This window comes from Kitasatospora sp. NPDC057940 (assembly GCF_042887425.1).
Classification (GTDB): domain Bacteria; phylum Actinomycetota; class Actinomycetes; order Streptomycetales; family Streptomycetaceae; genus Kitasatospora.
Window position 1 is genome coordinate 171,534 of sequence record NZ_JBHVPH010000008.1, and the last position, 110,259, is coordinate 281,792.

General features: G+C 73.8%; 101 protein-coding genes and 1 pseudogene (1 of these 102 cut by a window edge). 48 read left to right on the forward strand and 54 right to left on the reverse strand.

From position 1 onward, the window contains the following. The first annotated feature begins 173 nt into the window (after nt 1–173). From ACFVTF_RS15765 to ACFVTF_RS15775, 3 genes are read left to right on the forward strand one after another with little or no spacing between them, the layout of a single operon-like run. On the forward strand, nt 174–1,274 hold the full coding sequence (locus tag ACFVTF_RS15765; RefSeq protein ID WP_387813935.1) for an ABC transporter substrate-binding protein: 1,101 nt from the start codon (nt 174–176) through the stop codon (nt 1,272–1,274). Between the two features lie 3 nt (nt 1,275–1,277). Next, a complete protein-coding gene (locus tag ACFVTF_RS15770) occupies nt 1,278–2,366 on the forward strand; it encodes a FecCD family ABC transporter permease (protein ID WP_387813937.1) in 1,089 nt (362 codons plus the stop codon). Next, nucleotides 2,363–3,262, forward strand: a complete 900-nt coding sequence (locus tag ACFVTF_RS15775) for an ABC transporter ATP-binding protein (protein ID WP_387813939.1) — start codon at nt 2,363–2,365, stop codon at nt 3,260–3,262. Before ACFVTF_RS15770 ends, ACFVTF_RS15775 begins: the two co-directional genes overlap by 4 nt. Here ACFVTF_RS15775 and ACFVTF_RS15780 read toward each other — a convergent pair. The 4 genes from ACFVTF_RS15780 to ACFVTF_RS15795 form a co-directional block, all read right to left on the reverse strand. Beyond that, nucleotides 3,247–4,281: an L-tyrosine/L-tryptophan isonitrile synthase family protein gene (locus ACFVTF_RS15780; RefSeq protein ID WP_387813941.1), complete on the reverse strand. Its 1,035-nt coding sequence runs from the start codon at nt 4,279–4,281 to the stop codon at nt 3,247–3,249. The genes ACFVTF_RS15775 and ACFVTF_RS15780 overlap by 16 nt on opposite strands. A gap of 103 nt (nt 4,282–4,384) precedes the next feature. Beyond that, nucleotides 4,385–5,755, reverse strand: coding sequence for a cytochrome P450 (locus tag ACFVTF_RS15785; RefSeq protein WP_387813943.1), 1,371 nt, complete (start codon nt 5,753–5,755; stop codon nt 4,385–4,387). A 133-nt stretch (nt 5,756–5,888) separates the two neighbouring features. After that, a complete protein-coding gene (locus ACFVTF_RS15790; protein WP_387813945.1) occupies nt 5,889–7,262 on the reverse strand; it encodes an MFS transporter in 1,374 nt (457 codons plus the stop codon). Nucleotides 7,263–7,538: 276 nt separating this feature from the next. Next, entirely contained in the window at nt 7,539–8,102 is a 564-nt protein-coding gene (locus ACFVTF_RS15795; RefSeq protein ID WP_363579536.1) for a sigma-70 family RNA polymerase sigma factor, read from the reverse strand. Nucleotides 8,103–8,157: 55 nt separating this feature from the next. Between ACFVTF_RS15795 and ACFVTF_RS15800 the strand changes: the two genes are divergently transcribed. Next, a complete protein-coding gene (locus ACFVTF_RS15800) occupies nt 8,158–8,427 on the forward strand; it encodes a zf-HC2 domain-containing protein (protein ID WP_387813947.1) in 270 nt (89 codons plus the stop codon). A gap of 310 nt (nt 8,428–8,737) precedes the next feature. On the opposite strand, the gene ACFVTF_RS15805 is transcribed toward ACFVTF_RS15800, so the two are convergent. Beyond that, nucleotides 8,738–9,697 (reverse strand): hypothetical protein, encoded by a 960-nt coding sequence (locus ACFVTF_RS15805; RefSeq protein ID WP_387813949.1) that lies wholly within the window; start codon nt 9,695–9,697, stop codon nt 8,738–8,740. A gap of 243 nt (nt 9,698–9,940) precedes the next feature. Here ACFVTF_RS15805 and ACFVTF_RS15810 point away from each other — a divergent pair, with 243 nt between their 5' ends. Beyond that, on the forward strand, nt 9,941–11,191 hold the full coding sequence (locus ACFVTF_RS15810) for a cytochrome P450 (RefSeq protein ID WP_387813951.1): 1,251 nt from the start codon (nt 9,941–9,943) through the stop codon (nt 11,189–11,191). A gap of 96 nt (nt 11,192–11,287) precedes the next feature. Here the strand turns inward: ACFVTF_RS15810 and ACFVTF_RS15815 are convergent, their stop codons facing one another. Together ACFVTF_RS15815 and ACFVTF_RS15820 are read right to left on the reverse strand one after the other, a co-directional pair. Then, on the reverse strand, nt 11,288–11,983 hold the full coding sequence (locus ACFVTF_RS15815; protein ID WP_387813952.1) for an N-acyl homoserine lactonase family protein: 696 nt from the start codon (nt 11,981–11,983) through the stop codon (nt 11,288–11,290). Nucleotides 11,984–12,043: 60 nt separating this feature from the next. Then, nucleotides 12,044–12,502, reverse strand: coding sequence for an Lrp/AsnC family transcriptional regulator (locus tag ACFVTF_RS15820; RefSeq protein ID WP_371520287.1), 459 nt, complete (start codon nt 12,500–12,502; stop codon nt 12,044–12,046). 167 nt (nt 12,503–12,669) lie between these two features. Between ACFVTF_RS15820 and ACFVTF_RS15825 the strand changes: the two genes are divergently transcribed. Genes ACFVTF_RS15825 through ACFVTF_RS15835 form a run of 3 tightly spaced genes read left to right on the forward strand, consistent with a single transcriptional unit; the run spans nt 12,670 to nt 15,537 of the window. Then, nucleotides 12,670–13,299, forward strand: a complete 630-nt coding sequence (locus ACFVTF_RS15825) for a LysE family translocator (protein WP_371520289.1) — start codon at nt 12,670–12,672, stop codon at nt 13,297–13,299. Between the two features lie 22 nt (nt 13,300–13,321). After that, a complete protein-coding gene (locus ACFVTF_RS15830) occupies nt 13,322–14,842 on the forward strand; it encodes a CoA transferase (protein WP_387813955.1) in 1,521 nt (506 codons plus the stop codon). Between the two features lie 59 nt (nt 14,843–14,901). Then, nucleotides 14,902–15,537, forward strand: coding sequence for a DUF6461 domain-containing protein (locus ACFVTF_RS15835; RefSeq protein WP_371520295.1), 636 nt, complete (start codon nt 14,902–14,904; stop codon nt 15,535–15,537). Between the two features lie 79 nt (nt 15,538–15,616). Here ACFVTF_RS15835 and ACFVTF_RS15840 read toward each other — a convergent pair whose 3' ends face one another. Beyond that, nucleotides 15,617–16,216 carry an HdeD family acid-resistance protein gene (locus ACFVTF_RS15840; RefSeq protein WP_371520298.1) on the reverse strand — a complete coding sequence of 200 codons (600 nt, stop codon included), beginning with the start codon at nt 16,214–16,216 and terminating at the stop codon, nt 15,617–15,619. A gap of 185 nt (nt 16,217–16,401) precedes the next feature. Here ACFVTF_RS15840 and ACFVTF_RS15845 point away from each other — a divergent pair, with 185 nt between their 5' ends. After that, a complete protein-coding gene (locus ACFVTF_RS15845; RefSeq protein WP_387813957.1) occupies nt 16,402–18,216 on the forward strand; it encodes an NAD-binding protein in 1,815 nt (604 codons plus the stop codon). Between the two features lie 136 nt (nt 18,217–18,352). On the opposite strand, the gene ACFVTF_RS15850 is transcribed toward ACFVTF_RS15845, so the two are convergent. The 11 genes from ACFVTF_RS15850 to ACFVTF_RS15900 all read right to left on the reverse strand — a co-directional run bounded on the left by ACFVTF_RS15850 (nt 18,353) and on the right by ACFVTF_RS15900 (nt 33,298). Continuing rightward, on the reverse strand, nt 18,353–19,138 hold the full coding sequence (locus tag ACFVTF_RS15850; protein WP_371520303.1) for an enoyl-CoA hydratase: 786 nt from the start codon (nt 19,136–19,138) through the stop codon (nt 18,353–18,355). 188 nt (nt 19,139–19,326) lie between these two features. Continuing rightward, on the reverse strand, nt 19,327–22,071 hold the full coding sequence (gene aceE, locus ACFVTF_RS15855; protein WP_387813959.1) for a pyruvate dehydrogenase (acetyl-transferring), homodimeric type: 2,745 nt from the start codon (nt 22,069–22,071) through the stop codon (nt 19,327–19,329). A 225-nt stretch (nt 22,072–22,296) separates the two neighbouring features. Then, nucleotides 22,297–22,959, reverse strand: a complete 663-nt coding sequence (locus tag ACFVTF_RS15860) for a GntR family transcriptional regulator (RefSeq protein ID WP_371520309.1) — start codon at nt 22,957–22,959, stop codon at nt 22,297–22,299. Between the two features lie 158 nt (nt 22,960–23,117). Further along, on the reverse strand, nt 23,118–24,164 hold the full coding sequence (locus ACFVTF_RS15865; RefSeq protein ID WP_387813961.1) for an enoyl-CoA hydratase/isomerase family protein: 1,047 nt from the start codon (nt 24,162–24,164) through the stop codon (nt 23,118–23,120). A 312-nt stretch (nt 24,165–24,476) separates the two neighbouring features. Then, nucleotides 24,477–25,700, reverse strand: coding sequence for a fumarylacetoacetase (gene fahA, locus ACFVTF_RS15870; RefSeq protein ID WP_387813963.1), 1,224 nt, complete (start codon nt 25,698–25,700; stop codon nt 24,477–24,479). Beyond that, a complete protein-coding gene (locus ACFVTF_RS15875) occupies nt 25,697–26,632 on the reverse strand; it encodes a hypothetical protein (RefSeq protein ID WP_387813965.1) in 936 nt (311 codons plus the stop codon). The genes fahA and ACFVTF_RS15875 overlap by 4 nt, the downstream gene beginning before the upstream one ends. Then, complete coding sequence (locus ACFVTF_RS15880; protein WP_387813967.1) at nt 26,629–27,855, reverse strand: homogentisate 1,2-dioxygenase; 1,227 nt, start codon at nt 27,853–27,855, stop codon at nt 26,629–26,631. Before ACFVTF_RS15880 ends, ACFVTF_RS15875 begins: the two co-directional genes overlap by 4 nt. Before the next feature lie 76 nt (nt 27,856–27,931). Then, nucleotides 27,932–29,146: a 4-hydroxyphenylpyruvate dioxygenase gene (hppD, locus tag ACFVTF_RS15885; protein ID WP_350875044.1), complete on the reverse strand. Its 1,215-nt coding sequence runs from the start codon at nt 29,144–29,146 to the stop codon at nt 27,932–27,934. Nucleotides 29,147–29,352: 206 nt separating this feature from the next. Further along, the gene (locus ACFVTF_RS15890) at nt 29,353–30,717 is read right to left on the reverse strand and encodes a phosphoribosyltransferase family protein (RefSeq protein WP_387813969.1); all 1,365 of its coding nucleotides are present in this window, start codon (nt 30,715–30,717) and stop codon (nt 29,353–29,355) included. Between the two features lie 166 nt (nt 30,718–30,883). Next, a complete protein-coding gene (locus ACFVTF_RS15895; protein WP_363616535.1) occupies nt 30,884–32,584 on the reverse strand; it encodes an acyl-CoA dehydrogenase family protein in 1,701 nt (566 codons plus the stop codon). Nucleotides 32,585–32,725: 141 nt separating this feature from the next. Continuing rightward, nucleotides 32,726–33,298 carry a PadR family transcriptional regulator gene (locus ACFVTF_RS15900; protein ID WP_371520330.1) on the reverse strand — a complete coding sequence of 191 codons (573 nt, stop codon included), beginning with the start codon at nt 33,296–33,298 and terminating at the stop codon, nt 32,726–32,728. A 186-nt stretch (nt 33,299–33,484) separates the two neighbouring features. Between ACFVTF_RS15900 and ACFVTF_RS15905 the strand changes: the two genes are divergently transcribed. Then, nucleotides 33,485–33,955: an SPW repeat protein gene (locus ACFVTF_RS15905; RefSeq protein WP_063349890.1), complete on the forward strand. Its 471-nt coding sequence runs from the start codon at nt 33,485–33,487 to the stop codon at nt 33,953–33,955. A gap of 104 nt (nt 33,956–34,059) precedes the next feature. On the opposite strand, the gene ACFVTF_RS15910 is transcribed toward ACFVTF_RS15905, so the two are convergent. Both ACFVTF_RS15910 and ACFVTF_RS15915 read right to left on the reverse strand, forming a co-directional pair. Continuing rightward, nucleotides 34,060–35,466, reverse strand: coding sequence for a class II fumarate hydratase (locus tag ACFVTF_RS15910; protein ID WP_387813971.1), 1,407 nt, complete (start codon nt 35,464–35,466; stop codon nt 34,060–34,062). A 235-nt stretch (nt 35,467–35,701) separates the two neighbouring features. Beyond that, the gene (locus ACFVTF_RS15915; RefSeq protein WP_387813973.1) at nt 35,702–36,445 is read right to left on the reverse strand and encodes a carbon-nitrogen hydrolase family protein; all 744 of its coding nucleotides are present in this window, start codon (nt 36,443–36,445) and stop codon (nt 35,702–35,704) included. 455 nt (nt 36,446–36,900) lie between these two features. On the opposite strand from ACFVTF_RS15915, the gene ACFVTF_RS15920 reads away from it, so the two are divergent. After that, a complete protein-coding gene (locus ACFVTF_RS15920) occupies nt 36,901–38,712 on the forward strand; it encodes a cholesterol oxidase substrate-binding domain-containing protein (protein WP_387813975.1) in 1,812 nt (603 codons plus the stop codon). A gap of 21 nt (nt 38,713–38,733) precedes the next feature. Here ACFVTF_RS15920 and ACFVTF_RS15925 read toward each other — a convergent pair whose 3' ends face one another. After that, on the reverse strand, nt 38,734–39,315 hold the full coding sequence (locus ACFVTF_RS15925) for a helix-turn-helix domain-containing protein (RefSeq protein ID WP_371522907.1): 582 nt from the start codon (nt 39,313–39,315) through the stop codon (nt 38,734–38,736). Between the two features lie 164 nt (nt 39,316–39,479). Between ACFVTF_RS15925 and ACFVTF_RS15930 the strand changes: the two genes are divergently transcribed. Together ACFVTF_RS15930 and ACFVTF_RS15935 are read left to right on the forward strand one after the other, a co-directional pair. After that, on the forward strand, nt 39,480–40,355 hold the full coding sequence (locus tag ACFVTF_RS15930; protein WP_387813977.1) for an AzlC family ABC transporter permease: 876 nt from the start codon (nt 39,480–39,482) through the stop codon (nt 40,353–40,355). Further along, a complete protein-coding gene (locus tag ACFVTF_RS15935; RefSeq protein WP_063349896.1) occupies nt 40,355–40,663 on the forward strand; it encodes an AzlD domain-containing protein in 309 nt (102 codons plus the stop codon). The genes ACFVTF_RS15930 and ACFVTF_RS15935 overlap by 1 nt, the downstream gene beginning before the upstream one ends. An 11-nt stretch (nt 40,664–40,674) precedes the next feature. Here the strand turns inward: ACFVTF_RS15935 and ACFVTF_RS15940 are convergent, their stop codons facing one another. Then, complete coding sequence (locus ACFVTF_RS15940) at nt 40,675–41,214, reverse strand: GNAT family N-acetyltransferase (protein WP_387813979.1); 540 nt, start codon at nt 41,212–41,214, stop codon at nt 40,675–40,677. A 117-nt stretch (nt 41,215–41,331) separates the two neighbouring features. Here ACFVTF_RS15940 and ACFVTF_RS15945 point away from each other — a divergent pair, with 117 nt between their 5' ends. From ACFVTF_RS15945 to ACFVTF_RS15970, 6 genes are all read left to right on the forward strand, one after another. After that, on the forward strand, nt 41,332–42,510 hold the full coding sequence (locus ACFVTF_RS15945) for an acyl-CoA dehydrogenase family protein (RefSeq protein WP_387813981.1): 1,179 nt from the start codon (nt 41,332–41,334) through the stop codon (nt 42,508–42,510). A 63-nt stretch (nt 42,511–42,573) separates the two neighbouring features. Then, complete coding sequence (locus ACFVTF_RS15950) at nt 42,574–42,954, forward strand: ADP-ribosylation/crystallin J1 (protein WP_387813983.1); 381 nt, start codon at nt 42,574–42,576, stop codon at nt 42,952–42,954. Continuing rightward, a complete protein-coding gene (locus tag ACFVTF_RS15955; protein WP_387813985.1) occupies nt 42,951–43,091 on the forward strand; it encodes a hypothetical protein in 141 nt (46 codons plus the stop codon). Before ACFVTF_RS15950 ends, ACFVTF_RS15955 begins: the two co-directional genes overlap by 4 nt. A gap of 127 nt (nt 43,092–43,218) precedes the next feature. Further along, the gene (locus ACFVTF_RS15960; RefSeq protein ID WP_387813987.1) at nt 43,219–44,127 is read left to right on the forward strand and encodes an alkaline phosphatase family protein; all 909 of its coding nucleotides are present in this window, start codon (nt 43,219–43,221) and stop codon (nt 44,125–44,127) included. A gap of 421 nt (nt 44,128–44,548) precedes the next feature. Next, on the forward strand, nt 44,549–45,031 hold the full coding sequence (locus tag ACFVTF_RS15965; RefSeq protein ID WP_363579474.1) for a hypothetical protein: 483 nt from the start codon (nt 44,549–44,551) through the stop codon (nt 45,029–45,031). Nucleotides 45,032–45,332: 301 nt separating this feature from the next. Then, on the forward strand, nt 45,333–46,625 hold the full coding sequence (locus ACFVTF_RS15970; protein ID WP_371520355.1) for a multidrug effflux MFS transporter: 1,293 nt from the start codon (nt 45,333–45,335) through the stop codon (nt 46,623–46,625). Between the two features lie 150 nt (nt 46,626–46,775). Here the strand turns inward: ACFVTF_RS15970 and ACFVTF_RS15975 are convergent, their stop codons facing one another. The 9 genes from ACFVTF_RS15975 to ACFVTF_RS16015 form a co-directional block, all read right to left on the reverse strand. After that, on the reverse strand, nt 46,776–48,836 hold the full coding sequence (locus ACFVTF_RS15975) for a glycosyl hydrolase family 18 protein (protein WP_387813989.1): 2,061 nt from the start codon (nt 48,834–48,836) through the stop codon (nt 46,776–46,778). Between the two features lie 624 nt (nt 48,837–49,460). Then, complete coding sequence (locus ACFVTF_RS15980; RefSeq protein WP_387813991.1) at nt 49,461–50,069, reverse strand: hypothetical protein; 609 nt, start codon at nt 50,067–50,069, stop codon at nt 49,461–49,463. Nucleotides 50,070–50,211: 142 nt separating this feature from the next. Then, nucleotides 50,212–51,153, reverse strand: a complete 942-nt coding sequence (locus ACFVTF_RS15985; RefSeq protein ID WP_371520364.1) for an ABC transporter substrate-binding protein — start codon at nt 51,151–51,153, stop codon at nt 50,212–50,214. Nucleotides 51,154–51,192: 39 nt separating this feature from the next. Further along, entirely contained in the window at nt 51,193–51,870 is a 678-nt protein-coding gene (locus ACFVTF_RS15990; RefSeq protein ID WP_363616562.1) for an ABC transporter permease, read from the reverse strand. Further along, a complete protein-coding gene (locus tag ACFVTF_RS15995; protein WP_371520369.1) occupies nt 51,867–52,535 on the reverse strand; it encodes an ABC transporter permease in 669 nt (222 codons plus the stop codon). The genes ACFVTF_RS15990 and ACFVTF_RS15995 overlap by 4 nt, the downstream gene beginning before the upstream one ends. Beyond that, nucleotides 52,525–53,622, reverse strand: a complete 1,098-nt coding sequence (locus ACFVTF_RS16000) for an ABC transporter ATP-binding protein (RefSeq protein ID WP_387813994.1) — start codon at nt 53,620–53,622, stop codon at nt 52,525–52,527. The genes ACFVTF_RS15995 and ACFVTF_RS16000 overlap by 11 nt, the downstream gene beginning before the upstream one ends. Before the next feature lie 398 nt (nt 53,623–54,020). Next, nucleotides 54,021–54,407: a rhodanese-like domain-containing protein gene (locus ACFVTF_RS16005; RefSeq protein ID WP_063349906.1), complete on the reverse strand. Its 387-nt coding sequence runs from the start codon at nt 54,405–54,407 to the stop codon at nt 54,021–54,023. Then, a complete protein-coding gene (locus ACFVTF_RS16010; protein ID WP_387813996.1) occupies nt 54,401–54,973 on the reverse strand; it encodes a cysteine dioxygenase in 573 nt (190 codons plus the stop codon). Before ACFVTF_RS16010 ends, ACFVTF_RS16005 begins: the two co-directional genes overlap by 7 nt. A 194-nt stretch (nt 54,974–55,167) precedes the next feature. Continuing rightward, a complete protein-coding gene (locus tag ACFVTF_RS16015) occupies nt 55,168–55,245 on the reverse strand; it encodes a putative leader peptide (protein ID WP_106981192.1) in 78 nt (25 codons plus the stop codon). A gap of 404 nt (nt 55,246–55,649) precedes the next feature. On the opposite strand from ACFVTF_RS16015, the gene ACFVTF_RS16020 reads away from it, so the two are divergent. The 4 genes from ACFVTF_RS16020 to ACFVTF_RS16035 all read left to right on the forward strand — a co-directional run bounded on the left by ACFVTF_RS16020 (nt 55,650) and on the right by ACFVTF_RS16035 (nt 59,255). Continuing rightward, a complete protein-coding gene (locus ACFVTF_RS16020; protein ID WP_063349907.1) occupies nt 55,650–56,492 on the forward strand; it encodes a nitrilase-related carbon-nitrogen hydrolase in 843 nt (280 codons plus the stop codon). 11 nt (nt 56,493–56,503) lie between these two features. After that, entirely contained in the window at nt 56,504–57,934 is a 1,431-nt protein-coding gene (gene hydA / locus ACFVTF_RS16025; protein WP_387813998.1) for a dihydropyrimidinase, read from the forward strand. A 76-nt stretch (nt 57,935–58,010) separates the two neighbouring features. Further along, nucleotides 58,011–59,042, forward strand: a complete 1,032-nt coding sequence (locus ACFVTF_RS16030) for a TIGR03842 family LLM class F420-dependent oxidoreductase (RefSeq protein ID WP_387814000.1) — start codon at nt 58,011–58,013, stop codon at nt 59,040–59,042. A 21-nt stretch (nt 59,043–59,063) separates the two neighbouring features. Further along, nucleotides 59,064–59,255: a hypothetical protein gene (locus ACFVTF_RS16035; RefSeq protein WP_387814002.1), complete on the forward strand. Its 192-nt coding sequence runs from the start codon at nt 59,064–59,066 to the stop codon at nt 59,253–59,255. A 148-nt stretch (nt 59,256–59,403) separates the two neighbouring features. On the opposite strand, the gene ACFVTF_RS16040 is transcribed toward ACFVTF_RS16035, so the two are convergent. Next, the gene (locus ACFVTF_RS16040; RefSeq protein WP_387814004.1) at nt 59,404–60,648 is read right to left on the reverse strand and encodes a glycosyltransferase; all 1,245 of its coding nucleotides are present in this window, start codon (nt 60,646–60,648) and stop codon (nt 59,404–59,406) included. A 178-nt stretch (nt 60,649–60,826) separates the two neighbouring features. Here ACFVTF_RS16040 and ACFVTF_RS16045 point away from each other — a divergent pair, with 178 nt between their 5' ends. Continuing rightward, nucleotides 60,827–61,093: a GlsB/YeaQ/YmgE family stress response membrane protein gene (locus ACFVTF_RS16045; protein WP_350875097.1), complete on the forward strand. Its 267-nt coding sequence runs from the start codon at nt 60,827–60,829 to the stop codon at nt 61,091–61,093. A gap of 120 nt (nt 61,094–61,213) precedes the next feature. On the opposite strand, the gene ACFVTF_RS16050 is transcribed toward ACFVTF_RS16045, so the two are convergent. The 4 genes from ACFVTF_RS16050 to ACFVTF_RS16065 all read right to left on the reverse strand — a co-directional run bounded on the left by ACFVTF_RS16050 (nt 61,214) and on the right by ACFVTF_RS16065 (nt 64,921). Continuing rightward, nucleotides 61,214–62,134 (reverse strand): ADP-ribosylglycohydrolase family protein, encoded by a 921-nt coding sequence (locus ACFVTF_RS16050; protein WP_387814006.1) that lies wholly within the window; start codon nt 62,132–62,134, stop codon nt 61,214–61,216. Between the two features lie 137 nt (nt 62,135–62,271). Continuing rightward, complete coding sequence (locus ACFVTF_RS16055; RefSeq protein WP_371520390.1) at nt 62,272–62,859, reverse strand: TetR family transcriptional regulator; 588 nt, start codon at nt 62,857–62,859, stop codon at nt 62,272–62,274. 75 nt (nt 62,860–62,934) lie between these two features. Further along, on the reverse strand, nt 62,935–63,948 hold the full coding sequence (locus ACFVTF_RS16060) for an aldo/keto reductase (RefSeq protein WP_387814008.1): 1,014 nt from the start codon (nt 63,946–63,948) through the stop codon (nt 62,935–62,937). Between the two features lie 97 nt (nt 63,949–64,045). Continuing rightward, on the reverse strand, nt 64,046–64,921 hold the full coding sequence (locus tag ACFVTF_RS16065) for a class I SAM-dependent methyltransferase (protein WP_387814010.1): 876 nt from the start codon (nt 64,919–64,921) through the stop codon (nt 64,046–64,048). Between the two features lie 253 nt (nt 64,922–65,174). On the opposite strand from ACFVTF_RS16065, the gene ACFVTF_RS16070 reads away from it, so the two are divergent. From ACFVTF_RS16070 to paaE, 8 genes are all read left to right on the forward strand, one after another. Further along, nucleotides 65,175–66,560, forward strand: coding sequence for a sensor histidine kinase (locus ACFVTF_RS16070; RefSeq protein WP_387814012.1), 1,386 nt, complete (start codon nt 65,175–65,177; stop codon nt 66,558–66,560). Further along, nucleotides 66,557–67,216 carry a response regulator gene (locus tag ACFVTF_RS16075; protein WP_371520401.1) on the forward strand — a complete coding sequence of 220 codons (660 nt, stop codon included), beginning with the start codon at nt 66,557–66,559 and terminating at the stop codon, nt 67,214–67,216. The genes ACFVTF_RS16070 and ACFVTF_RS16075 overlap by 4 nt, the downstream gene beginning before the upstream one ends. A gap of 724 nt (nt 67,217–67,940) precedes the next feature. Then, a complete protein-coding gene (locus ACFVTF_RS16080) occupies nt 67,941–69,332 on the forward strand; it encodes a M20/M25/M40 family metallo-hydrolase (protein WP_387814014.1) in 1,392 nt (463 codons plus the stop codon). Nucleotides 69,333–69,601: 269 nt separating this feature from the next. Further along, nucleotides 69,602–70,759 (forward strand): 1,2-phenylacetyl-CoA epoxidase subunit PaaA, encoded by a 1,158-nt coding sequence (gene paaA, locus ACFVTF_RS16085; protein ID WP_387814016.1) that lies wholly within the window; start codon nt 69,602–69,604, stop codon nt 70,757–70,759. Continuing rightward, nucleotides 70,756–71,049: a 1,2-phenylacetyl-CoA epoxidase subunit PaaB gene (gene paaB, locus ACFVTF_RS16090; protein WP_030056311.1), complete on the forward strand. Its 294-nt coding sequence runs from the start codon at nt 70,756–70,758 to the stop codon at nt 71,047–71,049. Before paaA ends, paaB begins: the two co-directional genes overlap by 4 nt. A gap of 13 nt (nt 71,050–71,062) precedes the next feature. Beyond that, nucleotides 71,063–71,980, forward strand: coding sequence for a 1,2-phenylacetyl-CoA epoxidase subunit PaaC (gene paaC / locus ACFVTF_RS16095; RefSeq protein WP_387814018.1), 918 nt, complete (start codon nt 71,063–71,065; stop codon nt 71,978–71,980). Further along, nucleotides 71,974–72,528 carry a 1,2-phenylacetyl-CoA epoxidase subunit PaaD gene (paaD, locus tag ACFVTF_RS16100; RefSeq protein ID WP_387814020.1) on the forward strand — a complete coding sequence of 185 codons (555 nt, stop codon included), beginning with the start codon at nt 71,974–71,976 and terminating at the stop codon, nt 72,526–72,528. Before paaC ends, paaD begins: the two co-directional genes overlap by 7 nt. Next, a complete protein-coding gene (gene paaE / locus ACFVTF_RS16105) occupies nt 72,529–73,719 on the forward strand; it encodes a 1,2-phenylacetyl-CoA epoxidase subunit PaaE (protein ID WP_387814022.1) in 1,191 nt (396 codons plus the stop codon). A 74-nt stretch (nt 73,720–73,793) separates the two neighbouring features. Here the strand turns inward: paaE and ACFVTF_RS16110 are convergent, their stop codons facing one another. Both ACFVTF_RS16110 and ACFVTF_RS16115 read right to left on the reverse strand, forming a co-directional pair. After that, a complete protein-coding gene (locus ACFVTF_RS16110; RefSeq protein WP_387814024.1) occupies nt 73,794–74,894 on the reverse strand; it encodes an NAD(P)-binding domain-containing protein in 1,101 nt (366 codons plus the stop codon). A 142-nt stretch (nt 74,895–75,036) separates the two neighbouring features. After that, entirely contained in the window at nt 75,037–75,408 is a 372-nt protein-coding gene (locus tag ACFVTF_RS16115; RefSeq protein WP_371520421.1) for a YbjQ family protein, read from the reverse strand. Nucleotides 75,409–75,530: 122 nt separating this feature from the next. Here ACFVTF_RS16115 and ACFVTF_RS16120 point away from each other — a divergent pair, with 122 nt between their 5' ends. The 3 genes from ACFVTF_RS16120 (at nt 75,531) to ACFVTF_RS16130 (ending at nt 78,070) form a co-directional block, all read left to right on the forward strand. Continuing rightward, nucleotides 75,531–76,463, forward strand: coding sequence for a hypothetical protein (locus ACFVTF_RS16120; RefSeq protein ID WP_387814026.1), 933 nt, complete (start codon nt 75,531–75,533; stop codon nt 76,461–76,463). A 251-nt stretch (nt 76,464–76,714) separates the two neighbouring features. Further along, entirely contained in the window at nt 76,715–77,158 is a 444-nt protein-coding gene (locus tag ACFVTF_RS16125; protein WP_371520426.1) for a hypothetical protein, read from the forward strand. A gap of 114 nt (nt 77,159–77,272) precedes the next feature. Next, nucleotides 77,273–78,070: an aminoacyl-tRNA hydrolase gene (locus ACFVTF_RS16130; RefSeq protein ID WP_387814028.1), complete on the forward strand. Its 798-nt coding sequence runs from the start codon at nt 77,273–77,275 to the stop codon at nt 78,068–78,070. 24 nt (nt 78,071–78,094) lie between these two features. Here the strand turns inward: ACFVTF_RS16130 and ACFVTF_RS16135 are convergent, their stop codons facing one another. Both ACFVTF_RS16135 and ACFVTF_RS16140 read right to left on the reverse strand, forming a co-directional pair. Beyond that, entirely contained in the window at nt 78,095–78,676 is a 582-nt protein-coding gene (locus ACFVTF_RS16135; RefSeq protein ID WP_387814030.1) for a DUF2269 domain-containing protein, read from the reverse strand. A gap of 97 nt (nt 78,677–78,773) precedes the next feature. Next, on the reverse strand, nt 78,774–79,547 hold the full coding sequence (locus ACFVTF_RS16140) for an SDR family NAD(P)-dependent oxidoreductase (protein WP_387814032.1): 774 nt from the start codon (nt 79,545–79,547) through the stop codon (nt 78,774–78,776). A 435-nt stretch (nt 79,548–79,982) separates the two neighbouring features. On the opposite strand from ACFVTF_RS16140, the gene ACFVTF_RS16145 reads away from it, so the two are divergent. The 3 genes from ACFVTF_RS16145 to ACFVTF_RS16155 are packed head-to-tail and all read left to right on the forward strand — an operon-like array spanning nt 79,983 to nt 82,596. After that, a complete protein-coding gene (locus tag ACFVTF_RS16145; protein ID WP_387814034.1) occupies nt 79,983–80,723 on the forward strand; it encodes a hypothetical protein in 741 nt (246 codons plus the stop codon). 35 nt (nt 80,724–80,758) lie between these two features. Continuing rightward, entirely contained in the window at nt 80,759–81,937 is a 1,179-nt protein-coding gene (locus ACFVTF_RS16150; protein WP_387814036.1) for a sensor histidine kinase, read from the forward strand. Beyond that, nucleotides 81,934–82,596 carry a response regulator gene (locus tag ACFVTF_RS16155; protein WP_387814038.1) on the forward strand — a complete coding sequence of 221 codons (663 nt, stop codon included), beginning with the start codon at nt 81,934–81,936 and terminating at the stop codon, nt 82,594–82,596. Before ACFVTF_RS16150 ends, ACFVTF_RS16155 begins: the two co-directional genes overlap by 4 nt. Nucleotides 82,597–82,731: 135 nt before the next feature. Here the strand turns inward: ACFVTF_RS16155 and ACFVTF_RS16160 are convergent, their stop codons facing one another. Genes ACFVTF_RS16160 through ACFVTF_RS16170 form a run of 3 tightly spaced genes read right to left on the reverse strand, consistent with a single transcriptional unit; the run spans nt 82,732 to nt 85,192 of the window. After that, nucleotides 82,732–83,478, reverse strand: coding sequence for a hypothetical protein (locus ACFVTF_RS16160; protein WP_387814040.1), 747 nt, complete (start codon nt 83,476–83,478; stop codon nt 82,732–82,734). A 23-nt stretch (nt 83,479–83,501) separates the two neighbouring features. Continuing rightward, nucleotides 83,502–84,257 (reverse strand): hypothetical protein, encoded by a 756-nt coding sequence (locus ACFVTF_RS16165; RefSeq protein ID WP_387814042.1) that lies wholly within the window; start codon nt 84,255–84,257, stop codon nt 83,502–83,504. After that, nucleotides 84,254–85,192 carry an ABC transporter ATP-binding protein gene (locus tag ACFVTF_RS16170; protein ID WP_387814044.1) on the reverse strand — a complete coding sequence of 313 codons (939 nt, stop codon included), beginning with the start codon at nt 85,190–85,192 and terminating at the stop codon, nt 84,254–84,256. Before ACFVTF_RS16170 ends, ACFVTF_RS16165 begins: the two co-directional genes overlap by 4 nt. A 179-nt stretch (nt 85,193–85,371) precedes the next feature. Here ACFVTF_RS16170 and ACFVTF_RS16175 point away from each other — a divergent pair, with 179 nt between their 5' ends. Continuing rightward, nucleotides 85,372–86,574 carry a sensor histidine kinase gene (locus tag ACFVTF_RS16175; protein WP_387814046.1) on the forward strand — a complete coding sequence of 401 codons (1,203 nt, stop codon included), beginning with the start codon at nt 85,372–85,374 and terminating at the stop codon, nt 86,572–86,574. 44 nt (nt 86,575–86,618) lie between these two features. Beyond that, complete coding sequence (locus tag ACFVTF_RS16180; protein ID WP_387814124.1) at nt 86,619–87,278, forward strand: response regulator; 660 nt, start codon at nt 86,619–86,621, stop codon at nt 87,276–87,278. A gap of 134 nt (nt 87,279–87,412) precedes the next feature. Here the strand turns inward: ACFVTF_RS16180 and ACFVTF_RS16185 are convergent, their stop codons facing one another. The 3 genes from ACFVTF_RS16185 to modA form a co-directional block, all read right to left on the reverse strand. Continuing rightward, complete coding sequence (locus ACFVTF_RS16185) at nt 87,413–88,516, reverse strand: ABC transporter ATP-binding protein (protein ID WP_387814048.1); 1,104 nt, start codon at nt 88,514–88,516, stop codon at nt 87,413–87,415. 64 nt (nt 88,517–88,580) lie between these two features. After that, nucleotides 88,581–89,402 (reverse strand): ABC transporter permease, encoded by an 822-nt coding sequence (locus ACFVTF_RS16190; protein ID WP_387814126.1) that lies wholly within the window; start codon nt 89,400–89,402, stop codon nt 88,581–88,583. A gap of 92 nt (nt 89,403–89,494) precedes the next feature. After that, nucleotides 89,495–90,355: a molybdate ABC transporter substrate-binding protein gene (gene modA, locus ACFVTF_RS16195; RefSeq protein ID WP_387814050.1), complete on the reverse strand. Its 861-nt coding sequence runs from the start codon at nt 90,353–90,355 to the stop codon at nt 89,495–89,497. 372 nt (nt 90,356–90,727) lie between these two features. Here modA and ACFVTF_RS16200 point away from each other — a divergent pair, with 372 nt between their 5' ends. Together ACFVTF_RS16200 and ACFVTF_RS16205 are read left to right on the forward strand one after the other, a co-directional pair. Further along, nucleotides 90,728–91,795 (forward strand): RNA ligase (ATP), encoded by a 1,068-nt coding sequence (locus ACFVTF_RS16200; RefSeq protein WP_387814052.1) that lies wholly within the window; start codon nt 90,728–90,730, stop codon nt 91,793–91,795. 108 nt (nt 91,796–91,903) lie between these two features. Further along, nucleotides 91,904–93,292: a cytochrome P450 gene (locus ACFVTF_RS16205; protein WP_387814054.1), complete on the forward strand. Its 1,389-nt coding sequence runs from the start codon at nt 91,904–91,906 to the stop codon at nt 93,290–93,292. Nucleotides 93,293–93,353: 61 nt separating this feature from the next. Here the strand turns inward: ACFVTF_RS16205 and ACFVTF_RS16210 are convergent, their stop codons facing one another. Beyond that, on the reverse strand, nt 93,354–93,764 hold the full coding sequence (locus ACFVTF_RS16210) for a hypothetical protein (protein WP_387814056.1): 411 nt from the start codon (nt 93,762–93,764) through the stop codon (nt 93,354–93,356). Between the two features lie 170 nt (nt 93,765–93,934). Between ACFVTF_RS16210 and ACFVTF_RS16215 the strand changes: the two genes are divergently transcribed. Next, nucleotides 93,935–94,783, forward strand: a complete 849-nt coding sequence (locus tag ACFVTF_RS16215) for an RNA polymerase sigma factor (RefSeq protein ID WP_387814058.1) — start codon at nt 93,935–93,937, stop codon at nt 94,781–94,783. 45 nt (nt 94,784–94,828) lie between these two features. Beyond that, entirely contained in the window at nt 94,829–95,794 is a 966-nt protein-coding gene (locus ACFVTF_RS16220; RefSeq protein ID WP_371520512.1) for a hypothetical protein, read from the forward strand. 197 nt (nt 95,795–95,991) lie between these two features. On the opposite strand, the gene ACFVTF_RS16225 is transcribed toward ACFVTF_RS16220, so the two are convergent. Then, nucleotides 95,992–97,395 carry a cation:dicarboxylate symporter family transporter gene (locus ACFVTF_RS16225; protein ID WP_371520515.1) on the reverse strand — a complete coding sequence of 468 codons (1,404 nt, stop codon included), beginning with the start codon at nt 97,393–97,395 and terminating at the stop codon, nt 95,992–95,994. 241 nt (nt 97,396–97,636) lie between these two features. Between ACFVTF_RS16225 and ACFVTF_RS16230 the strand changes: the two genes are divergently transcribed. From ACFVTF_RS16230 to ACFVTF_RS16245, 4 genes are all read left to right on the forward strand, one after another. Next, nucleotides 97,637–99,475, forward strand: coding sequence for an ATP-binding protein (locus ACFVTF_RS16230; protein WP_387814060.1), 1,839 nt, complete (start codon nt 97,637–97,639; stop codon nt 99,473–99,475). Continuing rightward, nucleotides 99,472–100,212: a response regulator gene (locus tag ACFVTF_RS16235; protein ID WP_387814062.1), complete on the forward strand. Its 741-nt coding sequence runs from the start codon at nt 99,472–99,474 to the stop codon at nt 100,210–100,212. The genes ACFVTF_RS16230 and ACFVTF_RS16235 overlap by 4 nt, the downstream gene beginning before the upstream one ends. A 283-nt stretch (nt 100,213–100,495) precedes the next feature. Beyond that, nucleotides 100,496–101,869: a diaminobutyrate--2-oxoglutarate transaminase gene (locus tag ACFVTF_RS16240; protein WP_387814128.1), complete on the forward strand. Its 1,374-nt coding sequence runs from the start codon at nt 100,496–100,498 to the stop codon at nt 101,867–101,869. Nucleotides 101,870–102,078: 209 nt separating this feature from the next. Further along, on the forward strand, nt 102,079–103,542 hold the full coding sequence (locus ACFVTF_RS16245; protein ID WP_387814064.1) for a pyridoxal phosphate-dependent decarboxylase family protein: 1,464 nt from the start codon (nt 102,079–102,081) through the stop codon (nt 103,540–103,542). Nucleotides 103,543–103,686: 144 nt separating this feature from the next. Here ACFVTF_RS16245 and ACFVTF_RS16250 read toward each other — a convergent pair whose 3' ends face one another. The 5 genes and pseudogenes from ACFVTF_RS16250 to ACFVTF_RS16270 all read right to left on the reverse strand — a co-directional run. Beyond that, entirely contained in the window at nt 103,687–104,484 is a 798-nt protein-coding gene (locus ACFVTF_RS16250; protein ID WP_371522920.1) for an inositol monophosphatase, read from the reverse strand. 250 nt (nt 104,485–104,734) lie between these two features. After that, on the reverse strand, nt 104,735–105,961 hold the full coding sequence (locus tag ACFVTF_RS16255; protein ID WP_387814066.1) for a type III PLP-dependent enzyme: 1,227 nt from the start codon (nt 105,959–105,961) through the stop codon (nt 104,735–104,737). Next, nucleotides 105,958–107,727: an IucA/IucC family protein gene (locus tag ACFVTF_RS16260; RefSeq protein ID WP_387814130.1), complete on the reverse strand. Its 1,770-nt coding sequence runs from the start codon at nt 107,725–107,727 to the stop codon at nt 105,958–105,960. The genes ACFVTF_RS16255 and ACFVTF_RS16260 overlap by 4 nt, the downstream gene beginning before the upstream one ends. Before the next feature lie 462 nt (nt 107,728–108,189). After that, nucleotides 108,190–108,945, reverse strand: a pseudogene (locus ACFVTF_RS16265) (MFS transporter); the annotation flags it as partial. Further along, nucleotides 108,942–110,259, reverse strand: partial view of an IucA/IucC family protein gene (locus tag ACFVTF_RS16270; RefSeq protein ID WP_387814068.1) — the 3' portion only. It continues 398 nt past the right edge of the window; 1,318 of the gene's 1,716 nt are visible here — the last part of the coding sequence; its start codon lies off the right edge, out of view — the gene reads right to left on this strand; it ends in the stop codon at nt 108,942–108,944. The pseudogene ACFVTF_RS16265 and the gene ACFVTF_RS16270, both read right to left, overlap by 4 nt.

A 110,259-nucleotide genomic window follows, 5' to 3' on the forward strand; every position in this document is an offset into this window, starting at 1 on the left:
GCGGATGGGCTGGGGTCGGGCGGCGGTCGGGTGGCGAACGGGCAGCGGCCGGCGGGTGTACGGGAGCCGGGCGGCGCGGAAATCCCCGGGAACCCCCCGGGCGGTCCGACCGACTACCTGGTCCGGGTTCGCAGGACGGGCCCCGAGCACGATCACCGACCAGGAGAATTACCATGCGCCCTCGCGTTGTCTGCGGAATCGCGGCCGCCGTCGCCCTGTTCGCCACGGCCTGCGGAAGCGGCGCCGGAAACGGCGGCGGGGGAGGCGGAGAGCGCGGCGCGGCCGGCGCCGCCCAGACCGCCCCGGCCGGCGGCTACCCCGTCAAGGTGGCCGACTGCGCGGACCGGGAGACCACCATCGCCAAGGCCCCCGCCAAGATCGTCACCAGCAACGCCGCCGCCCTGGAGATACTGCTCCAACTCGGCGCGGGCGACCGGGTGATCGGCACCGGCTTCCCGCCCGGCAAGGGCACCCTCCCGCCGGCCCTGGCCGAACAGGGCGCCAAGGTGCCGGTGCTCGGCGACAAGACCATCCCCAAGGAGAAGCTGCTCGGCTCCGGCGCCGACCTGTACGTCGACACCTTCGGCGCGATGCCGATGATGGGCGGCGGCGCCACCGGGCCCAGCGAGGAGGAGTTCGCGGCGGCCGGCATCCAGCACGTCTACCTCCTCTCGACCGCCTGCGCCGGCACCCCCAAGGCCGCCAAGGCGCCGCGCACCGACCTGTCCGGGGTCGAGAACGACATCCGCCGCCTCGGCGCGGTCACCGGCACGGCCGCCCGTGCGGAGGAGCTCGTCACCGGGATGGAGAAGCAGATCGGCGAGGTGCGCACCGCCCTCGCCGGCGTCGCGGAGGCGCAGCGGCCCGGCTACTTCGTCTTCGACTTCGACGCCGGCACCAAGCAGCCGGTGGCCGTCTGCGGCCGGCAGGTCGCCAACGCGGTGATCACCCAGGCCGGCGCCCGCAACGTGTTCGCCGACTGCGACGCCGACTTCAAGCCCGGCTCCTGGGAGGACGTCGTCGCCAAGAACCCGGACTGGATCCAGCTCGCCGTCCGCAACCGGGGCAGCGAGGAGGCCACCCGCAAGGCCTTCGACGACGCCGAGGCGTTCCTGCGCGGCTTCCCCGCGACCCAGGGCCTGAAGGCCGTCCAGGAGGGCCACTTCGTGCGGCTCGGCTCCGAGGTCACCACCATCGCGGGCGTGCGCAACGCCGACGCCGTCCGGCAGATCGCCGCCACCGTCCACCCCGACCTCGTCAAGAACGGGCAGTAGCCGGTGACGTCGGCCGTCTCCGTCGAACGGCGCGACGAGCCCCGCCCGGCCCGCACCCTGCGGGCCGGGCCGCTGGCCGTCGCGCTGACCGCCGCCCTGGTGCTCGCGCTGACCGCCGCCGTGTCGTTCGGCGCGGTGGACATCCCGCCCGGCGAGGTCTGGTCGGTGGTCGCCCACCACCTCACCGGGCGGACCCCCGAACCCGGCACCCGCGACCTCATCGTCTGGCAGCTGCGCGTCCCGCGCGCCCTGCTGGCGGCGACGGTCGGGGCCGGGCTCGGCCTGGTCGGCACGGCCGTGCAGGCCCTGGTCCGCAACCCGCTCGCGGACCCCTACCTGCTCGGCATCTCCTCCGGCGCCTCCCTCGGGGCGGTCGCCGCGATCGTCCTCGGCACCTCGCTCGGCCTCGACCTCGCCTTCGGCAGCGCGCTCGGCCTCACCGTCTCCCTGGCGGCCTTCGCCGGCGCGCTCGCCGCGTTCTCCCTGGTCTGGCTGGCGGCCAGGCGCGGCGGCGGCTTCTCCCCGCTGCGCCTGGTCCTCGCGGGCATCGCCATCGCCCAGTTCCTCGGCGGCATCACCAGCTACCTCGTCCTGCAGACCCGCGACGAGCAGCAGACCCGTGGCGTGCTGTTCTGGCTGATGGGCAGTCTCGGCGGCGCCGTCTGGGCCCAACTCGCAGTCCCCGCCGTCGCGGTGGTGCTCGGGTTGGCCCTGCTCCAGGCCCGTGCCCGCGGGCTCAACGCGATGCTCATGGGCGACGAGACGGCCGCCGGGCTCGGCGTGGACGTCACCCGGCTGCGCCGGGAGGTCTTCGTCGTCACCAGCGTGCTGACCGGCGTGCTGGTCGCGGTCTCCGGCGCGATCGGCTTCGTCGGACTGATGGTGCCGCACGTCTGCCGCCTGCTCGTCGGCGGCGACCACCGGCGCCTGCTGCCGTTGTCCGCGCTCACCGGCGCGCTGCTGCTGGTCGTGGTCGACACCGTGGCCCGCACCGCGCTGGACGGCCAGGAACTGCCGATCGGCGTGGTCACCGCCGTCCTCGGCGCCCCCACCCTGCTCTACCTGCTGGACCGACGACTGGAGCGCACGTGAGGATCGCCGTCGAGGACCTGAGCGTCACCCTGTCCGGGCGGGCGGTGGTGGCCGGCGTCCACCTGGTCGCCGAGGAGGGGGAGATCGCCGGCCTGGTCGGGCCCAACGGCAGCGGCAAGTCCAGTCTGCTGCGCACCGTCTACCGGCACCTGCGGCCGAGCGCCGGGCGGGTGCTGCTGGCCGGGCGGGACCTGGCCGGGCTGCGCCCCGCGCAGTCCGCCCGGCACATCGCCGCGCTGCCGCAGGAGCGGGGCGGGGACTTCGAGTTGAGCGTCCGCGAAGTGGTCGCGATGGGCCGCACCCCCTACAAGCGGTCGTTCGCCGCCGACGACGCCGAGGACCACCGGATCACCGCCGACGCGCTCGTACGGGTCGGCATGGCGGACGCCGCCGACCGCCGCTTCGCCCAACTGTCCGGGGGCGAACGGCAACGGGTGCTGCTGGCCCGCGCGCTCGCCCAGCAGCCGGACGTCCTGGTGCTGGACGAGCCGACCAACCACCTGGACGTCCGCCACCAGGTCGAACTCCTCGCCCTGCTGCGGGACCAGCGCCGCACCACCCTGGTCGCGCTGCACGACCTCAACGCCGCCGCCTCCGTCTGTGACCGGCTGCACGTCCTGCACCGCGGCGCCCTGGTGGCCTCCGGGGCGCCGCGCGAGGTGCTGACCGCGGAGCTGCTGGCCGAGGTGTTCGGCGTCCGGGCGGCGGTGGTCGAACACCCGCTCACCGGCGACCCGTTGATCGCCTTCGACCACCGCACCCCGGCAGTCCCGGCCTCGCCGGCCGCCCCGACCTCGGTGGAGGGCATCGGGGTCGGGGCGGCGGATGCTGGTGGGGCGGGGGCCGAGGGGATGCGGGCCGCCGAGGTGGGGCCCGCGCGTCAGAGCGCCTCGTAGTGGCTCGGCCTGCCGTCGATCTCGACCAGCCGGCCGCGCTGCGCGGCGTCCTCGCTGCGCAGCAACTCCCAGTCACCGTCGGCACGGTGGAGTACCGAGGAGTGCCAGGGTGTCATCCAGGCGTCGGCGGCCTCCAGTAGCCGGATGCCGAACTTCGGTGCGCCCGCCGGCTGCGGGTGGATGGAGAGCCGGACCGACCGGGGGTGCTGCTCGGCGATCAACTCGCCCCAGGCGCGGCTGCGCTGGATCACCCCGTAGGCGCGGCGGCGGCAGTCGCGCTGCAGGGCGGAGCGGGTGCCGGTGAAGCCGACGGTGTCGTCGGCCAGGAAGCGGGTGATGCCGCGGTAGAGCCGCAGGGTCTCCTCGTCCGTCAGCACCAGCTCGCGCAACTCCTCGACGCTCGGCGCGTACTGGGCGTGCACCCGGGCGCGCTTGTCGTCGTACGGCAGGTCGCCGAGGACGTCCCGCAGGTCGAAGGTGGCGAGGTGGGCGAGGTCCTCGCGTGCGATCATCGCCGTCAACTCGTCGGAGTACTCGTCGATGTGGCCGTCGGGGACGTGGACGAGGTCGCCGAAGATGTGGCCGTCCGAGCAGATCAGGATCCGCGCGCCGGGCTCGTAGTGCCCGCCGATCTCCGCGCAGAGCCCGTCGAGGAAGGTGAGCGACAGCCGCTCGCCCTCGTCGGGCAGGTGGCTGAGCACCTTCGCGGGGTTCGGCGACTTGCAGGGGAAGCCGGGCAGGGTGAACAGGATCGGGTCGCCGGCGGTGATGAAGTCCGTCAACTGGGCCAGCTGGAACGGGAAATGCTCGGGCTTGGCGTCCAGCCCCGGGTCGGAGGCGCGGCGGTGCGGCAGCAGCAGGCCGAGGATCCGGGCGGCGAGCCGTGCGGCGGACTGCGGGTCGGCGCCGCCCCCGGTGTTCGTGGGCTCCGGCGCGGGCTCGGGCGCGGGTGTGAGCCCGGGTGTGGGCACGGGTGCGGTGTGGTGGTGGCGGGTGGAAACGGTGCCGGCGGGCGGCATGGTGGTCCTCCGTGGAAGGTGGTGCGGGCGTGGAGCGGACGTCGCGGGACGTCGGCGGGCGGCCGCGGCCGCGGGGTGTTCGCAGGGCGGCCGGGGCCCCGGCTCAGACGCGCCGGTCGTACCCGACGGGCAGCCGGTTGACCCCGCGCGCCAGGACGGCGGGGATCCAGGCGAGGGAGTCCAGGCCCTCGCCGGGGGCCCCGGACGGGCGCAGCCCGGGCAGCCGGGCGAGCAGGGTGGCGATGGCGGTCTGGAGTTCGGCCCGGGCCAGGGCGGCGCCGGGGCAGTAGTGGATGCCGTGGCCGAAGGCGAGATGGGCGTTGGGCGTGCGGTCGAGGTCGAGGCGGTCCGCGTCCGGGAACCGGGTCTCGTCCCGGTTGGCGGCGCACAGCGAGACGATCACCGAGTCGCCGGCCGGGACGGTGGTCCCGAACAGGTCTCCGTCCTCGGCGAGGAAGCGCCAGGTGGTGAGCTCGAACGCGGCGTCGTGGCGGAGCAGTTCCTCCACCGCGCGGGCCAGCAGGCCGGGGTCGTGGGCGGGCCCCTCGGAGAGGGAGTCGCGCAGCCGGGCGAGCTGGTCGGGGTGGCGCAGCAGGGTGATCAGCATGGTGGTGATCTGGTTGGTGACCGGCTCCTGGCCCGCGACCAGCAGCTGGAACACCATGGAGTCGAGTTCCTCGCGGCTCAACTCGCCCGCGTCGTGGGCGGCGACGAGCCGGCCCAGCAGGTCGGCGCCGGCCGTGGCCGGGTCGTGCCGGTCGTGATCACCGGCGGGGTTCCCGGCGCGCTTGTGGGCGACGACGTCGGCGATGTACGTCTGGAGACCGCGCAGCCGCGCCTCGTACGCCGGGCGGCCCGGGTCGTGCGGGCCGACGGGCTGCACGACCTTGCCCCAGTCGCGGTCGAAGCGCACCGCCAACTCGGCTGGCAGACCGATCACTTCGGCGAGCACTCGGAACGGGAAGTGTGCCGCGAAGCCGGCCACCAGGTCGGCGCCGCCGGCCTCGGGCAGTTCGTCGACCAGCGCGTCGGCCAGCTCCTGGAAGCGCGGGCGCAGCGTCTCCACCCGGCGCGGCGCGAAGGCGTCCAGGACGAGCCTGCGCATCGTGGTGTGCTTGGGCGGGTCCTGGTGCAGCAGGTGGACCTGCAACTGGGAGTGCTGCGGCTCGGGCATGATCGACGCCAGCTTGCGCCAGTTCTCGTTGCCCAGCGCGTGGTTCTTGCCGAACCGGGGGTCGTTGAGGGTCTCGTGGGCGGCCTGGTAGCCGGTGACCAGCCAGGCGTGGATGCCGCTCGGGAACTCCACCCGGTGTACCGGCCCGGCCTCGCGCATCTGCCGGTAGAGCGGGTACGGGTCGCTCTTGTACGCGGGGCCGTACAGCGGTACGGGGTCCGGGAGTTGGTCGTAGCCGTACGGGCAGCGTGGCTCGTCCGCCGGGTGGGCCGGAGCCGGGTCGTGGACGGTGTCGGTCATCTGCGGTGTTCCTCCGGTCGTGCGGGCATGACGGGGTGCGGGCTCTGGGGTACGGCTTTGGGCACGCGGGCTTTCGGGGCGCGGGCTTTGGGGGCTCGGGCTTTGGGAGTGGGGGAGGCGCGGTCCGGCGGTCTCAGGTCCGTGGACGGCGGTGCAGGGCGAGCAGGACCACGGCCGCCGCCGCGACCAGGGCGGCCAGGGCGATGCCCGCCCGGGTGCCGGTGGTGGCGCGGTCGCCGGCCAGCGCGGCGGCGCCGGCCAGGGCCGGCCCGAAGGCGAAGCCCAGGCTGCGGGCCAGTTGGACGGCGGAGCCCGCGGTGGCGAGCTTCCCGGGGGGCGAGGCGGTCATCACCAGGGCCTGGGTGGGGCCGCCGTTGAGGCCCATCCCGACACCGGCCAGGGCGAGCCGCCAGGCGATGTCGGCGGCGGACCAGCCGGTGTCCAGCGGGACGAGCAGCGCCAGGCCGAGGGTGGTGACGGCGGCGCCGGCGAGCGCGGTCGGGCGGGCGCCCCAGCGGTCGGCCAGCCGCCCGCCGACCCGGCCGGCCAGCACCATGCCGAGCGGGAAGGCCAGCATGGTGAGCGCGGTGGCGGTGGCGCTCTCGCCACCCGGGCCGCGCAGGTGCTGGGCGAGCAGGTAGTGGCAGGCCGCGAAGCCGGCGGCGAGGGCCAGCACCGCCGCGTTGACCCCGACGGTTCCGGCGGCCCGCAGCACCTCGGCGACCGGTCTGCCCCCGGGGCGGCGCAGCCAGACCAGCACCAGAGGGGCGGCGGGCAGCGCCAGCAGCAGCCACAGCGGTGCTTCCGAGGCCAGGGTCAGCGCGAGCAGCACGGCGGCGACGGCCGCGCCTATCAGGGCGGCGTCGCCGAGCGAGGCCCGGTCGGGCGGGCGCAGACGGCCCCGCCGCGGGGCGTACCGGTGCACGATCAGCACGGCGGCCAGGCAGACCGGCAGCTTGATCAGGAAGACCGCCCGCCAGCCGAAGTGGTCCAGCAGCAGGCCGCCGATGACCGGGCCGGTGACGGCGCCGAGCGGGCCGAGCGTCGCCGGGACGCTCATCGCCCGTCCGCGGGACTCGGGGCGGACGGAGGTGGCGGCCAGCACCGGCATCAGGACGAACAGCACCGCGCCGAAGGCTCCCTGGAGCAGCCGGGCGGCGATCAGCCAGCCCGCCCAGGGGGCGAGTGAGGCCAGCACGCTGCACGCGGCGAAGCAGCTGACGGCGAGCAGCAGCGCCGAGCGGGTGCCCACCTGGTCCAGCCAGCGCCCGGCGGGCAGGAGGAGTGCCACCAGGGGGAGTTGGTAGCCGAGGGTGGCCCACTGGGCGACCCCGGCGGACACGTGCAGGCTGGCCGAGATGTCGGTGAGGGCCAGGTTGACCACGTTCATGTCGAGCATCGCGACGAACGAGAGCAGCCCGGCGGCCACGACCAGGATCCACCGGTCCGCCGAGTCGGATTGACGGTCCGTCAGTGTGGCGGCGGCCAGTGGCTGTTGCGCTGCCATGGAGTCCCTCCGTTGCCCGGCTGCTGTCCCGGACACCGCCTCGGCGGCGGGGTCCGGTACAGCAGTCGGAGGCGCGGGGGCTCCAGTTCCGAACATGTGGGGGAATTTTCGGACGGGCAGGCGGGCGGGCGGCAGGCGGGCGGGCGGGCGGACGGGGGTGGCGGGCGACGGACAGATGACAACCGACAACTAACAGATAACAGATTTCGAAATCTGTTATCTGTCAGTTGTCACCTGTTGGTTGTCATCTGTTGCCCGGCGCTTGCCGCCGTCCACTCAGCAGGCCGCTGCGAGCTCCCCGCCCTCGGCCGCGCGGAGCCGGGCTATCAGTTCCTCCCGGGCGCGGGCGACTCGGGAGCGCACGGTGCCGATCGGGCAGCCGGCGACCTCGGCCGCCTCGGCGTAGCTCAGGCCGACCACCTGGGTGAGCACGAAGGCCTCCCGCCGTTGGGCGGGCACCCGGTCGAGCAGGTCCCCGAGCGCGACGCCGTCCTCGAACCCGGCCGCCGGCTCGGCCCCCTGCCGCTCCGCCGCCTCCTGCCAGTCCGGCAGTGCCGCGCAGCGCGGTCGGGCGGCGGCCGTCCGGTACCGGTCGATCACCGTGCGCCGGGCGATCGACAGCAGCCAGGTGCGGGCCGAGGAGCGGCCGGCGAACGCGGGCAGGCCGCGCAGCGCGCGCAGGAAGGTCTCCTGTGCGAGGTCGTCGGCGGACTGGACGTCGGTGAGGTGGGCGACGAACCGCCAGACGTCCCGCTGGGTGGCGCGGACGAAGGCCTCGACGTCCGGGGCCCGGCCCGCGCGGGCGGTCAGCGCGAGCGCGGTGAGCTGCTCGTCATCCACGGCGGCCTCCCACCCGGCCGGTCCCGCCGTGAGGGCAGTGCGGGACGATGGTCCTATGAGATGCGCGCAGTTCCGTACCGCCCTGTCGGCCCGGCTCGACGGCGAACCGACCGGACTGCCGGATGGCCGGCTGGACGGGCACGTCGCGCGCTGCGCCGGCTGCCGAGCATGGCTGGAGCGGGCCGAGCAACTGCGCGGCCGCGTCCGGGCGAGCGCCGCCGCCGGTCCGTCGGAGGAGTGGTCGGCCCGCTTGCTGGACGGACTCGGCGTACGGGAGCTCGGGGGCGGTCAGGCTCCGGACGGGCCGGAGGCCGTGGAGCGGTAGGACGGTGGCGCCGGCCCAAGCCGGTGCGCCGTCGTAGTCAGGCATGCGAAGGTCCTGAGGGGAGGGCTGGGAGCGACGCCACCCGAGGTGGCATCGCCGGCGTCCATGGGACTTCCGCGCGGCCCACGGCGCCTCCACGGGGGAGACGGCGGGCGGGCGCGCGCGGGCCCGGGCCCTGGCGGCACGGCGGCGAAGGCACGGCCGAGCGGCAGGGCGACCTGCCCGTCGAGCGAACCCCGTGGGCCCCGAGGTCCCCGGCGGCGGTGGGCTGCCGGGGGCGGTGGGCGGAGGAGTGGGGACGGCGGGCGCGTCAGCAGGCGAGCGCGAGCGCCGGCGGGCCTCGCCGGACCACGGCATGCGTGAGCAGCACCGACCGGGACGGCCGGGTCCGGCCGCCGGTGGGCCGGGGCGCAGTCGGCGGGCGGTAGCCGAAGGGGCGCGCGAACAGCGCCAGCAACGGGAGCACCAGCACTCCCGCGACCACGGTGCCGAGCGCGCCGAGCAGGTCGAAGAGCCGGACCAGCGCGGCGTCACCGCGCCACAGCAGCAGCGCGCAGGCCAGCGCGGCGAGCGCGTGGGCGGCGATCATCCCGAGGGACATCCCGTGCGCCATGTCGTGTGCCATGCCGTGTGTCGTCCCGGATGGCATCCCCGTCATCCCGGCCACGTCCAGCGCCGTCCCATCGGCCGAAGCCGAAGCCGAAGCCGAAGCCGAAGCCGAAGCCGAAGCCGAAGCCGAAGCCGAAGCGGACGCGGAGAGCGACGCGGAGACCGACGCGGACGTGGACACCGATACCGGCGCGGAAACCACACCCGCCGCCGTCCCGTGGTGCATGCCCGCCATGGCGTGCAGGCCGTTGGCGGCGGGCGGGACGTCCGGGTCGAGGCCCGCCATCCGGGCCAGGTCGACGGGGGAGAGCCCGCCGGGGATCCGCTCGGGGTTGCAGAGCAGCAGCGCGGCCCAGTCCGTGGTGGCGAGCCGGCCGAGGCCGCCGCCTCCCCGGCCGAGCGCCGCGGCCTGTTCGAACAGCAGGTGCAGCGTGCTCTGCGCCGCGACCATCCAGGCGCTGATCGCGCCGAGTCCGCGCCGCTTGCCGGCGAGCAGCCAGGTCAGACCGAGGACGGCCCCGAAGGCGCCGGCCAGCACTGGCGGTGAGACCCCGGCTCCGGCCATGGCGACGTGCGCCGCGGCGGCCAGCGCCACGCACAGCGCGGCGAAGACCACGGCGCGCAGCAGGCGGATCCGGTCGGTCATCACGATGGCACTCATCGTCGCACCCGCCCCGCCCGGCCCGGACCGCACCCTCCGGTATTGGCCGGTTCCACCCCGTGAGACCATGCCCGGCCCCGTGCCGCCGCGCGTCGGGACGCCCGGCCCGGCCGCCGCACCGACCCGTTCGTACGACCATCGACGCGGTTTGACATCGCCCCCCGCTTGCTCACTTAATGTGCACACCCCGGCACCGATAGTGGCGGCCGGGCGCACGCCGAACGCGACGCAGGAGGCCCGGCCATGGAGACCTCGACCGGCTTGGCGGCCCCCGCCGCCGACCTCGCCGACCCCCACTTCTGGCAGTTGCCCGCCCCCGCCCGCGCGGCCGCCTTCGCCGAACTGCGCCGACTCCCCGCGCCGGTGTTCTTCGGCGATCCCGCCACCGGCCGGGGCTTCCACGCGCTGGTCCGCCACGCCGACGTGGTCGAGGCCAGCCGCACCCCCGCGGTGTTCCTCAGCGGCCCCGGCGTCACCACCCCGGAACCGCCCCGCTGGGTCCGGCTGGTGTTCGGCGACTCGATGGTCAACCTCGACGACCCCCGGCACGCCCAGCTGCGCAGGATCGTCTCGCGAGCCTTCACCCCCCGGCTGCTCGGCCAGGTCGAGGAGGACATCCGCCGCGTCGCCACCCGCCTGGTCGACGACGTCGAGCGGCGGCGCCCGGAGGACTTCGTCACCTCCGTGGCCGCCGAGCTCCCCTTCCAGGTGATCTGCACCATGATGGGGATCCCGGAACACCCGCGCCGCATGATCCTGGACCAGGTCAACCACGCTTCCGAGAACATCGGCGTGGCCCGCCCGCTGCGCCGCCGGATCCGGATGCCCGGGCGCGGGCTGCTGGCGCTGGCCCGCATGCAGGGCATGGTCGCCTCGATCGGCCGTGAGCGCCGCCGCAGGCCCACCGAGGACCTGATCTCCGCCCTGGTCACCGCCGACGTGGACGGCCGTCGGCTCACCGGACGCGAACTCGGCGCGTTCTTCTCCCTGCTGCTGGTCGCCGGCGTGGAGACCACCCGCAACGCGCTCGCCCACGGCCTGCACCTGCTGACCGCGCACCCGGAGCAGCGCGCCCTGCTGCTCGCGGACCTCGACGGGCGGCTCGGCGGCGCGGTCGACGAGATCATCCGCCATGCCACGCCGATCATCCACTTCCGCCGGACCCTCGCCGTCGACCACGAGCTCGGCGGCCCCGGGGGCCCGCTGCTGCGCGCGGGGGAGAAGGTCGCGCTGTTCTTCGGCTCGGCCAACCGGGACGAGACGGTCTTCCCCGACCCGGACGCGTTCGACATCACCCGCACGCCCAACCCCCACCTCGGCTTCGGCGGCGGAGGGCCGCACTACTGCATCGGGGCGCACCTGGCCCGGCAGGAGATGAAGGTGCTGTTCCGCGAGCTGTTCGCCCGGCTGCCCGAGGCGCGGTCGGTCGGCGAGCCGGACATCGTGCCGTCCAACTTCGACCACCGGGTCCGGTCGCTGCGCTTCACGTTCTGAGCCCTCCGAGCCCCCTGAACCCTCCGAGCCGTCCTAGTCCTCCGAGCCGTCCGAGCCTCCGAACCCCCTGAGCTGTGCCCGGCCCGGCCGTCGGCCCTATCCGACCGGTTCCCAGACCGCGTGGTCGTGGGCGAACAGCACCCGGCGCGGCCCGTACTCCGCCACCCGGTCCAGCCAGGCCCGGTAACCGGGCAGCGGCGCGGCCACGCCCTCGCGCGACGCCCGCCGGGCGAGCACCGCCTGGCCGTACTCGGACGCGAAGTCGTACGCCTGCCCGGCCAGCATCACCGTGTCGCCGCCGGGCCGCTCGACCACCAGTGACTGGTGGCCGTCGGTGTGCCCGGGCGTCGGGAGTACCCGTACGCCCGGCCAGACCTCCGTCTCGCCGTCCAGCTCGCGGTAGTCGGCGCCGGGGAAGTCGACCAGCGCGTCGATGGTGTACGCGCCGCGCCGGGCGGCGGCCAGTTCGGCCGCCTGGACGAGGACGGGCGTGCCGGCGAGCAGCGGATTGCCGCCGCAGTGGTCGAAGTGGAGGTGGCAGTTGACCACCAGGTCGATGTCGGCGCCGGCGACGCCGACGGCCGCGAGCGCCTCCGTCAGCGGGCGGCGGACCGGGCGGTAGTGCGCTTCGGTCTCGGGCTCTCCTGCGCCGATCCCGGTGTCGAACAGCAGCAGCCCCTCCGGGCGGCGGACCAGGTACGCGAGGACCGGCTCCACCCGCGGTTCCGGGCCGCCCACCTCGGACGCAGGCCGGACGAAGTACCCCAGATCGAGGCGGTGGACCGCGTGCATGGAGCCCCCCTTGTCGCGCTGTTCCCCGTACGGGCGGCCGCGGCGGCCCCCGTTCGCAGCCTATCCGCCGATCGGCAGCCCCCGGTCGGCCTTCACCTGCTTCATCGTCAGATGCGAGTTGACCTGCGCGATCCCCGGCAGGCTGGAGAGCACGTCGGTGATGAAGCGCTCGTACGCGGCGATGTCGGCCACCGCGATGCGCAGCAGGTAGTCGGGTTCCCCGAAGAGGCGGTGCGCCTCCACCACTTCCGGCAGCTCCGCCACCCGGCGTTCGAACTCGGCGACCGTCACCTGATCCTCGTGACGCATGGTGATCGTGACGAAGGGCTGGAAGCCGCGTCCGACCGCCGTGCCGTCCAGGAGGGCGCGGTAGCCGCGGATCACGCCGTCCTGCTCCAGTTGTCGGACCCGGCGCAGGCAGGGGGAGGGGGTGAGGTCCACCCGGGCGGCCAGGTCGGCGTTGGTCAGGCGGCCGTCCTGCTGGAGCTCGCGGAGGATTCTGCGGTCGATTCGGTCCATGGCGCAATATTCTGCCAAAACGCGGGCCGGGCGAGCGGGAAGTGGCCATCGCGTGCCAGGGCTATCCGGCTACCTTCAGTGACCGAACGCACCGGACAGGTGCCGCGAGGATCACCGGACCAACGGCCGGGACCCGCCCGAACGAGCACGACAGGTCACCGCCACCCATGGACACCCACGCCCTCCTCCTCTTCCTCGGAGTCGACCTGCTGCTGGTCTGCACACCGGGGCCCGACTGGCTCTACATCGCCGCCCGGGGCCTCGGCCAGGGCCGTCGCGCCGCCTTCATCGCGGTCGGCGGCGTCTGCGCCGGCTACGCCGTCCACACCCTGCTCTCCAGCGCCGGCCTGGCCGCCGCGCTGCGTGCCGTCCCCGCCGCCCTGCCCGTCCTGCGCCTCACCGGCGCCGCGTACCTGCTGGTGCTGGCCGTCACCATGCTGCTCACGCTGCGCAAGGGCGGGGGCGCCACGGCCCTCACCGAGCCCAAGCCGCAGCCCACCGCGACCGTGCTGCGCCAGAGCATGCTGACCGCCCTGCTCAACCCCAAGGGGCTGCTGCTCTACCTCTCCCTGGTGCCGCAGTTCGTCGAGCCGGGCGCCGCGCTGCCGGTCGGCGGGCAGGTGCTCGCCCTCGGCTCGCTCAACGTGCTGGCCTGCGCCGTCGTGTACGGGCTGGTCGCGCACGCCAGCGGACGCCTGGGCGGACGGCTCGGCGGCACCCCGCGCGCGGCGCGCCGGATGACCCTCGTCTCGGCGGTGCTGCTGATGCTGGTGGCGGGCGTCACGGCGAGCGCCTGAGAACGGGAGCACAATGCCGGGCATGACAGAGCGTCCGACCTTCCCCGGCACCCGGCCCGCCGATCAGCCCGCGTCCGGCGAGCAGGCTGCGTCCGCCGATCGGCCCGTGCCCGCGGAACAGGCTGCGTCCACCGATCAGCCCGCCCCCGGCGGGGAACCCGCGGACCGGCCCACCGCCGACCTCTGGGCCGCCCTCGGCGGATCGGCCGACCTGCTGGGGCGGGTCTCCTTCCACGGCCCCGGCGACGTCCTGCCCTCCGGCCTGCCGGTGCGCCGGCTCGCCCGGGCCACCGTGGCCGCCTGCTCGCTGGCCGCCGCCGAACTCGCCGCCCACCGCGCCGGCGGCCCGGTCCCCGCCGTCCGGGTGGACCAGGGCGCCGTCGCCACCGCCTTCGTCAGCGAACGCCACCTGACCGTCGACGGCCGCACACCCGTCAGCTTCGCCCCGCACTCCGGCTTCTGGCGCACCGCAGACGGCTGGGTCCGCACCCACGCCAACTACCCGCACCACCGCACCCGACTGCTCGCCGCCCTCGACCTGCCCGCCGACGCCGGGCCCGAGCAACTCGCCGAGCTGCTGGGTGAACTGCCGGCGGAGCAGGTCCAGGAGCGGGCGTTCGAAGCGGGGGCGCTCGCCGTGGCCGTCGCGCCGGTGAGTGCCACCATGCACCCCCTGGTGGAGCGCCGGGCGACCGGCACCGCGCCCGTCCGCCCGCTCGGCGACGCCGGCCCGGAGCGGCCCGCCGCCGGGATCCGCGTCCTCGACCTCACCCGGGTCATCGCCGGACCGGTCGCCACCCGCACCCTCGCCCTGCTGGGCGCCGACGTCCTGCGCGTCGACCCGCCCCACCTCCCCGAGGCCGACGACGCCCACGCCGACACCGGCTTCGGCAAGCGCTCCACCCGCCTCGACCTCGCCGATCCCGCCGACCGCGCCGTCTTCGACGGCCTGCTCGCCACCGCCGACGTCCTCGTCACCGGATACCGCCCCGGCGCCCTCGACGCGTACGGCCTCGCCCCCGACGCACTGTCGGCCCGCCACCCCGGCCTGATCGTCGCGCAGCTCTGCGCCTGGGGCTGGACCGGCCCCTGGGCCGGCCGGCGCGGCTTCGACAGCCTCGTCCAGGCCGGCGTCGGCATCGCCGCCCACGAGGCCGGACCCGACGGCCGCCCGGGCGTACTGCCCGCCCAGGCCCTCGACCACGGCACCGGCTATCTCGCCGCCGCCGCCGTCCTGCGCGTCCTCACCGAGCAGCGCACCGGCCGGCCCGGCGGCCGCCACCTGCGGTTCTCCCTCGCCGGTACGGCCTCGTGGCTGCTGCACGGCATCCCGCCCGAGGCGCCCGCCCCTGACGCCCCTGCTGCCCCGGCGGACGGCGCCCCGGACACCGGGACGTACGACCCGGCCCGGTGGCTCGCCGAGACCGACTCCGCCTACGGACGGCTGCGCCACGCCCTGCCGCCCATCGCCTACACCGGCGCGCCCACCGACTGGTCCCGCCCGCCGGGGCGCTGGGGGACGGACGCGCCGGTCTGGCTCTGAGGACGCCGCGCAACCGCCGCCCGGCCGGCGGTGTCACAGGCAGCTGACAGCATCGGCCCATGACTGCACACGCCACCGACTACACCTGGTTCGAGCAGCGCTACCCCGTCCCCGGGGCGGCCCACTGCCTGACGCTGGTCGAGGGGATCACCGCCGACGAACTGCTGAGCCGCTTCGGCGCGCTGCCCGGTCGGGAGGTCACCGGCCTGGACGCCGTGGTCGCCGCCTGGGAGACCTTCGACGACGGGGAGGACGAGGAGGCGGAGGCCCGGATCGAGCCGGAGGACGACCGGCTGCTCGTCGCGGTCACCGAACTCGACGGGTGGGCCGTCGTCGTCGAGGTCTTCGGCCACCTCGGCAGCCTGCCCGACGTCATCCGCCGCCTCGCCGACGGCACCCGGCTGGTCTCGCACTTCCGGAACGCCGTCGCGGTGGACCACTTCAACTGGTGGGAGCAGGGCAGCTGCCGGCTCCGGTTCGAGCCGCTGTTCCCCGCCCAGCGGCACGGTTCGGACGCCGACGCCCCCGGTGTCCCCGCGCTGCTGACGGCCTGCGGCTTCCGGCTCGACGGGGAGGGCCACGACCTGCACACCGAGGCCGCGTTCGCGCTGGCCGAGCGGCTGACAGGCGTCCGGCTCACACCGGAACGGCTGGAGGCCGCCACCTTCCGGATCGGCTACGCGCCGACGCGCTAGCTGCGGAGTCTGCTGGCCCGTGGAGTCTGGCCCGTGAAGTCAGAACCGTCGAGTCAGGTCGTGGAGTCAGGTCGTGAAGTCAGACCCCCGCCGGGATCTGCTTGGCCCGGCCGCGCATCTGGAGGGCCGTCACGATCTCGATCAGCCCGAGGACCACCAGCCAGCAGCCGGCCAGGACGGCCAACGCGGCGATCGAACCGACCGGCCAGACCAGCAGCAGCACACCGGCCACCGTGTTGGCCGCGCCTGCGAAGGCCTGCCAGCCACGGGCCGGCATCGCCGGGTCGGAGACCGCGGCGGCTAGCTGGGTGATGCCCCGGAACAGCCAGCCGATGCCGATCCAGATCGCGAGCAGGACCAGCGACTGCGCCGCGCTGCGGAAGCAGAGCAGCCCCAGCAGGACGCAGATCGCCCCGCTGATGAAGGCCAGCACCCGCATTGCGGTGGACGCGTGGGTGCCGAACGCGGCGACCAGCTGCACGATGCCGATGACCAGCAGGTAGAGGCCGAACAGCACGCCCACCACCAGCAGGGTCTCCTTCGGCCAGACGAAGACGACGATTCCGAGGGCCAGCGAGACGATTCCGGCGAGCAGCAGGACCTGCCAGGCGGCCTTGGCGAGCTGGCCGAGCGGACCCTGGACCGGGGAACCGTCGGGGGTGATGATCGGGGAAACCACGGTGGTGTACTCCTCGGGGCCGGGGACGGGCAGGGGCCGAACCCCAGACTGGCCGGGCCACCGCCGACCGGCGCGTCGGGTACGGCCGTTCGGGGGAGACGAATGTTCGATGGAACGGCTCCGGTGGCCTTCCGGTCGCCGGAACGACACCGTCCGGCCGTCTGCCGTCGATATCATCCGGCGGTATGACTTCTGAAGGGTGGGGGACCCGTTCGGTCGAGCCGGTCAGTCAGCACTACATCGTCTGCGGGGGCAACGCACTGGCCCACCGGCTGGTCCTGGAACTCGTCGAGCACTACGAGGTCCCGGTCGTCGTCCTGGTCGCCGATCGCACCCGCGACCACGCGCCGCAGATCGAGCAACTCCCCGGCGTCGCCGCCGTCGTCGAGTACGCCAGCATCACCGACGAGGCGCTGCGCGAGGTGTCGATCGACACCGCCCGCGGCCTCGCCCTCGTCGAGGGAAGCGACCAGGACAACATCCACGCGGCGCTCAGCGCCCAAGGCCACAACCCGGACCTCCGGATCGTGCTCCGGATGTTCAACCAGCGCCTCGGCGAGAACATCGAACGGCTGCTCAGGAACGGTGCCGCGCTCTCCGGTTCCGCCACCGCCGCACCCGCCTTCGCCGCGGCGGCGCTCGGGCGGCCCAACTCGGTCGAGATCGGCGGACGCTTCCTGCACATCGCCTTCGACGACGCCATCACCTCCGACCGGATCTGCGTGGTCGCCGACCACATCGACCGCCAGGACCTCAGCAGGATCCGCCTGCTGCCCGAACAGCGCGGCGACTCGGCCGACTTCGTCCGGCTCGCCAGCGAGTTCGGCGACGACGGGCCGGTCCGCCCCGGTGGCGTCCGCCGCGACGCGGAACCGGAGCCGGTGCCCGAGGAGGAGCCGGGCGGCGTGGCCGCCCTCCAGGCGCTGCGCATCGAACCCAGGGAACCGATCAGCTGGGCGCGGCGGGCGCGCTGGCGGCTGCTCGACATGATGCGCTTCTTCACCAGCGCCCGGATGCGGCTGGTGCTGCTCACCGCCCTCGCCGCAGTGCTGATGGCCTTCGGCGTGCTCTGGTACCTGAACCGGAACTTCGGCTGGACCCTCTACATCTCGCTGCTCGACCTCGCGGGCGCCGCCCAGCCCGACCAGCTCGCCGACATCGCCGCCGGGACGGGGACGGGCGGGCTGTGGCAGCGGGTGGCGCAGGTGGTGATCACCATCTGCGGGATCACCTTCGCTCCGGTCGCCACCGCCATCGCGGTCGAGGTGCTCGGCTCCGGGCGGCGCGGGCAGCCCCGCAACCCCGGGGCCGGCACCCGGGACCACGTGATCGTCGTCGGCCTCGGCAACGTCGGCACCCGGGTCGCGGCCCAACTGCACGAACTGGGCGTGCCGGTGGTCTGCATGGAGCGCGACCCGCAGGCCCGGGGCATCGCCGCCGCCCGGGCGCTCGGCATTCCGGTGGTCCTGGGCGACGGCCCGTTCGAGGAGCAGTTGCGCCGCGCCCGGTTGAAGCACAGCCGGGCGCTGGTCGCGGTGAGCGGCGACGACGCCACCAACCTGGAGGCGGCCCTGGAGGCGCGCCACGGGAATCCCGAAGTCCGCGTGGTGGTCCGGCTGTTCGATGACAACTTCGCCGGGCACTTCTACGCGACGCTGGACAACGCGGCCTCGCGCTCGGTCTCGTACCTGGCCGCACCCGCCTTCGCCGCCGCCCTGATGGGGCGCGAGGTGCGCGGGATGCTGTCGGTGTTCCGGCACGTGCTGCTGATCGCCGAGTTGACGGTCGAGGACGGCAGCGGGCTGATCGGGATGAACCGGCACGACCTGGAGGACCCGGGCGGCGTCCGGGTGATCGCCGTCCGGTTCGCCCGCAGCACGCAGTTGCAGTGGAACTTCCCCGACCGCACCCGGCGCCTCACCCCCGGCGACCAGATCGTGGTCGCCGCCACCCGCAGTGGGCTAGCCCGGCTCAACACGGCGCTGGTGGACGAGGCGTGACGGCGGCCGGCAGGTAACAGCCGACAGCCGGTAGCCGACAGATAACAGCTAACAGATTTCAGATGACGAAATCTGTTAGCTGTTATCTGTTACTTGTCACCTGTTACCTGTCAGCTGTCAGCCGTGAGCGGCCAGGTCACCGGTTGGTGAAGGACGGCGGGCGCTTCTCGGCGAACGCCGCCATGCCCTCCTTCTGGTCCGCCGTGGCGAACGCCGCGTGGAACAGCCGGCGCTCGAAGCGGACGCCCTCGGCGAGGGTCGTCTCGAAGGCGCGGTTGACGCTTTCCTTCATCATGACCGCCGCCGGGGTGGACATCGCCGCGACGGTCTCGGCCACCGTCAGGGCCTCGGCCAGCAGTTGGTCCGCCGGGACGATCCGGGAGACCAGGCCGGCCCGCTCGGCCTCCTCGGCGCCCATCATCCGGCCGGTCAGGCACAGTTCCATCGCCTTCGCCTTGCCGACCGCCCGGGTCAGCCGCTGCGAGCCGCCGATGCCCGGGATCACGCCGAGCTTGATCTCCGGCTGCCCGAACTTCGCGGTGTCCGCCGCCAGCAGGATGTCGCACAGCATCGCCAGCTCGCAGCCGCCGCCCAGCGCGAACCCGGCCACCGCCGCCACGACCGGCTTGCGCAGCGCGCCGAGCCGGTCCCAGGGGCCCAGCCAGTCGTCCAGGTAGACGTCCGGGAACCGGTTGCCCTGCATCTCCTTGATGTCGGCGCCGGCCGCGAACGCCTTCTCCGAGCCGGTGATCACCAGACAGCCGATCTCCGGGTCCCGGTCGAAGGCGGTGGCGGCCGCGACCACCTCGTTCATCAGCTGGGTGTTCAGCGCGTTGAGCGCCTTCGGCCGGTTGAGCGTGATCAGCCCCACCCGGCCCTTGCGCTCGACCAGGATCGTCTCGTAGGTCTCGGTCTCGGTCATCGCCGTTGACTCCCATTCCGCTGCTCGGCGCCGCGCGGGCGCGCCCTGACCGTCCAACGATCTACGACGCGCCCCGACTCGCGCCAGTCTTGGTATGCGAGACGGTCGTCACGGGCCCGGCTCCCCGCTGCGGAGCCGGGGCCCGGGGCTCCGGACGCGGGCGGCCTCCGGACACGGGACGTCAGGGGTCAGAAGCGGACCCCGTAGCGCTCGGCCGCCTGCCGGACGGTCTCCGCCTTGACCTCGCCCCGGCGCGCCAGCGCGGCCAGCGCCGCCACCGTGATCGACTGGGCGTCCACGCCGAAGTGTCGCCGCGCCGCGTCCCGGCTGTCGGAGAGGCCGAAGCCGTCCGTGCCGAGCGACGTCCAGTCCTGCTCCACCCACGGGCGGATCTGGTCCGGCACCGCGCGCATCCAGTCGCTGACCGCCAGCACCGGCCCGGGCGCCCCTGCCAGTGCCCGCGTCACATAGGGGACGCGCGCCGCCGCGCCCGTACCGGCCGCAGCCTGCGCCAGGTTGGCCGCGTCGCAGTCCAGTGCCTCCCGGCGCAGCTCCGTCCAGGAGGGCGCCGACCAGACGTCCGCCGCCACGCCCCAGTCCTCGCCGAGCAGTTGCTGGGCGGCGAGTGCCCAGCGCGCGGCGGTGCCCGAGGCGAGCAGCTGGAGCCGCGGCGCGTCGCCGTCCGGCGAGGGCTCCGCCGGGCGGTAGCGGTACAGCCCGCGCAGGATGCCGTCGGTGATGTCAGTGATGTCAGTGATGTCAGTGGCGTCGGTAGCGTCGGTGACATTCGTGCCGGTCGGCAGCGGCGGCTGTGGCAGCGGCTCGTTGTAGACGGTCAGGTAGTAGAACACGTCCTCACCGTGCGGGTGTTGGGGGCTGCTGCCGTACATCCGGCGCAGGCCCTCGCGGACGATCACCGCGACCTCGTACCCGAAGGCGGGGTCGTAGGACAGCGCCGCCGGGTTGGTGGAGGCGATCAACTGCGAGTGGCCGTCGGCGTGTTGCAGGCCCTCGCCGGTCATCGTGGTGCGTCCGGCGGTGGCGCCGATCAGGAAGCCCCGGCCCAACTGGTCGGCCAGGGCCCACATCTGGTCGGCGGTGCGCTGCCAGCCGAACATCGAGTAGAAGATGTAGAACGGGATCACCGGCTCGCCGTGGGTGGCGTAAGCGGTCGCGGCGGCGGTCAGTGAGGCCATCGAACCGGCCTCCGTGATGCCCTCGTTGAGGATCTGGCCGGTCGCCGACTCCTTGTAGTGGAGCAGCTGGTCGCGGTCGACCGGTTCGTAGGTCTGCCCCAGCGGCGAGTAGATGCCGGCGCTCGGGAAGAGCGACTCCATGCCGAAGGTGCGTGCCTCGTCCGGGACGATCGGTACCCAGCGGTGACCGGTGGCCTTGTCCCGCATCAGGTCCTTGACCAGCCGGACGAACGCCATGGTGGTCGCGATCTCCTGCGTGCCGGAGCCCTTGAGCAGGGCCTCGAAGGGCTTCGCGGGCGGCTCGGGCAGCGGGGTGAAGCGCACCCGGCGGGCGGGCGCGGGGCCGCCCAGCGCGGCGCGCCGCTCCCGGAGGTAGCGGGCCTCCGGGGAGTCCGGGCCCGGGTGCGCGTACGGGACCAGCTCGCCGGTCAAGGCGCTGTCGGGAATGGGAAGTTCGAGCAGGTCGCGCATCGCCCGGAACTCCGCCCCGGAGAGCTTCTTCATCTGGTGGTTGGCGTTGCGGGCCTCGAAGCCGGGGCCGAGCGTCCAGCCCTTGACCGTCTGCACCAGCACCACCGTGGGGGCGCCCCGGTGCTCCAGCGCCGCCCGGTAGGCGGCGTACACCTTGCGCGGTTCGTGCCCGGCCCGGGAGGTCGCGACGATCTCCAACAGCCGCTGGTCGTCGACGGTTTCGGCGATGGCCCGGAGTTCGGGCGCGGACTGGAACAGGTGCTCGCGGACGTAGCGGGCGTCCGAGGCGGCGTAGGTCTGGAACTGTCCGTCCGGCACCTTGCCGAGCCGGCGCACCAGCGCGCCCGTGGTGTCGCGGGCCAGGAGGTCGTCCCAGGCCTCGCCCCACAGCGACTTGACGACGTTCCAGCCGGCGGCGCGGAACTGGCGCTCCAGCTCCTGGACGATCTTTCCGTTGCCGCGCACCGGTCCGTCCAGGCGCTGGAGGTTGCAGTTGACCACGAAGGTGAGGTTGTCCAGCCCCTCGCGGGCGGCCAGGGCGAGCGCGGCGGTCGACTCCGGCTCGTCCATCTCCCCGTCGCCGAGGAACGCCCAGACGTGCGAGCCGGAGGTGTCCTTGATGCCGCGCGCGGTCAGGTACCGGTTGAACCGGGCCTGGTGGATGGCCGACAGCGGTCCGAGGCCCATGGACACGGTCGGGAACTCCCAGAACCACGGCAGCCGGCGCGGGTGCGGGTACGAGGGCAGGCCGTCGCCGCCGGCCTCCTGCCGGAAGCGGTCCAACTGGGCCTCGCCGATGCGCCCTTCGAGGAAGGCGCGGGCGTAGACGCCGGGTGCGGCGTGGCCCTGGACGTACAACTGGTCGCCGGAGCCGTCTGCCTCCTTGCCGCGGAAGAAGTGCTGGAAGCCGACCTCGTACAGCCAGGCGGCCGACGCGTACGTGGCCATGTGCCCGCCGAGGCCGCCGCGGTGGTTGCCCCTGGTCACCATGGCGGCGGCGTTCCAGCGGTTCCAGGCGGTGATCCGGCGCTCGATCGCCTCGTCGCCGGGGAACCCGGGCTCGGCGCCGGTCGGGATGGTGTTGACGTACGGGGTGTCCAGGAGTGGCGGGACGTCGAGGCGGCGCAGTTCGGCGTGTTCGACGAGGCGGCGCAGCAGGTGGGCGGCGCGGTGCGCTCCGCCGAAGTCGCTGGCGGCGTCCAGGGAGGCGCGCCACTCCGCGACCTCTTCGGGGTCGCGGTCGGGAAGCTGGTCGAGCTGGGACACGGATGGTTCCCCTTTGCCGGTGCTTCAGAGTTCCTATTCCGGGATGCGGAATAGCATTTCTCTCCATGGAAGGTCTCTATGGACGGTAGGGAGTGCCTCGGCGGCGCGTCAACCGCTACTGGAGAGTAATATGAGCGATGATCGATCATCTTTATGCGAACGGTAATCTCGGGGCGGGACCCGCCGAGACCAGCCAGGACCCGCCAGGACCTCGCCCGGATCCGCTCAGGCGGAGCGGTCGGCGTACTCCAGGACGTGTTCCGCCAGCAGCCGCCCGACCTCCGGATCCCGCTGCCGGAAGGCCTCGATCAGCGGAGCGTGGTCGGCCGCGTTCTCGTGCAGCTCCGGGCGGACCCGGTGCAGCGACAGCACCGTCCACACCTCCACGCCCAGCCCCTCCCAGGTCCGCAGCAGCGCCCCGTTGCCGGCGGCGGCCACGATCTCGCGGTGGAAGGCCACGCCGTGCCGGGCCTGCCCGAGCGCGTCACCCGCCCCGGCCGCCGCCGCCATCCGCTCCGCGTGCCGCTCCAGGGCGGCGGTGTCCCCGGCCAGGCGGACGACCGCCGACTCGGCGGCCAGCCGTTCCAGCGCGGCCCGTACCTGGTAGACCTCGCGCAGTTCGGCCGGGCTGATCTCGCGCACCCGCACGCCCCGGTTGGGCTCGGCGTCGAGCAGCCCGAGCGACTGCAGCGAGCGCAGCGCCTCGCGCACCGGCGCCTGGCTGACGTTCAACTCGGCGGCCAGGCGCCGTTCCACGATCCGGTCGCCGGGCTGCCAGCGCCCGTTCAGCAGGCCCTCCAGCAGCAGTCCGCGCACCTGCTCGCCGAGCGGCACCCGGGACAGCGGGTCGGCGTCCCCGGCGGGCGGCGGAGGGCTCGGGCGGGTCATGCGGGCTCCTTGATCGTGGTTCGTGACGCGTGGTTCATGGCGCGTGGTTCATGGCGCGGGGTTCATGGCGCGGGGTTCATGGCGCGCGGTTCACGGCGCGCGGTTCACGGCGTGAGGTTCATCGCGCGCGGCGGTGCGGGGCCGGCGGCGCCGCCCGGTCAGGCCAGGCCCAACTCGTCGCCCACGCGCGGGGCGAGGAAGCGGGCGATGTCCGCCTCCCCGACCTCGGCGAGCGCCGCCGGGGACCAACGCGGGGTGCGGTCCTTGTCGATCACCTGGGCGCGGATGCCCTCGACCAGGTCGTGCCCGCCCAGCGCGGCGCAGGAGACGCGGTACTCCTGGTCGAGCACGGCCTCCAGGGAGGGGAGCGTGCGGGCCCGGCGCAGCGCGGCGAGGGTCACCGTGACGGCCGTGGGGGAGTTGCCGAGGACCAGCTCCGCGGCCTCCTTCGCCTCCGCCACACCGGAGTTCAGCAGTCGTTCGACGATCTCCCCGACGGTGTCGGCCGCGTAGCAGGCGTCGATCCAGCCGCGCTGCTCCGCGAGCGGGGCCCCCGGCGCGGGCTCGGCGTGCGCGGCGACGACGGCGGCCGCGTCGGGGCTCTCGGCCAGGGCGTCGAGCAGCGCCGCGATCCGCGTCGAGGGGACGAAGTGGTCCGCGAACCCGCACAGCAGCGCGTCACCGGGGCCCATCGAGGCGGAGGTGAGGCCGAGGTGGGTGCCCAACTCGCCCGGGGCGAGCGCGAGGAGCCGACTGCCGCCGACGTCCGGGACCAGCCCGATCCGGGTCTCGGGCATCGCGACGGTGGAACGTTCGGTGACGATCCGGACCGCGCCGTGGGCGGACAGGCCGACGCCGCCGCCCATGGTGATGCCGTCCATCACCGCGACGTAAGGCTTCGGGTAGTGGGCGATCAGCGCGTTCAGCCGGTACTCGTCGCGGAAGAAGGCCCGGGTGCCGGCCCCGCCGGCCTTGGCGTCGTCGTGCAGTGCGCGGAGGTCGGCCCCGGCGCAGAGGCCGCGTTCGCCGGCGCCGGTCAGGACGACGGTGCGCACCCGGTCGTCCGAGGCCCACTCGGCCAGCGTCGCGTGGACGGTGGTGATCATGCCGTGGGTCAGCGAGTTGAGCGGCCGCGGCCGGTTCAGCACGATCCGTCCGGCCCCGCCGTCCAGGGAGACCTGGACCTCCGCCACCTCTGCGCTCATCGGGTCCGTTCCCGTCGTCCGGTCGTCCCTCGGTCTTGACGACTCCTGTCGTCCACCGTACCGGGGCGGCGCGGAGCCGTGATCACCTGACCGGCCGGCCGACGGGCCGCGAGGACATCGTCGCCACCGGTGGGGCGGGCCTGTAGACGCGGTGGGTTCGGTGCGCGAGGGGAAGTTCGGGGAAGGGGTGGAGGTAACAGATAACAGCTGACAGATGATGAAATCTGTCAGCTGTTATCTGTCGCCTGTGATCTGTGATCTGTTATCTGTGATCTGTTCGCCGTCAGTTGTCGGCCGGCGGCGGCGGACCGGCTACGGCTGGACCCGCCCCGTCACCTCGCCGAAGCCGATGACGGCGCCGTCCGCCCCCGGAGCGGTGGCGGTGATGGTGACCTCGTCGCCGTCCTCCAGGAACGTCCGGGTGGTGCCGTCCGGGAGCTTCAGCGGCTCCTCGCCGTTCCACGTCAGCTCGATCAGCGCGCCGCGGGTCTCCGGCTCCGGTCCGCTGACGGTGCCCGAGGCGAACAGGTCGCCGGTACGCAGCGAGGCGCCGTTGACCGTCATGTGGGTGAGCTGCTGCTGTGCCGTCCAGTACATCGAGGCGAACGGCGGCCGGGACACCAGGTGCCCGTTCAGCCGGACTTCCAGCGCCAGATCCAGTCCCCACGGCTCGCCGCCGCGGTCGTCCAGGTACGCCAGCGGCTCGATGTCGCGCTCGGGCGGCGCGACCCGGGCGTGCTGCAGGGCGTCCAGCGGGACGATCCACGGGGAGACGGAGGTGGTGAAGGACTTGCCGAGGAACGGGCCGAGCGGCACGTACTCCCAGGCCTGGATGTCGCGCGCGGACCAGTCGTTGACCAGGCAGACGCCGAACACGTGCTCGCGGAAGTCGTCCAGGGTGACCGGTCGGCCCAGCTCGGACGGGGTGCCGACGACGAAGCCGACCTCCGCCTCGATGTCCAGCCGCCGGGTCGGCCCGAACGACGGCGCCGGGTCGGCGGGCGCCTTGCGCTGCCCGTGGGGCCGCACCACCGGGGTGCCGGAGACGACCACCGTGCCGGCCCGCCCGTGGTAACCGATGGGCAGGTGCTTCCAGTTGGGGGTGAGCGGCTCCGATCCCGGGCGGAAGATCCGGCCCAGGTTGGTGGCGTGGTGCTCGGAGGCGTAGAAGTCGACGTAGTCGGCGACCTCGAACGGCAGGTGCAGCTGGACCTCGCCCGCCGGCAGCAGCGCGGGCGACAGCGCCTCGCGGTAGGACTCGTCCGTCAGCCACCGCGTGAGGTCGGCCCGGACCTGCGTCCAGGTCGAACGCCCCGCCGCCATCAGCGGGTTGAGCGAGTCCGCGGCCAGCAGCGCGGACGGCGCCCCGGCCGCCTGGGCGGCCGCCGCGGCGTCCAGCACGAAGTCCCCGACGCGCACGCCGATCCGGCGCCGGCCGGGCTGGTCGGCGGCGGTGAACACGCCGTACGGCAGGTTGTGCACGCCGAACGGCGAGTCCTGGGCGCTGGCGAGCCAGCTGCGGGGGGTGGTGCTCAACGGTCCTCCTGGGGCTGTGGCGTGGACGGCAGCAGGCCGAGCGCGGCCAGGTCGTCCAGGGGTTCGGTGATGCTGCACGTGCCGAACGCGGTGAACGAGTTCCGGATCACCGTAACCTGACGATCGGTCAGTTCATGGACGGCCTTGGCCAGCACCGCGCCGTCGCGTTCCGCCAGCACCGCCGCTGCCGCGGCCCGGTCGGTCTCCTGCGCGGCCAGCAGCACGTTGAGGAAGCCGTGGTGCTCGAAGCCGGTGGCCGGGTCGGTGTGCCGGACGGCGTTGTGCAGTCCGGCGGTGCACTTGTACGGCAGCCCGCGCAGCGCGCAGCCGGTGAGGAAGGCGGCCAGCTCCTCCTCGTCCGGGAACGCCTCGGCCACCACCCCGCCGGTGCGGAACTTCGCCCGGTAGGGGCTGTCGATGAGCACGTCCAGCACTTCGCCCAGGCCGTCGCCGCGCAGGAGTTCGCGCGGCAGCTCGATGGCGGCCGGGACGTCCGGCGGCAGCAGCCGGTCCAGGGCGGCGACCGCCTCGGCGGCGTCCCGGACGGCGAGTTCGACGCCGGCCAGCTCGAAGGGCGCGGCGGCGGCGAGCGCCGGGCCGAGTTCGGCACTGCCCCCCGGCAGTACGAGCCCGACCCTGAGCGGCGCACCGCCCTCCGCCGCACCGCCCGAAGCCGGCGTGCCGGTCGGTGCCACCGCCGCACCGCCCGCCACCGCCGCGGCCAACTCGCCCAGCCGGCCCGCCCCGCACAGGAGCGGGCCGACCGCCTCGGCGTACCAGGCCGCGCGGTGCCCGCGGTGCGCGGGCACCGCCTCGGCGATCGGCAGGTTCCCCGGGGGGAACACCGCGGCGTCGTCGAAGAGCCCGCGGAACAGCTCGGGGATCGCCCCGGTGGCCGGTGAGTCGGGCACGGCGGACGAGGCGGCGCTCATCGCCCGGGCCCCCGCCCGGCCCAGGTCCAGGCGTAGTTGCCGTCCTCGCCGGCCCGGCCGCCCTCGCCGAGCTCCAGCGGGCGGAACGTGTCCACCATGACGGCGAGTTCGTCGAAGAACTCCACGCCGATGCTGCGCTCGTACGCGCCGGGCTGCGGCCCGTGGGTGTGCCCGCCGGGGTGCAGCGAGATCGAGCCCTGGCCGATGCCCGAGCCCTTGCGGGCCGCGTAGTCGCCGCCGCAGTAGAACATGACCTCGTCGCTGTCCACGTTGGCGTGGTAGTACGGTACCGGGATCGACAGCGGGTGGTAATCCACCTTGCGGGGAACGAAGTTGCAGATCACGAAGCCGTTGCCCTCGAACACCTGGTGGGCCGGCGGCGGCTGGTGGACCCGGCCGGTGATCGGTTCGAAGTCCCGGATGTTGAAGGCGTACGGGTACAGGCAACCGTCCCAGCCGACCACGTCGAAGGGGTGGTGCGGCACGGTGTAGCGGGTGCCCGAGACGCCGTTCGGGCCGCGGTGCTTGACCAGCACGTCGACGTCTCCGGAGGCGCCCCCGGCGGCGTCCTCCGTGGCGTCGACGACCAGCGGGCCGACCGGGCCGCGGAAGTCCCGCTCGCAGTACGGCGCGTGCTCCAGCAGCTGCCCGTACTTGGAGAGGTAGCGCTTGGCCGGGGTGATGTGGCTGTTCGCCTCGATGCAGTACGCGCGCAGCGGTTCGTCCCCGGCCGGCACCCAGCGGTGGGTGGTGGCGCGCGGGATGATCACGTAGTCGCCCTGGCCGACCTCGATCGAGCCGAAGACCGTCTCGACCGTGCCGGAGCCGGACTCCACGTACACGCACTCGTCACCGAGCCCGTTGCGGTAGAGCTCGCTCGGGGCCCCGGCGGCGACGTACGAGATCCGCACGTCGCCGTTGCCGAGGACCAGGCGGCGGCTGCCGACGACGTCCGCGGACTTCCACTCCTGGTCCGCGAACAGCTCGTGCAGCTTGAGGTGGCGGGGGAGCAGGGGGTGGTTGGGCACCGTGGACTGGTCCGGCAGCTCCCACGGCACCGCGTTCACCACGGCCGAGGGGATGCCCCGGTGGTAGAGCAGCGAGGAGTCCGACGAGAACCCCTCCTCGCCCATCAACTCCTCGTAGTACAGCCCGCCTTCGGGTGTGCGGTGCTGGGTGTGCCGCTTGGGCGGGATGCTGCCCAGCTGCCGGTAGTACGCCATCTCCCTGCTCCTCCTCGACCGTGCTCAGCCGACCGTCCTCACGGTACGCCCGACCGTACTCAGAGTTCCCCGGCACTCACAGGTTGCCGCGGGCGTCCTGCTCGCGCTCGATCGCCTCGAACAGCGCCTTGAAGTTGCCCTTGCCGAAGCCCAGCGAACCGTGCCGCTCGATGAACTCGTAGAAGACGGTGGGGCGGTCGCCGATCGGCTTGGTGAAGATCTGCAGCAGGTAGCCGTCCTCGTCGCGGTCGACCAGGATGCCGCGCGACTTCAGGTCGTTGATGTCCACCCGCACCTTGCCGATCCGGGCGCGCAGCTCCGGGTCGTCGTAGTACGAGTCGGGGGTGTTGAGGAACTCCACGCCGCGCGAGCGCAGCACGTCGACGGTGGTGAGGATGTCGTTGGTGGCGAGCGCCATGTGCTGGCAGCCGGGGCCGGTGTAGAACTCCAGGTACTCGTCGATCTGCGACCGCTTCTTGGCGATGGCCGGCTCGTTGAGCGGGAACTTCACCCGGTGGTTGCCGCTGGCGACGACCTTGGACATCAGGGCGGAGTAGTCGGTGGCGATGTCGTCGCCGACGAACTCGGCCATGTTCACGAAGCCCATGACCCGGTTGTAGAACGACACCCACTCGTCCATCCGGCCCAGCTCGACGTTGCCGACGGCGTGGTCGAGGGCCTGGAACAGGCGCTTGGGCGAGCCCTCCGGGTGCTGGACCTTGCTCTGCGCGGTGATGTACCCCGGCAGGTAGGGGCCGTGGTAGCGGGAGCGGTCGATCAGGGTGTGGCGGGTCTCGCCGTAGGTGGCGATGGCCGCGCGGCGCACGGTGCCGTTCTCGTCGGAGACGTCGTTCGGCTCCTCCAGGACGGTGGCGCCGGTCGCGCGGGCGTGGGCGATGCACTTGTCGACGTCCGGGACCTCCAGGGCCAGGTCGACGACGCCGTCGCCGTGGCGGCGGTGGTGGTCCAGCAGCGGGCTGTCCGGCAGCACCCCGCCCTTGATCACGAAGCGGCAGGAGCCGGAGCGGAGCACGAAGGCCTTGCGGTCACGGCGGCCGGTCTCCGGGCCGGAGTAGGCGACCAGCTCCATGCCGAACACGGCCTGGTAGAACTGGGCCGTCTGGGTGGCGTTGCCGACCACGAAGACGACCGCGTCCTGCGCGGTGACGGGGAACGGGTCGGTGGCCGGGTCGTGCTCGACGAGGCCGACGAGGCGGCGCAGCTGGTCGGCGTCGAGACCGGCCTCGCGCTCCTCGGGGGTCAGCTCAAGGGCGTGGGACTGCGGGGTCATCGGTCGTTCCTCCACTTTTGGCCTCGGCTCTGAGGCGTCCGCTTGAGGCGGCCGCGCCGCGAACGGGTGGGCGGTGCGGCTGGCGGAGAGCTTGCTCCTGTCCGGGTGGCTGGGCAACAGGTCGGGATTTCACTGTTCAATGTGTACAAGCTGATCAGGAAATCCCGCATTCGGCTGCGCAAAATGTGCTGCCGATCGGGACCGGTTCACGGGGCCCGCGACACCGGGTCCTGGGCGGTCCCGAGCGGCGCGAGGTGGCGCAGGAACCAGGCCCCGGCGAGCTCGGCGACCTGGTCCAACGTGCCCGGCTCCTCGAACAGATGGCCCGCACCCGGCACCACCGCCAGTTCGCTCACGCAGTGCAGCCGGGCCCGGGCCCGCCGGTTCAGGTCGATCACGGTGGTGTCCAGGCCGCCGACCACGAGCAGCGTCGGGGCGCTCACCCGGCCCAGGACGTCGGGACCGGCGAGGTCGGGGCGCCCGCCGCGGGAGACCACCGCGCCGACGGCGGGCCCGAGCGCGGTGGCGGTGTGCAGGGCGGCGGCGGTGTGCAGCGCGGCCGCGGCGCCGGTGCTGGCGCCGAACAGGCCGAGCGGCAGGCCGCGGGTCTCCTCCAGCCGGCCCAGCTCCTCGGCGACGGCGGTCAGCCGGTCACCGAGCAGTCCGACGTCGAACACCTTGCGGCGGTCCGGCTCCTCGGCCTCGGTGAGCAGGTCGAACAGCAGCGTGGCCAGCCCGGAGCGGTTCAGGTACCGGGCGACGTGACGGTTGCGCGGGCTGCGCCGGCCGCTGCCGCTGCCGTGCGCGAAGAGCACGATGCCGCTCGGCGCGGCGGGGACGGTCAGCCGGCCGGCGAGGCGCACACCGGCGGCGCGCAGGACCAGCTCGCGGTCCACGTCCACCGGCCCCGGCGCGCGCCGCCCGCTCGCGGCCTCGGCGAGCAGCCGCAGGACCTCCTCGTCGCCGGTCTGCGCGAAGTCCCCGTAGAACTCGCCGATCGAGAAGAACGGCGACGGTGTGCCGACGCAGACCAGCTCGTCGGCGACCTCGGACAGGCGCTCCGTCCAGTCCGCCGGGGCCACCGGGACGGCGAGCACCACCCTGGCCGCGCCCCGGGCCCGGACGATCCGGCAGGCGGCCCGGGCGGTGGAGCCGGTGGCGACGCCGTCGTCCACCACGATCACCGTGCGGCCGCGCAGGTCGGCGGGCGGGCGGCCGCCCCGGTAGCGGCGGGCCCGGCGCTCCAACTCGGTGCGCTCGCGCCGCTCCACGGCGGCCAGCTGGTCGTCGCCGACCCCGGCCAGCCGGATGACCTGCTCGTTCAGCACCCGGACGCCGTCCTCGCCGATCGCCCCCATGCCCAGCTCGGGCTGGTAGGGCACGCCGAGCTTGCGGATCACGCAGATGTCCAGCGGCGCGCCGAGCGCGGCCGCCACCTCGGCGGCCACCGGGACCCCGCCCCTGGGCAATGCCACCACCACGGTGTCGGCGCCGCCCAAGTGGCCCACGCGGGCGGCCAGCCGCCGGCCCGCGTCGGTCCGGTCGGTGAAGTGGGTCCCGGTGCCGTGCATGACGCGCCCTCCGTGTTCCACGGTACGTCCGGGCGGCGTCGCGCGGGGCGCCGAGGGGGGCACCGAGGGAGCACCGAGGGAGGCGCCGCGGGGGCGGGGCACCGGGGGCGTGGGCCCGTACCCCCGGTGCCCCGCCCCCGGGGCCGTTCCACGTTCCGCGCGGCGGCTACGGACGCATCTCGTACGCGCCCGACAGCTCCTCGACCCGGGCCCACACGGCGGCGGCCCGCTCCGCGTTGGCGACCGGCCGGCGCACGTTCGCCAGCGCCCAGGCGGCCTGCTCCGGGGTCGTCGAGGCCTTGCCGTGCAGCTCGGTCGCGTGCGCGGAGAAGTCACGGACCAGCGCGTCGAAGATCTGGTCCAGGACGTCCTCGTCCAGGCCGGTCAGCTCCGCCTGCTCCAGCACCAGCTGGCCGTAGACGATCAGTGCGAACAGCTGGCCGATCTCCAGTAGGAAGTCCAGGTCCGCCTGCTGCTCCTTGCTCGGCGCGTGGCTGAGGAGCAACTCGCAGAAGCCGTCGGCCTGTTCGCGGAAGCGGGCGACGTTGGGCAGCTGCGTGTGGCGGTCGTACGCGGTGCGCCAGTCGTGGAAACGGATCGCGCCGAGGCCGCGGGCCGCGCCCTGGCGGAACAGGAAGGCGTCGTCGGCGGCGTCCAGCCGGGTCGGCACCGGAGCGTAGTCGCTCGGGGCGAACAGGTAGTTGCCCATGAACTTGAGGATCAGTGCCAGGTTGACGTGGACGGTGCCCTCCAGCTTCGGCAGGCCGCGGATGTCCTTCGCCGCCTTGTCGAAGTAGGTGTCCGCCTCGAAGCCCTTGGCCGCGATGACGTCCCACATCAGGTCGATGACCTTCTCGCCCTCGGTGGTGACCTTCATCTTGGTCATCGGGTTGAACAGCAGGTAGCGGCGGTCCTCGGGGGAGGCGGTGCGGAAGTAGTCCACGGCCCGCGCGCTGAACATCTTCATCGCCACCAGGCGGGCGTACGCGTCGGTCAACTCCCGTCGCACGTGGGGGAAGTCGGTGACCTTCCGGCCGTACAGCACCCGGTTGTGGGCGTGCGTGACGGCCTCGTACATCGCGTGCTCGCAGATGCCGACCGAGGCCGTGCAGAGGTTGAACTTGCCGACGTTGACGGTGTTCAGCGCGGCGTCGAAGGCGGCCTGCCCGGTGTGCAGCACGTCCTCGGCGCGCACCGGGTAGCCCTCCAGCCGGAACTCGCTGACGTACATCTGGGCGTTCACCACGTTCTTGACCAGGTGGTACGCGTCGTGGCGGCTGTCGGCGGCGAAGAAGACGTAGCCCTCGGGGCCCTCGACGTCGGAGCGGCGGCCGAACACCGAGACCAGGCCGGCCACGTTGCCGTTGCCGATGTAGTACTTGGAGCCGGTCGCGGTGAAACCGCCCTCGCCGTCCGGGGTGAGGATCATGTCGGTGGAGTAGATGTCGGCGCCGTGGGTGCGCTCGGAGAGGCCGAACGCCATGACGTGACCCTCCGTCAGGAGCTTTGCGGCGCGGGCCCGGACGGCCTCGTTCTTGCTCTGCCAGACCGGCCCGAGGCCGAGGATGGTGACCTGCCAGGTGTACCAGTAGCCGAGGCCGTAGAAGCCGAGGATCTCGTTCAGCTCGGCGATCCGGGAGGTGTCCCAGCGCTTGCCCGGGTCGGCCGCGGACGGGGTCAGGAACTCCGCGAACAGGCCCTCCTTGGCGGCGAATTCGAGGAAGTCGGCGTACCAGGTGCGGTCGACGTAGGTGTCGATCAGCGCCTTCTTGCCGCGGGACTCGAACCAGTCCACGGTCGCGCGCAGCAGCCGGCGGGTCGGCTCGTCGAACTGCGCGGGGTCGTACGTACGCGGGTTGAAGAGCATCACGGGCTCCCGGGGGTCGAGGGTGAGGGGTGGCGGGTGAGGAGGCGGCGGGTGGTGGCCGGCGGATGACGGCGAACGGCGGACAGATGACAACCGACAGATGACAACTGACAGAGTTCAGCTTTCAGATTTCAGATTCTGTTATCTGTCACCCGTCATCTGTGGCCCGTCATCCGCGGCAAGGCGGTGCAGGGTGGCGAGTACGTCGTCGAGCCAGGCGAGGGTCATCCGCTCGTACTCGATGCCGCCGCGCAGCACCACGTGCTGGAGCTCCTGCTGGGTGTCGAGCGCGGTGAGGTCGGGGAAGTCGCGCTGCTCGCCGTGCAGGTAGCGGGCGAGCAGGGCGGCGTGGCTCTCGCGGTGCCGTTCGACCTCGGAGATCAGCGCGGCCGGGTCGTCGAAGGCGGCGGCGCGGATCTTGACCGCGAGCTCGTGGCGGACGGACTCCGGCTCGACCGGTTCGCGCAGCCAGCCGGCGAGCACGGCCCGTCCGGCGTCGGCCGCCGAGTAGACCTTCTTGTCCGGCCGGCCGTCCTGGGCGACCTCTTCCGCGGCGACCCAGCCGTCGGCCTCCATCCGCCGCAGCACCTTGTAGATCTGCTGGTGGGTGGCGGTCCAGAAGCGCCCGATGGAACGGTCGAAGCGCCGGGCCAGTTCGTAGCCCGAGCCCGGCTGCTCCAGCAGTGAGACGAGGATCGCGTGCTCCAGTGCCATGCCCGGCATCCTGCTATGCAACGAATTGCATAGGCAATGGGGGTCCGGAGTGGTGAGACGCAGGTCACCGGCGTGATCGGATGGTTATCGAGCATTTACGGCCAAAAGGCGCAAATCGGCGGAGAGGCGCCAGAATGGGTACGGGGCAAGAGCCCTCCATGTTCCGAACCCTAGGAGGTGGTATCGGTGTCTACCCAGATTCCGATGGGCATGGAGCATCACCCGGACATCGTCGAACTACGGGAGCACTACGAGCGGATCACCTCGACCCCGCGGGCCCAGGCCACGGAGGCCCTGGCCGTGCTGGCCGGTCTCTTCCTGGCGGCATCGCCATGGATCGTCGGCTTCACCGCCTTCAACACGCTGACCGTGACCTGCCTGATCGTCGGCCTGGCCTACTGCGTGCTGATGGCGGGATACGGGTCGGCCTACGAGCGCACCCACGCGAGGGCCTGGGCGGCCACCGTGCTCGGCGCGTGGACGATCGTCTCTCCCTGGCTCGTCTCCGGATCGGCCGCGCAGGGCAGGAACATCGTCACCTGCGTCATCGTCGGTGCCGTGATGTTCCTGCTCGGTCTCGCGGCGATCTCGATGGCCACGATCACGGCGAACGGAGCAGCGATGCGGCTCGGCCGGGCCGGCCGCGCCAAGGGCTGACGTCACCGACAGTCCGCGTCCGGGGCGTGGAGGGCCGAACCGCCCTCCGCGCCCCGGCGCACGTCGTCAGGGAGCCGCGGCCGTCACGGGCGGGTCGGTGGCCGTCACGGGCGGGTCATCCGCAGGACGTCCAGGGCCTCGTCGAGCTGCTCCCGGGTGAGCTTGCCCTGTTCCACGTAGCCGCGCTCCAGCACGACCTGTCGGATCGTCTTCCGTTCGGCCAGCGCCTGCTTGGCGACCTTCGCCGCCTCCTCGTACCCGAGGTAGCGGTTCAGCGGGGTGACCACCGAGGGGGAGGACTCCGCGTACTCCCGGGCCCGTTCGACGTTGGCGGTGATGCCGTCCACCGTCCGGTCCGCCAGCAGGCGGGCGCTGTTGGCGAGCAGCCGCACCGACTCCAGCACGTTGCGGGCGAGCACCGGGAGCATCACGTTCAGCTCGAAGTTGCCGCTCGCGCCGGCCAGGGTGACCGTCGCGTCGTTGCCGATTACCTGGGCGGCGACCATCAGCACCACCTCGGGGAGCACCGGGTTCACCTTGCCCGGCATGATCGACGAACCGGGTTGCAGGTCCGGCAGGTTGATCTCGCCGAGGCCGGTGCGCGGGCCCGAGCCCATCCACCGCAGGTCGTTCGCGATCTTCGTGAAGCCGACGGCCACCGTGCGCAGTTGCCCGCTCAGCTCGACCAGGGAGTCGCGGGCGCCCTGCGCCTCGAAGTGGTCCCGCGCCTCGGTCAGCGGCAGGCCGGTGGTGCGGGCGACCTCCTCGATCACCGCCGCCGGGAAGCCCGGCGGGGTGTTGATCCCGGTGCCCACCGCCGTGCCGCCGAGGGGCAGTTCGGCGACCCGGGGGAGCGTCGCCAGCAGCCGCTCCCGCCCGTGCCGGACCTGGGCGGCGTAGCCGCCGAACTCCTGACCGAGGGTGACCGGCGTGGCGTCCATCAGGTGTGTCCGGCCCGACTTGACCACCTGTGCGAACTCGGCGGCCTTGCGCTCCAGCGCCTCCGCCAGGTGCTCCAGCGCCGGGATCAGGTCGTGCGTGACGGCGGCGGTGGCGGCGATGTGGATCGAGGACGGGAAGACGTCGTTGGACGACTGGCTGGCGTTCACGTGGTCGTTCGGGTGGACCGGGCGGCCCAGCCGCTCGGCGGCCAGGGTGGCGATCACCTCGTTGGCGTTCATGTTGGACGAGGTGCCCGAACCGGTCTGGAACACGTCCACCGGGAACTCGTCGTCCCACCGCCCCTCGGCGACCTCCTCGGCCGCCGCCGCGATCGCCGCCGCCGTGTCCTCGTCCAGGACGCCGAGGCGGGCGTTCACCCGGGCCGCCGCGGCCTTGATCCCGGCCAGCGCGGCGATGTGCGCGCGCTCCAGCCGCTGGCCGGACACCGGGAAGTTCTCCACCGCCCGCTGCGTCTGCGCCTGCCACTTCGCGGCGGCCGGCACCCGGACCTCGCCCATCGAGTCGTGCTCGACGCGGTACTCCCGCTGGTTCTCCTGCTCGTCACCCATCACGCGCTGCACCTCCTGAACGGGCCGGTGGTCCGGCCCCGAGCGGTCTCCGATCACCACAGCCGCGCGCGGGCCCCGGGTATTTCCGCCCGGCCGCATCCGGTGTCGCGGCCCGGTCACGCTCGCGGTTCCGGCCCGGTCACGCTCGCGGTTCCGACCCGGCCGCGTCCACGGTTACGGCCGGGCCGCGTCCGGTCGTTGCCGTCGGGCCGTGTCGGCCGGGCCGCCTCCGTCGTCACCGCCGGGGCAGCTCGGCGCGGACCAGTTCGCCCGGCGCGGTGCCGGCCTGGGCGACCAGGGCGCCGCCCGGCGCCCAGAAGCCGGAGCCGCCCGAGGTCTGCGGCTGATCGCCGCTCGCCCCGGCGGAAGTGGCCAGTACGGCCCACACCCCGTGGGCGGCGGCGCGGTCGCGGAGGTGCCCGTCCCGGCGGGCGGCCTGCGCGGGCCCCGCGCCGTACAGGGTGGAGGCGACGTAGGCGTCGATGCCGAGTGCGGCGGTCTCCTCGGCGTGCGCGGGATCGGCGGCGTCGGCGCAGATCGCGAGGCCGAACCGCAGGCCGTCCAGTTCCAGGACGGCGGGCCCCTCGCCGGGGGTGAACCGGTCGTGCTCGGCGCCGTGCAGCCGCGTCTTCCGGTACACGACGACGGCGCCTTCGCCGGTGACGGCCAGGGTGGCGATGGACTCGCCTCCGTCGGGCTCGGTGACCGGCGCGCCGACCAGGGCGGTCGTGCCGGTCGCGGCGCAGGCGGCGACCAGCGGGGCGAGGCGCGGATCGGCCGGGCCGAGCGCGGGCGCGGCCAGGTCGTAACCGGTCAGGGACAGCTCGGGGAACACCACCAGACGCGCGGCGGCCTCCCGTACCGCCTGCGCGTGCCGTTCGACGTTCACGGCCACGGTGTCCGGGCGGCCGGCGTCGGCGCAGGCGGGCTGGGCGACGGCCACCGTCGCGGTGGCGGTGGCGATCAGGGGCGCGGGCATGGCGGTGCCTCCGGGCACGAGGTGGAAAAGATCAACGTATGCGCAGGTCCGGGCGGTGGACAAGGGTTTCGCGTGTCAGCCGGGAGGGCGGCGGCCGGGGCGGACGCACGCACCGCTCCGCGCTGTGCCCGGAGCGGGCGCCGACCCGGAGCATGATCACCCGAATGGATGAATAGCTGCGTGGAGTGCTTCAAACTGCCGTACGCCACTTCGTACGCTCCTGACCGGGCCGGATTCACGCCGGCCCCACCCTGATCGCCGCTGCTCGGCATCACCGCTGTGCGGCGTCATCGCTGTGCGGCATCACCGCCGCTCGGCGCGGGTGACCGGCTAGTGGGGGCGAACTCATGACGACGACAGGGCGGGGCATGGCCGGGGGCACGGAAGACCATGGGGGGACGGACCCGGGGAATCGGCGTGGAACCGCCGGGGGCGGCGGGCTCACCAGGCGGCAGATGCTCGGCGCCTCGGCCGCCCTGGGCGGCGCGGCCTGGCTGCTGCGCGGCACCATCGGCCCGGACAGCGCGGAGGCGGCCACCCCGGTGCCGCCCGGCCTGCCCGCCGGCACCGAGCTGTACCAGCGGGTCTTCCAGAACTGGTCCGGCGAGATCCGCACCGACCAGCTGTGGACCTGCGCGCCCCGCACACCGGAGGAGGTACCGGCGCTCGCCGACTGGGCGCACGCCAACGGCTGGCGCCTGCGCGCCACCGGCTACCGGCACACCTGGGCGCCGCTCACCGTCGCCAACGGGACCCCGGACAGCGCCCGCGTCCTGCTCGTGGACACCAGCCGCCACCTCACCGCGATGACCGCCGACTCGCCGACCACCGTCCGGGTCCAGACCGGCGCCACCATGGAGGACCTGCTCGCCCACCTGGCCGGCCGGGGCCTCGGCCTGACCGCGTGCCCGGCACCCGGCGAGCTGACCGTCGGCGGGGTGCTCGCCATCGGCGGCCACGGCACCGCCGTACCCGCCGCCCACGAACTCCGGCCGGAGGGGCACGGCTACGGCTCGGTCAGCAACCAGGTCGTCCGGCTCACCGCCGTCGTCCTCGACCCGGCCACCGGCCGCTACACGCTGCGCACCTTCGAGCGCGCCGAGGCCGACAGCGCCGCCTTCCTGGTGCACCTGGGCCGCGCCTTCCTCACCGAAGTCGTGCTGCGGGCCGGCGCGGACCAGCCGCTGCGCTGCGTCAGCCGTCTCGACATCCCGGCCGGCGAACTGTTCGCCCGCCCCGGCACCGGAGGCGGCGGCGGTGGGATCCTGGGCGGTCTGCTCGGCGGTGGCGGCCCGCGCACCCTCGCCGACTTCGTCGAGCGCGACGGCCGGGTCGAGGCGATCTGGTTCGCCTACACCGAGTACCCCTGGCTGAAGACCTGGAGCGTCGCCCCGGCCAAACCGCTGGGCTCCCTGCCCGTCGACCAGCCCTACAACTACCCCTTCTCGGACAACATTCCGGAACCGGTCGCCCGGCTCGCCGGCCAGATCCTCGCCGGCGCCTGGGGATCGGCCCCGCTGTTCGGCCAACTCCAGTACCTGATCGCCAAGGTGGCGCTCACCGGCGACCTCACGGACGTCCTCCTCTCCGGCGGGCTGCTCCGCGACCTGCTCAGCGGCGACCTGATCACCCACCTGCTCGCCGGGGGCCTGCGCTCCGACCTCTGGGGCCCGTCGCGCAGCCTGCTGCAGTACGTCCGGCCCACCACCCTGCGGGTCACCGCCAACGGCTACGCGGTCCTCGCCAGGCGTGCCGACCTCCAGTGGGTGGTCAGCGAATTCGCCGCCTACTACCGGAAGTTGCTCGCCGACTACCAGGCCCGGGGGGAGTTCCCGGTGAACGGCGCGGTGGAGATCCGGGTCACCGGCGTGGACGATCCGACCTCCTCCGGCGTCCCCGGCGCGCGGCCGCCGCTGCTGTCCGCGCTGCGTCCTCGGGCGGACCGCCCGGAGTGGGACACCGCGGTCTGGCTCGACGTCCTGGCCTTCCCCGGCACCCCGGGGCTGGAACGCTTCGCCCGCGACCTGGAGCAGTGGCTGCTGCGCACCTTCGACGGCACCCGGGCGGGCCTGCGGGTCGAGTGGTCCAAGGGCTGGGCGTACACCGCCGACGCGGCCTGGTCCGATCCGGACCTGATCGGTCGGGTCATCCCCGCGAGCCTGCGCGACGGCGGCGGTCCGGGCTGGGACGAGGCGGTCGCCGTCCTGGACCGGCACGACCCGCACCGGGTGTTCGGAAACCCCTTCCTGGACGGGTTGTTGAAGTAGCGGAGCACGCGTGACGGATCGTCAGATGTGTTCCATGACGATCACCGCGAGGGTGTCCGGCGCCAGCGCGCGGAAGACGTGCGGAGCGTCGCCCGGGTAGCTCACGTAGTCGCCCGGGCCCAGCTCGACCGGGGCCTCCGTCGGTCCGGCCAGCGCCCGGCCCGAGCCGACCAGCACGTGCTCGACGGTGCCGGGCATGTGCGGGTCGGAGGCCCGGGTCTCGCCCGGCTGCGCCTCGATCCGGTAGATGTCGCGCCGGGCGTTCGGCGGGCAGGAGGACAGCACGGTCGCCGCGTAGTCGGCGCGCTCGGAGTGGGTCACCGGGCCCTCTCCGGCCCGGATCACCTTGACGGCCGGGCGCGGGGGGTCGACCAGGCGGCTGAACGGCACGTTCAGCGCGACGGCGAGGGCCCAGAGCGTCTCCACGCTCGGATTGCCCGCGCCCGACTCCAGCTGGGAGAGCGTCGACTTGGCGATGCCCGCGCGCCGGGCCAGCTCCGCCATCGACAGCCCGCCGCGTTCGCGCTCGCGCCGGATGGAGACGGAGATCAGGCCGATCAGGTCCGCGCCGGAACCCGCGCCCGGGGTGGTCCGGTCACTCATGCTTGCCACTCACGCTCTCCTGGCTCCTTCTCCGGCTCCCGTGCGGCTGGTGCCGTTCATGCTGCCACTCGTGAGGGAGGCTGTCCGCATCCGCCCGTCGTTCGCCCTGTCGGTCCAATCGTTCGCCTTGACGAACGACGGGGGATGGGTTCAGTCTGGTGGACATGCGTTCGCTACTCCGAACACTGGAGCGTGCCACCCTTCGGGACATCGCTCTCGTCTGCCTCGCCGACGCGCTCGTCGGCGCCTCCTTCGGCGCGATCAGCGCCTCCGGCGGCCTGCCCCTGTGGGTGCCGGTCTCGCTCTCCGTCCTCGTCTTCGCGGGCGGCTCCCAGTTCGCGGCGGTCGGCGTGGTGCTGTCCGGCGGCGGTGCGCTCGCCGCCGTCGCCACCGGACTGGTGCTCAACGCCCGGCTGCTGCCCTTCGGCTTCGCCGTGGCCGACGTGCTCGACGGCCCGTGGTGGCGGCGGCTGTTCGGCGCGCAGCTGATCACCGACGAGACCGCCGCGTTCGTCCTGCGGCAGGAGGACGGGCGACGGCGACGGGCCGCTTTCTGGCTCTGCGGACTGGCGCTGTTCGTGGTGTGGAACGTCTCGGTGCTCCTCGGGGCCCTGGCCGGCGGGCTGATCGGGGACACGGACGCCCTGGGCCTCGACGCGGCCTTCCCCGCCGTGCTGCTCGCGCTCGTGCTGCCCTCGCTCGCGGACCGGCGCGTCCGCACCGCCGCCGTGGCAGGCGCCGTCGTCGCGGTCGCGGCCACGCCGTTCGTCCCGCCGGGGCTGCCCGTCCTGCTCGCCCTCGTCGGGCTGTTGTTCGCCGGACGGCCCGGAACGCGCGAGGGTCGTGACGGCCGTGCCGGTCGTGCCGGTCGTGACGTGCGGGAGGGGCATGAGGTGGGGGAGGGTCGTGAGGTGCGGGAGTCGCAGAACTCGCTGCAGTCGCGGGAGCCGCAGGAGCCGCAGAACTCACGGAAGTCGCGGAAGGGGGCGTCGGTCGAGGAGCCGGGCGTCCCGGTGATCGAGCGGGAGGAAGCCCGATGATGCCGTTGTACGCGGTGCTGCTGCTGGCCGTCGGGACGTACGCCTTCCGTCTTGCCGGGCCGCTCCTCGGCCACCGGCTCGCCCTCTCGGAGCGCGTGCGGCACCTGCTCGCCGTCGCCGCGGCCGTCCTGCTGGTCGCCCTGGTCGCCACCGGCGCCCTCACCCAGGGCCAGGGCTTCGCCGGTTGGGCCCGCCCGGCGGGCGTCCTGGTCGCCGGTGTGCTCGCGCTGCGGCGGGCGCCGTTTCCGGCGGTGGTGGTCGCCGGCGCGGCGACGACGGCGCTGCTGCGGCTGTGCGGGGTGGGGTGAGGGGCGGTCCGTCAGCCGCCCAGCGCCTTGAAGAAGATCGTCGTCGGGTGCGCGCGCCCCGAGGGGTCGGTCGCGTAGTCCGGCACCGAACCGACCCGGGTCCACCCGGCCGCCTCGTACAGCCGCTCGGCCGGGCTGCCCGTCTCGGTGTCCAGCACCAGCAGCCGGAGCCCCAGCTCGGCCGCCCGCTCCTCCAGCGCCGCCAGCAGCCGCCCGGCCAGCCGCTGCCCCCGGTCCGCCGGGTGCACCATCAGCTTGGCGACCTCGCCCCGGTGCCGCCCGTTCGCGGGCGCCGCCGGGCGCAGCTGGATCGTTCCGGCGAGCCGCCCGTCGGCCTGCGCCCGGACCGTCCACAGCAGCAGCCGTTCCGCCGCGACCTCCGGGGCGAGCGCCCGCCACCACGCCACGGCCTCGGCCCGCCCCAGCGGCGCGAGGAAGCCGATCGACCCGCCACCGTGGACGGTGTCCACCAGCAGCCCGGCCAGTTCCTCCGCCGCGCCGTCCAACTCCTCCGCCGTCACCTGACCGACCGTGTAGGCCTCGCCCGCCATGTCGTCTTCCTCACTCGCTCGCGCCCGCCCACCGTCCGCGCGGTTGCGCCATACTCGCCGGTACCGCGCCGAGACCGGGATCCCGTCGATATCCCGCCGACACTACAAGGAGCTTCGATGACGAAGCCGACCCGGATCGACCCGTCCGACCTGCTCGCCGTCGGCGACCTGCTCTCCGACGAGGAGCGGCTGATCCGCGACACCGTCCGGAGGTTCACCGAGGAGCGGATCCGCCCGAACATCGGCGACTGGTTCGAGCGCGGCGTCTTCCCGGCCCGCGAACTCGCCCCCGAAATCGGCGCCCTCGGCGTGCTCGGCATGCACCTCGACGGCTACGGCTGCGCGGGCGCCGGCGCGGTGGCGTACGGGGTCGCCTGCATGGAACTGGAGGCGGCCGACTCCGGGCTGCGCAGCTTCGTCTCGGTGCAGGGCTCGCTCGCGATGCGCTCGATCCACGCCTTCGGATCCGAGGAGCAGAAGCAGCGCTGGCTGCCCGGCATGGCCGCGGGTGAGCTGATCGGCTGCTTCGCCCTCACCGAGCCGGACTTCGGCTCCGACCCGGCGAACATGCGGACCCGCGCGGTGCGCAAGGGCGGCGACTGGGTGCTCTCCGGCAGCAAGATGTGGATCACCAACGGCAGCATCGCCGACGTCGCCGTCGTCTGGGCGCAGACCGAGGAGGGCGTGCGCGGCTTCCTGGTCGAGCGCGGAGCGCGCGGCCTGACCGCCACCGACGTGCACGGCAAGCTCTCCCTGCGCGCCTCCGTCACGAGCGAACTCGTCTTCGACGAGGTGGTGCTGCCCGCCGACGCCGTCCTGCCGGGCGTCACCGGCCTGCGCGGACCGCTCTCCTCCCTCAACGAGGCCCGCTACGGCATCCTCTGGGGCACCGTCGGCGCCGCCCGCGACTGTTACACCGCCGCCCTCGACTACGCGAAGAGCCGGATCCAGTTCGACCGCCCGATCGCCGGATTCCAGCTCACCCAGCACAAGCTCGTCGAGATGATGCTGGAGGTGGAGAAGGCCTACCTGGTCGCCCTGCGGATCGGGCGGCTCAAGGAGGAGGGCGCGGCCCGCCCGCCGCACGTCAGCTTCGGCAAGCTCAACAACGTCCGTACGGCGCTGGAGGTCGCCCGCAGCGCCCGGACCGTCCTCGGGGCCAACGGCATCACCACCGAGTACCCGGTGCTGCGGCACGCCAACAACCTGGAGTCGGTGCTCACCTACGAGGGCACCAGCGAGATCCACACCCTGATCCTGGGCGAGGCCATCACCGGCGAGTCCGCCTACCACTGACGGGCCGCCCACCTCGGGAAATCCGGTGGCCGGGACCGTCGCGGCCCGGCTACCGTGCCCACCGTGAACAGCGAGCCCACCACGCCCGGCACCGCCCCGACCACCACCCTCTGGCGCCCCACCGGCCCCGAGGAACTGGCCCTGGTCGAGGCGTCCGGCCGGCGCGCCTGGCCGCCCCGGCTGCCCGAGCAGCCGATCTTCTACCCCGTCCTCAACGAGGACTACGCGATCCGCATCGCCCGCGACTGGAACGTCCCCGCCTCCGGCGTCGGCTACGTCACCCGCTTCGAGGTCGACACCGCCTTCCTCGCCCGCTACCCGGTGCAGCAGGCGGGCGGCCGTACGATCCTCGAACTCTGGGTCCCGGCCGAGGATTTGCCGGAGTTCAACCGGAACATCGTCGGCCGCATCGAGGTCGTCCACGAGTTCCGCCCCCAGCCGTGACGCGCCCCGCCGCGCCGGGCCCGGCCGTGACGCTGGCCGCCGAGGCCGGCCCCTTCGTCCGGCGCCTGCTGGCGGCAGTCGGACCGGTCTCCGAACTCGCCCAGGCCGACCGTCGATTCGTCCGTACGGCCGCCTGACACCCGGCGGACACCCCGCGTTCGGCGGGTGGATGCCGGACGGTACGGCGGGCGGTGGAGCATGGCGCGGTCGGCGGCGCCCTCGGCGGGCGCGGCCGGGTGTGTACGACCGAAAGGAACCCCCGCCATGTCCGCTGCCCAGTGGCCCCGCCCCCGGGTGCTCGTCGTCGGGATCGACGGCGTCCGCCACGACTACCTGGAGCACGTGCCGATGCCGCGCCTCCAGGAGCTCGCCGAGGCCGGGTTCCTGGTGCCGGTGACCGTGGCGGACACCACGCCCACCATGTCCGGGCCGTGCTGGGCCACCATCGTCACCGGCGTCGAGCCCGCCAAGCACGGCGTCTGGGGAAACCACCTCGGCGGCAACCGGCTCGACGTGTTCCCCGACTTCGCCACCCGGCTCGCCCGCGGCGACCGCCGCCGCACCTTCGTCGCGGCCGGCTGGGACCCGCTGATGATCAACGAGTCCGGCGGCCCGCTGTTCCGCGCCCCCGGCCGGCTCTCGTACATCGCTCCGGCCGAGGACACCCCCGAAGCCTGGGAGGCCGTCGACGAGGAGGTCACCCGCGAGGCCGTCCACGTCCTGGGCACCGCCGACCCGGAGGCCACCTTCGTCTACCTCGGCGCCGTCGACGAGACCGCCCACTTCCTCGGCTGCGGCGACGAGTACCGGGCGGCCATGCGCACTGCCGACGAACGCCTCGGCCGACTGCTCGACGCCGTCCGCGGCCGCGCCGATTACGCCGACGAGCAGTGGACCGTCATCGTCGTCACCGACCACGGCCACGTCGACGCCGGCGGCCACGGCGGCCGCACCGTCGAGGAGCGCACGGCCTGGGTCGCCTGCGCCGGGCACGGCATCCCGGCCGGCCCGCCCACCGGGGAGATCCGCCACCCGGACGTCGCCGCCCAGGTGTACGCCTCGCTGCTGCGCCCCATCGACCCGCACTGGACCCTCGACGGCCGGCCCTTCCCGCTCGCCCGGCCGGTGCCGGTGCCGGTGCCGGTGCCGGAGGCGGTGTCGGCGCCGATCTGATCGGCGCTCTGATCGGCGGTCCGGCCTGTGCTCTGACCGGCGGTCCGGCCGGCGGCCCGGGGCCGGTGATCCGATCCGGGGCCCGCACCGTCGTCGGCCCCGGGCCCGACGACGCCTCAGGACACGCTGATGCATCCGGGTGCAGCAGGCCGGGCTGCGCCGGAGACCGGCTTGAGTGACGCTCGATCGAGGCCCGGGCGGCACTTGAAGACGGCGTGCCAGCCTGGTCGCCCCACCGTGTAACCCCGAGACCGGGTCGCTGGACATACCTCTGAAGGTGGAGACGGTACCCCGTGGGATGGAGACAAGATCGCGACCTCGTGGTGACGCTCCGGAGGGACGGCAAGGGCCACGATGGTTACACCCGGACGGCAGACCTCGCCGACCGGACCGGAACCGGAGACGGAGAGGACAGACGGGCATGAAGGGCATCGTGAGCAAGGTCGCACTGGGAGTCGCGGGCACCGGCATGGCCGTCGCCGTGGCGGCCGTGGCAATCGGCCCGAGGGTGTCCGAGTGGTACGACGGACGCCACCAGGAGCAGGCCACCTACGACACCGGCAGCCAGGCCAAGGCTGAGCGCCGTTCGATGCCGACCTGGCTGCCCGACAACGCCTCCTCGGTGAAGTACCTGATGTCCACCACCGGCGACGACCGCCTGCTGCGCGCCACCCTCCCGGAAGGCCGGCTGCCCGTCGGCTGCAGCACCGGCCTGCCCGGCAAGTCCGCGCACTCGGTGCCGCTGTCGCTCAAGGCCGGCTGGTTCCCCGAGGGCGTCGCGGCCAAGGCCAGCGGCACCTGCGGGCACTACAACGTGACGCTCACCGGCAACCAGCTCTACGCGTGGCAGGACGGCGCGGCGGTGCAGGCGGCCCTGCGCGCGGAGCGGCCCACCAAGCACTGAGCCGGGCATCCCGCGCCGGGTGCCGGGCACCGTGCGCTGAGCCGGATTCCGGGCACCGAGCCGGGTGCCCGCGCCGAGCACGGTGTGAGACTCCGAGGACGCCGCCAGGCCCCGACCGGCCCGCCAGGCACCGACAGGTGCGGGCGGGCCGTCGTCGTGCGCGGGTGCCGCCGGTGTGGCCGACGGTGGACCAGTGGGAGGACCCCCGCTGTCGGAAACGGCCGGGGCTGCGATAGGACGGGGCGTGGACAAACCCGTCCCGTCCCCGTCCCGTCCCGTTCCCCGTTCCGTGAGGAGCCCCATGCCCGGCCCGACCGTCGGCTCTGCCGGCGACACGTCGACCGCTCCCTCCGCCGCCCCCACCACCGGCCAGTCCCGCCCCGGCCGGGCCACCATCGCCGTCCTGGGCGGTCTCGTGGCGCTCGGCCCGCTCACCACCGACCTCTACCTGCCCGGGCTGCCCGCGATCGCCGACGACCTGGTCGCCGAACCGGCCGCTGTCCAGCTCACCCTCACCTTCTCCATGTTCGGGGTCGCGGCCGGGCAGTTGCTCTTCGGACCGCTCAGCGACCGCTACGGCCGCCGCCCGCCGCTGCTCGCGGGGCTCGTCCTCTACACCCTGGCCAGCGTGGTGTGCGTGATCGCGCCGAGCCTGACGGTGCTGATCATCGCCCGCTTCATCCAGGGCGCGGCCGGATCCGCCGGGCTGGTCATCGGCCGGGCCGTCGCCCGGGACCGCTTCCAGGGCGTCGCGATGCTGCGGTTCCTGGCCTCCATCGCGCTGATATCCGGGCTGGCGCCGATCCTCGCCCCGATCCTCGGCGCGCAACTGATGCGCTTCACCTCGTGGCGCGGCACCTTCGGCGCGCTGACCGCGCTCGGGCTGCTCCTGACCCTGGCCGCCTTCGGGGCGCTGCGCGAGACCCTGCCGACGCAGAACCGGGGCACCGGCGGGGTGGGAGCGACGCTGCGCACGATGGGGCGGTTGCTGCGCAACCTGCCGTTCCTCGGGCTGGCGCTGACCAGCTCCTTCGCCTTCGGTGCGCTGTTCGGCTACATCAGCGGGTCGTCCACGGTGCTTCAGCACGTGTACCAGGTCTCGCCGCAGACCTACAGCCTGCTGTTCGGGGCGAACTCGCTGGCCATCGTCGTCATGACGCAGTTGAACGGGCGGGTGCTCGCGCGCCGCTTCGCCCCGCGGGGGCTGATGTTGGTCGGACTGGCGACGGCGGTGGTCGCCGGGGTGGCACTGGTGCTGCTGACGGCGGTCTGGGACTTCGGGCTGCTCGGGTTCTGCCCGCCGTTGTTCGTGATGATGGGCAGCATGGGTGTGGTCCTGCCGAACACGGCCGCGCAGGCGCTCAGCCTGGTCGAGCCGAAGGCGGCCGGGACGGCGTCGGCGCTGCTCGGCACCGGCAACTTCCTGTGCGGGGCGGTGGTCGCACCGCTGAGCAGCCTCGGCGGCCGGCCGTCGGCGGTGCTGCTGGCGGTGGTCGTCCTGGCGAGCGGGGTGCTGGCGATGGCGGCGTACGTGACGCTGTGTCGGCCCGGGCGGATGAGAACGGCGGAGGCCGAGGCGGCGGCGGGGAGCTGACGGCCGCCGGTCGCCGGTCGCCTGACAGCAAACAGCAAACAGCAAACAGATAACAGCTGACAGATGATGAAATCTGTCAGCTGTTATCTGTTATTCGTTCCCTGTCAGCCGTCAGCCGTCAGCCGTCAGCGGCCGGGCGTCAAGCGCAGCTCAGGCGATCGAGAAGTCGTCGCCGAAGACGTTGCCCTGGCCGTACCAGCCGTGCAGGTACACGGTGACGGTGCCGGAGGCGCCGGTGGTGAAGGGGACGGTCAGCTTGGTCCAGCCGGAGGCGTTGGGGGTCCAGGCGCTGGCGGTGGCGCCACCGCTGACGCCGAGGTACGCGTAGTTGCCCTGCACCCAACCGCTCAGCGTGTAGCTGGTGTTGGCCTTCAGCGTGACGGTCTGCGAGCACTCGCCGGTCTGGCCGGCGGTCGCCGCCGCCTGGAGCGCGTAGGAGCCGGAGTGGACCGGGGTGGAGACCACGGCGCCGCCGCTCTGGCAGGTCCACGGGGCGAGGCTGCCGGTCTCCAGGCCGCCGTTGACCAGGCCGGTCGGCGGCGGGGTCGTCCCGGTGACGGTCAGCGCGTACGTGGCGGTGTGGGTGCCGGACGGCCCGGTGGCGGTCACGGTGAGCGGGTAGCTGCCCGCCGTGGCGGCCGAGGTGGTGGCGATGTTGAGGGTGGCGCCGGTGCCGGCGGTGACGCTGCCGGGGGTGACGGTGGCGGTGACGCCGGCCGGGGCGCCGCTGACCGACAGGTTGAGGCTCTGTGCCGAGCCCGCCGTCACTGCCGTGGCGATGGCCGCCGACGTGGACGAACCGGCGGCCACGGTACCGGAGTTCGGGTTCACCGCGACCGAGAAGTCGTTGCCGGGCTGGGTGCCCGTGACGTTCAGGGTGAAGACGCCGCTGTGGCTGCCGGAGGCCGCGCTGCCGGTGACCGTCAGCTGGTAACTCCCGGCCGCCACCGCCGAGGTGGTGGTGACGTTGAGGGTGGCGCCGGTGCCGGCGGTGACGCTGCCGGGGGTGACGGTGGCGGTGACACCGGCCGGGGCGCCGCTGACCGACAGGTTGAGGCTCTGTGCCGAGCCCGCCGTCACCGCCGTGGCGATGGCCGCGGAGGTGGACGAACCGGCGGTGACCGTCGCGGAGTTGGGGTTGACGGCCACGGAGAAGTCGTTGGTCACCGTCGAGCCGCTGGTGAACGGCGCGAAGATGTGGGTGAAGTCCCAGGTGTTCTGGCTGATGCCGGAGCAGGAGTCGTCCCCCGCCTTGCCCGGGCAGCCGCCGTTGTCGCGCTGGAGCGCCCAGAAGGACAGCGTGTTGATGCCCTTCGACACCGCCCAGTTGTAGACGGTGGTGGCGTTGGCCACAGTGAAGGTCTCGGCCGCGCCGTAGTCGTCGATGCCGGGCATCTCGGTGATCCCGATCGAACCCCACAGCTGGGCGGGGGTCTTGGACGGGTAGAGCTTGGCGAGCTGGTTGTAGAGGCCCTGCGCGGAGGTCTGGGTGTCGGCCGCCATGTCGTGGGTGGCGCCGTCGTAGTAGTCGAAGGTCATCATGTTGACGACGTCGATCCGGGCGTTGTTGCTGACCGCGTTCTTCAGCACGGCGAGACCGCTGGCGGCCAGCCCGGAGGTGGTGGTCGGCAGCGTGTAGGAGAACTGGACGTTCCGCCCGTTGGCAGCGGCCCAGTCCTGCACGATCTTGATCGCCTTGTTGCGGCGGTCGATTCCGGCCGTGTTGGTCAGCGAGTTGTCCTCGATGTCGAGGTCGATCCGGCTGACGTCGTAGGTGGTGACGAGGTTCTCGAAGGCTGCTGCGATCTGGTTGACGTCGGTGCAGCTGTCGGCCAGTTCGGTGCCGGTGTTGTCGGCGGTGTAGCCGCCGAAGGAGGGGATCACGTCCCCGCCGTTGGCCCGGATGGTGGCGATGTCGGCGCCGAAGGTCGAGGAGGAGACCGGCTTGGAGGTGTCGCCGTTCCAGTACGGGGTGCAGGAGCCCTTGGTGGCGGCCTGGAGGAACGCCATCGTCAGGTGCTTGGCCCCGGACTGGGCGGCCAGGGCGGCGGGGCTCTGACCGGTCCAGGACTCGAAGTAGGGGGCGAAGACCCGGCTGGGGAGCGGGGTCGCGGCCTGGGCGGAGCCCGTCCCGGTGGCGACCAGGCCGGCCGAGGCGGCCAGCGTGGCACAGGCTGTCAGGGCCGCCTGGATGGTTCTGCGTAGACGCATGGATTCTCCAACATACGTGGTGGGGCAGGACGTTGGGGATGCGCGCATGATCGGGGCGCGACAGCCGTGTGGGGTCGGCTGCGCGGGCCCGGACGTGCGGACGTGTGGGTGTGCGGACGTGCGGGACTGCTAAGTGTCCGGATGTGCGGGCGCGCGGAAGCCCACCGACTCGCGCGGAGGCGGGTGGCGGGTACGCGTGTGCGCACGCCGTACGGAGCGGGGGTGGTGCGGGTCAGGGCAGGGCAGGGCAGTGCCTCAGCCGCCGGTGGTCACACCCCCACAGTGCATCCCGGTCGGATCGACATGCTTATGGTTGGACTAGACCACTGGTCTGTCAAGAGACCTAACAGTTCGTCAACACACAGCCCCCGTGGCCGAAGGGCCGTCCGATCGGCCGGGTGTGCGCGGTGCGGCCGGGGCTGTGGAGGTGGGCGGTGCGGCGGAGGCGGCTGGTGGGGCGGAGGCGGCCGGTGGGGCGGGGTGGCCGCGCCGCCGAAGGGTGGATGCGCCGAAGGGCGGATCCGCCGAAGAATGAAGGTGCCGTGGCCGCGCGCCCGTCGGCGGGGGCGCGGCCACGGCGGCCCGGTGCTCAGGACACCGGGCGGTTCGGGTGGGTGCTCCGGGTCACGCCGGCGGCGGGCAGAGGGTGGTCCGCAGCGCGTCGTTGATCTTCGCGGCGGTGTCCGGTCCGAAGCCCTGCGGGTGCTCGGGGGAGGTGAAGCGCTGGTTGGCCAGCTCGACCAGCTTCGACTTGTCCTTGGGGAACTGGAACAGCGCCTGGCACTGGTTGCGGGCCCGGTCCACGGCCTGGTCCGGCTTGCCGCCGACGATTGCCGGGTCGATCGCGTCCAGCGCGGCGACCAGCTTGCCGGTCAGGTCGGCGCCCGGCTTTCCGGGCAGGCCGGCGTCGCTGGGGGGCGTGGGCTTGGCCGGGGCGGGGGCGCCGGGGGAGCCGGAGTCCGGGGCGGCGGCCGAGGGGCTGTCGGCCGCGGGCGCCGAGGGGTCCGCGGGCGCCGAGGGGGAGGTGGCCGGGTCGGGCGCGGAGGCCGAGGGCGACTCGGGCGCCGGCGGCGTCGAGGCGGTGCCGGGGGCAGGGGTCGAGGCGGCGGCCGGGGTGGTGGGGGAGCCGGCCGCGGCGGTGGCCGGGTGGGGGCCCGGTCCGGAGCTGGAGCAGGCAGCGAGGCTCACCGCGGCGAATGCCGTGAGGGTGGCGGCGAGGAGACGAGTGCGCATGGCGTCACACTGTCATGTCCGCGGCGCCGAAGGGAAGATCCTCCCGCGAGCGCGGACGGCCCGGGAGGGGGGACCTCCCGGGCCGCCGACTCGCCGCGCCCGTAAGGCGCGTAAGGCGCGCAAGGCGCCCGCCGAGGCGTGGTCAGCCGAGGCCGTTGGCCTTCAGCCAGTCCTTGGCCACCGCCGACGGGTCGTCCTTGTCGATCGCGACGCGCTTCATCAGCGCCGTCAGCCCAGCCGTGTCGAGCTTGGCCGACACCGCGTTGAGGGCCGCCGTCGCGGTGGGGTTCACGCTCGCCTTGTTGACCAGCGGGGTGACGTTCTGCGCGCCGAAGAGGTTCTTCGGGTCGGTCAGCGGGACGAGCTTCAGCTGGACGATCTTGGGGTCGGTGGTGAACACGTTGCCGACCTGGATGGTGCCGTCCTTGAGCGCGTTCGCGGTGGCGTCGCCGGTGGGCTTCCACTCCTTGAAGTTCAGCCCGTAGACGTCCTTGAGCTGCTGCTCGCGGCGGGACTTGAACTCCGGCGGACCGCCTATCGTGAACTCGCCCGCCTTGGCGGCCAGGTCGGCGATGCTCTTGAGGCCGTACTTGTCGGCGTTCTCCTGGGTGACGCTGAGCGAGTCCTTGTCCTCGGCGGGGGAGGAGTCGAGGATCCCCAGCGCGGCGGGCAGCGTCTTGGCCAGCGCCGCGTTCACCTCCTCGGTGGTGGCGGCGGTGGACTTGGCGTCCAGGTAGGCGAGCAGCGAGCCGTTGTACTCGGGCAGGACGCTCAGGCTGCCGCTCTGGAGCTGCCCGTAGAGCACCTCGCGGCTGCCGATGTTGAACTTCTCCTCGACCTTGACGCCCTTGGCCTTGAGGGCCTGCGAGTAGATCGAGCCGAGCAGCACGTTCTCCGGGAAGTTCGCCGAGCCGACGACCACCGTCGAGCCGGCGCCGGCGCCCGAGGCGGCGGGGGAGCCCGCCGTGGAGCCGCCGCCGAGCGGGTCGCCGCCGCCGGAGGAGCCGCAGGCGGTGGCGCCGAGGGCGAGCGCGGCGAGCGTGCCGAGGACGACGGCGCGCCTGCTTCCGTGGTTTGTCGACATGGTGACAGATGTCCTTCCGGAGAGGATGGGGAACGAGGTTCAGCGGGCCCGGCGCTGGGCGCGCATCCCGGGCGGGAGCGCGTACCGGGCGAGCAGGGCGAAGAACAGCTGGGCGCCGACCGCGAGCAGCACCACCAGCAGCGCGCCGCCGACGGTGACGGCGTACTTGCGGGTGGCCAGTCCGTCGATGACGTAGCGGCCGAGGCCGCCCAGCCCGACGTACGCGGCCACGGTGGCGGTCGCGATCACCTGGACGGTCGCGGTGCGGAAGCCCGCCAGCAGGGTCGGCGCCCCGGACGGCAGGCAGACCTGCCACAGCACCTGCGGGTGGGTCAGCCCGATTCCGCGCGCCGCGTCCCGGACGTCCGGGTCGGTGCCGCGCACCCCCTCGACGGCGGCCACCAGCAGCGGCGGCGCGGCGAGCGCGACCAGCGGGATCAGCACGGCCGTGTCGCCGACCCCGCCGAGCAGCACCGCCAGCGTCACCAGGCCGAGCGTCGGCAGGGCGCGGGTGGCACCGGCGAAGGCCGTCACGAGCGTGACGCCGCGCCCGGTGTAACCGATCAGCAGCCCGAGCGGCACGGCGAGCAGCGCCGCGCACAGCAGGGCCTCGCCGGAGAGCACCAGGTGCTCGGTGATCCGGTGCACGATCGAGTCCGGGCCGCTGCGGTGGTCGGGGGCGGAGAAGAAGTCGCCCAGCCAGTTCAGCCAGTTCACGAACCGGCTCCCTTCTCCCGGACGGCCCAGGGCGCGAGCAGCCGGCGGGCGCCCACCAGCAGCAGGTCGACGGCCAGCGCGAGGACGGCGATCAGCGCGATGCCGGCCACGATCGGGGTCGGGAAGGTGCGCTGGAAGCCGTCGATGAACAGGTAGCCGAGCCCGCCGCGCCCGACCAGCGCGCCGACGCTGGCCAGCGAGATGCTGGACACCGCCGCGACCCGCAGCCCGGCGATCAGGTACGGCACGGCGGCGGGCAGCTCGACGGAGGTCAGCCGGTGCCACGGCCCGTACCCCATCGCGGTGGCGGCCTGCCGGACCGGGTCCGGGACGGCGCGCAGGCCGTCCACGGTGGTCGGCAGCAGCACGGCGAGCGCGTAGAAGGTGAGCGGGATCATCACGGTGGCCTGGGTGGCGAGGCCGGTGTAGGGGATGAGCACCACGAACACGGCCAGCGAGGGCAGCGCGTAGACGACGTTGAAGACGGCGGACAGCGGTTGGTACAGCCGGGGGAAACGGGTGCAGGCCAGGCCCAGCGGGACGGCCAGCAGCAGGCCGATGAGCACCGGAACGAGGGCGATCACGGCGTGGTCGGCGAGCAGGTCGCCGAGGTAGCCGAGGTGGTCGCCGATCCAGTACCACCGGACGATCGGTTCACCGTCCACCGGCCGCCCCGTCCGTGAGGTCACCGGCCGCCGCGTCGGCCGTCGGGGTGGCCACCGGGCCGGACAGCGCGGCCAGGACGGCCTCGCGGCTCGCGGTGCCGGTGGCCCGCCCGTCGGCGTCCAGGGCCACGGCGGCCCCGGCCGGGGAGAGGACGGCGGCGTCCAGCGCGGTGCGCAGGGTGTCGGCGTCCGGCCGGTAGCCGGAGACCGGGTGCAGCTCGGCGGTGGCGGCGTCGCGGTCGATCCAGCCGATCGGGCGGCGCTCGTCGTCCAGTGTCAGCTCCCAGCCGCCGTAGCGCAGCCCGTCGGCCACCGGGCGGACGGCGATGGTGGTCGCGGGGCGCAGGGCGAGGCCGCGCAGGCCCCGGTCGCGGCCGAGGAAGGCGGCCACGCCGTCGTCCGCGGGGGTGGTGAGCAGGGTGTGCGGGTCGGCGAGCTGGGCGATCCGGCCGTGTTCGCGCAGGACCACCACCTGGTCGCCGAGCCGGACGGCCTCCTCGATGTCGTGGGTGACGAACAGCACCGTCTTGTGCAGCTCGGACTGGAGCCGCAGCAGTTCCTCCTGGAGCCCGGCGCGCACCACGGGGTCGACGGCGCTGAACGGCTCGTCCATCAGCAGCACCGGCGGGTCGGCCGCGAGGGCGCGGGCCACGCCCACCCGCTGCTGCTGGCCGCCGGACAGCTGGAACGGGTACCGCTTGCCGGTCTCGGGCGCGAGCCCGACCAGTTCGAGCAGTTCGGCGGCCCGGGCGCGGGCCTTCTTGCGGTCCCAGCCGAGCAGGTAGGGCACGGTGGCGACGTTGTCGATCACCTTGCGGTGCGGGAAGAGGCCGGCCTGCTGGATCACGTAGCCGATGCCACGGCGCAGCTTGGCGGGCTCCAGCTCGGCGACGTCCGTGTCGTCCAGCAGCACCCGGCCCGAGGTCGGCTCGACCATCCGGTTGACCATGCGCAGCAGGGTGGTCTTGCCACACCCGGACGGTCCGACCAGGACGGTTATCCGACCGGTCGGGACGTCCAGGTCCAGGCCCTCGACGGCGATGGTGCCGTCGGGGTGGCGCTTGCCGGCGCCCTCGAATCTGATCACGGGGAGTTTCCTCGTCAGGGCGCCCCGGGGAGGCGGCGCCTGTTTCGGTCGTACGGTTGATGGCGGTTTGTCGACAAGCGGCGACGGCGTGGGCCGTACCGGCCGCTGCCGTGACGGCGTCTGTCGGATCGACCGCCCGGGCGTTCTTCCGCCCGCGTGGCTGCCCAGCTTCGGACCGGCGGAAACTCTGATCAGACTATGACCTGCATCATCTCCTGTCTCTCACTTACCACCCGGCACGGGGACCGGACCCCGCCTCCGGACGGCCGAGGCCGACCGGGCGCCCGACGTTCCGGCAGGTCAGAGGGGCGGGACACGGACACCCTGACGGCGGGTCGAGGGCTCGGGCCCCGGACGATCGGCCCGTCAGCCGCCGAGCGCCCCGGCCCTCCAGGCTCTCAGCCGCCCCGGCGTGTCGGCAGCCCGGAGGCCGCCCAGCCGACGAAGCCGCCGTCCAGATCGGTCGCCCGGTGCAGCCCCAGCTCGCGCAGCGAGGCCGCCGCCAGACTGGAGGCGTACCCCTCCGAGCAGACCACGATCACCTCGACGTCGTAACCCGACGCCTCGGGGATCCGGTGACTGCCCGTCGGGTCCAGCCGCCACTCCAGGACGTTGCGCTCGATGATCAGCGAGCCGGGGATCTCCCCCTCCGCCGCCCGCTGCGCCGCCGGACGGATGTCCACCAGCAGCGCGCCGTCCAGCTGAGACTGGTACGCCTCCCGGGCGCGCGGACGGTGGACGCCCTCGCGGGCCCGCTCCACCAGGTCGTCGATCGTGGTCACCATTGCTCCGGTCCTTCCTCCGAGGTGCGGACGAGCCCGCCGGCCCGCAGGTCGTAGTGCGCCATCGAGCCCAGCGGGGGCGAGTAGGCGTGCAGGGTCACGGCCGGGCCGGACGCGGTGTTGCGCACGTCGTGCACGTACTCGGGGCCGAAGGCGCGGGCGGTGCCGGCCGGGACCCTGCGGATCAGCAGGCCCTGCTCCGGACCGCCGAGGGACAGCTCCTCCAGCTCGCCGAGGGCGACGGTGAACGCGCCGCGCGAGCCGCCGTGGTCGTGGAAGCCGGTGGACTGGCCGGGCAGCCAGCTGATCAGCCACACCTCGTGGTCGTCGTCGGCCACCAGCCGCCGGTACCAGCGCTCCTCGGTGGAGAGCCGGACGAGGTGGATCCACTGGTCGGGCTGTTCGGCCAGTTCGCGGACGACGGTGCGCAGGGCGCTCGGGGTGAGCGGCGCACGGGTCTCCTCGGTGACGGTGGCCGTGGCCCTGGCTGTTCCGGCCGGTGTCGGGGTCGGTGCCGCCGCCGGGGCTCGGGCGGCAGCGGGTTCGTCGGGGGCGAGGTTCAGGCTCATGGGGGCGTCCTCGGGTGCAGCGGGAACGTCGGCGGGGAGCGCCCTGGTCCGGCGGCGGGCGAGGGCACGGGCCGACGGAGCGGCACGGCACGCGCGGGTGCGCCGGGCGGGGCGGGAATCAGAACGCTGGGTGCGGGTGTGCGGCGCGGGCCCTGGCGGACGTCACAGGGCGGGGGCAGCGGGGAGAGTCAAGGTCAACAGGCACAGATGGAACTCGCCTGGCGTCGCAGATCGACGTGCAGGCGGCAGACCAGAGTGGTGCCGGTGTCCATGCGCCGGATCCTTCCCGAGCCAACCGGACGAAGTCAAGCCGGATGGGGCCGACCGCCGCCGGCTGCGCCGCGCCGCTCCACCCCCGGCCGACCGGCCGTCGAGCCGTTCTGGACCGGAACGGCCGAACGGCACTCGCATGCGTAAGGACCCCACGCGCGGGGTAAATGATCGTTTCATCCCATCCAGGACCCTCCGCGTGTCCGCGTCACGAGATCGCCCCAGATGCGTTACCGCCAACGTATTGTCAGGCCACCGAGGCCCGGCCTACGGTCTACAGACCGCTTTCTACGCACGTAGACCCCTGCGGATCCCCGGCGGTCCGCAGACGAGACCCGCCCGCCCCGTCAACCCTCAGACCGCAGGCCCGACCCCATGGCCGGGCAGCGGAGTTGCGGAGGTATCCATGTCGCAGATCGTCCGTGCCGCGCTCGTCCAGACCCGCTGGACCGGCGACCAGGAGAGCATGATCGCCCTTCACGAGCGGTACGCCCGCGAGGCCGCCGCCCAGGGTGCGAAGATCATCGGCTTCCAGGAGGTCTTCAACGCCCCGTACTTCTGTCAGGTCCAGGAAGCCGAGCACTACCGCTGGGCCGAAGCCGTCCCCGACGGCCCCACCGTCCGCCGGATGCAGGACCTCGCCCGTGAACTCGGCCTGGTGATCGTCGTCCCGGTCTACGAGGAGGAACAGGCCGGGGTCTACTACAACACCGCCGCCGTCATCGACGCCGACGGCAGCTACCTCGGCAAGTACCGCAAGCACCACATCCCGCAGGTCAAGGGCTTCTGGGAGAAGTACTACTTCAAGCCCGGCAACCTCGGCTGGCCCGTCTTCGACACCGCCGTCGGCAAGGTCGGCGTCTACATCTGCTACGACCGCCACTTCCCCGAGGGCTGGCGCGCCCTGGGCCTGGCCGGAGCGCAGATCGTCTACAACCCCTCCGCCACCAGCCGAGGCCTCTCCGCCTATCTCTGGCAGCTGGAGCAGCCCGCGGCCGCCGTCGCCAACGAGTACTTCGTCGCCGCCATCAACCGCGTCGGCACCGAGGAGTACGGCGACAACGACTTCTACGGCACCTCCTACTTCGTCGACCCGCGCGGCCAGTTCGTCGGCGATGTCGCCTCCGACAAGGAGGAGGAGCTCGTCGTCCGCGACCTCGACCTCGGCCTGATCGAACAGGTCCGCCAGCAGTGGGCGTTCTACCGGGACCGCCGCCCCGACGCCTACGGACCGCTCGCCGAGGCCTGAGGAGCAGCGCGATGACCACCCGCGACCCGCACCAGCGCACCATCGTCCGCGGCGGCCTCGTCATCACCGCCGCCGACGAACTCCACGCCGACGTCCTCATCGAGGGCGAACGCATCGCCGCCCTCGCCACCACCGGCAGCTCCGCCGCCGAGGCCTGGAGCGCCGACACCGTCATCGACGCCACCGGCCACTACGTCATCCCGGGCGGCGTCGACGCCCACACCCACATGGAACTGCCCTTCGGCGGCACCTCGGCCTCCGACACCTTCGAGACCGGCACCCGGGCCGCCGCCTGGGGCGGCACCACCACCATCGTCGACTTCGCCGTGCAGTCCGTCGGCGGCTCGCTGCGCGAGGGCCTGGACACCTGGCACGCCAAGGCCGACGGCAACTGCGCCGTCGACTACGCCTTCCACGCCATCGTCTCCGACGTCAACGAGGCCGTCCTCAAGGAGATGGACGCCCTCGTCGACTCCGGCGAGTCCACCTCCTTCAAGCTCTTCATGGCCTACCCCGGCGTCTTCTACAGCGACGACGGCCGCATCCTGCGCGCCATGCAGCGCGGCGCGGTCAACGGCGGGCTGATCATGATGCACGCCGAGAACGGCATCGCCATCGACGTCCTGGTCGAACAGGCCCTCGCCGCCGGGCACACCGCACCCCGCTACCACGGCGAGGTCCGCCGCGAACTCCTGGAGGCCGAGGCCACCCACCGGGCCATCAAGCTCGCCCAGGTCGCCGGCAGCCCGCTCTACGTCGTCCACGTCTCCGCGGCCGCCGCCCTCGCCGAACTCGTCCAGGCCCGCGACGCCGGGCTCAACGTCTTCGGCGAGACCTGCCCGCAGTACCTGTTCCTCTCCACCGACAACCTCGCCGAGACCGGTGCCGACGGCTTCGAGGGCGCCAAGTACGTGTGCAGCACGCCGCTTCGGCCGCGCGAGCACCAGGAGGCGCTCTGGCGCGGACTGCGCGCCAACGACCTCCAGGTGGTCTCCACCGACCACTGCCCGTTCTGCTTCACCGGGCAGAAGGAACTCGGCCGCGGCGACTTCTCGAAGATCCCCAACGGGCTGCCCGGCGTCGAGAACCGGATGGACCTGCTCCACCAGGCCGTCGTGGACGGGCACATCACCCGTCGGCGCTGGATCGAGATCGCCTGCACCACGCCCGCCCGGATGTTCGGACTGCACCCGCGCAAGGGCACCATCGCGCCCGGCGCCGACGCCGACCTCGTCGTCTACGACCCCACCGCCGTGCAGACCGTCTCCGCCGCCACGCACCACATGAACGTCGACTACTCGGTGTACGAGGGCCGCCAACTCACCGGCCGCGCCCGCACCGTGCTCTCGCGCGGCACCGTCGTGCTGGACGGCGAAACCTGGCTCGGCCGGGCCGGCCACGGCACGTTCCTGCGCCGCGACACCTGCCAGTACCTGACCTGACCACTCTCCCGCGCCGCCGCCCGGGCCTGTGCGCACGACCGCCCGGGCGGCGGAACCACCCTCCCCGGAGCCACCCATGGACATCGGCCTCGTCCTGCAGACCGACCCGCCCGCCCGCCTGCTCATCGACCGGATGATCCGCGCCGAACAGGCCGGGTTCAGCCACGGCTGGACCTTCGACTCCTGCGTCCTGTGGCAGGAGCCGTTCGTCATCTACAGCCGGATCCTCGCCGAGACACGGCGGTTGACCGTCGGACCGATGGTCACCAACCCCTCCACCCGGACCTGGGAGGTCACCGCCTCCCTGTTCGCCACGCTCAACGACATGTACGGCAACCGCACCGTCTGCGGCATCGGCCGCGGCGACTCCGCCATGCGGGTCGCCGGACGCCGCCCCGCCACCCTCGCCCGGCTCTCCCAGTCCATGCACGCCGTCAAGGAGCTGGCCGAGGGGCGGACGGTCGAGGTGGACGGCACCGAGATGCACCTGCCGTGGGTCGGCCCCGGCGCCCGACTCCCCATCTGGATGGGCGCGTACGGGCCGAAGGCGCTCGCGCTGACCGGTCGCCAGGCCGACGGGTTCATCCTCCAGCTGGCCGACCCGTACCTCACCGAGTACATGGTCAAGGCCGTGCGGTCCGCCGCGGCCGAGGCCGGCCGGGACCCGGACGCCGTCACCATCTGCGTCGCCGCCCCCGCCTACGTGACCGCCGACGACTCGCCCGCCGCGCTCGCCCACGCCCGGGAGCAGTGCCGCTGGTTCGGCGGGATGGTCGGCAACCACGTGGCCGACCTGGTCAGCCACTACGGCGCGCACTCCGAGCTCGTCCCGGAGGCCCTCACCGACTACATCAAGGGCCGCCAAGGCTACGACTACAGCCACCACGGCCGGGCCGGGAACCCCGACACCGCCTTCGTGCCGGACGAGATCGTCGACCGCTTCTGCCTCATCGGCCCGCCGCAGGCCCAACTCGCCCGCCTGGAGCACCTCCGCTCCCTCGGCGTCGACCAGTTCGCCGTCTACGCCATGCACGACGCCGTCGAGGCCACCATCGACGCCTACGGGGCCGACGTCATCCCGCACCTGTCCCGCCAACCCCAGGCGTAACGCCGTTCACGCGGAGGTGAGTTGCCCACGGCCGGCGGCGCCGCGGCCAGCGGCGGCGGGCAGTGGCAGCACTCCGGTGGCCGGGTCGAACTCGAACCGGCCGTAGGAGAGTTGCCGTCCGACGGCTTCACCAACCTGCTGCCCGGCTGGAGGCTGATCTCCGACCCGCACGTGTACATCTTCACCTGGCCGGGTGTGGTCGGCGGGCGGTGACGGCGCTGCCGGCCGGGGGCGTCCTGGCGGTCGGCGGCGGGCGGCTGGCAAGTGACAGCGAACGAATGACAGCAAACAGATAACAGATTTCGAAATCTGTTATCTGTTTGCTGTTCGCTGTCGCTTGTTCACGGCCGCCTGCCCGCTGTCATCCGCCAGCCGCTGCCCGGTCGACGGCCGCCAGTACCTTCGCCGCACCGTCCTCGGCCGCGAGCGTGGCGGCCACCGCCCGGGCCTGGTCGCGGTAGCGGGGGTCGTCGAGGGCCTGGCGGATGGCGGCGGCGAGGCGTGCGGCGGTGAGGGCGTGCAACGGTACCGGTCCGGGGGAGACGCCGAGGCGGGTGAGCCGGTCGGACCAGAACGGGGCGTCGAGCTGCGCCGGTACCGGGACGGCGGGCGTGCCGCAGCGCAGGGTGGCGGCGGTCGTGCCGGCGCCGGCGTGGTGGATCACGGCGGCCATGCGGGGGAACAGCCAGTCGTGCGGGGCGTCGCCGATGGTCAGGACGTCCTCCGCCTCGCCGGCGCCGAGGTCGCTCCAGCCCGACTGCAGGACGGCCCGGACCCGGGCTGCGCGGACGGCGGCGACCACCGTCGCGGTGAGTCGGCCGGGCTCGGGGACGACCAGGCTGCCGAAGCCGACGAAGACCGGCGGCGGTCCGGCGGCGAGGAAGTCGAGCAGCCGGGCCGGGGGGTGCCAGCCCGGATTTCGTACCGGCCACCAGTAACCGGCCACGTCCAGTCCCGGGTGCCAGTCGGCGGGCCGCGGGACCACCGCAGGCGAGAACCCGTGCAGGACGGGGTACTTGCGCCTGGCGCGGGCGGCGCCGAGCGGCGGCAGGCCCAGGCGGCGGCGCAGCCCGCGTACGGCGGGGGCGAAGAGCTGGTCGGTCGCGACCTGGACGGCGTGCCCCGCGAGCAGGTTGCCCGGGCGGCCGAGTGAGCGGGCGCCGGTGACAGCGGGCGCGAACTCCCTGGTGGGGGAGAGGGGTTGAAGGTGTAGGCCGATGCTGGGAATGCCCGCGGCCTCGGCGGCGACCTGGCCGAGCGGGCTGGTGGTGCTGGTGGTGAGCAGCAGGTCGGTGCCGAGTGCCGTGGCGTCGGCGATGCCGTCGGCGAGCTCCGGCATGAACTTCCGCCCCAGCTGCATCAGTTGCAGGACGGCGCGCGGTCCGGTGCCGGCCTGGAGCAGGCGCCGTCCCTCGGCGGAGGCGAGTTCGGCGCGCGGGTCGACCGGCAGCGGGCGGAACTCCAGCCCTGCGGCCCGCACCGAGGCGGCGAAGGTGGCGTGGGTTGCGACGGCCACCTGATGTCCGGCCGCCTGGAGGCGGGCGCCGAGCCCGGTGAACGGGGCCACGTCGCCCCGGGATCCGGCGGTGGCGATCAGGATGCGCATGGCCGCAGTATCCCGGCTCGGGCGCCCCGCCGGGAGGGTGCCTCGCCCGGAGCGGCCCGGTCCGGGGTGGCCGGTTCGGGCCGGTACTTCCGCGGCGCCGGAACCGGGCGGTGGCGGGCGGCGTCCTTCCTGGCAGAGCGGCGGAACGGGGCCGCCGCGCCGTGGACGGGAGGGACAGATGAGCATCGTCGCGTGGATCGTGCTTGGCCTGCTGGCGGGTGCGCTGGCCAAGCTGCTGCTGCCGGGAAAGGACCCGGGCGGCCTGATCGTGACAACCCTGATCGGTATCGCCGGCTCCTTCGTCGGCGGTTGGATCGCCTCGCACTTCCTGCACAGGTCGGTGACGGCGCACTTCTTCGACATGGCGACCTGGGTGTCGGCGATCGGCGGGGCCCTGGTACTGCTGATCATCTACCGGCTGGTGTTCGGCAGCTCCCGACGCTAGCCCGGTCGCCGGGAACCGAGCTGCGCCGAAACGCCGACGCCGGGCCGGAGCGCCGACCCGGCGTCGAACAGCCGAGCCGAGCCACCCGACCAGGCCCACGGGCCGGTCGGCCGGCTCGGCTCAGCGCGTTGGTGTCGACGCCTCCGGCACCCACTCCGGCAGGTCCTCGCGGGCGGTCAGCCAGGCGGCCGGCACTTCGGCGAGGCCGGTGCGGGCGGCGACCACCCCGGCGGCGATCGCGCAGGTGGTGTCCATGTCGCCCCAGCCCTCCAGGGTGTGCCAGATCGCCTCGGGCAGTGAGTCCAAGTGCCCGGCGGCGGACCAGAGGGCGAACGGGACGGTGTCCGGGGCGGAGATCATGAACCCGGAGCCGAGCACGTTGGCGGCCTGCCGGACGCTCGTGTGCCCGGGCAGCCGGGCGGCGATCCGCAGGCCGGAGCGCACTTCGCCGTCCGGCAGGCGTCCGGCCACCTCCGTCAGCAACTCGGCACGGCCGGGCGGGGTTTGGCCCCGGCTGCGGACCGCGAGTGCCGTGGCGAGGGCGACCGCCACCGCGCCCGCGACCGCCTCCGGGTGAAAGTGCGTGGTGAGAGCCTGGAGTTCGGCCTGCCGGGCGACGGCGTCCAGGTCGTCCGCGAACCAGGCGCCCAGTGGGGCGACCCGCATCGCGGCGCCGTTCCCGTACGAGCCCTGACCCTCGAACTGGCGCGAGGTGATGGCGTACCAGTCCCCGCCGGCGCCGATCTCACGCAGCACCCGGTGCATCGACGGGCCGTACTTGCGCCCGTACTCGCGGGCGTACTCCTCGGCGAACTCGCCGGCCAGCGCATCCTGCCGGACCTCGCCCCAGGAGGCCAGGTGGCGGACGAGGACCAGCGCCATCGCGGTGTCGTCGGTCCAGTGCCAGGGCGCCGGGCGGAGCTGGCGTGTGGCCAGCGCAGCGGGCGCCTCGTCGACCGGGGCCGAGAACCAGCGGTCGCCGAAGGCGTCGCCGAGGGCCAGCCCTTGCAGACTGTCCAGGGCCGGACGGGCCGCACACATGTCATCCTCCAGGTGAGATCAACTGTGCGCGGCAGTCTGCCGGACGACCGGGCCTGCGGGCGACCGGGTTTCGCTCCGGTGTCGGCGGGCCCGGCCGTCGGCACCCGGGTCAGGGGCGTCTGGGTGTCGGAGGTGCGTCACTTGGCGAGCAGGCCGCCGAGGATGAGCTTCCAGAGGGCCTCGAAGCGGTCCTCGATGGTCGGCTCGGACCACGAGGACGCGTACGCCGGGTCGTGGAAGGGGCCGGTGGCGTCGAAGACGGCGCGGGCCGTGGAGAGGATGTGGGCGAGCTTGAACTCCTTGCTCTCCATGCCGTCCTGGACGATCTGGGCGATCTGGGTGACCAGGGTGTCGATGTGCGCCTCGACGATGCCGCTGTTCTCCTCGACCAGCACCATGTAGGTGGCGAACAGCTCCGGGTCGTCCAGCGCCTTCTTCCGCTTGGCCGCGAACAGCGTCACCAGCCAGCGGTGCAGCCGCTCGACGGCCGAGCCGGCCTCGGTCGAGATGAAGGCGAGCTGGTTGTGCGCCTGGTCGAGCCAGCGCTGGGTGACCGCCTCGCGCAGCGCGGCCTTGCTCGGGAAGTGGCGGTAGACGCTGCTGTGGCTGACGCCGAGGATCCGGGCGACGTCCACGACGGTGGCCTTGGCCGGGCCGAACCGCCGGAGGACGTCCTCCGCCGCGATCAGGATCTGCTCGGCGGTGAGTGTGGTGTCCGTGGTCACGGGGAGGTCCGTCCTTAGGGTCGTGCGGTCGAGGGTGGTGCTGCCGTCCCCGGCCGTCGGGCCGGTTCGGGTGGGTCAGTGCTCGCTGTCCAGGTGTGCCATCTGGGCGGCAGCGTAGCGGTCGCCCGCTGCGGAGCCGGCGGGGACGGCCGCCTCGATGGCCGCGAGGTCGGCCGCGGTGAGCGTGACGTCCAGCGCGCCCAGCGCCTCGGTGAGGCGGTCGCGGCGGCGGGCGCCGACCAGCGGAACGACGTCCTCCCCGCGCGAGGCGACCCAGGCGATGGCGACCTGGGCGACGCTCGCCTCCTTCGCGGAGGCCACCGCGCGCAGCGCCTCGACGAGCGCGAGGTTGTGGGCCAGGTTGTCGCCCTGGAAGCGCGGGCTGTGGCCGCGGAAGTCGGTGCCGGCCAGGGCGCGGCCCTGGTCCCAGTGGCCGCTGAGCAGGCCGCGCGAGAGCACGCCGTAGGCGGTGACGCCGATGCCGAGCTCGCGGGCGGTGGGGAGGATGGCGTCCTCGATCGAGCGGGAGATCAGCGAGTACTCGATCTGCAGGTCGCTGATCGGGTGGACGGCGGCGGCCCGGCGCAGGGTGTCGGCGCCGACCTCCGACAGGCCGATGTGACGGACGTAGCCGGCCTTCACCAGGTCCGCGATGGCGCTGACGGTCTCCTCGACCGGGACGCTCGGGTCCAGGCGGGCGGGGCGGTAGACGTCGATGTGGTCGGTGCGCAGGCGGCGCAGCGTGTAGGCGAGGGCGGTCTTGGTGGCGGCGGGGCTCGCGTCGTAGCCGAGCCACTGGCCGTCCGGGCCGCGCTGGGCGCCGAACTTCACGCTGATCTGCACGCTCTCGCGGGCGCGGCCGCGCAGGGCCTCGTGGATCAGCAGCTCGTTGTGGCCCATGCCGTAGAAGTCGCCGGTGTCGAGCAGGGTGACCCCGGCGTCGATCGCGGCGTGGATGGTGGCGATGCTCTCGGCCTCGTCGGCCGGGCCATACATGTCGGACATGCCCATGCAGCCGAGGCCGAGGGCAGAGGTGACCGGTCCGGAGGTGCCGAGGGTGCGCTGGGTGGGGCGGGAGGTCGTGGCCACGGGGACTCCAGGGGTGGGTGCGGCGATGGGTGGGGTGACCCGGAATCCACTATGGCACGACAGCGAACAGATTTCAAAATCTGTTCGCTGTCGTCTGTTATCTGTTTTCTGTTATCTGAAAGCTGTCACCTGTTACCTGTCGCCCGCCGACCCGATCGGCAGCCCGGCCGCGGTTCTCGTACGCGAGTGCCACGTCGGTCGTGGCCTCGCCGGCCGGGGGCTCCGGCGGCGAGGCCGGACCCCAGTTCTCCCGCCCGCCCGGTGACCGCAGCAGATAGGCGCGGGCCGGCGGCAGGTTGCGCCACACCGTGCGCTCGCCCAACCCGTACGCCGCCTCGAACCGCCGCAGCAGTCGCACCACTGCCCGGTGGCGGGCGCTCTGCCGGGGCCCCGAGGACAGGGTGCGGGCCGTCGTCGTGCCGAGGTAGCCGAAGTACGTCAGCTCGCCCCCGGGCAGAAGCAGCCGCAGATAGAGGTCGAGGAGGTGGCGCACCTGGGCCGGCTCGAAGTTGGTGAACGGCAGGCCCGACACGATCACGTCGTACCGCTCGTCCGTCGCGCCTGTCCCGTTCGTCTGGTGCTGGGGCAGTTCCTCCACCCGGCAGGCCGACAGCCGCAGGGCGACGCCCGGGCGTCGTGCGGCCAGCACCGGGTCCTCGCGCAGCCGGTCGGCGAAGCGCGGGTTCGCCTCGACGACGTGCAGCCGGTCGCCCGGGAGCAGTACTTGGGCCAGCCGGCGAGTCACCACGCCCGTCCCGGCGCCGACTTCCAGCACCGAGATCGGCCGATTCGGGCGGCTGGTGGCCGGAACCACCAGGGCGTTCACCAGGTCCTCGCCGCTCGGGGCCAGCGCTCCGGTGTCGTGGAAGGTGCGCAGGGCCTCGGCGAGGAACAGCAGGTGCTCCTCGGTGGGCCGTGAACTGCGCTGCGGGGCGAGGAAGTCGGGGCGCGGGCGGAGCTGTTCGGTGGTCATGCCGTCGACGCTAGGCAGCCCCGCCGCACCCCGAATCGGCCGACGAGCGACGCGTACCCCCGACGAAAGTCGAGGGTGCGGGTACCCGGGAGAAGGGGGCACCCGCCCACCGCCCGCCCGTAGCATCGAGCCGGACGGACGGACGGACGGACGGACAGACAGACGGACGAACCAGCAGACAGGCAGGCGACGGACGACGGGCGGACGGAGCGAGCGCGGAGGGAGCCCGATGCGAGAGGACGGGAGCGGCCCGATGCGCACAGGCCTGTTGGGCTGGTACGGCCCGGACCGCCGGCTGTGGAGCGAAACCCTGCTGCTGCTCGGCATCCTCGCGCTCACCGTCGAGGAGGGCCTCTCCCAGTGGGTCCACGCCGACGAGCCGTTACGGCTGCCCCGGACCATCGCGGCCGTCCTCGCCCCGCTCTCCCTGCTGTTCGCCCGCCGCTACCCGATGGCCTCCGCCGTCCTGCCGGTGCTCACCGGCGGCCTGTTCAACCGCGCCTTTCCCGGACTGTTCAGCGTCTACTACCTCGCCTCCCTCGGCCGGACCGGCCCGGCGGCGGCCGGCGGCGCCCTCATCGCGGTGGTGAGCGCGACTCGAGCCGATTCGCTGGTCGGCTGGGCGGGCACCACCGGATCCCAACTCCTCGTCCAGGTGGCGACCTTGTCCTTCGGCCTGTGGCTGCACGGCCGCCGGGTGCTGATCCGCACCCTGCACGAGCAGGTGGACGTGCTGCGCCGGGAGCGCGAGTTGCGCGCCGAACGGGCCCGGGCCGCCGAACGGGCCCGGATCGCCCGGGAGATGCACGACGTGCTCGCCCACCGTCTCAGCCTGCTGGTGCTGCACGCCGGGGTGCTGCGCGACCAGGCCCTCGCCGGCACCGTCGCCGCCGACCCGGACCGGCTCACCCACCGCCTCGAACTGCTGCGCACCACCGCCGCCCACTCGCTCGACGATCTGCGCGACGTCCTCGGCGCCCTGCGGGCCGACCCGCCGACAGCACCGGCCGCCGAGGAGGTGCCGGCCGCACCACCTCGGGCGGCGCGCGTCCCGGCGCGCATCCAGGCGCCCGGCCCGACTCCCGTCCCGGCGCCCGCGCTGCGCGACCTCACCGAACTCGTCGGTGAGGCCACGTCGGCCGGGCAACAGGTCGAACTGGCCCTCTCCGGCGACCCGGAGACCGTCCCCACCACCCACCGGCTGGCCGTGCACCGCCTGGTCCAGGAGGCGCTGACCAACGCCCGCAAGTACGCGCACGCCGCGCCCGTCACCGTCCGGGTCCGCTACGGCGCCCCGGCCACCACCGTCGAGGTCCGCAACGGTCCGGGGGAGGTGTCGCCGAACGGGCCGGGCACCGGCGGCGGGTACGGTCTGGTGGGGCTCACCGAACGGGTCGACGCGCTCGGCGGCCACCTCGACGCGGGGCCGGACGGCGGTGGCGGCTTCCGGCTCGCGGCCCGCCTACCCGCACCGGAGCGCCCGCCGCAGACCGTGCCAGGGTCCGTGCCAGGGTCCGTGCCAGGACCCGTTCCTGGGCCCTTCCCGGGAGCGGGCCCAGGACCGGGACGCGACCCCGGATCCGGGCCTTCCCCGGCCCTTGCCCCCTCCCCGACCCCGCAGCCGAAGGACGCCGAATGATCCGCACGATGGTGGTCGACGACGACGCGCTGGTGCGGCTCGGCCTCGTCGACCTGCTCGCCCAGGACCCGGCCCTCACCGTGGTCGCCGAGGCCACCGACGGACTGCAGGCCGTCGAACTCGCCCGCAGCCAGCGGATCGACGTGGCGCTCATGGACATCCGGATGCCCAGGCTCGACGGCATCGCCGCCACCAGGCGCCTGCGCGAACTGCCCGACGCCCCGCGCGTGATCGCGCTCACCACCTTCGACCTCGACGAGTACGTGTACCAGGCGCTCGCCGCCGGGGCCGACGGCTTCCTGCTCAAGGACACCCCGCCCGCCGAGATCGCCCGGGCCGTCCACGTCGTCGCCGGCGGCCAGGGGATGCTGCACCCGGCGGCCGCGCGGCGACTGATCGACCGCTACCACCGCACCGGTGCGCCCCGGTCGGTCGCCGCCCGCAACCGGGTCGCCGGGCTGACCCCGCGCGAGACCGACGTGCTGCGCGAACTCGCCGACGGGCTCTCCAACGCGGAGATCGCGGGCGTCCTCGGGATGCGCGAGAGCACCGTGAAGGCGCACGTCAGCCGGATCCTGACCGGGTTGGGCGTCGGCAACCGGGTCCAGGCCGCGCTGCTCGCGCGCGATGCCGGGCTGGTCGGGGACGGTGCCTGAGCCGGCACCGGGCGGTGCGGGGCGCTGTGGTGGGGTGCCATCGAGGCTCGTGTGGTTGCTGGTCCTGCCGATGCCCGACGCCCGGTGGTGCGCACGGTGATGGGTGGGGCGTCATGTCGTCCGGTGTTCACGCGAGTGTTCCCGGGGCGTCGGACCGGGCTCCCCCTGAGCCGGTCACGTGCTCCCGATTCGTACCGCGCGCTGAGCCGTTGTCACCCATCCGGCGTGGAAATCCCGCGCCTTGGCGGTTTGCGCTGCCGAACCCGGGCGGCGGGTCCATGGTGGAGATGGGCGCGATCCGGCGACCGCGCCCGCGCGCCGATCCAGGCCCGCGCGCCGCGCGCCCGCCGCTGTTCTCCGACGGGTGTCCGAGGCTGAGGGCCCGGTCCCGGCACGCTGGGAGCAGGGCCACCTCGCAGGAAGCCGAACGGTTCTTCTAGGCTCACATCTCGGCTTCCCTGCGGCGGTCCGGCCCGTTGCGCCCGCCGTCAGGAAGCCGCCGTCCACGGGGCCCCGGGCGGACCGGGGCCACCGGATCGAGCGAGGAGGACGCAATGCCAAGCACGCCGCCCAGCCGTTCCACCGCACTTGGGCCAGACGGTCCGTTCCGAAGGGCCGGGCACCATCCCGGTCGATCGGCACGGTCCGGCCGGTCCTGGCAGCCGGGTTGGGGTGGTCGGCCGGTCCGGCCGCTGAATACCGGCAGCGGCCGCGGAGGCGAACGTTGAGTCCCCAGATCGTCGGGTCGCCCGCCGCGCCGAGTGCCGCCGCCCCCGACGGTGACTCCGCCCCCGCGCCCGCCCCTGCCTCGGACCGCGCCCCCGTCGACCTCCCGGCCGCTGCCGGCGGTGAGGCCCTCACCGCCACCGCTACTGTCACCACTACCGCTCATGCCAAGACCGCGGTCACCGTCACAGCCTCGGCCGCCGCTGCCGCGACCGCCGCACTCCCCGGCCTGCCGCAGGCCCTCAGTACTCGCGCCCGTACGCTGGCCGGGGCCGTCCGGCGCCGGTGCACGGACCTGGCCCGGATCGAGTCACCCAGCGGAGACGTGCCCAGACTCGACGCTCTCGCCGAGGAGTTGAGCGCCGGATTCAGCGCCACCGGTGCCACCGCGCGACGCGAGCCCGGGCCGGCCGGCGACCACCTGGTCCTGGAGTGGGAGGGGCAGGACGAGACCCTGCCGCACCTGTTGATCGTCGGCCACCACGACACCGTCTGGCCGGTCGGCACCCTCGCCGACTGGCCGGTCACCGAGCAGGACGGCCTGCTCAGCGGCCCCGGCGTCGTCGACATGAAGGGTGGACTCGCCATCCTGGAAGGCGCGTTCGCCCTGCTCGCCGACCTCGGGCAGCGGCCGCACCGCGCCGTCCGGCTGGTCGTCGTCTCCGACGAGGAGGTCGGCAGTCCGGACGGACGGCGCCTGGTCGAGCGCCAGTTGCGCGGCGCGGCCGCGGTCCTCGGGCTCGAACCTCCGCACCCCGACGGCCGGTTGAAGACGGCCCGGCGCGGCAGCACCCGGGTCCGGCTCACCGTCACCGGGCGTGAGGCCCACGCGGGCAACGACGCCCAGGACGGGGTGTCGGCGGTCGACGAACTCGTCGACCAGCTCGTCGTCGTCCGCGGCCTCGCGGGACAGCCGGGGACGGAGCTCAACGCCGGTCGGATCAGCGGGGGTTCGCGGGCCAACGTGGTCGCGGGCCGGGCCGAGGCCGAGCTCGGCCTGCGATTCTCCACCGTCGAGGCGCAGCGCCGTACGCTCGACAACCTGGCTCGGCTCACCGCGCTGCGCCCGGGGGCCAGGGTCCGGACCGAGGTGCTGTCCAGTCGTCCGGCGTGGCCCGAGCGCACCGGCAACCCGCTGCTGCGGCACGTTCGTTCACTCGCCGCGGTGCTTGGGCAGCAGCTGGACGGCGGTCCGGCGGGCGGTGCGGGGGACACCAATCTGCCGGGCTCGCGCGGGCTGCCGACGCTGGACGGCTTCGGCGCGGTCGGTGCCGGCGCTCACGCCCGGCACGAGCACATCCGGCTCGACCAGCTGGCACCCCGGATCGCCCTGCTGGCCGCGCTCCTCGCCGTACCGCTGCCAAGGCTGCGCGACCGTACGGAGGGTTGAGCGGGCCGCCGACAGCCGGGGGCTGCCGGCGTACAGAGAGCAGGGGACAGAGAGCAGAGAGCAGAGAGCAGAGGACAGGGGACAGGGGGCAGAGAACAGAAGGCGGATGACAAGTAACAGCTGACAGATAACAGCTAACAGATAATGAAATCTGTTAGCTGTTATCTGTCTGTGGCCCGCCCACAGTCGCTCGCCCGCCCCCGGCGCTCGCCCCCGAAACCCCGCCCCCCACCCGCATCCCTTGCCATCCCTCCACCTCGCTGCGCAGAATGGTACCGACCGAACGGTCAGTCGGTTGGCGCCGTGGGCGCCGGCGCGGGACACGAGAGGTGATCGTGGTGACAGCAGAGGTGGCCGAGCCGGTCCCCGCGCAGGCGCAGGAGGACCGGTTCGAGGCGGTCGTCGCCGCCGAGCAGCGGATCGAGCCCAGGGACTGGATGCCCGACGCCTACCGGGCCACGTTGGTCCGCCAGATCGCCCAGCACGCCCACTCCGAGATCATCGGCATGCAGCCCGAGGGCAACTGGCTCACCCGCGCCCCCTCGCTGCGCCGCAAGGCGATCCTGCTCGCCAAGGCCCAGGACGAGGCCGGCCACGGCCTCTACCTCTACGCCGCCGCCGAGACCCTGGGTGTCGACCGCGCCGAGCTGACCGAGAAGCTGATCTCCGGCCGGCAGAAGTACTCCTCGATCTTCAACTACCCGACCCTCACCTTCGCCGACGTCGGCGTGATCGGCTGGCTGGTCGACGGCGCCGCGATCTGCAACCAGGTCCCGCTGTGCCGCTGCAGCTACGGCCCGTACGCCCGCGCGATGGTGCGGATCTGCAAGGAGGAGTCGTTCCACCAGCGTCAGGGCTACGAGCTGCTGATGACGCTGATGCGCGGCACCGACGCCCAGCGCCGGATGGTCCAGGACGCGGTGGACCGCTGGTGGTGGCCGTCCCTGATGATGTTCGGGCCCCCGGACGCCGACTCGCCGAACACCGCCCGCTCGATGGCCTGGCGGATCAAGCGGCACACCAACGACGAGCTGCGCCAGCGCTTCGTCGACATGACCGTCCCGCAGGCCGAGCACCTGGGCGTCACGCTCCCGGATCCCGAGCTGCGCCGGAACGAGGAACGCGGCGGCTGGGACTTCGGCGAGCCGGACTGGTCCGAGCTGACCAGGGTCATCCACGGCCAGGGCCCGTGCAACGCCCAGCGGGTCGAACGCCGCCGGACGGCGCACGAGGACGGCGCCTGGGTCCGTGAGGCGGCCGTCGTCTACGCGGCCAAGCGCCGCGCCGAACAGTCCGCCGACCAGTTCGCCGACCAGTTCGCCGAGCAGTCCGCCGAACCCGGGCAGCCCACCGGATCCGAACCGCCCGTCGAAGCCGGGCAGCCTGGCCCTACGGGCGAGCCCACGGAACAGGAGAACGGAAAGTGACCGAGTCCAAGGCCGGCTGGCCGCTGTACGAGGTGTTCGTGCGCCCCCGACGCGGGCTGAACCACGTCCACGTCGGTTCGCTGCACGCGGCCGACGACCGGATGGCCCTGCTCGCCGCCCGCGACCTCTACACCCGCCGCAACGAGGGCGTCAGCCTCTGGGTGGTCCGCTCGGACGCGATCACCGCCTCCACCCCGGACGAGCGCGACCCGTTCTTCGAGCCCAGCGGGGACAAGGTCTACCGCCACCCGACCTTCTACGACATCCCCGAGGATGTCCCGCACATCTGACGGGGGACCCGCCATGCAGGACCACAGCACGCAGGCCGGCACCGACGTCGAGGCCGATGACCACGTCTACCTCGGCCTCGCCGAAGCCACTCCCGGCCCCGAGGGCGAGGGCCGCTGGGCGTACGGGACGGGCTTCGCCGACCCGCTGCTCGGCGTGGACACCGCCGTGCCCGCCGGGCTGGACGGCGCGGACCTCGCCGCCTACTGCCTGATGCTCGGCGACGACGCCCTGATCCTCTCCCAGCGCCTGATCGAGTGGTGCACCCGGGCGCCCGAGCTGGAGGAGGAGGTCGCGCTCGCCAACCTGGGCCTCGACCTGCTCGGCCAGGCCCGGCTGCTGCTCACCCGGGCCGGCCAGGCGGACGGCTCCGGCCGCACCGAGGACGACCTGGCGTACTGGCGGGAGGACCACGAGTTCCGCAACGTCCGGCTGGTCGAGGCCCCGAACGGCGACTTCGCCCACTCGATCGCCCGGCTGCTGCTGTTCGCCACCGCGCGCTGCGCCCTGTACGAGGCGCTGAGCGCGCACCCCGACCCGGTGCTGGCGGCGGTCGCCGCCCGTGGGGTCAAGGAGCTGGCGTACCACCGCGAGTACGCCACCGCCTGGACGCTTCGGCTCGGTGACGGCACGCCGTACTCCTCGGCGCGGATGCAGGCCGGACTGGACGCGCTCTGGCCGCTGCTGGAGGAACTGTTCACGGCCCACCCGGTGGAGCTGCGGACGGGCGCCGATCCGGCGGCGCTGCGCGAACCGGTGCTGCGCTCGCTCGGCGCCGTCCTCGCCGAGGCCGGGCTGACCGTGCCGGACGTGCAGCCGCTGGCCACCGTGCTCGGCCGGGCCGGCCGGGACGGCGTGCACACCGAGGCGCTCGGCCCGCTGCTCGCCGAATTCCAGGTGCTGGCCCGCGCGCACCCGGGGGCGACGTGGTGAGCGCGGCGCTGACGGAGCGCGGGACGGCCTGGGAGGTCGCGGCGGCCGTGCCGGACCCGGAGCTGCCCATGCTGACCCTGGCCGACCTGGGGGTGCTGGCCGAGGTGGCGGTGGACGACGGCGCGGTGACGGCCTGGCTGACCCCGACCTACTCGGGTTGCCCCGCCGTGGCCGAGATGGCCGCCGACGTGGACCGCCGGCTGCGCGCGGCCGGGTACCGGGACGTCCGGGTCCGGCTGCGGCTGGATCCGCCGTGGTCGACCGATCTGATCACCGCCGAGGGCCACCGCAAACTCGCCGAGGCGGGCATCGCCCCGCCGCGTCCGACCTCCGCCGCCGGCGTGGCCGGCCCGGTCGCGCTCGCGCTCGGTCCCACCCGCACCGCCGCTCCCACCGTCGCCGCCGCTTCCGCAGCCGCTCCCGTGCCCTGCCCGCGCTGCGGCGGCGCGGACACGGAGGAGCTGTCCCGCTTCGGTTCCACCGCCTGCAAGGCGCTCTGGCGCTGCCGCGCCTGCCGGGAGCCGTTCGAACGCGTCAAGGAGATCTGAATGCCCGCCGCTTCGCACGCAGCCTCCCCGGCCGACGCCGCCTCCCGGGCCGACGCCGCCGCGCACGCTGACGCCGACACTCCCGCTGAGGCCGCGGTGTCCACGGTGCGCCCCGCCCGCCGCCCGACCTTCCACCGGCTGCGGATCGAGCGGGTCGAGCGGCTCTGTGACGACGCCGTGGCGGTGACCTTCGCGGTGCCGGACGGGCTCGCGGCGGACTTCGCCTTCCGGCCGGGGCAGACCCTGACGCTGCGCAAGGTGGTGGACGGCGTCGACGAGCGCCGCTCGTACTCGATCTGCGCCCCCGCCGGCGGGCCGCTGCGGATCGCCGTCCGGGAGGTGCCCGGCGGGCTGTTCTCCCGGTGGCTGGTGCGGGACGCGGGGCCGGGCGAGGAGGTGGACGTGCTGACGCCGTCGGGCCTGTTCACCCCCGACCTCGGCGTTCCGGCCGAGCACGTGCTGCTCGCGGCCGGTTCCGGCATCACCCCGATGCTGTCGATCGCCGCGTCCGTCCTGGCCGCCGACCGCAGCTCCACCGTCACCCTGCTGTACGGCAACCGGCGCAGCGACACCGTGATGTTCGCGGACGAGCTGGCCGACCTGAAGGACCGCTACCTCGGCCGCTTCCAGCTGGTCCACGTGCTGTCCCGGGAGACCCGTGACGCCGAACTGCTCAGCGGGCGGCTGGACCCGGAGCGGGTGCGGGCGCTGCTGGCGGCGCTGGTGGACGTCGGGGGCGTCGGGCACTGGTGGCTGTGCGGCCCGTTCGGGATGGTCGCCGGGGCGAAGGAACTGCTCGCCGGGCTGGGCGTGCCGGGCGAGCGCGTGCACCAGGAGCTGTTCCACGCCGAGGACGAGCCGGTGTCCGAGCGGCCGGAGGACCGGGACGGCGCGGCGGGAGCGGCCGACGGCCCGCACAGCGAGGTCACCGTCGTCCTGGACGGGCGCGGCAGCACGCTCTCCCTGCCGTGCGACCGCTCGATCCTGGACGGCGCCCAGCGCTCCCGCCCCGACCTGCCGTTCGCCTGCAAGGGCGGGGTGTGCGGCACCTGCCGTGCGCTGGTCACCGAGGGCGAGGTCGAGATGCGCCGCAACTTCGCGCTGGAGGAGAAGGAGCTGGCGGCCGGCTACGTCCTCACCTGCCAGGCCCGCCCGGTCACCGACCGGGTGACGGTCGACTACGACCGCTGAGCGGCCGGCCGCCCCGCCCTTCCCCTTCCTGGCTGCTTCAGACGACGGCCGGGGCGGGCAGCCTCCTGGCTGCTTCAGACCACGGCTGGGGCGGGCAGCCCGGCCGGGTCGCCGAGCAGCTGGACGAGGTCGCCGACGGCGGCGCGACCGGCCCGGTTGGCGCCGATGGTGCTGGCGGACGGGCCGTAGCCGACCAGGTGGACGCGCGGGTCGGCGGTGGCACGGGTGCCGGTGAGCGCGATGCCGCCGCCGGGGGAGCGCAGCCCGAGCGGGGCCAGGTGGCCGACCTCCGGGCGGAAGCCGGTGGCCCACACGATCGCGTCCACCGCCAGCTCCTCCTCCCCCCAGGCGACGCCGTGCTCGGTGAGCCGGTCGAACATCGGGCGGCGGTGCAGCGCGCCCAGCTCCTCGGCACGCCGGTAGGCGACGGACGGGCCGAGCCCGGTGACGCTCACCACACTGCGCACCGGCAGGCCCTGCCGGACCCGTTCCTCGACCTTGGCGACCACCGCGCGCCCGTACTCGGGGGTGAACGGCCCCTCGTGGTAGACGGGCGGGGTCCGGGTGACCCAGACCGTCTCGCCGACCGCCGCCACCTCGGACAGCACCTGGATCGCCGAAGCGCCCCCGCCCACCACCAGGACGCGCCGGCCGGCGAACTCCCCGGGGCCGCGGTAGTCGGCGTAGTGCAGTTGGCGACCGGCGAAGTGGCCCGGGTAGTGGGGCAGGAACGGGCGGGTCCAGGTGCCGGTGGCGTTGATCAGCGCCCGGGTGGGCCAGGTGCCGTGGTCGGTCTCGACCAGCAGCCGGGAGTCCGGGCGGCCCGACTCGGCGCGCACCGCGCGAACGGCGACGGGGCGTACGACCGGGAGCGCGTGCCGGGCCTCGTACGCCGCGAAGTACCCCGGCACGACCTCGCGCGCCGGGGCCTCGGGGTCGGGCTCGGGGAGTGCGGCGTCCGGGAGGTCGTGGAAACCGTGCACGGTGGCCATCCGCAGGGACGGTGAGCGGTGCGCCCAGGCGCCGCCCGGCGCGGGGTTGGCGTCGAGCACGACGAAGCCGCCGTCGGCGTCCGCCCGGTAGGGGGCGAAGCCGCGGCGGCTGAGGTGGTAGGCGGCGGACAGTCCGGCCTGTCCGGCGCCCACCACCAGGACGTCCACCAAGCGGACGTCCACTCCCGGGACGTCCGCTTGCCGCTGCCCGTCATTGGTTGCACCGTAAACAGTCACGCCGGTGAAACATCGGGGGTGCGGCGGGTGTTCCCGCGTCTGCGGGTGCTTGCGGTCCCGCCGCGTGGCGCCCCGCGCGGGCGACGCGTCAGCTGGCCGGGGAGATCACCGCGGCCGTGCCGTAGGCGCAGACCTCGGTGCCGACGTCCGCCGCCTCCGTCACGTCGAAGCGCATCATCAGCACCGCGTTCCCGCCGCGCGCCTTGGTCTGCTCGATCAGCCGCTGCATCGCCTCGTTGCGGCTCTCGACCAGGGTCTTCGTCAGGCCCCGCAGCTCGCCGCCGATCAGCGACTTCAGTCCGGCGCCGATCTGGCTGCCGAGGTGGCGGCTGCGCACGGTCAGCCCGAAGACCTCGCCGATCACATGATCGACCCGGAAGCCGGGGATGTCGTTGGTGGTCACGACCAGGACGTCGGCGTTCGGGCCCTGCCCGCCGCCGTACTCGTTGATGTCAGCCATGGGTCCATCCTGCCGTGTCGTACGTCCGAGTGATCGAGGCGGGGCCGGGCGATGGCCGAGAAGGGGTCCAGAAGCTGGTTCAGACCGGTGATCGAGCGGCCGAAAGGCCGTACCGTAGCCCCATGGGCGAGCGAAGCGATCATCCACAGGGGCCGGGCGCGGCGGAGGACTCCGGCGCGCAGGAGATCGAGGCGACGGTGGTGCTGGGCCTGCGGATCACCGACTGGCCGGCGCTGCGCGCCGCCGCGATCAGGGCCGTCGAGGAGCTGGTGTTCGAAGGCGTCGACCCGGCCGGCCAGCGCCGCGAACTGCTGCGCGAGGTCTCCGAGGACGCCAACGCGGCGCTCGGCGCACTGCTGCACCCGGACCGGCTGGTGGCCGCGATCCCCGGGGTCGAGGCGATCGGCGGCACGTTGGAGATCAGCGTCACCGAGGACTTCGCGCCGGACTTCGCCGAGCTGTTCCCGCTGGAGGGCGACGAGGACGAGGACGGCGGCGCAGGCGCGGACTGGACCCTCACCCCGCGCACCGCCTGCCTCCTGCACGCCCAGCTGATCGGCCTGGCCGACGCCGCCTACGACGACTTCGACGAGCACGGTGACGAGCCGGTCGTCGACGGCGAGGACGCCGACTGGGCGGTCTACGCCCGCCTGCCCCAGCGCACCTGGCGGCTGCACCGGAACTGGCGCCGCGCCATGGCCCGGGCCTTCGACGACCTGGCCGACGACCTCGCGCTCGGCGAATGGCCGCTGCCGCGATGTCTGGCCGAGGACATCGGGCTGCGGATGGCCCTGGTGGACGCCCGGGCCCTGCTCGGCGCGCAGCCCGAGTCGGTGGCCGACATGATGGGCGACCTGCCGGCCGACCTGTACGACTACGACTGGGACGGCTGTCACGACGAACTGTTCGGCGTCTACGGACCGGACGACGGCGACCCGGAGCTGGGCGCCGAGCAGCGCACCGAGGTGCTGCTGGCGGCCACGCACCCGGAGGGCTGGTTCCTGACGTACGAGGACGCGGAGGCGCGGGACCCGCAGCGCGGCTACCGGCGCTGACCGGCCGTCGGGCCGGTTCGGCCCTGGTCGGGATGGGTCGGGATGGGTCGGCCCTGGTCGGGATGGTTCGAAGGGCTTTTCGGGCGCTGTGACGGGTGGGCGACTAGGCTGCGGGCATGTCCGATACGTCTGATGTGCGTGCGGTATCCCGGGGGCCGGACAGGGCGGACGGTCCGGCCCGGGCAGGTGGTCCGGCTGGGGCAGACAGTCCGGCTGGGGTGGGTGGGCCTCCGGCAGGCCGGGACGACCAGGTGCTCACCCGGATCGCGCTCGGGCTGGACGGCGTCCAGGCCGCCCAGCGCGGGCGGACGGCCGAGGCGCGGGCCAGCTTCGAGGAGCTCTGGGCGGCGCTCGGCGAGCGGGGCGACGTCTTCCACCGCTGCGTCCTCGCCCACTACCTGGCCGACCTGCAGGACGATCCGCAGGACGAGCTGGAGTGGGACCGGCGGGCGCTGGCCGCCGCCGACTCGCTGACCGCCGAGCGCGCCCAGACGTACGAGTCCGCCCTCCAGGTGCGCGCGTTCTACCCCTCGCTGCACCTCAACCTGGCCTCGGACCACCTCAAGCTCGGCGAGCCCGACCTCGCGCGCGAGCAACTGGAACGCGCCGTGCGCAGCCTGGACGCGCTCCCCGAGGACGCCTACAGCGCGGGCATCCGGTCGGCCGTCGACGAACTGCGGCAGCGGCTGCGCTGAGCGGTGGCGTGCGGGGACGGCGGCGTGCGGGTGGCGGCGGTGTGCAGGGGCGACGGTGTGCGGGCTCCCGGCACCGCGTGATCACCGGGGTGGCGGGGCTGGCATGCTGGACGGGTGACTTCTCCGTTCGACACCCCTGCTCCCGATGCCGCTTCCGATTCCGCTCCTGGCTCTGTTCCTGGTTCCGTCCCGGCGCCCGTTTCCGCTGCCGACGGCGCCCCGGCCCCGGCGGACCGTGACGCGCGGCCGCAGTACGTGCTGCCGCTGCTCGTCCGGCTGGAGAAGGCCACGCCGCCCGGGCGGACCGACGCGCTGGAGACCTCGGCCCGGGCGGTGCTCACCCTGCTGTCCGACTCGCGGGTGACCGACGCGGACGGCGAGTGGGCGGAGCGGGTCGAGGCCTGGGAGGACGCCCGGATCCGCAAGGTGGTCCGGCGGGCCCGGGGCGGGGAGTGGCGCCGGGCGGGCGAGCTGCCGGGGATCACGGTGAGTGGACGGGAGGCCGAGGTGCGGGTGTTTCCGCCGGTGCCGTTGGACGGTTGGCCGAAGGACCTCGCCAAGCTCCAGGTCTCCGGGACGGACTTGGAGGAGACCGCCGAGGTCGGCGCTCCTGAGCCCGGGTTGCCGGTGCTGTGGCTCAACCCGGAGCTGGAGATGAGCGCGGGCAAGACGATGGCGCAGACCGGCCACGCCGCCCAGCTGGCCTGGTGGCGGCTGGACGAGGCGCAGCGCAAGGAGTGGGCCGAGGCCGGATTCGCGCTCGCGGTGCGGACGGCCCCGGCGGAGGCGTGGGAGGCGCTGGTCGCCAGCGGTCTGCCGCTGGTCCGCGACGCGGGCTTCACCGAGATCGCGCCGGGCAGCTGCACGGTGATCGCGGACCACCCGGCACTGCGGGGGACTGCCGAGGTCTGACAGCGGGCTCTGCCCGGCCTCGGCTCACCCGCCGCTGGGCCGTGACCGGGCATGGCGGCGTCCCGACGGTTTGGCGACGGAGAGCACGACGTTGGCGACGTACACCGACAGCGCGACGGTCGGGATGATCACCAGGTTGTAGCGGGTGAACCCGAGGTGCATGTCCGCGATGGTGCCGGTGGGGTGCTGGTCCACCAGGCGGGCCGCTTCGTGCAGCCGGGCGGTGAGTCCGAAGATCGAGGCGGCGGTGGCGGCCAGGGTGAGCCAGAACTTGACGGCGACCCAGCGGTACCTGAACAGGCGCCAGGGGGTGCCGAGTGAGAGGAGCAGTCCGGTCAGCAGGGAGAGCAGGCTCAGCGGGAGGACCAGCGCGTCGCCGAGGAGCGGCATCATCCGGTAGGCGCTGCGCAGGGTCTCCGCGCTGTCCGTCAGCAGCCCTGTCGCGCCGAGTGCGAGCAGGCAGAGCATCAGGCCCAGCCAGCTGACCGAGCTGATGATGTGCACGACCACCGCGCTCTTGCGGGCAGTCGGTGAGAGGCGGAAGTTCGTGGGCTGCCGGGTGCCCGGACGGGGCGTTGCCACGGAGGGCGCGGCGGGGGTGGTCATACGGGGTCCTTCGGGAGATGGCCAGGGGAGGGGGCCTGCGTCAGGCCCCCGTGGTGAGCGCCGTTCGCCGGCCGGTGGTTGCGGCCGGCCACCGGCGTCAGAGCATGATGCGCCCGCCGGCCACGTCGATCGTCAGACCGGTCAGCCAGGACGACGACTCGGACGCGAGGAAGAGCGCGGCGTGAGCGACATCGGCGGGCACTCCTGCGCGGCCCAGTGGGAACTGCCTGAGGATCAGCGGGAGCGTTTCGGCGGGTATGCGCTCCTTCTGGCTCTCCGTCATGATGAGGGAAGGAGCCAGGCAGTTGACCCGCACGCCGTACCGGCCCACCTCCTGTGCGATCTGGCGGGTGAACATCAGCACGCCTGCCTTGGCCGCCGCGTAGGAGGCGGCGGCACCGCCGGGAAGCCGCCCGGCGGTGGACGCCATGGTGATGATCGAACCGCCGCCGCGCTCGATCATGTCGGGCAGGAAGGTCTGCACGGCCAGGAAGGTGGCGGTCAGGTTGAGGTCGACCACCGAGCGCCAGTGCTCCAGGCTCATCTGCTCGATCGGCACCGGGTCGCCGCCTCCGCCGACGAACGCGCAGAGCACTTCGATCGGACCGACGGACTGCTGGGCCTGTGCACGCAGCCGTACGAGGTCGGCGGGATCGGTGCAGTCGGCCGTCAGTGCGACCGCCGTTCCGCCTGCCGCGCGGATCTCGCCGACCGTCCGGTCGACGGCACTGCGGTCGCGGCCGACGACGGCTGCCTTGACACCGTTGGCGGCCAGGGCCTTTGCCGTCTCGGCCCCGATGCCCCGGGAACCTCCGGTGACGAGGGCGGCCTTACCCGCGAGATCGGGATAGGTGGGCAGTGGTGTGATCATCGGTTTGGCTCCGTGGATGCTCGGTTGACGGTGGGTCGGCCGGCGGGCGCCGTGGTGCCGCCCGTGCCGACCCCAGGAATCGTCGCCGCCGCGCCCGCACGCCGTCGTCGCCCGAGCGGCGGCCGTCGGGATACTCCCGCTGTCGTAGCGTCGCGGCCCGGTGGTACGACGCCGGGAGGCGGCCGAAGCGCCAGGCGCAGGGCGGCTGCTGACACAGACCGAGGACAGCGCGCTTCTGGTGCTTCAGCCGTTGGTGCGACCCACGGCTGAAGCGCCAGGCCTGTGTTGAGGGCGGCCGGTGACCCGGTACCTCCGCGGGCGTACGGCGGAGGCCTTCCTCCGGAGGACGCCCCGGCGCGGCCGGCGCGGTGAACTGGACCGCGCCGGACGTGGGCCTTCCAACCGGCGCCGTCCCTTGTCTGGAGGCTGTCGACCTTGTCGTCCTTCACCTCGCCCCGCCGGTCGTCCACGGGAGCGCTCAGCGGCATCCTGTACGTGCTCCTCTTCGTGGTCAGCCTCGTCATCAGCGGCATCACCGCGCCCTCCGGGCCGTTCGCCACCCCGTACTCCAGCGACGACGTGGTGCGGAAGTACCTGCTCGCCGATCCGGCGGCGCTGCACCGTTCGCTCCAGGTGGGCGCCCTGTTCCAACTGCTCTCGGCGCTGGCGCTGCTGGCGTTCGTCCCCTGGCTCTCGGAGTTCGTGGGCCGCCACGGCACCCCGGTGCGGGCGGGTGTGGTCCGGGCGGCTGGCACTGCGTCCGGGGTCCTGCTGGTGCTGTCCGCGAGCGCGGGGTGGGTCCTGTCGCTGCTGGGCACCGCCGCGGACCTGTCGGTGTCCCGCGCCCTCATGGACCTCGCCTTCATCACCGGCGCCGCACCCGCGATCGGTACGCTCGGCGTGGTCCTGTGGCAGGTGTCGCGCACCGCGCTGGTGAGCCGGGCGCTGCCCGCCTGGGTGGCCTGGTCCGGACTGGCCCTGTCCGTCGCGAGCGTGTCGTCCCTGCTCTCGCTGGTCGCCGAGCCGGCCACGCTGCTGATCCCGGTCGGACGTTACGTCGGCTTCCTCTGGTTCGTCGCGGTGAGCCTGACGCTGTGGCGTCGGGACGGCGGCACCCCCTCCACGGGCCGGTCGCGTACTACGGCGGGAGTAGCCGCACCCGCACCCGCGAGCTGATGCCCGGCTGTGGCGCGCCGCACTAGCCTTCCGGCATGAACGAGTTAAGCCCGTCGTGGAAGCCGGCGTGGAACCGCTCCGGCCGGGCGGGCCCGCCCGTGCTCTCGTCGCTGGCCGTCGCCTGCTTCCAGATGGTGGGCACGGTCGGCGCAGGACACCGGCAGCCCGACCGCGTCCAACTCGACGCCCTCGGCTACGCGCTGCTCCTGCTCGGCCCCGCCGCGCTGCTGCTGCGCCGCCGCCACCCGGCGGCGGTCATGGTCGCCACCACGGCGGTCACCATCGGCTACCTGTTCGCCGGGTACCCGTACGGCCCGGTCTTCGTCAGCCTTGGTGTGGCGTTCTTCGCCGCGGTCCAGTGCGGGCGACGGCGGACGGCCTGGGCCTGCGGCGGCGCCTTCTACGTCGGTCAGCTGCTGATGAGCTACGCGATTCCGCGCGACTGGCTGCGGGCCAGGAGCTGGCAGGCCAACGCCTGGCAGGAGTTGGGCGTCACGGCGGTGCTGCTGCTCGTCGCGACCGGTGCGGAACTGGCTAGGGTCCGCCGCGAGCGGTCCGCCGCCGCCAGAGCCGCCGCGGAGGAGGCACAGCGGCGCCGTGTCGACGAGGAGCGGCTGCGGATGGCCCGCGAGCTGCACGACATCCTGGCGCACAGCATCTCGTTGATCCACGTCCAGGCCGGGGTGGCGCTCGAACTCATCGACACCCGCCCGGAACAGGCCAGAAGCGCCCTGACGACGATCAAGGCCGCCAGCAAGGAGGCCCTGGGCGAGGTCCGGCAGGTCCTCGGCACGCTGCGCGGACCGGGGGCCGCCGCGCCGCGCACTCCCGCCCCCGGCCTGGACCGGCTGGACGAACTGGTCGACCAGGCCGGCCGGGCGGGCCTGACCGTCAGCGTCCGTTCCGAGGGCGTCCCCGGGGAGGTCCCGGCGGCCGTCCAGCGGGCCGCCTTCCGGATCGTCCAGGAAGCCCTGACCAATGTGATCCGCCACTCCGCCGCCCGGACGGCCACCGTGCTGCTCTCCCGGACGGCCGACGGCCTCACCGTGCAGATCGACGACCCGGGCCCGGCGGGCGGCGGCGACGCGGGCGGCTCGGGAGCCGGACTGATCGGGATGCGGGAGCGGGTCGCCGCCTTCGGGGGCGCCCTGGAGGCGGGTCCGCACGACGAGGGCTTCCGGGTCCGGGCCCGCTTGACGAGAGGTGACCGATGATCAGGGTGCTGCTGGTGGATGACCAGATGCTGGTCCGGGCCGGGTTCCGGGCGTTGCTCGACGCCCAGCTCGACATCGAGGTGGTCGGCGAGGCCGACGACGGCGAGCAGGCCCTGCGCCTCGCCGTCGAGCTGCGTCCCGACGTGGTGCTGATGGACATCCGGATGCCCCGCCTCGACGGCCTGGAGGCCACCCGGCGGATCGGGGCCGACCCGGAGCTCGACGGGGTGCGGGTGGTCGTACTGACCACCTTCGAGCTCGACGAGTACGTGTTCGAGGCGCTGCGGTCCGGCGCGGCGGGGTTCCTCGTCAAGGACGCCGAGCCGGCCGAACTGCTCCGGGCGGTCCGGGTCGCTGCCGCAGGCGACGCGCTGCTCTCGCCGGGCGTCACCCGGCGCCTCATCGGAGAGTTCGCCGCCCGCTCGAAGGAGCCGCGGGCGGTCGGCCTCGAGATGCTCACCGAACGCGAGCGCGAGGTGCTCGCCCTGGTCGGGCTCGGGCTCTCCAACGAGGACATCGCCCGCCGCCTGGTGGTCAGCCCGCTGACCGCCAAGACGCATGTCAGCCGTGCGATGGTCAAGCTCGGGGCCCGCGACCGCGCCCAACTGGTCGTCCTCGCCTACGAATCCGGCCTGGTCCGGCCCGGCTGGCTCGGGTGACGAGTGACAGATGACAGCGAACAGGTAACAGAAAATAGATAACAGATTTCGAAATCTGTTATCTGTTCGCTGTTACCTGTCATCTGTTTGTTGTCATCGGCTGCCGGCCCGCCGACCGCCAGCCGCCGCCGGGCGCTACTCCCCGGAGGCCTGGTGCCGCCGGATCGCCCGCAGTCCGCCGTAGGCGGCCGTGGCCGTCCAGAGGGCCATGATCAGCAGTCCGGTCCAGTGGCCGTAGTGGATGCCGTCCTCGGTCCGGGTGTGCATCGCGTACAGGCCGGCCCGGTCGGGCAGGAACTGGCCGACCTCGCGGACGCCGGGGATGGCCGCCAGCCAGGTGGTGCCGAGGAACACCATCGGGCCGAGCAGGCCGAGCGCGGCGCTGAAGTTGCCCAGCATCGTGGTCAGTCCGAGGCAGAGCAGTACCAGCAGCGGGTGGTAGAGCACGCCGGCCACGAAGCTGCGGGCCAGGCCGGGCGTTGACCAGTCCAGTCCGACGGTGGCGTCGACGGCCAGGAACGAGCCCGCCGTCGACGCCAGTCCGAGCAGCAGGCCCAGTCCGGCGCCGAGCGTGAGCTTGGCGCCGTACAGCCGTCCGCGCCGGGGGACGGCGACGAACGAGGTGCTGATCATGCGGGTGTTGAACTCCTGCCCGATCAGCAGGATCCCGAGGCAGGCCACGGCCACGTGCCCGAAGAGCAGCCCGTAGTAGATCCCGCTGGCCGGGTCCGTGCCGGGGGCCACGGTCTTGGGGTCGGAGGCGGCGCTGACGGCCGCGGTGACCCCGACGGTCAGGACCAGGGCGACCAGCGGGGCCGCCCACTGGGAGGGCAGGGTGGTGAACTTGATCCGTTCGGCGCGCAGGGCGTGGGCCGCGCTCATGGTCGTCTTCCCTTCGTTCGTGGTCACTTGGCGCGCCGCAGGGCGAGCAGGCCGCCGTAGGCCGCGGCGCCGGCCCACAGGGCCATGATCAGCAGTCCGGTCCAGTGCCCGTACGAGACCTGCGGGTCGTCGGCGTAGTGCAGTGCGTACTGGCCGGCCCGGTCGGGCAGGAACTGGGCCACCTGCCGCACCCCGGCCACGCCGCCGAGCAGCGGCGAGAGCAGGAAGACGACCGGTACCAGCAGTGCCATGGCGGCGGTGAGGTTGCCGAGCAGCGCGGTCGCGCCGAGGCAGAACACCACCAGCAGCACCGGGTAGAGCACGCCGGCGGTGGCGCTGCGGGCGAAGGCGGGGCCGTCCCAGCGGCCGGGGACGGTGGCCGCGTACCCGGCGAAGGCGCCCGCGGTGCCCGCCGCGCCGACGCCGAGGCCGACCAGCGCGCCGAGCGCCAGCTTGGCGCCGTACAGCCGTCCGCGCCGGGGGACGGCGGTGAGCGAGACGTCGATCATGCGGGTGTTGAACTCCTGGCCGATCAGCAGGGCCGCGAAGCAGACCAGCGCGGCCTGGCCGAAGTTGAGCCCGTAGAAGACGCCCACGCCGGGATCGTCGGTGAGGTTGTGCTCCGAGCCGCCGAGGGCCGCGCCGATCGCCGTGGTGGTGCCCGCGGTGAGCGCGATGGCGAGCAACGGGGTGATCCAGAGCGAGCGCAGCGTGGTGAGCTTGATCCGTTCGGCGTCGAAGGCGCACAGGTGGTAGCGGAGGGTCGAGCCGGGGCTCATGCGGTGGCCTCGGCGCGGTACTCGACGCTGTCGGCGGTCATCCGCATGAACGCCTCCTCCAGCGAGTCCTGTTGGACCGCGATCTCGTACAGGACCACGCCGTGTGCGGCGGCGAGCGCGGCGATCTGCTCGGGTTCGGCGCCGGTCACCTCCCAGGCGCCGTCGTCGACCTTGGTCGCGGTGAGGTTGCCGGCGGCGTCCGACTGCCGGAGCAGGTCGCCGCCGAACAGGGCGGCGAGCTTGGCCGAGTTGACGGCCCGGACGCGGATCCTGGTCCGGCCGTGCTGGTCGATGAACTCGGCGGTGGCGGCGTCCGCGAGCAGCCGGCCACGGCCGATGACCACCAAGTGGTCGGCGGTGAGCGCCATTTCGGTCATCAGGTGGGAAGACACCAGCACCGACCTGCCCTCGGCGGCCAGGTCGCGCAACAGGGTGCGGATCCAGCGGATGCCCTCCGGGTCGAGACCGTTGACCGGTTCGTCCAGCAGCAGCACCGGCGGGTCGCCGAGCAGCGCGGCGGCCACCCCGAGCCGCTGGCGCATGCCGAGGGAGAAGCCGCGGATCCGCCGTCCGGCGGCGTCCGTCAGGCCGACCTGGGCGAGCACCTCGCCCACCCGGCGCGGCGCCAGGCCGTTGCTCGCCGCGAGCCAGCGCAGGTGGCCGGCGGCGGTGCGGCCGCCGTGCAGGGCGTGGGCGTCCAGCAGGGCGCCCACCTGCCGTAGCGGCTGGGCGAGTTCGGTGTACCGGCGGCCGCCGACCAGGGCGCTTCCGGCGGTCGGGCGGTCCAGGCCGAGGATCAGGCGCATGGTGGTGCTCTTGCCGGCGCCGTTCGGGCCGAGGAAGCCCGTCACCAGTCCGGGCCGGACCTCGAAGGACAGGTCGTCGACGACGCGCCGACCGTCGTACTCCTTGGTGAGGCCCTGGATCTCGATCACGGCCGCGCTCCCCTCTCGGTGCTCCGGTGCCGGGTCGTCCGGCCGGTGGTCACATTCGACCGGAGCGGGCCGTGCCGGCGGATCCCGCCGGGGTCGGGAGCCGTCTCCCTCCCGGGAGGGAGACGGCGGCAGGCCGGCGGGGGAGCCCGGGCCGACCGCTGAGCTGGCAGGATGGTGGAATGCCCAGGATCCTCGCGCCGCTGCTGGCCGGCGCCACGTACGCGCGCCTGCTGCACCTGCTGGTCGGGTGGATCTTCGCGGGCGTCGTCCTGATGGTCTACCCGGGGACGTACCACAAGAGCCTGGGCGAGATCGTGGTCGCGGGCGCCGCGGTGGACACCGCCCTGCTCGCCCTGGTCGCCCTCGTCCCCGCGACGCGGCGCGCCGAGGGGGTGCAGGCGCGGCTGCTGCTGCTGCCCGACCGCGAGGAGGACATCGCCGCCGAGTCCTCCCGCACCTGGGCGGACCGGCGGCGCACCGCCGGCTGGCTGATCGGGCGGGTCGCGCTCGGCTCGGTGGTCGGGTTCGCGACGGCCTTCGGCCTCACCAGCGGCTACGACCTGCTGACCGGACCGGACTCGTTCTGGTACCTCCCGCTCGCCCCGCTGCTGGTGCTCGGCTACGGCTGGCTGGTGGTGTCCGCCGGACGCCTCCAACTCGCCATGGCCGTAAGGTTGCTGGGTCCTTCCCCGGCGGAGCGGCTGGCGGAGGCGGAGCTGCGCGCCGAACGGCTGTTGGAGCGCAACAGGTTGGCCCGCGAGCTGCACGATTCCATCGGCCACGCACTGACGGTGACGGTCCTTCAGGCGGGTGCCGCGCGGGAGGTCGGGGACCAGGTGTTCACCGCCAAGGCACTCGAAGTCATCGAGGAGACCGGCCGCCGGGCCATGGAGGACCTCGAACGCACCCTCGTCCTGCTCCGCGAGACGCCGGAGGGCGCGGCCGGCAACGGAACGGCCACCGAACAGCCCGGTGTCGACCAGCTGCCCGCACTGTTCGACACCGCCCGGTCGGCCGGGAGCCCGGTCGAGGCGCGGATCGAGGTGTCGGCGGGCGCGCTGCCCGGGGTGCTCTCCCGCGAGTCCTACCGGATCGTCCAGGAGGGCGTCACCAACGCGCTCAAGTACGCGCCCGGCGAGCCGGTCAGCGTCCGGATCGCCGTCCAGGACGGGCAGTTGGAGCTGCGCTGCGCCAACCGCTCGGCCGTGGGCGGTGCTTCGGCGGGTCTCCCGGGCGGCGCGGCGGGCAAGGGCGGCAAGGGGCTGCGCGGCATCCGGGAGCGTGCCACGCTGCTCGGCGGGGAGGCCACCGCCGGGGTCTCGGGCGACGGGGGCGGGGAGTGGGTGCTCGCCGTCCGGCTGCCCCTACGCTTGGGCTCGTGACGAACGACCTTGTGGGCGACGGACCGGCGAGGGGCTCCGCCGGGATGATCGACATCCTGCTCGCCGACGACGAGGAGCTGGTCCGGGCCGGGATGCGGGCCGTCCTGGAGGCGCAGGGGGACCTGCGGGTGGTCGGCGAGGCCGCCGACGGCGCCGACGCGGTGGCGCTGGCCCGCACGCTGCGCCCGCACGTCGTCCTGATGGACGTCCGGATGCCGGTGCTCGACGGCCTGGCGGCGACCCGCGAGCTCCTGCGCCCCGGCGCGCCGGGGGAGCAGCCACCGAAGATCCTGGTCGTCACCACCTTCGAGAACGACGACTACGTCTACCAGGCGCTGCGCGCGGGCGCCGACGGCTTCCTGCTGAAGCGCTCCCGGGCGGCCGAGATCGCGCACGCGGTACGGCTGGTGGCGGCGGGCGAGTCGCTGCTGTTCCCGGCCACGATCCGCCGCCTCGCGGCCGGCCACGGCAATCCCGCCGCCCGCGCGACCATGGAGCGGGCGGCGCTGACCGAGCGCGAGGCGGAGGTGCTGCGGCTGGTCGCGCGCGGCCTCAGCAACGGGGAGATCGCCGAGCTGCTGTTCCTCGGCGTGCAGACGGTGAAGACCCACGTCAGCAGTGTGCTGGCGAAGCTCGGGGCGCGGGACCGCACCCAGGCGGTGATCGCCGCGTACGAGTCGGGCTTCGTCGAGCCGTCGGAGTAGCGCACGGCGTACCGACGGTGGCTCGGCGGGGACGCGGGCGGCGCGGCCCGGTCCGGCCCGGTCCGGCCCGGTCCGGCCCGGTCCGGCCCGGCGTGGTCCGGCGCGGGCCGGCGCGGGCCGGCGCGGTGTCGGGGTCAGGCCGGGTACGCGTGGGTCTGGGTGGCCTTGACGGAGGCCCAGACCTCGGATCCGGGCGCCAGCCCCAGCTCGGCGACGGCGGCCGGGGTGAGGTCGGCCGCCATCGGGAGTTCGCCCGCGAGGTCGGCGCGCACCTGGTCGCCGTGCAGGTCCAGACCGGTGACCTCGGCCTTCCACACGTTGCGCGCGCTGGACTGGGGTCGTTCGCGGTGCAGGGTCACGGCGGACGGCGGGAAGGCGACGAAGGCCGGGCCGGACAGCTCCTCGGTGGTGGCCAGGACCGTGCCGGCCGTGAGCGTGACCTGGTGGCCCTCGGCCACGCCCTGGTACAGGTTCAGCCCGACCAGACGCGCGATGTAGTCGGTGCGCGGCCGCCGGGCGACCTCGGCCGGGCTGCCGGACTGCACCTCGTGCCCGCCCTCGATCACCACCAGCCGGTCGGCGAGCACCATCGCGTCCAGCGGGTCGTGCGTCACCAGCACCGCCACGGCCTCGAACTCGGCCAGATGGCGACGCAGTTGGGAGCGCACGTCGAGCCGGGTGCGGGCGTCCAGGGCGGCCAGTGGCTCGTCCAGCAGCAGCAGCCGGGGGCGGACGGCCAGCGCCCGGGCCAGCGCCACCCGCTGGGCCTGGCCGCCGGAGAGACTGCCGGGCCGTACGGAGGCGTGGTCGGCCAGGCCCATCCGCTCCAGCCAACCGGCCGCCTCGGCCCGGGCGGCACGCTTGGGGCGGCCCTGGCAGCGCGGGCCGAAGGCGACGTTGTCGAGCGCGCTGAGGTGCGGGAAGAGCAGGTAGTCCTGGAACACCACGCCGACGGGACGATCCTCGGCGGGGGTGTGCACGCGCTGCCCGGGCTCCTCCAACAGGCGCCCGTCCAGGCGCAGGTGGCCGCCGGTGAGCGGGAGCAGCCCGGCGAGGGCGCGCAGGGCGGTGGACTTGCCGGCGCCGTTCGGGCCGAGCAGCGCGATCACCTCGCCGGGTGCGGCGGTGAGGGCGAGATCGAGGGTGAACGCGGCGCGCTCCACCCGCAGCCGGGCGTCGAGGGCGGGTGCAGGTGCAGGTGCAGGTGTAGCTGTGGGGTCGGTGGGGGAAGTGCTCATCGGGGCGGCGTCCAGGGGGTCGGGGCAGCGGAGGCCGGGCTCCGGCCCGGGGCCGGCAGGGCCGTCACGGGGTCGACATCCAGCGGTCGCGCAGGCCGACCAGGACCGCGACGGAGACCACCAGCAGGACCAGCGACAGCGCGATCGCCGCCTCGGGGTCCGATTCCATGGCGAGGTAGACGGCCAGTGGCATGGTCTGGGTGCGGCCCGGGAAGTTGCCCGCGAAGGTGATCGTGGCGCCGAACTCGCCGAGCGCCCGGGCCCAGGCGAGGACCGCCCCGGCGGCGATCCCTGGGGCGATCAGCGGCAGGGTCACCCGGCGGAACGCCGTCAGCCGGGAGGCGCCCAGGGTCGCGGCCGCCTCCTCATAGCGGGGGTCGGCGGCGCGCAGTGCGCCCTCCACGCTGATCACCAGGAACGGCATCGCCACGAACGCCTCGGCGATGACCACCCCGGTCGTGGTGAACGGCAGCGTGATGCCGAAGGCCGAGTCCAGCCAGGAACCGACGATGCCGCGCCGTCCGAGGACCAGCAGCAGCGCCACGCCGCCGACCACCGGCGGCAGCACCAGCGGCAGGGTGACCAGGGCCCGGATCACCCGTCGGCCCGGCAGCTCGGTGCGGGCGAGCAGCCAGGCCAGCGGGACGCCGAGGACCAGCGAGACCGCCGTGGCCGCCGTCGCGCAGATCAGCGACAGACGCAGGGCGTCCCAGACGGCGGCGCTGGTGAGCTGCTCGGACAGGCCGCTCCAGGGCGCCCGGACGAGCAGGCCGACCAGCGGCAGGATCAGGAACGCCAGCCCGAGCAGCGCCGGGAGCAGCAGCGTGACCGGGACGCGGTGGGTGCGCCGGCGCCGGCGTGGCAGGGCTTTCACCGCTGCTGCCACGCCGGGCCGCCCGGTGTCGGTGGCACGCTCGGTGGTGCGCCCGGTGCCGGTGATGTGCCCGGTGCCGGTGGTGCGCTTGGTGGTGCGGTCGCTCACGGCGCCTGGAAGCCCGCCGCGGTGAGCACCTGCTTGGCCTCGGGCGACTGGATGTACGCGACGAAGGCGGCGGCGCCGTCCTTGTTCGGGGCCTTGGCCAGGGCGGCGATCGGGTAGTCGTTCACGGCCTTGTCGGCCTCGGGGAAGTCCACGCTGTCGATCTTCCCAGCATCCGCCTTCACGTCGGTCCTGTACACGAGCGAGGCGTCGACCTCGCCGAGCTCGACCTTGGTCAGCGCGCCCTTGACGTCCTGCTCCAGGGTGACCGGGGTGAGGTTGACGTTCGCGGCCTTGAGCGCGGTCAGGGCGGCGGCGCCGCACGGCACCTCCTTTGCGCACAGCGCGACCTTCACACCGGAGGCGGTGAGGTCGTTCAGGCCCGCGACGTGCTTGGGGTTGCCCTTGGGCACGGCGATGGTGAGCGTGTTCTTGACGAAGGTCTTCGGGTCGCCGCTCGCGCCGCCCGCGTCGGTCACGGTCTTCATGGTGGCCGGACTGGCGGCGGCGAACACGTCCGCCGGGGCGCCCGAGTTGATGCTGGTGGCGAGGCTGGAGCTGCCGCCGAAGTTGAACTTGACCTTGGCGCCCGGGTTCGCGGCCTCGAACTTCTTGCCGAGGTCGGTGAACGTCTCCTTGAGCGAGGCGGCGGCGAAGACGGTGATGTCGCCGGTGGCCTTCGGGACGCTGCCGCCACCGGCCGCCGCCGAGGCCGAGGAGCCCGCCGTCGAAGCGGCCGAGGAGCTGCCGGACTTGCCACCGCCACCGCCGTCGCTGCCGCAGGCGGTGGCCCCGAGGCTGAGGACGAGGGCCGCCGCGGCGGCGACGGCGAGTCTGCGGGTGGTCGTACGGGTGCTCATCGGGGCTTCCCCTCCAGGGCGCGCGCCGGAAGGGGCGCGGAGTGAGGCCGCAGGTGCGGCCATTACGGTGATCATAGTGCCGCAAATGCGAGTGATAAGTCCTCTGTCGCTTCGCACAGGCGGGGTGTGGCGGCGGTCTCCGCCCGGCTGTGCGAAGGCTCAAACGTGCACGGACGGCGCCGGGGCGGGAGTGCTGCCGAGGGCGGCGTGATGACCGGAGTGAGCGGCGGCGTGCGCGTGGTGCCGGGGAAATTACGTCGCGCAGGGGGCGGCCGGGCGGACAGAGTGGGGGCGATTCGTACGGCAGTCCGTACAGCCGTCCGTACACACCACCCGGGCCGAACGGCCCAGAAGAGGAGGAGGGGTCCGTCCATGTCCACGTTGCGCGTCACCGCCGAGAAGCTGGTCGTCCTGGAGCACCCGAACGCCGACGCCCTGGAGCTCGCGCAGGTCGGCCTCTACCGGGCGGTGGTCGCCAAGGGCAGGTACCGGACCGGTGACTACGCCGTCTACATCCCCGAACAGTCGGTCCTCCCGGTGGAGTTGATCGAGGAGCTGGGCCTGACGGGCAAGCTGGCCGGCAGCAAGTCCGACCGGGTGAGGGCCGTCCGGCTGCGCGGCGAGCTGTCCCAGGGCATCGTCTGCCTGCCGGCCGCGCTCGCCGGCACCGACCTGGCGGACGCCGCCGGGCGCGGCGAGGACTTCGCCGAGCTGCTCGGAGTCGTCAAGTGGCAGCCCCCGGTGCCGACCTCCATGAGCGGCGACGTGCTGAGCGCGCCCGACCTGCTGCCCTGGGTGGACATCGAGAACCTCAAGCGCTACCCCGACGTCTTCGAGCCCGGCGAGCCCGTGGTGCTGACCGAGAAGCTGCACGGCAGCTGCTGCCTGATGACGTACACCGCCGCCACCGGCGAGGTCCGGGTGTCGTCCAAGGGCATCGGGGCGCAGGGGCTCTCACTGGTCGAGGACGAGCGCAACCTGTACTGGCGGGCCGTGCGCGCGTACGACCTCCCCGCCGTGGCGGCCCGACTGGCCGAGCGGCTGGGCGCCGAGCGGGTCGGCGTCTTCGGCGAGGTCTTCGGCGCCGGTGTGCAGGACCTGACGTACGGGGCCTCCGGCCGTGCCGAACTGCCCGGCTACGCCGTGTTCGACGTGTCGGCCGTGGTGGACGGGCAGCTGAGGTGGTACTCCGCCGCCGAACTGCTCGACGGCGAACTGCCGCTGGTGCCCGAACTGTGGCGCGGGTCGTTCGACCCGGAGACCGTGCTGGCCTTCGCCCAGGGCAAGGAGACCGTCTCCGGGCGTGGACTCCACCTGCGCGAAGGCGTGGTGGTCCGGCCGGTGACGGAGCGCTGGAGCCTGGCGGTCGGCGGACGGGCGATCGCCAAGGTGGTCGGTGACGCCTACCTGACGCGCAAGGGCGGCACCGAGTACGAGTGATCCCCGCCCCGTCGCGCCCTCTCGCGCCCTCCCGTGCGCTTTCACGCCTTCCGGTGCTGATGGCTCGTCAGTTAGCTTGATGGGTCGCCTGTGGAGAATGGAGTGCCGATGACCAGCGCCACCGCCCTCATCCCCGGGCCGGCCGGAAGCCCCCTGGTCGGGTCGCTGTTCGACCTCACCCGCCGCCCGCTGCGCACCTACCTCGCCGCCCACCGCGACCACGGGGACGTGGTCCGGTTCCGGGTCGGGCCGCCCGGGCTGCGGGTCGCGTTCTACGGGGTGTTCTCCCCGGAGGGCGTCCAGCAGGTGCTGGGGAGCGAGGCCGCCAACTTCCGCAAGGAGAACGCGTTCTACGACGAGTTGCGGAGCAGTGTCGGCAACGGCCTGCTGACCAGCCAGGACGGCGACTACCAGCGCCAGCGCCGGCTGGTCCAGCCGCTGTTCACCCGCCGCCGGGTGGACGGCTACGCGGGCGCCGTCGCCCGGGAGGCGCGGGCGCTCACCGAGCGGTGGAGCGCGCTCCCGGTCGGGGTCGTGGACGCGGCGGAGGAGATGTCCCGGTTCGCGCTGCGAGCCGTCGCCCGGATCCTGTTCGGCGCGGACGTCGAGGAGGCGGTGGCGGTGGTGGACCGCAGCTTCCCGGTGCTCGGCGAGTACGTCTGGGACCGGGGCTTCGCGGCGGTCCGCATCCCGCGCACCTGGCCCACCCCCTCGAACCGGCGCGGCGCCGAGGCCCGGCGCGCCCTGTACGCGGTCTGCGACCGGATCATCGCCGAGCGGGCCGCGCGCGGCGACCTGGACGAGGACGCGGACGACCTGCTCACACTGCTCGGACGAGCCCGCGGCGAGGACGGGGAGCAGCTCGACCCGGCCGAACTCCGGGACCAGGTGCTGGTGTTCCTGCTCGCCGGGCACGAGACCACGGCCACCTCGCTGGCCTTCGCGCTGCACCTGCTCGCCAGGCACCCCGAGCAGCGCAAGCTCGCCCAGCAGGAGGCGGAGACCGTGCTGGCCGGCCGGGAGCCGACCGCGGCGGACCTGGAGTCGCTGCCGTACATCACCCGGGTGTTGAAGGAGGCGATGCGGCTCTACCCGGCGGCGGCCCTGGTCGGGCGGCGGGCGGTCGCCGAGACGGTCATCGACGGGTACGTGATCCCGGCGGGGGCCCAGGTCGTCGTCTCGCCGCTGGTCACCCACCGGCACCCGGCGCACTGGCCGGACCCGGAACGCTTCGACCCCGACCGCTTCCTGCCCGAGCAGGAGAAGGACCGGCACCGCTACGCCTGGTACCCGTTCGGCGGCGGTCCGCGGGCGTGCATCGGGCAGCACTTCGCGATGCTGGAATCGGTGCTGAGCCTGGGCGTGCTGCTGCGGGACTTCGAGATGGAGGCGGTGGACGAGCGGGTGGCGCTCGCCCAGGGCATCACGCTCCGCGCGGCGAGCCCGATGCGGATCCGGGTGACGGCGCGGGGTGCCACGGGGCCCACCGGGGGGTGAGGGCGCGGGGCGGGGGCGCCGCCCCGGCGGGACGGCGCCCCCGATCGGCTCTGCCGGTGTCTCAGCCCCGGCTCTGGAACACGATCTTGGTCCAGCTGGAGCCCGGGCAGTTGCCCCAGACGTCCCAGGCCTGGGATCGGGCGCCGATCCACAGGCCGGTGGTGCTCGTGCCGTTGGCACAGTAGGTGATGGTGCGCAACTGGCCGGAGTAGACGTTGCAGTAGCCCTCCCAGCGCCACCCGTAGTCGGCGGTGATGACGCAGTGGTAGGAGGCGGCGGCCACCTCGGGCGAGGCCCCGATGGCGTCGGCGCTGATGGTCTGGTCGGCGGCGGCAACGGCAGGCGCGGTAACGGCGGGCGTGGCAACGGTGGGCGCGGCGGCGGCGGGCAGGGTGGTGGTCCCGAGCACGCCGAGGGTGGCCGCGGCGGCCGCCCCGAACGTGGCGATCTTCCTGGCGATGTGACCTCGCATGGCGGTTTCTCCTCGCTCAACGGTACGGATCGGGCGGTGCGTCCCCGGCCGTCCGGATCCACGGGGTGGGTGAATTCCGGTTTCCCGTCCGGCCGATGACGTATTGCGCACGAATGACTGCGGACAGTGAGACGACGGCCTATGATGTGAACTGTGTCACAACCTCTTCGATGGGTCGTGACCTGCCCAACTGGGCTTTCGGAGTGCCGATTTCCGGGGAGAGCGGCATGGCGGAATGCGGCGGTAGGTGTGTCGGCGGACGCGGGAGCGGCGGCGGGAAGGACTTCGGTCCGAGGCCTGTCGATCGTCAACCGGACGATTTCAACCAGGTGTTCACGGAAATGCTGCCGAGGCTCCACCGGGCGGCCGCGTCGCTCACCGGCGGGCTCGCCGCCGGGGACGTGGTGCATGACGCGTATCTGCGGATCGCCCGCAGGCCGGAGCGGTTCCTGAGCCATCCGCAGCCCTACGCCTACGTGTTCACCACGATGGCGAACATCCTGCGCGACCAGTGGCGCCGGGAGCGCCGGAGGGTCGTGCTGCCCGATCCGTGTGAGACGGCCGAGCGGGAGCGGGACCGGCCGCCGGTCGAGTCGCCGTCGGGCGGGATGGCCGAGCTGCAGGCGCGCTGGGAGGTGCTCCGACTGCTGGGCTGCCTGACGGCGAAGCAGGCCCGCGTGGTGGTGCTGGTGGACCTCGACGGCTACACCGTCGACGAGGCCGCCGAACTGCTGGGCCTGCATCGCAGCACGCTGGCCGTCACCCGTCGCCGCGCCCACGGGAGGCTGCGCGCGGTCCTCGCGCGGGAGCGGGAACACGAACGGGAGGGCGAGCGGGACCATGAACGGGAGGGCGAGCGGGACCATGAACGGGAGGGCGAGCGGGACCATCGGCCGGGGCCCGCCCTCGAAGCGGCGCCCGGCGCGGGGTCCGATGCGGGCGCGGCTTCCGGGCCCGCTGCGGGGTCCGGCGCAGGCCCGGGGGCGGCGCCCGAAGCGGCACCCGACGCACCGAGCTGACGCTAAGTCAGCTGATGCACCGCCCCGGCCCGTACGCTGAAAATCGTGATCACGTACGAGGACCACCGCCTCCGCGCCCTGGCCGACGACGGCCGCTGGCCCGAACTGCTGACCGCCTACCGGCAGGGTCGGGCGGCAGCCGTGGAGCGCGCCGGGGAGGAGCCCGCGGCGGCGCTGACCGCGCCGCTCGGCCACCTGATCGCCTACTCGGCGCCGCCGGAGCTGGCCGTCCGGCTGTTCGACCGGGACGGCGGCCCGGGGACGGTCGCCGGGGTCGCCGACCATGACGCCGGTCCGCTCTGGGAGGTGCTGGCGACCCGGCATTCCTGGCTGCGGCTGGCCCCGCTGCTCGTCCCGGCCCCGGTGCGCCGACTGGTCGCGCAGACCCGGGTGCTGCTCGGCGAGGACCTCTCGTACGGGGCCGAACCCGACCCGGAGGGGGTGCCGCTGCTGCTGGCGCCGTGGGAGACGGCCGGCTGGGACGAGGGGGCGCGGGTGCGCCAGTACCTGCCCTGCGGGGGCGCGCGCAGTGCGCTGTTGACCCTGCCGGCCAGCCGGGAGGGCCTGGGTGAGGTGACGCTGCCCGCGTCGGGCGTGCGGCTGGGCGGGCAGCGGGCGACCCGGGCGCTGGCCGCGCTGGCGGACTGGGCGGAGGTGGTCTGCGTCCGGGGCCCGGCGCCGCAGGCGGCCGCCCAACTGGCCCGTAGTTCCCGGGTCACCGGCGGGTACCTGCCGTTCGCGCTGGTCTACCCGGCGCTGGTGCAGGCCGCCGTCGTGGACCGCGGGCGGGGCTCGGCGCATGGGCGGCTGGCGCTCTGGCGGGCGCTGGTCGCGATGGCCGGCGCGAAGGGTACGGACGGTTCGGGCCGGGCGGAGGTCGATGCGCTGGTGGCCCGGATGCGCTGCTTCATCTGGCACGAGCCGGCCGCCGGGCTGCGCCATCTGCACGTCGCGCTGGAGGATCCGGCCTGTGGCCTGGCCTGGGCGGTGAGCGGCTCCGAGGACCTGTGAGGACCTGTGAGGACCTGGGGGGACCTTGGGGGGCCTGGGGGCCCGCGCGAATCCGTCAGGACCTACGGGGACCTGTGAGGCCCCGCGAGAACCGGTGAGGACCTGTGGCGAAGGCCCGTCGGACATGCGGAACCCCCGGTCCGGCGCCGTTTCCGGGGGAGGTGGTGGCGCCGAACCGGGGGCGTATGGGGGGCCGCTCAGGCGGCCGCGGCCGTGCCGCTCCGGGTGGGGACGGCTTCCGGAGCCGCCGGGACGGCCTCGGGGGCCGTGACCGGCCCGCCGTGGGCGTCGACCAGGGTCCGCTCGTCGAACGGGTCCTCGCCGGCCAGCACCCGCTGGGCGCGGTCCGCGTCCAGTTCGCCGGTCCAGTGCCCGATCAGGACGGTGGCGACGGCGTTGCCCGCGAAGTTGGTGAGCGCACGGGCCTCGGACATGAAGCGGTCGATGCCGACGATCAGGCCGACCCCGTCCACCAGCGCGGGCTTGTGGGACTGCAGTCCGCCGGCCAGGGTGGCCAGCCCGGCGCCGGTGACCCCGGCCGCGCCCTTGCTCGCGATCACCATGAACACCAGCAGCGAGAGCTGCTCGCCGATCGACATCGGCTTGTCCATCGCCTCGGAGATGAAGATCGACGACATGGTGAGGTAGATCGCGGTGCCGTCGAGGTTGAAGCTGTAGCCGGTCGGCACGGTGATGCCGACGACCGGGCGGCTCACGCCGAGGTGCTCCATCTTGGCGATCAGACGGGGCAGCGCGCTCTCGGAGGAGGAGGTGGAGAGGATCAGCAGGAACTCGCGGCCCAGGTAGCGCAGCAGCGCGAACACGTTGACCCCGGCGACCAGTCGCAGCAGCGCGCCGAGGACGACGACGACGAACAGCACGCAGGTCGCGTAGAAGCCGATCATGATGACCGCGAGGCTCTTCAGCGCGGCCGTGCCGGTCGCCCCGACGACGGCGGCCATCGCCCCGAAGGCGCCGATCGGCGCGACCCACATGATCATCGACATGACCCGGAAGACCAGCCGCTGCACGTGCTCGATGCCGCGCAGCACCGGGGCGCCGGCCGGGCCCATCGCCTGGAGGGCGAAGCCGGCGAGCAGCGCGACCAGCAGGGTCTGCAGCACCTTGCCCTCGGTGAGGGCCGAGAACGTGGTGGTGGGGATCATCCCGAGCAGGAAGTCGGTCGTCGACTGGGCACCGCCGGCGACGGCCTGGGCATGGCCGGACTTCGCGAGCGCGGCGGTCAGGTGCAGGCCGCCGCCGGGCTCCAGCAGGTTGCCGACGGCCAGGCCGATGGCCAGCGCGACGGTCGACATGACGAGGAAGTAGCCGAGGGCCAGGCCGCCGACCTTGCCGACCTTGGCGGCCTTGGTCACCGAGCCGATGCCCAGCACGATGGTGCAGAAGATCACCGGGCTGATCATCATCTTGATCAGGTTGACGAAGCCGGTGCCGACCGGCTTCAACTCCACGGCGAAGCCGGGGGCGGCCAGCCCGACCACGATGCCCGCGATCACGGCGGCGATGACGGCGAGGTAGAGGTAGTGGGTCCGGTCCTTGCGTCTGGATCCCCCCGCCGGTGCGGCTCCAACGATCGACATCTGCGGCTCCTTCGCCGTGCAGTCCTGGCGGCCCCGGGTGGTGGGCCGCTCTGACTATCGGGCCTGGGCGTGACGGAGGTCACGTTTGCGTTCATAGAGTTCACGACCGGGTGCCGCTGGGCCTTGGGGTGCGACGGGGCCGGGGGGCGTTCGTCGGCAGGTCGTCGACAGGTTGTCGGCAGGCCGCCGACCTGTCGCGGGCCTCTGGGGGACCCCGGGAGCGTGGTGCACACTGGCAGGCATGTCCGTGCGCACCGCCCCCACGCCCTCGCGCCGACGGCTCCCGGCACCCCGCGGGCTGGTCCGCAGCCTGGCCGGGCAGCTCTTCGTCGTCCAGGTGGTCATCGTCGCCGCCGTGGTGGCGGGCGGCGCGGTGCTCGCGTACCTCTTCACCGCCGACCGGGCCGAGGACGCGGCCCGCCGCCAGGTCACCACTGTCGCCCACGCCGTCGCCGACTCGCCCTCGGTGCGGGCCGCCGTCACCACGCCGGACCCGACCGCGGTGCTCCAGCCGTACGTCGAGCAGGTGCGGGTGGACACCGGCGTCTCCTTCATCACCGTCATGGACACCGAGGGCGTGCGCTGGACCCACCCGCTGCCCGAGCAGATCGGCAAGCGCTTCCTCGGACACATCGACTGGGCGCTCGCGGGGGAGACCCGCAGCGAGACCTACACCGGCACGCTCGGGCCGTCCGTACGGGTGGTGACGCCGGTGCTGGACGACCGGCACCAGGTGATCGCCCTGGTCAGCGCGGGCCTCACGGTGGAATCCATCTCCGCGCAGTTGAGCGGCCCGCTGCTCGCCCTGGTCGGGGTGGCGGTGGCCGCGCTCGGGGTCGGCGGCGTGGGCACCTACCTCGCCAACTCCCGGCTGCGGCGGCACACCCACGGCATGGGACCGGCCGAACTCAGCCACCTCTACGAGTACCACCAGGCGACCCTGCGCTCGGTGCGCGAGGGGCTGGTCCTGCTGGACCGCGCGCACCGGGTGGTGCTCTGCAATGACGCGGCCCGTGAACTGCTCGGACTGGGCGGCGACTTGGAGGGCCGCCTGATCGTGGAGCTGGGGCTGCCGCGGGCTCTGGTCGCGGCCGTGCTCGGCGACGAGCCGGTGCGGGACGAGGTGCACCTGACCGCGGAGCGGGTGGTGGTGCTCAACACCTCCACCATCGGCACCGGCCTCGGCCGGGTCGTCACCCTGCGCGACCACACCGAACTCCAGGCGCTCAGCGGAGAGTTGGACTCGGTTCGAGGCTTCACCGAAGCCCTCGGGGCGCAGGCGCACGAGGCGGCCAACCGGCTGCACGCCGTCGTCTCGCTGATCGAACTCGGCCGCCACGAACAGGCGGTGGAGTTCGCCACCGCCGAGCTCGCGCTCGCCCAGCAGCTCACCGACCGGGTGGTCGCGGCGGTCGGCGAACCGGTGCTGGCCGCGCTGCTGCTCGGCAAGGCGGCCCAAGCGGCCGAACGGGGAGTGGAGTTGACCCTCACCGACGACAGTCGGATCGACGACGGACTGCTGCCGCCCGGGCTCTCCGCGCGGGACCTGATCACCGTCCTCGGCAACCTGATCGACAACGCCGTGGACGCCGCCATCGCCGGATCCGCGCAGAGCGCGGTGCCGCCGGAGGTCACCGTCACCGTGCGGATCGACGGCGGTGGTGCGGGTGGCGTGGGTGGCGGTGACGTGGCTCCGGGTGGCGGCGACGTGGCTCCGGGTGGCGGGGACTGCCTGCTGCTGCGCGTCGCCGACACCGGGGCGGGGATCGACCCGGCCGTCGTCGAGGACGTGTTCCGGCGCGGCTGGAGCACCAAGCAGGACGTGCGCGGGCACGGTCTCGGGCTGGCGTTGGTGGCCCAGGCCGCCCGGCGCAACGGCGGCACCGTCGAGGTCGGGCGCGACCGGGGTGCGGTGCTCACCGTCCGGCTGCCGCTCGCCGGGGTGTCGGCGCGATCCGGTGAGCGACAGCCGGGGCAACTCGGGAGCCCGGGGCAAGCCGGGGGTCCGGGGCAAGCCGGGGGTCCGGAGCAACTTGGCCGGCCGGGCCGGCCGGGCCGACGGGAAGGGGTGTCGCGATGACCGAGGTGACCGCCGGGCCGGGGATCTCCGTGCTGGTCGTCGAGGACGACCCCGTGGCCGCCGCCGCGCACACTCTCTACGTCGAGCGCGAACCCGGCTTCCACGCCGCCGGGACGGTGCACAGCTGCGCCGACGCGCTGCGTTTCCTGGACCGCGCCCGCGCTGCCGGCAGGCCCGTCGACCTGACCCTGCTCGACCTCTACCTGCCGGACGGCCACGGCCTCCAACTCTGCCGCTCGCTGCGCGCCGCCGGCCACACCACCGACGTCATCGCGGTGACCTCGGCCCGCGACCTGGCGATGGTGCGGCAGGCCGTGTCGGCGGGCGTGGTCCAGTACCTGCTGAAACCGTTCAGCGCCGCCGCCCTGCACGACCGCCTGGAGCGCTACGCCCGCTACCGCGACAGCCTCGGGCGCACCGGCGAGGCGACCGGGCAGGACGAGGTCGACCAGGCGTTCGCCCTGCTCCGCACGCCCGAGCGCAGCAGCCTCCCCAAGGGGTTGAGCGCGCCCACCCTGGACGCCGTCGCCGCCGTACTGCGCGAGACGGCGACGGGCCTGTCCGCCGCCGCCGCGGGCGCCGCCGCCGGGGTCTCCCGGATCACCGCGCGCCGCTACCTCGAACACCTCGTCGACACCGGGCGGGCGGTGCGGGAGCCGCAGTACGGGAGCGTGGGGCGGCCGGAGCTCTGCTACCGGTGGAAGGGCGGTGGGGCGGCTCCGGGTCGGCGGGGGTGAGGGCCGTGACCTTTTCGCCGGTGGCTCGTTGGCAGGACCGGGGGCGGTTCACTCACTCGGGTGGTTCTGGGGGCCCCTGGGGTATCCCGCCAGGTCAGGGGCAGTAAAGTTAGGCTTACCTAACTTCTTCTGGGGGTTTGCCTTGTCGCTCGCCGCCGTTCCCGCCCAGGCCCCGGCCTCCTCCTCCGGAACTGTCGGAGCCGCCGGAGCCGCCGGAGGTGTCGAAGCCGCCGGTGCTGCCGGTGTCGCTGGAGCCGCCGGTGCCCCGGCCTCCGGCGAGGCCATCCTGCGCCGCCAGCGCGTACGCGAGTCCGCCGCCCGTACGTACGCCCGGTCCTTCCCGATCGTCCCGGTACGGGCCCACGGCATGACCGTCGAGGGCGCCGACGGGCGGCGCTACCTGGACTGCCTCTCCGGCGCCGGGACGCTCGCCCTCGGGCACAACCACCCAGTGGTGCTGGAGGCGATCCGCCGCACCCTCGACAGCGGCGCCCCGCTGCACCTGCTCGACCTCGCCACCGCCGAGAAGGACGACTTCACCAGCGCCCTCTTCGAGAGCCTGCCCGCCGACTTCGCCGCCGGCGCCCGGATCCACTTCTGCGGGCCCGCCGGCACCGACGCCGTCGAGGCCGCGCTCAAGCTGATGCAGACCGCCACCGGCCGGTCCGGCGCGCTCGCCTTCACCGGCGCCTACCACGGCATGACCGCCGGAGCCCTGGCGCTCACCGGCAACGTCGCCGTCAAGGAACCGCTGCCGAGCGGCGGCGACGTCGTCCGGCTGCCCTACCCGTACGGCTACCGCTGCCCGTTCGGCGTCGGCGGCGAGGCCGGCGCCGACCTCGCCGCGACCTACGTCGAACGGCTGCTCGACGACCCCTCGGGCGGGGTCGTCCCGCCCGCCGCGATGATCCTGGAAGCCGTCCAGGGCGAGGGCGGCGTCGTCCCCGCGCCCGACGGCTGGCTGCGCGAGATGCGCCGGATCACCGCCGAACGGGGCATCCCGCTGATCGTCGACGAGGTGCAGACCGGCGTCGGGCGCACCGGGGCGATGTGGGCCGTCGAGCACAGCGGCATCGTCCCGGACGCCATGGTGCTCTCCAAGGCCATCGGCGGCAGCCTGCCGCTCGCCGTCGTCGTCTACCGGGAGGACTACGACGGCTGGCGCCCCGGCGCCCACACCGGCACCTTCCGCGGCAACACCCTCGCCATGGCCGCCGGCGCCGCCACCCTGCGCCACGTCGCCGCCCACGGGCTGGCCGAGCGCGCCGCCGTCGTCGGCGAGCGGATGACCGCCCGGCTGCGCGGGCTCGCCGCCGAACTGCCGGTGATCGGCGATGTGCGCGGGCGCGGCCTGATGCTCGGCGTCGAACTCGTCGACCCCGCCGCCGAACCGGACGCCTGCGGGGCCAGGCCGGCCGACCCGGCGCTCGCCCGCCGGGTGCGGGAGGCCTGCCTGGCGCGCGGGCTGATCGTCGAACTCGGCGGGCGCCACGACGCGGTGCTGCGACTGCTGCCGCCGCTCACCATCACCGACGAGCAGGTCGCCGCGGTGCTCGACCGGCTGGCCGACGCGATCGCGGCCGCCGCGGCCGCCGCGGCCGTCGATCCCGCCGCTGCGGCGAGCGGCGTGGCTCCCGTAGTCCGGGGCGCCGAATGAGCGCGCGGCGAGGGGGCGGTGGCGGTGGCGGTTCAGGGGAAGGCTCGGGAGGCGGTTCGGGCGCCCGATCCGGGGCCGGTGGTGACTCCGGGGCCGAGGGCGGTTCCGGAGGCGGGGCCGGTTCTGGAGTCGGAGGTGGTTCGAGGGCCGGGGGTGGTTCCGATTCGGGTTCCGGCGCCGCCGCCGGACTGCCCGGCGGGCCCGGCCCGTTGGACGCCCTCGCGGGCGGCGTCGGCGGGCCCGGCGCGCTCGGACCGCTGCTGGCCACCGTCCTCGACGCGCTCGACCACGGCATCGCCCTGCGCGGCGGGCCGCTGCCCGCAGGCAGCCCGGCCGAGCTCGGCGCGCTGGTCGCCGACGGCCTGGCCGGCGCCCACGGGCCCGGCGCGCTCGCCCGCCTCACCGAACTCCTCGCCTACGGCGCCGCCGACCCCGCCGACCCGGCCTGCGCCGCCCACCTGCACTGCCCGCCGCTCGCCGTGGCCGCCGCCGCCGACCTCGCGGTCAGCGTCCTCAACCCCTCCCAGGACTCCTGGGACCAGGCCCCCGCCGCCACCGCCCTGGAAACCGCCCTCCTCGCCGAACTCGCCGCCCTGGTCGGCTACGACCCGGCCCGCGCTGCCGGCGTCCTCACCTCCGGCGGCACCGAGTCCAACCTCATGGGACTGATGCTGGCACGGGATCAGAAGCTGGACGGCATCGTCGAGTTGGACGGCATCCCGGCCGGAGTCCGGCCGTGCGTCGTCGCCTCCGAGGCCGCGCACTTCTCCGTCCAGCGCGCCGCCGCCCTGCTCGGGCTCGGCGAGCGCGCCGTCACCACCGTCCCCGTCGACCGGCAACTCCGGATGGAACCGAAGGAGTTGGAGCGGGCCCTGGCCGAGGCCAGCTGGGCCGGACGCACCCCGATCGCCATCGTCGCCACCGCCGGCACCACCGACACCGGCGGCATCGACCCGCTGCACGTCGCCGCCGACCTGGCCGGCCGCTACGGCGCCTGGCTGCACGTCGACGCCGCGTACGGCGGCGGCGCGCTGCTCTCCGACCGGCTCGCCCCGCTCCTCGACGGCATCGACCGCGCCGACTCCGTCTCCCTCGACTGGCACAAGCTCGGCTGGCAGCCCGCCGCCGCCGGCGTCTTCCTGGTCCGCCGCACCGAGACCTACGTCTCGCTCGCCCGCCGCGCCGAGTACCTCAACCCCGTGGACGACGAGCAGGCCGGCTACCCCAGCCTGCTCGGCCGCTCGCTGCGCACCACCCGGCGGGCCGACGCCTTCAAACTCGCCGTCACCTTGCGCACCCTCGGCCGCGACGGGCTCGGCCGACTCGTCGACGCCTGCCACGAACTCGCCCGGTCCGCCGCCGAGGCCGTCCGCGCCGAACCGTCGCTCGAACTCCACGCCGAACCCGCGCTGACCGTCGTGCTGTTCCGCTACCGGCCGCCGGGCCTGACCGACGAGGCCGCCGTCGACGAACTCAACGGCAGCCTGCGCCGGTTGCTGCTGCGCACCGGGCGGGCGGTGGTCGGGCGGACCGAACTCCCGGGCGAGGGGTCGGGCCGGGTGCGGCTCAAGCTCACCCTGCTCAACCCGCACGCCACGGCGGAGGAGGTCCGTGCACTGCTGCGCGAGGTGGTGGGCGCCGGGCGGAAGGCCGAGGGGGACCGGGCCGGTTAGAGCAGGGTCGCAGGGCAGGTCGCCGCCGGCCGCCCGGCACCGGACGGGCCCGGTCGAGACCGAGGACCGGGACGCCTGTTCACGGCCGCCACCACATGGCGGCTGTGGTGGCCGTGGTGGTGACGGTGCTGTGGTTGCGGTCAGTCAGTCGCTCAGGAGGGTGGTGCGGGTGAGCTCCCAGGTCTCCGGGTCGGCGGCGACCAGCAGGCCGTTCTCGCAGCCGGGGGCCTCGGGGCGGTAGGGGGTGCCGTCCAGCCGGGCGGACACGCCGCCGGCCTCGGTGACGAGCAGGGAGCCGGGGGCGTGGTCCCAGGGGAGGGTGCGCCAGTAGAGGAGGAAGTCGAAGCGGCCCTCGACGACGTCCGGGTACTCGATTCCGGCGGCGTGCCGACCGGGGGAGACCTCGCCGAAGGCCGACTCGTTGGCCTGCAGAAGCCGGCGGTGTTCCGGGTCGAGGTAGCGGCTCTTCACGGATCCGCGCAGCTTCGCGGCGTCGCGCGGTGCCGGCGGTCGGGTCAGGCGCACGCCGTTCCGCCAGGCCCCGGAGCCCAGTTCGGCACAGTAGGCGGTGGCGGTGGCCGGCTGCCAGATCCAGGAGGCGACGGTCTCTCCGCCGCGGACGAGCGAGCACATCACGGCGTACTCGGGGCGGCCTGCGACGAAGTTGGAGGTGCCGTCGACCGGGTCGACCAGCCAGGCGGCGGGCTCGTCGTGGAGGGCCTGGGCGAGTTCGGGGTCGGCGGAGACCGCCTCCTCGCCGACCACGGGGACGGGCAGCAGCTCGCGCAGACGGCGGGCGATGATCACCTCGGCCTCCCGGTCGGCGACCGTCACGATCTCGCCGGGCGCCTTCTCCATCACCTCGCCGGCGGCCAGCGCGCGGAAGCGCGGCTCCACCACCTCGGCCGACGCCTCGGCGAGTATCTCCGCCACCTTGTCCATCAGCACGTTCGCGCTCCCTTCGCTGCCTACCACTGTCGCACGAGTGTGCGGAGGCGACCTGCGGCGACCCCTGGGGCGGGCGGGGCCCGCGGGTGGGGTCCGGCGCGCGGACGGGCGGGCGGCGGGGGCGCGCACAGGGAACGGCGAACAGATGACAGCTGACAGATAACAGATAACAGATTTCGAAATCTGTTATCTGTCATCCGTCGGCTGTCATCTGTTACCTCTCGGCCGTCGGCCGGGGGTGCCCTCAGCCGCCCAGGTAGTGGAACCCCGGGCGCGGGTGCATCAGGAACTCGTGGTGCGAGATGTTCCAGGCGTACGCGCCCGCCATCGCGAACAGCACCCGGTCGGCTGCCCGCAGGCCGTCGGCGTCGGCGGTGGCCCGGGCGAGGACGTCCTTCGGGGTGCAGAGCTGGCCGGCCAGGGTGGCGCGGCCGGTGGCGACGGCGGGGCGCGGCCACGGGTGCGGCCAGGCGTCGACCGGGAGCACCTCGAAGGGCTGGGAGTGCCCCCGGGTGGCGGGGGTGCGCAGGTGGTGGGTGCCGCCACGGACCACCGCGAAGTCCTCGCCGTGGCTCCGCTTCACGTCCAGCACCTCGGTCGCGTACCAGCCGCAGTGGGCGGTCAGGGCCCGGCCGGGTTCGATCCGCAGGGTCAGGCCGGGGTGGGCGTCCAGCAGCTCGGCCAGCCCTTCGCCGAAGGCCGTCCAGTCGAAGTGGTTCGCCGGGTCGTCGTAGTCCACGGCCATTCCGCCGCCGACGTTGACCTCCGCCAGCGGGAAGCCGTGCCGCTCGGCCAGCGCGGCCGACCAGGCCACGATCTGCTCGGCGACGGCCAGTTGCTCCGCCGCCGCGAGCCCGCTGGCCAGATGGGCGTGCACACCGCGCAGGCGCAGCCGCCGTCCGAGCGGGCCGGTGCCGGTGCCATCGCCGGTGCCGTCGTCGGTGAGCCGGCGCACGCACTCCTCGGCGCGGTCCGGGTCGAGCCCGAAGGGCGTCGGCCGCCCGCCCATCGCGAGTGCCACCGCGTCGAGCGCGCCGGTGGCGACCGGCAGGTTGACCCGGAGCAGCACGTCGACCACCGTGCCCGGCCGGTCCGCGAGGACGGCGTCGAGCCGGTGCAGTTCCTGCTCGCTCTCGATGTGCCAGCGGTGCACCCCGGCGTCCACGGCGGCGGCGATCTCGGCGGGCGTCTTGCCGGGGCCGCCGAAGGCCAGCGGCGCGTCCGGAACGGCCGCCCGCACGTGCGCCAACTCACCTCCGCTGGAGACCTCGTAGCCGTCGACCGCGTCGCGCAGCGCGGCCAGCAGCGGCGCCTCCGGATTGGCCTTGGCGGCGTAGTGCAGCTCGACCCGTGCGGGCAGTGCGGCCCGGACGGCGGCGGCGTGCGCGCGCAGCGCCGCCAGGTCGTAGACGTAGGCGGGCAGGTCGTCGGGCGCGAGGGCGGCGACGTGCCGGCGGACGATCTCGGTCATCGGGCGACGCTCCCGACAGACAGGGGGGTGGCGGCGCGGGCGGCCTGGGCGAGGACGGATCCGGCGAGCGGTGAGGCCAGTCGGACGTAGCCGGCCTGCCGGTCGGCCTTGCGCTCCCAGCGGGTGAGCAGGTTGGCCTTGGCCGGCAGCGGTACGCCCGCGAGCAGCGCCCGCAGTCGGGGCGGGCGGCCGTGGCCTGCCGCGTACTGCTCCAGGGTGTCCCGGACCGCCTGCCACAGGGCGCCCTCCAGCTCGGGGTGGCGGTCGGCGAGGGCGGCCAGCAGTTCGGCGACGTGGTTGACCAACAGGCAGTAGACCACCCGGTCCCAGCCGCGTTCGGCGTCGTACGTCATCGGACCGGCGACCTCGGGCGGGAGGGCGGCCAGGATGCCGGCGTTGTGCTCGGGGACGAGCTTGGTGCCCTCCAGGTCGCGGAAGAGCACCTGGGCGGGGTGCCCGGTGGCGTCGACGCCGATGAGCACGTTCTGCAGGTGCGGCTCCAGCACCACGCCGTGGTCGAAGTAGGCGGCGAGCACGGGCGGGACGAGCAGCCCCAGGTAGGCCCGCCACCAGTCCAGGGCCCGGGAGGCGTCAGAACTCCCCTCCAGCAGCCGGGAGATGTGGGCGGAGCTGGTCGGGTGCTCGTCGGCGACGGCGGCGGCCAGCAGCGGGGTGACGCCGGGCCGCAGCACGCCGCCGAAGCCCTCGCGGACGATCAGGCCGAAGCCCTCGTAGAGCGCCTGGTCGGGTCGGCCGTCGGCGCCGGGCAGGGCGAGGGTGCGGAACGCGGGCTCGCGCAGCATCGCCGCCTCGGGGAAGCGCCGGGCGAGGTCGGCGAGCGCGGGGGCGAGCAGTCGGGTGAGTTCGACGGCGCCGGTGAGCTCGTAAGCGGCGTTCTTGCGCAGGCAGTTGGTGATGCGCACGTTGAGGCTGAACTTGAGGAAGGCGTCCGCGCCGTGGAGGGTGCGCACCGAGGCGGTGGCGGCGAACTCCTCGCCGCGCGGCCCGAGGTCGAGGACGTCCCCGCGGTCGAGGGCGTCGCGCAACAGCGGGTGATCGCCGATGAGTCGGTACTGCCAGGGGTGGGCGGGCAGCAGGCGGTAGCCGTCCGGGACGTCGCCGAGGCCGTCCAGCAGGGCGCTCGCGCTCTCGTCCAGGGACTGCTCGGCGAGCAGTTCGGTGCGGACGGCGAGGTGGCGCAGCGGGAACGCCGCACGGGACTCCGGGGCGTACCCGCGCCAGTCCCCCCGGGCGGCGGAGCGGGACTTGGGCGCCGGGTGGAAGCGGTGGCCGAACAGCAGGGCCTGCTCGGACTCCAGGTAGCGGTCCGGTCCGGCGGCCGGGCGGCCGGCCAGGCTCTGCCGGAGGCCGTCGTGGCTGGAGGTGACCTGGCCGAGGAACTCCTCGTTCACCGTGCCGGTGCGCAGCTCCAGTTCGTCCTGCACGTGTTCCGCCAGCTCTCGCCAGTCCAACTCCGCCCAGGTGCCGCCTCGTTCGATCTCGACCGGGCCGGTGAAGCGGTGCGCGCCGAGCAGCGAGGTGCGGCGCAGGGCGATCCGCAGCAGGACGCCGCGCCGGGGCAGGCGCAGCAGCAGGCGGCCGTCGGCCACGGCGGTCTGGTGCTCGGGGGCGGAGACCTCGCGCAGCAGGCAGTTCAGCAGGGTGTGGGCCACCGCGTCGTCGGCGGTGGGCAGTTCGTGGCCGATCGGCTCGTGGGTGACCGACTTGGGGGTGATCGGCTGGGGGGTGAGCGGCTCGGGGGTCATCGGCGACTCCAGCGCTTGGCGGAGGGACGGGAGGGAGAATGCGGTGGCCGCGACGGCGGCCAGCAGGGCGGCAGCGGTGCCGGCGACCACGGGCGCGGCGGCCCCGAACTGCCCGTTGGCCAGCGCCGCGACGGCGCCGGCGGCGACGGCGCCGCCCTTGGAGACGAGTTCGAGCGTGCCGAACATCCGCCCGGGCGCGCGGCCTCGGGCCGCTCCGGCGGCGAGCACGGCGAGGCAGACCAGGCCGAGCGTGAGCCCGGCGCCGAGCAGCAGCCGGACGGCTATGAAGGCCGGCAGCGAGTACGCGACGGCGTGCCCGGCCAGGCCGAGCGCGACGAAGCCGAAGCCGAGCGCGATGCCGGTGTGCGGGCGGGCGTGGAACAGCGTGTGGACGCGCGCGGCGAACACCAGGTAGCACAGGTGCGGCAGGGCGAACAGCACGCCGGTGGTGGTGCCGGAGACGCCGGGCAGCCGCTGCTCGGCGAGCGAGATGAGATAGGGGAAGGAGATGACGGTGGCGAAGACGAAGACGAACTCGAAGACGTAGAGCGGGAGGAGCGGGGCGGCGGGCGCCCGCTCGGCGCGGCCCTGCGACGCGGGGGCGGCCGCCGGACGGTCCGGCTCGGGCAGTAGCGACAGCAGCAGCGCGGCGGCGAGCGGGAGGACGGCCATCACCAGGTACTGGCGGTGCGGGTCGATCCACGGGGACAGCGCACCGACCAGGATCGGCGCGGCCACCAGGGCCGCCCGGGCGCTGCCCTGCATCAGGGTGAGTGCGCGGGACAGCCGCGGTCCGTCGAGGGCGGCGGCGAGGTAGCCGTTGGTGGCGGCGAAGGTGCCGCCGAGGAAGCCCTGGAGGACCAGCGCGAGGGTGAACGCGGGCAGGCTGGCGGCGGCCCCGGCCAGCAGGAAGGAGACGGTGAGCCCGAGTTGGGCGCGCAGCAGCAGCCGCTTGCGGCCGAAGCGGTCGGCGAGCCGGCCCCACAGCGGTGCGCCGAGCGCGCTGAAGACCGTCGGGACGATGTAGAGCACGCCGGCCCACCGGGCCTGCGGATCGCCGAGCGTGGGCAGGATCGCGGTCAGGTACGGCGGCAGTCCCAGTGCGGCGAAGGAGGCGACGAAGTAGCAGGCGGCGACGGCGTGCACCTGGCGGCGGCCGAGTCCGCCGGAGTGCTCGATCCCGTGGCCGGACCGCTGCGGGACGGCCTCCGCACTCACCGGGCGATCCCGTTCGCCAGCAGGTAGTTGGGGCCGCTGGTGTAGTGCTTGTTGATGTCGGCGGCGCCCGAGCGCTGCTTGCTGAGCAGGGTCCCGGCGCTGACCATGGCCTTGACCGGCAGGCGTTCGGCCTCCAGCAGGTCCGTCCGCAGCGGGTCGCCGGTCGGCCCGATCCGGTCCACGGCCTCGGCCAGGCGCTTTCTCAACAGTGCGAGCACGTCGGTGAGTTCGGCGCGTCGGTGCTCGGCGAGGCCGAACGCGAGCGCGCCGGTGCACAGGTGGCCGGTGATGGTGGTGAACAGGTCGGTGAGCGCTTGGTCGTCGTGGCCGAAGATCCGGGCGTCGTCGAAGTCGGCCCGGGCCGGGGCGAGTTCGCCGAGGCGGGCGGTCATCCGGGCGGTGTGCACGCGGGGGCCGTCGTCGTCCTTGTAGAGCAGGCGCAGTCCGTCGCCGTCGAGTACCAGGGAGGTGTTCTGCTGGTGCGACTCCAGTGCTATGCCGTAGTCGAACAGCGTGGTCTGCCAGTCCAGCAGCAGTTCCAGCAGAGAGTCGTAGAAGGCGAGTTGGTCGCCGCCGTGGAAGCGGTCGGCGAGGTGGTCGAGCACCAGGCGGCCGCCGGGCGCGGGGGCCAGCAGGGCGGCCAGCGGGACGGTGACGGCCCGTTCCAGCCCGGCGGGGTAGCGGCGCAGCAGGACGGCCAGCAGTTCGTGGCCGGCGTGCGCCCAGGTCTGCTCGTCGGCGTGCAGGACGCGGCCGGCGAAGCGCGGCTCGTGGGCCAGCACGGCCTCGACCAGGCGCTGGCCGGCGGCGCCGTCGAGCAGCGTGCCGGGCTTGATGGTGCGGCGGTTGAGTCGGCCCAGCGTGGCGGTGGCGAGCGGGAGTTTGAGGTGGCAGGCGGGGTCGTCGACGACGGCGACGGTGCGCATGGAGAGCGTCGGTACGACGGTCAGGTAGGGCCGTTCGGCGAGCACCGCGCGGCCGGCCAGGCCAGCCGCCTCCAGCGCCTCGTCCAGCGGGGCGCCGACGGTGAGGGGGTGGACCGGCAGGGTGCTCCAGCCGTCGCCGGGGCAGGCGTCCGCAAGGCCCAGCCAGGCCGGAGTGGGCCACCAGCTCGGGAGCGGGCGCCGGCCGTGGGTGGTGAGGGCGTCCGTCGGGACGGCCAGCCAGCGCAGCTCGAAGGCTGGGTGGAACTCCGGCGCGTAGGAGCTCAGTTGGGCTTCGGTGAGGCCGGCCCGGCCGCGCGCGGTCGGGTAGACGGGGTGGTCGAGGTAGGCGGCCAGGGTGTCGTGGCCGAGGGCGGCGGCCAGGCCGGTC

What these genes read in the sequence shown, in the direction of transcription:
- ACFVTF_RS15765 (WP_387813935.1), top strand. Translation starts at nt 174, where the DNA reads ATGCGCCCTCGCGTTGTCTGCGGAATCGCGGCCGCCGTCGCCCTGTTC.
- ACFVTF_RS15780 (WP_387813941.1), bottom strand. Translation starts at nt 4,281, where the DNA reads ATGCCGCCCGCCGGCACCGTTTCCACCCGCCACCACCACACCGCACCC.
- ACFVTF_RS15785 (WP_387813943.1), bottom strand. Translation starts at nt 5,755, where the DNA reads ATGACCGACACCGTCCACGACCCGGCTCCGGCCCACCCGGCGGACGAG.
- ACFVTF_RS15790 (WP_387813945.1), bottom strand. Translation starts at nt 7,262, where the DNA reads ATGGCAGCGCAACAGCCACTGGCCGCCGCCACACTGACGGACCGTCAA.
- ACFVTF_RS15800 (WP_387813947.1), top strand. Translation starts at nt 8,158, where the DNA reads ATGAGATGCGCGCAGTTCCGTACCGCCCTGTCGGCCCGGCTCGACGGC.
- ACFVTF_RS15805 (WP_387813949.1), bottom strand. Translation starts at nt 9,697, where the DNA reads ATGAGTGCCATCGTGATGACCGACCGGATCCGCCTGCTGCGCGCCGTG.
- ACFVTF_RS15810 (WP_387813951.1), top strand. Translation starts at nt 9,941, where the DNA reads ATGGAGACCTCGACCGGCTTGGCGGCCCCCGCCGCCGACCTCGCCGAC.
- ACFVTF_RS15815 (WP_387813952.1), bottom strand. Translation starts at nt 11,983, where the DNA reads ATGCACGCGGTCCACCGCCTCGATCTGGGGTACTTCGTCCGGCCTGCG.
- ACFVTF_RS15820 (WP_371520287.1), bottom strand. Translation starts at nt 12,502, where the DNA reads ATGGACCGAATCGACCGCAGAATCCTCCGCGAGCTCCAGCAGGACGGC.
- ACFVTF_RS15825 (WP_371520289.1), top strand. Translation starts at nt 12,670, where the DNA reads ATGGACACCCACGCCCTCCTCCTCTTCCTCGGAGTCGACCTGCTGCTG.
- ACFVTF_RS15830 (WP_387813955.1), top strand. Translation starts at nt 13,322, where the DNA reads ATGACAGAGCGTCCGACCTTCCCCGGCACCCGGCCCGCCGATCAGCCC.
- ACFVTF_RS15835 (WP_371520295.1), top strand. Translation starts at nt 14,902, where the DNA reads ATGACTGCACACGCCACCGACTACACCTGGTTCGAGCAGCGCTACCCC.
- ACFVTF_RS15845 (WP_387813957.1), top strand. Translation starts at nt 16,402, where the DNA reads ATGACTTCTGAAGGGTGGGGGACCCGTTCGGTCGAGCCGGTCAGTCAG.
- ACFVTF_RS15850 (WP_371520303.1), bottom strand. Translation starts at nt 19,138, where the DNA reads ATGACCGAGACCGAGACCTACGAGACGATCCTGGTCGAGCGCAAGGGC.
- ACFVTF_RS15860 (WP_371520309.1), bottom strand. Translation starts at nt 22,959, where the DNA reads ATGACCCGCCCGAGCCCTCCGCCGCCCGCCGGGGACGCCGACCCGCTG.
- ACFVTF_RS15865 (WP_387813961.1), bottom strand. Translation starts at nt 24,164, where the DNA reads ATGAGCGCAGAGGTGGCGGAGGTCCAGGTCTCCCTGGACGGCGGGGCC.
- ACFVTF_RS15875 (WP_387813965.1), bottom strand. Translation starts at nt 26,632, where the DNA reads ATGAGCGCCGCCTCGTCCGCCGTGCCCGACTCACCGGCCACCGGGGCG.
- ACFVTF_RS15880 (WP_387813967.1), bottom strand. Translation starts at nt 27,855, where the DNA reads ATGGCGTACTACCGGCAGCTGGGCAGCATCCCGCCCAAGCGGCACACC.
- hppD (WP_350875044.1), bottom strand. Translation starts at nt 29,146, where the DNA reads ATGACCCCGCAGTCCCACGCCCTTGAGCTGACCCCCGAGGAGCGCGAG.
- ACFVTF_RS15890 (WP_387813969.1), bottom strand. Translation starts at nt 30,717, where the DNA reads ATGCACGGCACCGGGACCCACTTCACCGACCGGACCGACGCGGGCCGG.
- ACFVTF_RS15895 (WP_363616535.1), bottom strand. Translation starts at nt 32,584, where the DNA reads ATGCTCTTCAACCCGCGTACGTACGACCCCGCGCAGTTCGACGAGCCG.
- ACFVTF_RS15900 (WP_371520330.1), bottom strand. Translation starts at nt 33,298, where the DNA reads ATGGCACTGGAGCACGCGATCCTCGTCTCACTGCTGGAGCAGCCGGGC.
- ACFVTF_RS15910 (WP_387813971.1), bottom strand. Translation starts at nt 35,466, where the DNA reads ATGGGTGACGAGCAGGAGAACCAGCGGGAGTACCGCGTCGAGCACGAC.
- ACFVTF_RS15915 (WP_387813973.1), bottom strand. Translation starts at nt 36,445, where the DNA reads ATGCCCGCGCCCCTGATCGCCACCGCCACCGCGACGGTGGCCGTCGCC.
- ACFVTF_RS15920 (WP_387813975.1), top strand. Translation starts at nt 36,901, where the DNA reads ATGCTCGGCGCCTCGGCCGCCCTGGGCGGCGCGGCCTGGCTGCTGCGC.
- ACFVTF_RS15925 (WP_371522907.1), bottom strand. Translation starts at nt 39,315, where the DNA reads ATGAGTGACCGGACCACCCCGGGCGCGGGTTCCGGCGCGGACCTGATC.
- ACFVTF_RS15930 (WP_387813977.1), top strand. Translation starts at nt 39,480, where the DNA reads ATGCGTTCGCTACTCCGAACACTGGAGCGTGCCACCCTTCGGGACATC.
- ACFVTF_RS15935 (WP_063349896.1), top strand. Translation starts at nt 40,355, where the DNA reads ATGCCGTTGTACGCGGTGCTGCTGCTGGCCGTCGGGACGTACGCCTTC.
- ACFVTF_RS15940 (WP_387813979.1), bottom strand. Translation starts at nt 41,214, where the DNA reads ATGGCGGGCGAGGCCTACACGGTCGGTCAGGTGACGGCGGAGGAGTTG.
- ACFVTF_RS15945 (WP_387813981.1), top strand. Translation starts at nt 41,332, where the DNA reads ATGACGAAGCCGACCCGGATCGACCCGTCCGACCTGCTCGCCGTCGGC.
- ACFVTF_RS15960 (WP_387813987.1), top strand. Translation starts at nt 43,219, where the DNA reads ATGTCCGCTGCCCAGTGGCCCCGCCCCCGGGTGCTCGTCGTCGGGATC.
- ACFVTF_RS15965 (WP_363579474.1), top strand. Translation starts at nt 44,549, where the DNA reads ATGAAGGGCATCGTGAGCAAGGTCGCACTGGGAGTCGCGGGCACCGGC.
- ACFVTF_RS15970 (WP_371520355.1), top strand. Translation starts at nt 45,333, where the DNA reads ATGCCCGGCCCGACCGTCGGCTCTGCCGGCGACACGTCGACCGCTCCC.
- ACFVTF_RS15975 (WP_387813989.1), bottom strand. Translation starts at nt 48,836, where the DNA reads ATGCGTCTACGCAGAACCATCCAGGCGGCCCTGACAGCCTGTGCCACG.
- ACFVTF_RS15980 (WP_387813991.1), bottom strand. Translation starts at nt 50,069, where the DNA reads ATGCGCACTCGTCTCCTCGCCGCCACCCTCACGGCATTCGCCGCGGTG.
- ACFVTF_RS15985 (WP_371520364.1), bottom strand. Translation starts at nt 51,153, where the DNA reads ATGTCGACAAACCACGGAAGCAGGCGCGCCGTCGTCCTCGGCACGCTC.
- ACFVTF_RS16005 (WP_063349906.1), bottom strand. Translation starts at nt 54,407, where the DNA reads ATGGTGACCACGATCGACGACCTGGTGGAGCGGGCCCGCGAGGGCGTC.
- ACFVTF_RS16010 (WP_387813996.1), bottom strand. Translation starts at nt 54,973, where the DNA reads ATGAGCCTGAACCTCGCCCCCGACGAACCCGCTGCCGCCCGAGCCCCG.
- ACFVTF_RS16015 (WP_106981192.1), bottom strand. Translation starts at nt 55,245, where the DNA reads ATGGACACCGGCACCACTCTGGTCTGCCGCCTGCACGTCGATCTGCGA.
- ACFVTF_RS16020 (WP_063349907.1), top strand. Translation starts at nt 55,650, where the DNA reads ATGTCGCAGATCGTCCGTGCCGCGCTCGTCCAGACCCGCTGGACCGGC.
- hydA (WP_387813998.1), top strand. Translation starts at nt 56,504, where the DNA reads ATGACCACCCGCGACCCGCACCAGCGCACCATCGTCCGCGGCGGCCTC.
- ACFVTF_RS16030 (WP_387814000.1), top strand. Translation starts at nt 58,011, where the DNA reads ATGGACATCGGCCTCGTCCTGCAGACCGACCCGCCCGCCCGCCTGCTC.
- ACFVTF_RS16040 (WP_387814004.1), bottom strand. Translation starts at nt 60,648, where the DNA reads ATGCGCATCCTGATCGCCACCGCCGGATCCCGGGGCGACGTGGCCCCG.
- ACFVTF_RS16045 (WP_350875097.1), top strand. Translation starts at nt 60,827, where the DNA reads ATGAGCATCGTCGCGTGGATCGTGCTTGGCCTGCTGGCGGGTGCGCTG.
- ACFVTF_RS16050 (WP_387814006.1), bottom strand. Translation starts at nt 62,134, where the DNA reads ATGTGTGCGGCCCGTCCGGCCCTGGACAGTCTGCAAGGGCTGGCCCTC.
- ACFVTF_RS16065 (WP_387814010.1), bottom strand. Translation starts at nt 64,921, where the DNA reads ATGACCACCGAACAGCTCCGCCCGCGCCCCGACTTCCTCGCCCCGCAG.
- ACFVTF_RS16070 (WP_387814012.1), top strand. Translation starts at nt 65,175, where the DNA reads ATGCGCACAGGCCTGTTGGGCTGGTACGGCCCGGACCGCCGGCTGTGG.
- ACFVTF_RS16075 (WP_371520401.1), top strand. Translation starts at nt 66,557, where the DNA reads ATGATCCGCACGATGGTGGTCGACGACGACGCGCTGGTGCGGCTCGGC.
- paaA (WP_387814016.1), top strand. Translation starts at nt 69,602, where the DNA reads ATGGTACCGACCGAACGGTCAGTCGGTTGGCGCCGTGGGCGCCGGCGC.
- paaC (WP_387814018.1), top strand. Translation starts at nt 71,063, where the DNA reads ATGCAGGACCACAGCACGCAGGCCGGCACCGACGTCGAGGCCGATGAC.
- paaE (WP_387814022.1), top strand. Translation starts at nt 72,529, where the DNA reads ATGCCCGCCGCTTCGCACGCAGCCTCCCCGGCCGACGCCGCCTCCCGG.
- ACFVTF_RS16115 (WP_371520421.1), bottom strand. Translation starts at nt 75,408, where the DNA reads ATGGCTGACATCAACGAGTACGGCGGCGGGCAGGGCCCGAACGCCGAC.
- ACFVTF_RS16120 (WP_387814026.1), top strand. Translation starts at nt 75,531, where the DNA reads ATGGGCGAGCGAAGCGATCATCCACAGGGGCCGGGCGCGGCGGAGGAC.
- ACFVTF_RS16135 (WP_387814030.1), bottom strand. Translation starts at nt 78,676, where the DNA reads ATGACCACCCCCGCCGCGCCCTCCGTGGCAACGCCCCGTCCGGGCACC.
- ACFVTF_RS16140 (WP_387814032.1), bottom strand. Translation starts at nt 79,547, where the DNA reads ATGATCACACCACTGCCCACCTATCCCGATCTCGCGGGTAAGGCCGCC.
- ACFVTF_RS16150 (WP_387814036.1), top strand. Translation starts at nt 80,759, where the DNA reads ATGAACGAGTTAAGCCCGTCGTGGAAGCCGGCGTGGAACCGCTCCGGC.
- ACFVTF_RS16155 (WP_387814038.1), top strand. Translation starts at nt 81,934, where the DNA reads ATGATCAGGGTGCTGCTGGTGGATGACCAGATGCTGGTCCGGGCCGGG.
- ACFVTF_RS16160 (WP_387814040.1), bottom strand. Translation starts at nt 83,478, where the DNA reads ATGAGCGCGGCCCACGCCCTGCGCGCCGAACGGATCAAGTTCACCACC.
- ACFVTF_RS16165 (WP_387814042.1), bottom strand. Translation starts at nt 84,257, where the DNA reads ATGAGCCCCGGCTCGACCCTCCGCTACCACCTGTGCGCCTTCGACGCC.
- ACFVTF_RS16175 (WP_387814046.1), top strand. Translation starts at nt 85,372, where the DNA reads ATGCCCAGGATCCTCGCGCCGCTGCTGGCCGGCGCCACGTACGCGCGC.
- ACFVTF_RS16180 (WP_387814124.1), top strand. Translation starts at nt 86,619, where the DNA reads ATGATCGACATCCTGCTCGCCGACGACGAGGAGCTGGTCCGGGCCGGG.
- ACFVTF_RS16185 (WP_387814048.1), bottom strand. Translation starts at nt 88,516, where the DNA reads ATGAGCACTTCCCCCACCGACCCCACAGCTACACCTGCACCTGCACCT.
- modA (WP_387814050.1), bottom strand. Translation starts at nt 90,355, where the DNA reads ATGAGCACCCGTACGACCACCCGCAGACTCGCCGTCGCCGCCGCGGCG.
- ACFVTF_RS16200 (WP_387814052.1), top strand. Translation starts at nt 90,728, where the DNA reads ATGTCCACGTTGCGCGTCACCGCCGAGAAGCTGGTCGTCCTGGAGCAC.
- ACFVTF_RS16205 (WP_387814054.1), top strand. Translation starts at nt 91,904, where the DNA reads ATGACCAGCGCCACCGCCCTCATCCCCGGGCCGGCCGGAAGCCCCCTG.
- ACFVTF_RS16210 (WP_387814056.1), bottom strand. Translation starts at nt 93,764, where the DNA reads ATGCGAGGTCACATCGCCAGGAAGATCGCCACGTTCGGGGCGGCCGCC.
- ACFVTF_RS16215 (WP_387814058.1), top strand. Translation starts at nt 93,935, where the DNA reads ATGGGTCGTGACCTGCCCAACTGGGCTTTCGGAGTGCCGATTTCCGGG.
- ACFVTF_RS16225 (WP_371520515.1), bottom strand. Translation starts at nt 97,395, where the DNA reads ATGTCGATCGTTGGAGCCGCACCGGCGGGGGGATCCAGACGCAAGGAC.
- ACFVTF_RS16230 (WP_387814060.1), top strand. Translation starts at nt 97,637, where the DNA reads ATGTCCGTGCGCACCGCCCCCACGCCCTCGCGCCGACGGCTCCCGGCA.
- ACFVTF_RS16235 (WP_387814062.1), top strand. Translation starts at nt 99,472, where the DNA reads ATGACCGAGGTGACCGCCGGGCCGGGGATCTCCGTGCTGGTCGTCGAG.
- ACFVTF_RS16250 (WP_371522920.1), bottom strand. Translation starts at nt 104,484, where the DNA reads ATGGACAAGGTGGCGGAGATACTCGCCGAGGCGTCGGCCGAGGTGGTG.
- ACFVTF_RS16255 (WP_387814066.1), bottom strand. Translation starts at nt 105,961, where the DNA reads ATGACCGAGATCGTCCGCCGGCACGTCGCCGCCCTCGCGCCCGACGAC.
- ACFVTF_RS16260 (WP_387814130.1), bottom strand. Translation starts at nt 107,727, where the DNA reads ATGACCCCCGAGCCGCTCACCCCCCAGCCGATCACCCCCAAGTCGGTC.